Genomic DNA, 113,625 nt, shown 5'->3' on the forward strand with positions numbered 1-113,625 from the left:
GCGGTACGGCCGTCCGGCAGCGGGAAGCTGTTGACCCAGTCGCCGCCGACGCCCGCGCTGTCGGGGGTGGCGGGCTGGTAGACGCTGGCGATCTCGACGGTGTCGCCACCGGTCCGGGGCAGCAGCCGGCGCTGCAACGCCAGTACCTGTGTGTGCTCGCGCTGGTGCTGACGGGCCAGGTCGACGTGGTGCGCGGTCCTGGCCACCAGTTCCTGCAGGTCGAACAGCTCGCTGTCGCGGAAGGGGCAGTCAGCCCGCCGCCAGACCTCCGCCACGCCCAGCACGACGGGCGGCGCGCCGTCCAGGACCAGAGGTATGCACGCCACACCCGCCGACCGGTCACCGGGCACCAGGGCACGCATCACCCGCGGAGTGCCGAGCACCCGCTCGACCGCCTCCCGGTCGGGTATGACGATGGCCTGCGGGGCGTCGTCACGCCGCACCGCCTGCGCCAGCAGGCGGCTCGCGTCGCTGGGAAGATCGTTGCCCGGGGTCACATAGCCCTCGGGCCAGGCCCGGTCCGGCACCAGGGCCGCCCGCCGAAGCCGGATGCGTCCCCGCGCCTGCTCGCTGACCCCCTCGCCCGTCCACACGGCGAAGTCGAGGTCGACGGCGGCCACGTCTCCCCAGGCCAGCAGGGACTCCGCCAGTGACTGCGCGGTCTCTCCGATGTCCAGCGAGGTGCCGATGGCGGTCTCCGCGGCGTACAGGTGCAGCCTCGTGGCCATGGCGATCACGGAGACGGTCAGGCCTTCCTGCGGCACCGCGGCGGGCAGGATGCTCAGTGAGACCACCAGCTCCGACCCGTCGCGGCGCCGCAGGCGCTGGATCCGCGCGACGTGCGCCTCGCCGGTCTCAAGTACCTGGCGCAACCGGCGTTTCACCGTGGGTACGTCTCCGGCGGGCAGGAGGTCGACGAAGGGACTCCCGGCCACGGCGTCCAGGCCCGCGAAGACGGGGGCGTCCAGGTTGCAGCGGCTGATTCTCAGGTCCCGGTCCAGGTTGATCGCGCCGAGGATCTGGTCCTGCGGACCGTCCGCCGCGTCCTCGGGCACGCGCGGACCGATGGCGCGGTCACCCGGCGCGTCGGAAGGGCCGGTCGGCGCCGCACGTCCGCCGCGCGGGATGTAGCGCCCAAGAGCGCTGCTTACCAGTTCGAACGGCGAAGAGGACGAAGAGGACGGTGTGGAGTCCATGCGGCTCTCTCAGCAATCCCCGGCGCGGCGCCGGGGCCGTACGCGGACCCGTGCGACGGGCCCCGAGATCCCTGATCGCACACCTCATTGAATAACACCGGGAGTCGCTTCGCCCACATCAGATCGGTCGGTGCCGGTGCCGAGGTGTGTGGCGGCGGTGGGGCTGGGTAATCAAACCAACCGGAGTCACTGATTCCGATTCAGGGATCCGCCGCTACAGGATGCTGGAGGACAGACCGTGAGCAAGCCGATACGGCTCCGTACCGCCACGGGCGTTTCCGCCGTGGCCGCCGTGGGCGCACTCGTCGCCCTGGGCGGGCCCGCGAGCGCGACCTCGACACCGCAGGCCCCGCCTGTTTCGGCCCGGACGGTGGCCGCCGATCATCCCCCGGCGCGGCCGTCCGCCGGCCACCCGCACATCGACCCCTGGGTCGCGGGCCAGCTGGCGCGGTTCGATCCCGAGGCCGCCCGCCGGCTCGCGATCTACGACCCGTGGGTCAAGGACCAGCTGGCACAGTTCCCCGCCGACGGGAAGTGACCGGAACGGGGGCGGCGGGGGTCCCGCGTCCGCGACGGAGGCCGGCGTCACGGCGTCGAGCCACTGCACAGTCGTCCGAGTCCAGCAGGTCCGCCCGACGTACCTCGGACAACCGGGCGGCATGCAGCCTCGGCCAGATGCCAGCCTCGGTCCAGTCCCGCAGTCGGCTTCACGCGGTCACCCCGGAGCAGCCGATTGCCTCCCCGCAGGGACGTCGCGCCAGGCGACACCGGTCCGCAGCACGTACATGATTCCCGCGAGGGCTGCCCGGTCGGGAACAGGCCGTGGCAAACTCCGTATCGCAAGGCGGCATTCGAGGCCATACGACGTCCTCACGTGTCATTCTGACCCGGTGGACCACCGGATGCTTGTGGATCCTGCAGCGGAGCTGACCGAGGCCGTCGAGGTGCACGTGCCGGAGGGCACGTCGGTCGTGGCCATGGCGCGAATCCGTCCGCCGTCCACGAACACCAAGCCTCACGATCCCGGACCAGGGCGGAGGCGGTCGCTGAGGCGGCCACACGCCGTAGCCGCGGTATGGCGCTGCCCCCACTTGGCTGAGGGTCTGCGACGACCTTCGCCACATGGCAGTCAGCGGCGGCGTGTCCCCGGACGGCAGGGACACGTTCCAGTACGGCAGCCCTTGGCGTGCGGTCTTCTTACATGGCGGTGACGCCTGTGCCGAAGGGGCACGTCATGCGCACTTCACGGTCCACGCTGGTCCCACTCCGTCGCCCTCGGGCGTTCCGGCAGCCTCGGATGCGGAGGAGACCGCTGCGGCAAAGGAGAAGCGGCTGTCGCAGCGGTTTAGGTGCCCCGGGCCAATCCCCGGGGCACCGTCGGCACAACACCGCATTGCGCGGCGGTGTTGTGTCACTTGTGCGCCTGACGCTGGTGCGTAGATACGCCTTGGGATCCGTCAGGCCGTAAGTGTTGCGCGTTACGGCGGACGTGGCCGTGAACACGTCCTGGATCAGGTCCTCAGCGGTGGGACGGCCGTCCACGAGCAGCGGGGCCATACGTGCGTGGTACAGCTTGCGGTGATGGTACGGAACGATGAGGTCGGGCGTGACACCAGCCGGCGCCCGAGGCAGCGAACACGGCGCCCCGTTCTCCTCGGGTACACCTGCGTGGCAGACACCGTTACCTGCCATGAGGGGGCAGGTCTAAGGGGGCCGACCTCCTCCTGGCCCACCCAGCACCGCATCGGCGGGGTCTCGCTCATTCAAGGAGCACATCATGGATGTCCGTACCACTGTTGAGCGCGCTCAGCGCCTCGGGCGGCTGCACGCCGAGTACAAGCCGCTCGTGCTTCCGACCGTGTGGGACGTCTGGTCCGCACGGGCGGCGGCCGCCGCCGGATTCCCCGCGCTGACGATCGGCAGCCATCCGCTCGCCGACTCTCGGGGAGCGGCCGACCAGGAGGGGCAGACGTTCGAGGAGGTACTCGCCGCTGTTCGGCCGATCATCGCGGCGGTCGATATTCCAGTTTCCGTCGACCTGGAGTCTGGGTACGGACAGACGCCCGCGGAACTGATCACCGGCCTCACCGAGGCCGGCGGCGCCGGCCTCAACATCGAGGACACCGTCCACTCGGAGGGTGGACGTGTGCGCAGCACGCAGGAGCACGCGGACTATGTTGCCGGTCTGCGTGCGGCGGCAGACGACAAAGGGATCCCGGTGTGGGTCAACGGACGCACCGACCTCTTCAAACACGCCGCGGACGCCTCCGCTGTCCTCGACGAGGCGATCGAGCGATTGCGGGCACTGGAGCAGGCAGGCGCCGACAGTGTGTACCCAGTGGGTATCCAGGACGACGATGAACTGCTCGCGGCGGTGATCGGCGCCGTCGCCGTTCCTGTGAACTCCACCGCCCATCCCGGAAAGCACGACCTCGACCGCTTCCGCCGCCTCGGCGTCGGACGCATCACCAACGGCCCACTGCTGCAAGTCGCCTTGGCGGACGTGATGAAGGACATGCTCGGGCCATGGCGCCCTTGAATGAGGCGGAGCCCTCGCCCAAGTTGCTTCGGGACGAAGCAGTCCAAGCGGAAAGGTCCTGGAGCCCTGAGCTGCGGTGGCAGAAAAGTCACGCTGCCCCGACAGCAGACGCACGGGGGCCCTGGCTAGCGTCCAACCGGTGGGAGACACGCCGCAGCCAGCCGGGACGGGCAGCAGCGGCTCGCCGAGGGGATCAGATACGTCTTTGGCCGTGCAGAAGCCCGGCCTGCGCCGGCGTGTTCAACATTGCGGAAGCGCACACGACCGCGAACCTTCCTGCCCTTGAATCGTACTGAACCGGGAGAGGCACGCCCGGCCGCTTGCGATGATCTTGGAATGGTTGGCGTCATCACGGCATCGGATCCCCCGTGGACAGCCCCGTTCAGCGGGCTGAGCCCCAGGCAATTCGGGGAGCTGATCACCGCGCTCAAGCGCGAGGGCGCCGACCCGGTTCGCAGGGGTCGGGCGTCGATGCGCGTGGCGACTCCGAGGCGTTTCAGCAGCCGCTCCTCCAGCTGGGCGAAGGACCGTTCGGGTGCGCTCACCGCGGCGGTGCCTCCGGGGTGCGCTTTCGGGGTACCCTCCTGCGCCCGCTGATCCTCTGATCAGCCACGTGGGAGGGGACCCGCATGACATCGCCACGATCGATCCCGAACGTGACCGACGAGCGCCTGTGCTGGCTCATCGTCCGTGAGGAGCTCCGCAGAAGATCCAGCGGACTACGGTTCTTCGGGTGGTTCACCCTGCTCCTCAGCGGCCGGACCTCCCGCGCCACGTTCGGGGGCGATCTCCGGCGCGAGCGCACCTCGGCCCAACTGACCGACTACGCGGTGGCCGTGGACGAGGCGGCGCAGACGCTCTCCGCCGACGAGCGCGAGCATCTGCGGGCGGCAGGTGAAGTGCCGGACTGGTTCCTGGCCGACGTCGAGCGGCGATACCGGGAGCTCGGCAAGCAGCGGTGACGGCGGCCGGCGGCCTCGGCGAGAGGCCCGTTCCGCGGTACGGCGGCCGCCTGAGCCCCGGACACGGGTCCGCCCGCAGACCGGGCGGCCCGCTGCCCAACTATCTTGTCCCGCATGACAGCCACCGGCACCGACATCACAGAGGACCTGGTCCGGGAACTGCTGCGCGAGCAGCACCCCGACCTGGCGGACCGGCCCCTGAAGCTGGGGGCGCTCGGCTGGGACAACCAGGTGTGGCGGCTCGGTGACGAGCTCGCCGTCCGGGTGCCCTGGGCGACGCGGTCCGCGGACGCGCTGCTGCGCAAGGAGCACGCCTGGCTGCCCGTCCTGGCCCCGCACCTCCCTCTCCCGGTTCCCGTCCCGCAGCGCCTCGGTGAGCCCACCGCACGCTTCCCGCGGCCCTGGCTCGTCACCACCTGGGTACCGGGCGAGCCCGCCGACCGCGCCCCCGCGACGCGGCCCGCGGGGGCGGCCGTCACCCTGGCCGGCTTCCTGACCGCTCTCCACCGCCCCGCCCCGGACCACGCGCCGGCGGGCCGGGACCGGGGCGGCCCGCTGGCCGACACCGCCGGACACTTCACCCGAGCACTCGAGTCGGCCACCGAACTGGGGCTGATCCACGACCCGGCAGCCGTCCGCGCGGTGTGGGAGGACGCCGCCGCGGCGCCCGAGTGGACCGGCCCGCGCCTGTGGCTCCACGGCGACCTGCACCCGGCCAACATCCTGACCACGCACGGGAACTTCACCGGAGTGATCGACTTCGGCGACCTCTTCGCGGGCGACCCGGCCTGCGACCTGGCCGCCGCCTGGAACCTGCTGCCGGACGGCGCCGCCGACCTGTTCCACGAGACCTACCGGCCGGGTCCGGACACCGCGACCCTGCGCCGCGCCCGTGGCTGGGCGGTGCTGCGCGCCCTGGCCGGCCTCCACATCGGACACGCCGGTGTCCACGGCCGTCCCGGAGGCAAGCCGACCTGGGGCCCGCCCGCACACGCCGCGCTCGAACGTCTCACCGCGACGGTCCACCGGTGATCGGACCTCCCGGCAGGACCGCACTTCGCCCTGCCCAAGTCTGGTCGCGTACAGGCCGGTTCGTACCCCCGATCTTGTCCATGCTTTGACAACTCGTTTCCTGGACGTTCAACCGGCCGACCCCGTCGAAGCCGTGTGCCGTCCGTAGGGTCCCTGAGCGTTGCGGAAGAAGGGACTCATGGACGCACTCCTCGCAGTCCGGGCGCGCGGGATCACCAAGTGTTTCGGCGAGGTGGTCGCACTCGACGGCGTCGACCTGGATGTGACGCAGGGCCAGATCCATGGCCTGGCCGGACCGAACGGCGCCGGCAAGACGACACTGCTCGGCCTCCTGCTGGGGCTGGCCACCGCCGACCGCGGCCGCCTGGAGATTCTCGGCACGCCGGTCGGCCGGGCACTCACCGCCCCCGACGGGGTCGCCGGCTTCGTGGACGGGCCCGGCCTCTACCCCTGGCTCACCGCCCGCCAGAACCTCGCCGCGCTGGCCGCCCTCCGCGGCGACGGCGCACGGACGGCGGGGATCGACGACGCACTCGACCAGGTCGGACTCACCGACGTCGCCGACGACCGCGTACGCGGGTTCTCCCTCGGCATGCGCCAGCGGCTCGGCCTCGCCGCCGCCCTGCTCACGCGGCCCCGGCTGCTCGTGCTCGACGAACCCGCCAACGGCCTGGACCCGGCCGGCAAGCGGCACGTGCACGGCGTCCTCACCCGGCTCGCGGCGGACGGAACCAGCGTCGTCCTCTCGAGCCACCGCATGGACGACCTCGAAGCGCTGTGCTCCGAGGTGACGATCATCGCCACCGGACGGGTCGTCTTCTCCGGCCCGCTGGACAAGCTGGCCGCGGAGAAGCGCGCACTCGACTACCGCCTGGTGACCTCGGATCCCGAGGCCGCCCGCCGCCTGGCCGCCGGCACGCGGGGGATCCACGTCGCTGGCGACGCCGCCACGCGGTACGGCGCCGAAGTCCTCGTCGTACGCGCGCGGGTGCCCGACCTCGACGAACTCGTGACGGGGCTCGTCCACGCGGGCATCGCGCCCCGCGAGCTCACCCCCGTGGTGTCGCCGCTCGAAGCCGCCTTCCTCGACCTGACCGAGCAGCACCCGGAGGAGCCGGCCCGATGACCGCGACTCTCACGCCTGGCGACGATGTCCGGCCCAGTCCCGTCCCGCTGCTGCGCGGTTACCGGTTCGAACTGGTCAAACTGGTCTCGCAGTGGCGGATGCGCCTGCTGGTCCTCGGCTGCTGGATCACGCCCGCGCTCTTCGTGACGGCGGTGAGCCGGCAGAGCACGCTCCCCGTGGACACCCTCTTCGGCCGCTGGATGCACGCCACCGGCTGGGCCGGCCCGCTGGTGGTGCTCGGATTCGCGGGCGCCTGGGCGCTGCCCCTGCTGACCTCGGTGGTGGCCGGGGACGTGTTCGCCGCCGAGGACCGCCTGGGCACCTGGCGCCACCTGCTGGTGGCGGTCCGGTCCCCGCGACGGATCTTCGCCGCGAAGGCACTGGCCGCCCTCACCGTCATCCTGCTGCTGGTGGCCGGTCTGGCCTGCTCCAGCGCGGCCGGCGGAGCCGTGGCCGTCGGCAACCGTCCGCTGACCGGCCTCGACGGGCACCTGCTGACACCGGCGGACGCCGCCGGCCGGGTCCTGCTCGCCTGGATCTGCGTGCTGGCCCCGACGCTGGCCCTCGCCGCGATCGGACTGCTCGGCTCCGTCACGCTGGGCCGGTCACCCATGGGACTGCTGCTGCCCGCGCTGTTCGCGCTCGCCATGCAGCTCGCCCAGATGCTGCCCCTGCCCGTCGCCGTGCGCCTCTCCCTGCCCGGCTACGCCTTCATCGCCTGGAACGGCCTGTTCACCGCCCCGGCGCAGCTCCAGCCGCTGCTGATCGGGATCGCGGTCAGCCTCGCCTGGGCCGTGGTCGCGACGACGCTGGCCCACCTGCTATTCGTACGCCGCGACTTCACCAACGCCGCCTACGACGGCTCGGGACGCCGCGCCGTGACCGCCGGGGTGCTGCCGCTGGCCGGGCTGGCCGCGGCGACGGTGCTGGTCGTCGCCACGACGACCTCGGCCACCGGCTCCGGGATCGAGCAGGACGAGGTGCAGCGCTCCCTCGCCACGGAGTTCGCCCACCTCTACCGCCTGCAGACCGAGCGACTGCACCGCCCCGACGTCACCGAGGCGCGGCTGAGGGCCGCCGCCACATGCGACAAGGGCAGCGACAGGGTCGCCGCCGCGGGGCCGGGCAACGACTGGCGCTGTGTCGTCTCGTGGCATCTGCCCGGCGTCGAGGCCACCGGCTCGGCCGTCTACCAGCTCGACGTCACCGCGGACGGGCGGTTCGTCGCCGACGGCGACGGACCGAAGGAGGTGAACGGCTACTTCCTGGTGCGCACCCCGACCGGGGACGCACCGAACCCGCTCTGGCAGTTCGACGGCAACGTCGATCTGTTGTCCACCTCGAAGGGATGAACCCATGCAGGTAACACGCCACCGCAGGCGTGTCCGGAAGACCGGTGTCGCTCTCCTCGGCAGACGCGTCGGCCGCCGGACCCTGCTGACCGCCGGCATCACCGCTGTCGCCGTCACCGCCGCGGGCACCGCCTTCGCCCAGACGCACCAGTTCGGCACCGACCAGGTCGGCCAGATCACCGACCGCGGCCAGGTCGTCTCCAGCGATCAGTACATCGCGCCGTACGGCGAACGCCTCGTCATCGACAACGGCAAGATCATGTCGTCCTCGGTGAGCCCCGACGGCACCCACCTCGCCGCCTCCATGACCGACGGCGGTGCCGCACTGTCGGTCGTGGACCTGAAGAACTGGACGGTGCAGCAACTCGTCGGCACCGCCGCCTCGTCCAGCCCGCGACTCGGCAGCAACGAGGTGGGCCAGGAAGGCCCCACCTACTCGCCCGACGGCTCGCAGCTGTGGCTCGGCCAGACCGACGGCTACACCAGGTTCACCGTGAATCCGGACGGCGGCGTCACCGACCCGAAGACCGTGAGGATCCCGGCGGACGGAACCAGGCACGCACTGGTGGGCGAGGCGGTGTTCTCGTCCGACGGCTCCACCGTGTACTCCGCCGTCAACGGCCAGAACCGGGTCGTCGCCCTCGACGCGGCGACCGGGGCCGTCCTCCGGAGCTGGGCCGTCGGCAACGCCCCGCGCGACCTGGTCCGGGTCGGTGACAAGCTCTACGTGAGCAACGAGGGCGGGCGCCCCGCCAGGCCCGGCGACACCACGCTCAACTCCTACGACACGCAGGTGCCGGCCGACCCCAGGACGGGTGCCACCACCACCGGCACGGTCGGCGTCATCGACCTGGCACACCCGGACGCCGCCCCCACGAGCATCGACGTCGGACTGCACCCGACCGCCCTGTACGCCAAGCGCGGGGCGCTGTTCGTCACCAACACCGCCACCAACGACGTGTCGGTCATCGACACCCGCCGCGACAAGGTCGTACAGACCATCGCGACCCAGCCCTGGCCCGAGGCCTCGGTGGGCTACGAGCCCGACGCGGTGACGCTCACCGACGACGGCCGTCTGCTGGTGACCCTGGGCCGCGCCAACGCGGTCGCCGTCTACCGGTACACCACCCCCCAGGAGCCGGTCAGTTATGTCGGCCTGCTCCCGACGGACTACTTCCCCGCGGAGATCGCCGCCGTCGGCGGCCAGGTGCTGGTCTCCAACACGCGCGGTGTCGACGCCCGCCGTCCCACCGGTGCCGCCGGGCACGCCACCCACGACACGACGTCGAGCCTGACGCGGTTCGAGCTGCCCGACGACAGTGTCATCCGGTCCCAGACCCCCAAGGTCTTCCGGCAGAACGGCTGGAGCCGGGGCTCGGTGAAGTTCGCCGAGGGCAAGGGCCACGCGAAGCCGGTGCCCGTCCCGCGGCGGCTCGGCGACCCGTCGACGATCAAGCACGTGTTCCTGATAGTCAAGGAGAACCGGACCTACGACCAGCTCTTCGGCGACGTCCCGCGGGGCAACGGCGAACCGTCGCTGGCGCAGTTCGGCGAGAACGTGACCCCGAACCAGCACGCGCTGGCCGAGCAGTTCGGGCTGTACGACAACACCTACGACATCGGCACGAACTCCGCCGAAGGCCACAACTGGCTGATGCAGGCGGACAATCCGGAGTACACGGAGTCCTCCGCCGGTGAGTACAAGCGCAGTTACGACACCGAGGACGACGCTCTCGGCCACCAGCGAACCGGGTTCATCTGGTCCGGCGCCCAGGCGGCGGGGAAGACCGTACGGAACTTCGGCGAGTTCCAGCAGTTCCTGTCGAAGCCCGCGGACGCGAGCTGGCAGAACCTGTACTGCGACGCCGGGAACATGGACTCGACCGGCCAGGACACCGCGTACACCCTGGACTCGTCCTCACCGATCCCGTCGCTCAACGACGTGTCCGTGCACGGCTTCGCGAAGTTCGACACCAGCGTCCCGGACATCTACCGGCAGCAGATCTGGAAGCGTGACTTCGAGAACAACGGCCCGGCGAACCTCAACATGTTCTGGCTCTCCAGCGACCACACCGGCGGCCCGGCGAACGCGGCCGCCCAGGTCGCCGACAACGACCTCGCCACCGGGCGGATCGTCGACGAGATCTCGCACAGCCGGTACTGGAAGGACTCGGCCGTCTTCATCGTCGAGGACGACTCCCAGGCCGGCCTCGACCACGTCGACGGCCATCGCGCCCCGGTCCAGATCATCAGTCCCTGGGCCCGGCACGGCACCGTCGACAGCCGTTACTACTCCCAGATCACGGTGATCCGGACGATCGAGCAGATCCTCGGGATCCATCCGATGAACCAGAAGGACAGCGCGGCCACCCCGATGCGGGCGGCCTTCACCGGGAAGCCGGACCTCACGCCGTTCACCGCGCTGCCCAACCGGACCTCCCTGACCGGCGGACTGAAGACCCCGCCCGCCTGCGGCGTGGACACGCCTGCACCGCAGGACCCCGCCGCGGCGCCCGCGCCGTCGGCGAAGGTCCCCGCGGACAAGCAGCCACTCGCCGCGAAGTGGGACCGCTGGAAGTCGAAGCAGCGCCTCACCGGCCCCGACGCGGTGCCCGACTACGCCAATCCCGCGCAGATGAACCACTTCACCTGGTACGAGACGCACAACTGGCAGAAGCCGTACCCCGGCGAGACCAGGCTCTTCGAGCCGGACGACGTGCCGGGCGCCTACATCCCGTCGCCGGAGTCCGACGGCTGACGCGCGCACCGCGCGAAGGGGTCCCCGTCCGGAGTCACCACCGGGCGGGGGCCCCTTCGTCCTGACCGCCGTACGTTCAGGCCGCGGGGACGGTGGTCACCTCGGCGACACTCAGCGGGGCCGGCAGCGCACCCGACGAGACGAGCGCGGCGAGCTGCGCGGCGGACCGCCGGTCGAAGGAGCCCGAGATGACGGCCTCGCCACCGGTCAGCCGCTGACCGACCGAGGGCGCGGTCAGCACCGCGCCGTCCAGGACGACGGCGAACTCGTTCCGCGGTGCCTGGGCCGGCGCCAGCCGGCCGGTGAGATCTGCGAGCTTCGCGGCGCCCTTCACGGTGAAGCTCAGCCGTACCTGCCAGCTCCCCGTCTGCGTGTCGCGCACCGCCTTGGCCGCGTCGACGTCGGCGCCGTCCAGAGCGGCCGGTGCCAGCGCGTACTTGGTTCCCCGGGCGGTGGTGTCGCCGGCGGCGGCGCAGGCGACGACCGGATCCCGCGGCGCCCCTCCGTCCGCCGCGTCGGGCCGCTGCCCCGGGCGGGAACAGTCCAGGGCGGTGAACCGGCGCCGAAGCGCTGCGTCGAGTGCGCCCGACGCGTCGGTGCCCGGCACCACGCCGGCGGACGGCGACGCCGTGGGGTCCGCCCGGAGCCCTTCGGTGGCCGCGCGCCCCTGCTGTGGCCGCGGGGTGTCCGCCGGCTGCGGGCCGCCCGGGCCCTCCATGGCCAGCACCGGCCGGAAGTGGAGCAGTCCCGTGCTCCCGAGCGCCCGCATGCGGTCCGTCTCGGCGGCCGGCCCGGTGACCACGACGGAGTCCGACCGCGTGTCGATCCGTACGCCGGTGAGCCCCTGGGCCGTGGCCCGCTGCCGCATGCGCTCGGCGGTGTCGCGCAGCACGCCGGTGCTCAGCGCGGAGGTGCCCCGGAAGGTGACGGACGACCGTCCGCCCCCTGATGTCGCCGGTGACTCAGCACCGCCGGCGCGGGAGGCGGCGGCCCCGGCACCGGTGACCTTCTTCGAGGGGGCCGCCGGGCCGGAACAGGCGGACAGGGCCAGCGCGGTGGCGAGGGAGAGCACGGCCAGAGGCCGGACACGAGAGCTAGGCATGCAGGGATGGTGACAAGAGGGGCAGGGGGCGCGTACTCGTTGCCGGAGTGTGATCGCTTTTCGTCTCTTGCCTTCGTTCGGCTTCGGTTGTGCACACCGCCGAGTCGAGCGCCTGTACGGGTGTGCGCCGGGGGAGCGTGCTGATGAACGCACTCCGGTGTGCGCGCCCCCAGCCCGATTGCGCTTCCGCGCGTGACGCCTGTGCCCCGAACTCCCGTGTGTGGCTTGTACAGGCATGTCTAGTGTGGTCGCGGCCCAAGGGGGGCGGGCAGCGACTGCCTGGGGGAGAGACCTGGCCGGCACGGGGGAGAGGTAAGAGAGGCCAGGGCCGAGGGCGATGTGACCAGTCGTCAGGACCGACGCAGCGGTCCCTCACGCGCATGCCCACCCGAAAGCCACACCCACGTGTCCTCATCCACTTCCTCCGCGTGCGAGCCGAGCCCCGCGGGACGGCGTGGATGCGGCACGCCGGGCTGCCGCAAGCACAGGTGAGGGACGGGCAATGGATCTGGAAAAGCAGGAACGGCACACGAGGCGGCGTCGCTGGGGCATCGTCCCGAGGTGGCTGGAGGTCCTCGCGGTGTGCGCCGCGACGATGGCCGCGGGCTTCTTCGGCGGCCGGCAGACCGTGGTCCTGACGGGCGACCCGCGCCCGGAGGTGACCGTGACCGCCACGGCGACGGCCACGGTGACGGCGTCACCCCGGCCGGCTCCTAGTACGGGCGACGACAGCCCCGGTGACCCGTCCGGCAGCGACGCGCCGTCCTCGGGCGACCCCACCACGGTCAACGCGGCCTCGCGGGTCTACCTGGCCGACCTCGATTTCGTCGACCACGCGGGAGACGTGAGCCCGACGCCCATCACCATCCGCGGCCGGCACTACGCCAAGAGCATCCGGCTGGCCTGCGACAGCGCCGGCAACAGCGTCGTGTACAGCACCAGCGGATATCGAAAGCTGCAGGCCAAGGTCGGGATCCTGGCCGACTCGCACAACGCGATCGGCTCCGTCGGCACCATCAAGGTGGCCAACGCGGCCGGCAACCCCATCGGCGACGAGGTGACCGTGAAGTCCAGCGAGATCGACGAGCTGTCGCTGGACATCTCCGGCCAGGACCAGATCAGGATCACGTGTGTCATGACGAAGTCCGGCGACGAGGCCAGCACGTACTTCTACGGCGGTCTGGGCGACGCGACCCTGTCCTGACCCCTGCCGCGACTCCTCGGGAAGGAGGGGCCATGCCTCAGGCGGACGTCGTGGTGCTGACCGCGCTCGGCGTGGAGTTCCAGGCGGTACGGGAACACTTGGCCGGTCCCTTCGAGGAACACGACGCCTCCGGCGCCCTGTTCGAAGTGGGGACCTTCACCGGCCGGCACGCGCGGTGGCGGGTGGCCTGCCTGGAGACGGGCGAGGGCAACGCCGCCGCCGCCGCGCTGTGCCAGCGGGCGGTCACGGAATTCCGGCCGCGGTACGTGTTCTTCGTCGGTGTCGCCGGTGGTCTGAAGGATGTGGAGCTCGGCGACGTCGTCGCCGCGCGTCACATCTACGACTACGAGCGCGGAAAGGACACGGAGAGCGGGTTCCGGACCCGGACTGCGACCCATCTGTCCGCGTTCGCCCTCGTGCAGCGGGCCCAGGCGGTGGCTCGCGGACAGGACTGGCGCAGGCGGATCACGGCCGCACCGCCCGAGGGCGAACCGAGCGTCCTGGTCAAGCCCCTCGCGGCGGGCTCCAAGGTCGTCGCACACGAGCGATCCGCCACCGCTCGGCTGCTCGCGGAGCACTGCGGTGACGCGGTCGCGGTGGAGATGGAGGGACACGGCTTCCTCCAGGCCGCCTACGTCAACGCCGGTCTGCAGGCGCTCGTGGTGCGCGGCATCTCGGACCGGCTGTCGGACAAGGGCGACCACAACGACCGCGTCTGGCAGCCGGCCGCCTCCCGGCACGCCGCCGCGTTCACCTTCGAGCTGCTCAGCCGTCTGCCGCGGCCGCAGCCCCGGGAGGACGGCCTGGGCCGACGGGTGACGGACCTGCGGCTCGGTCACCTCCCGCCGACGGGTCAGTCCACGATCGGCTTCGGCCCCGGGCACACCGTGGTCGCGGTGACCGGGGACGGGGCCGTGCACCGCTGGGACCTGGACTCCGGTGATCGGTTGCCCGGAGCACCCGGCGGACGGGATCTCGGGTTCGGCCACCAGGCGGTCGTCTCCCCGTCCCGGCACAGCGTCGCCCTGGCCCGTCCGCGCACTCTCGATCTACTGCACTTCGCCGGGACGTCGGGCGAGTACCGCCAGTGCTCGGTGCCGCTCGGTGCGGAGGAGTTCGCCGTGTCGGGCGGCGGCGAGGTGATCGCCACCCACGACCGGCGGCGCGTGGCCCTGCGCGGTCTCGACGGAGGCGAGGTGCTCCGGGAGATTCCGTGTCCCTCCGGTCTGGCCGCCTCCGGTGTGAGCACGGACGGCTCGGTGGTGGCCCTCGCCACCACCAACCGGGTCTTCGTGCACCGGCACGGTCAGCCAGTGGCCGAATGGGCCGTCCGCAACCGGCTGGAGATCCTGCGTCCGGGCTGCTGGCTGGCCGTCTCCCCGCTCGGCACGCACGTGGCGTGCGCCAGTTTCCGCGAACTGCTCGTGCGCCGGGTCGCGGACGACTCGATCGTGCTGCGCCGTCCGTTCTCCGCGCAGGAGAGCTGGGACGGGCTCGACGCCAAGGGCATGCGCCTGCTCTGTACGGACAGCGGCCGCGTGCTGTGGCTGCGACGCGGGCGCCTCTGCCAGGTCACCGACCGCCCCGAGATCCGCCACCTCGAACAGGAGGGCCGCTACGACGACTTCGCCGCCCACCAGGGCGGTGACCTGCTGGCCGCCGTCGGCGACGAGGGCCTCGTACGGGTCTGGCAGTGGAGCGACTGACACTCGGCGGGGTCATCGGAGACTCGGGCCGTGACGCCGTGACGCCGTGACGCCGTGACGCCGTGACGGCGTGACGCCGTGACGGCGTGACGCCGTGACGCCGTGACGCCGTGACGCCGTGACGCCGTGACGGCGTGACGGCGTGACGGCGTGGCTCGGAGACGGTGTGGTCCGCAGGGCGGAGAGGCGGGTTCGACCAACGGGGGAGCGGGGTGCTCCCGCGGGCTGATGCGAAGGGGTCCGCGGGCGCCGGACGATGGTGCCCGGCGGAGGGAGAGACCGTGGGGCGTTGGGACCGGATCGGGCGCGCGGCGGCGTACGGGGCGGCGGCCCTGGTGCCGTACCTGGTGATCAAGGTGTCGTGGGTGGTCGGTTCGCTGCCGGGACTGCTGCCGGTGGGGCGGGGGTTCAGCCTGGACGGGTGGCTGGTGCATCCTGCCGTTCGTGGTCCTCAGCGCCCTCGTGAACTCGGCTTCGGAGAAAGGCAGTTCTGGCGGCTCAGGCGGCTCCGGGGGCGACGCGGCGATGCCCGGCTGGGAATCGGTGCTGCTGCAGTGCAGCAGCCGTCCTGACGGGGCGGACGTCATGCGGACCCTGGCCCGCGACCGGCGGCGGCCGGGCGTGCCCGCCGGCGCCGGGGAGCCCGCCGAGTGGACGGCAGGCCTTCCCCGAACGGCCGCGGTGGCGGAGAGGGCAGGATTCGAACCTGCGTGGACCTCCGAGGAGGCCCGACCGTGAGGCGAGCTCGCTGGTCCCCGATCAACCACTCCGGGCACCTCTCCCTGCGTCCGGCCGGGGGTCGTCCCCGTGCCGTTCACAGGAACAAGACTGGCGGCAGCCCCTGACACGGACCTGACGCATCCCTGACGGCGGCCCGTACGAGCCCGGCCGTCCGCCGGCGAACACGGCCGTCCACAGCCGAATCGGCTGGCACCGCATCGAGTTCCTCACCACCCGGCCCGAAGTCGGCACCGGCCCGGTCGCGGTGACCGGCTACTGCATCGGCGGCCTCCTGGCGATGCGCACCGCCGCGGCCCACCCCGGCCGGGTCGCGGCCGTCGCCGGTTTCCACGGGCCCGTGGGCGCCGACGGCCCCGATGCCCTGCGCAGCCTCCTGTCCACGGTCACCGCGCAGGTCCATCTCGGCCATGCCGAAACCGACATGACGCCGCAGGCCCTCGGTGAACTCAACCAGGCCCTGGACGCCGCGGGTGTCGACCACACCTCCGAGATCTACCCGGGAACGGCGCACGGCTTCACGATGTCCGACACCGACGCCTTCGATCCCGGGGGTCTGCGGCGCCACTGGGACCGGCTGCTGCCCCTCCTCGGGCGCACCCTGGGCGGCCGATGAGGCCCCGGCTCGGAGCCGGGACCCGGCCGTTCGCGTTCCCCGGCCGAGCGATCGGTCGCGTCGGGCCGGCATGTCGTGAAAGGAGCTCGGATCAGACTCCCGGTGTCGACCGGCGGGTGCGCAGTTTGTCGAACAGGCGCTGGGCCTGGGCACGGCGGCGTGGGTCGGCCGCGGTGCGGCGGGCCTGTTCGATGGTGCGCCGGCCCTGCGGGCTCTGCGCGAACTGCTTGAGTCGCTGGATCACGCCTGGCATGTCACTCCTCTCGCCGTGGGTGCCCGGCTTCGGCGGGGCCCCGTGGAGAGCGGCTACCCGGTCACCGGCCATTCACCCTCGGTGAAGCGAGGAAGGTGCCGGTGAGCCGCGCGGGCGGCTAGCCGGGATCCGGCTGTGTCCGATCCGGCGAGGATCCGTGCAGATGGAGATGGGCCACCACCTGTTTGCCGGTCTCCAGAGCCACGGTGTGCAGCTGCGCACACAGCCTGGTCACCAGGCGGAGGCCATGGCCGCCGATGCGGCGGGCGTCATGCTCTCGCAGTTCGGGACGCAGGGGCGAGCTGTCGCGGACGGTGATCCGCAGCAGGGCGGCGTCGGGTGAGACCTCCAGCTCCAGCCCACCGGGGCCGGGCGCATGGCGGTGCGCGTTGGTGACGAGCTCGCTGACCACGAGCTGGGCGTCCTGGCACGCCCGGTGTTCCGGAGAGTGTCCTGCCTGGGCGAGCAGCGTGCGCACGGCTTGACGAGCGTCGGCTATCGGTGGCTGTTCCTGGTTCCAGACGGTGCTGAATCGCAGGGGCCCTACCGGTTCTCGTCCATCCGGCGCCTGATTCCTAAGCGGGATGACCATGAGTATTCCTGTGGGGGGTGTGTCCTTGCCTTTTGACCGAGTGATCTTTTCGTCGTGCACTACCGCTTACCCACTGCCGTCATTCTCATGAGGGTTTCGCCGTCCGCTGTGGCCGTCGCCTCACTTCGGCGATGCCCGGCACCAGGCGTCCACTTCCGGAGCAGCCATTTTCCGTATATCGGAAAATGGCTGCTCCGGACATGTCGAAGGCCGTGCGCAGAGGTGGGCGCACGGCGGAGGGAAGGGCTGCCGGGAGGGCTAGTCCCTGGGCGGCTTGACGGTGATGTCGAGGTAGAAGGTGTCGATGCTGCGGACCGCCGCCTCGAACTCCTCGAGATTGACCGGCTTGGTCACATAGGCGTTGGCATGGTGATGGTAGGCGCCGGTGACGTCGTCGGGGGCCGCGGACGTGGTCAGCACGACCACCGGAATGGTCCGCAGGTCCGCGTCCTCCTTCACCACGGCGAGGAATTCGCGGCCGTTCATCCGGGGCATATTGAGGTCCAGCACGATGAGGTCCGGACGCTCGTTGTCCGGGTCGCGCAGGTATTCCAGGGCCGCCATACCGTCGGAGACCTGGGTCAGGTTGCGCGTACCTCGCTCGGCGAGGGCGTCCTGGATGAGCATGGCGTCGGCGACGTCGTCTTCGACCAGCAGGACGTCGTAGGGGCGGGTGGCGGCGGCAGCCATGTGTCACAAGCTCCGGGGTTCGGGAGGGGGCGGGGTGGATGTGCTGTTGGTGATGAGACCGGGCCAGCGGCGGCGGGCCCCCTGCCGGCTCATGCTCATGGCATGGCCGATCTCGGGGTAGCCCGCCCCGCTCGCCGCCGCCGCATGCGCCGCCTGGTCCTCCAGCCGTCTGACGGCCTGCTCGACGTCGCGCAGCACACGCAGGCGCGCGAGGGCGTGGCGACGGGCGTCACCGGCCGCGTTCACGAGCTCTGCGGGCGGGTGGGGGACGTCCCGGGCGAGGCGCCGGGTGAGCTCGTCCACCACCTGGGTCACCAGCGCGGCCGTCTCCCCGGACAAAGGCGGAGTGGATGCGGGACCAGGCATGACGCCCACTCTACGGTGATGTTCCCGACAGGGACAACATGCGTTGTCGAGCCGTGGGTACAGTGAGGTTGCCACATGGCAACAGCGGCCCACCCGTCGAGGAAGAGATGCAGACCGCCATAGATACCGAGTCGTCCGACACAGGCGTTCTCTCCGGCTGGACGACGCGGCGCTGGCTGCGTATCGGAGTCGCCGCCACCCTGGCGGTCCTGGCGGTCCTGGGCTCACTGGGTGGCTGGGCGATGTGGCGTACGTCGCAGATCACCTCCGAGCTGGTGGACCGGCGCTCGCCCGCTCTGATCGAGGCCATGCGGTTGGAGCAGGCGATGGTCAACCAGGAGACCGGGATCCGCGGATACGGCCTCTCCGGCCGTGCCGACTTCCTCCAGCCCTACGCCCAGGGCGTGACCGACGAGAAGGCCGCCCTGCGCCTGCTGCGGCCGCTGGCCGAGGACGACCGGGCCGCCGCCGACCTGGCCGAGGTCGAGAGGCTCGCCGGCACCTGGCAGCGGCGCGTCGCCCGCCCCATCTCGGCGGCTCCGGCCGGCGAGGCCGTGAAACTCGCCACAGAGCGGGCGGCGGAGGGCAAGTCCGACTTCGACGCGCTGCGGCGATCCATGGCGCGTCAGCAGGACCATCTGCAGGAGGAGCGAGCAACGGCCGCAAGGGCGCTGAGGCGAGCGGAGACGTTGCGGAACTGGATGTTCGCCGTCATCGCCCTCGTCATCGTCCTGGTGGCGGCCCTCGTCTTCGAGGGACTGCGCCGTGGCGTCACCGCTCCGCTCACCCGGCTCGGCTCGGCGGCCCGCGAGGTGGCGCGGGGCCGGTTCGACCGCTCCCTCGTCGGTACCGGACCCGCGGACCTGCGCCAGCTGGCCCTCGACACGGAGGCGATGCGGCAACGGCTGGTGGAGGAGCTGAAGTTCAGCGAGCAGGCACGCACGCTTCTGGACGAGCAGGCCGAGGACCTGAAGCGGTCCAACACGGAACTGGAGCAGTTCGCCTACGTGGCCTCGCACGACCTGCAGGAGCCGCTGCGCAAGGTGTCCAGCTTCACCCAGCTCCTGCAGCGCCGCTACGGCGGTCAGCTGGACGCGAAGGCCGACCAGTACATCGCCTTCGCCGTCGACGGCGCCAACCGGATGCAGACGCTCATCAACGACCTCCTGGCCTTCTCCCGGGTCGGCCGGGTGCACAACGACCACCAGACCGTCGATCTGGAATCGGTGATGACCAAGGTCCTGGACGACCTCAGCGTGACCATCGAGGAGACGGACGCCGAGATCGCCCACGACCCGCTGCCCACCGTCGTCGGGGACGCCACCCAGCTCGGCATGCTCTGGCAGAACCTGCTCTCGAACGCCATCAAGTTCCGCAGTCCCGACCGGCCGCCCCGCGTCCAGGTGAGTGCGGTGTGTCACGACGACGTGTGGACGTTCGCGGTGACCGACAACGGGATCGGCATCGCGCCCGAGTTCCACGAGAAGGTCTTCGTCATCTTCCAGCGCCTGCACACCAAGGACGCCTACCCGGGCACCGGCATCGGCCTGGCGATGTGCAAGAAGGTCGTGGAGTTCCACGGCGGCACGATCGGCATCGACGCCGGCCACACCACGGGTACCCGTGTCGTCTTCACCCTGCCCGCCACCGCGTCCTCGTCCGCCGCCCCGCAGAGAGGGGCCCAGCCGTGAACCATCCGGCCGCCGTCGGCGATGCGCGCTACGCCATCCTGCTCGTGGAGGACGACGACGGGGACGCCCTGCTCGTCGAGGAACTCCTCCACGACACCGACCTGCCGCACACCCTCACGCGCTGCCGTACGGCCGCCGAGGCCCGCGCGGCGCTGGCCTCGGACGCCGTGGACTGCGTACTCCTCGATCTGCACCTGCCCGACGCGTCCGGACTGGAGTCGGTCCGGGCGATCCAGTCGAACACCCATGCCGCGATCATCGTCCTCACGGGACTGGACGAACCCCGGGCGGGCGTCGACGCCCTCGCGGCAGGCGCCCAGGACTATCTGATCAAGGGCAAGGTCGAACCCGACCTGATGCAGCGCGCCCTGCGCTACGCCGTCCAGCGAAAGCAGGCCGAGCGCGCCAACGCCGCACTGCAGATCGGCCGCCTGCGCGCCGAGGAGAACGCGCGCCTCGAACGCGGTCTGCTGCCCGAGCCCCTCCTGTCGTCCTCCACTGTCACGGCCTCCAGCCGCTACTACCCCGGCCGGGCCCAGGCCCTGCTGGGGGGAGACTTCCTCGACGTCGTCCAGACCGACGACGGACACATCCACGCGGTCATCGGTGACGTCAGCGGCCACGGTCCGGACGCGGCGGCGCTGGGCGTCTGCCTGCGCATCGCCTGGCGAGCCCTCATTCTCGGCGGACACCGCGACCAGCATCTGCTGCATCTGCTGGAGCAGATCCACATCGCCGAACGCGCCGGCAGCGACCTCTTCACCACCTGCACCCTCATCACCCTGGATCCGGAGGCGGCCACCGTCACCCTCCATCTGGCCGGCCACCACGAACCCCTCCTCGTCACCCCCGACGGCGCGCGGGTCGTGACCGCGGCCCACGGTGTCGCCCTGGGGATCATCCCCGGGCTGGGCAAGTGGCCTTCCACCACCATCGACCTGCCCGCCCGGGGCGCGCTCGTCGCCTACACGGACGGCCTGATCGAAGGCTTCGCCGACGACCGCTCGGCCAGGCTCGGCGTCGAGGGTCTGCTGGACATCATCGGTGCCATCGACACGCCGGACCCCGGCTCGCACCTGGACCAGCTCATCGCCCGCAGCCGCACCCTCAACGCCGACCGGCACACCGACGACCTCGCCGTCCTGCGCCTGGACTGGAACAACACCCACACCGGCAGCACACCGAGCGAGTGGCGCACGGTGCCGTAACCCCCGGCACCGGCGGAGGTCCGCGTCACCGGCGGAGGTCCTCGGCACCGGCCGAGCCGGGCGGGGCCCGCCGGGTCAGGCCGTGAGAGCCTCGCCGAGGCTGCCGCAGCAGGGGACGAGGGTGTCTATACCGACGATCTGCAAGGTGCGCAGCACGTAGGTCGAGGCATTCGCCAGGCGCAGCCAGCCACCGGCCGTGGTGAGATCGCGGTGGGCGGCGAGCAGGACGTTGATGCCGCTGGAGTCGATGAAGGTCACCCGCTCCATGTCGACGACCACCCGGGGCCGCTCGCCGAGACCACCGGGATCCAGGGCCTGGACGAGGCGGCCGGCGCTGCTGTGGTCGATCTCGCCGGCCGCGGTCACCACCGTGATGCCGTCGGTGGTGGTCGACACCACCTCGAGCAGCTCGGGTTCCTGCGGCTTGTCGGTGTCGGTCTCCACCACGGTGTTCCTCAACATCCTCGAGATCGGATTCGACCAGGCATAGCTCTTCGGAAGAGTGCCCGGTTGCGGGCCCGGCATATCCCCCTGATTGCCGCCGGGCGGTTCACGAGGTGGCGTCGGCTGGTGAACCGTCCCGACATATGCCGCGTACTGCTCGTTGTGATGCCCTGGCGTTCTCCGGGTACCTGGACCGAAGTACGAGGTAGTGGCTGCGAGCGGATGGATCGGACCTTGTCTGATGAGGACAGCGTGACACTCCACGACGACCACCGTCCGCATGCCGTGGCGGCCCTGGACGGGCAGAGCCCCTGCATCGCCGAGGCCCGCCGCCTGGCCGCCGGTTTCCTGTCCCGGATGCGTACCGAATACCGGACCCCCGTCTCCCAGCGGGCCGTGGAACTGACGCAACTCGTGGTGAGCGAGCTGGTCACCAACGCCCGCAAGTACGCCTCCGGGCCGATCCTGCTGGATCTGCGGATCGACGACGATCTGGTGGAGGTCCAGGTGTGGGACTCCGATCCCGCGCTGCCGGTGGTTCGGGACGCGGACGCGAGCCGGGTGGGGCAGCACGGCCTGGAGATCGTGAAGGCCGTCTGCCAGAGCGTCGAAGCCGTGCGTGAGTCGGTCGGGAAACGCATGACCGCTCGCCTGGTGCTCACGGACCCCCACGGGTGACCACGCCGCGCGCCCCGGGCTGCGGAGCCATACCCGGGGCGCGCGGAGGACCCGGCCGCCCCCGAAACGGCGGCCGGGTCTCGTTGTCTCAGCTCCCCCTGTGCTCCTCGCGGGCCTGCTTGAAGGCATCGGAGATGGTCTCCGCCGCGCCGGAGAGGACGCCCTTGGTCGCGCCCTGGGCACCCGACTCCGTCATCTTTCCCTTGAGCTCGGTGATACCGGTCGGCTTGCGCGGCCCGGACTCCAGGTCGAGCCGGTTGCAGGCCTCGGCGAAGCGCAGATAGGTGTCGACACTCGCGACCACGATCCGTATGTCGATCTTGAGTATCTCGATCCCCACGAGGGAGACCCGCACGAAGGCGTCGATCACCAGTCCGCGGTCGAGAATGAGCTCCAGAACGTCGTACAGGCCGCTGGAACCGCCCCCGCCGCCGCCCTGCTGTGTCGCCACGGTCATCGCGACCAACCCCTCATCGTGTGGTTCCGGCATGGTCTCGTCCGCGAGCCCGTCAGCGGCGCGATGGCCGTGCCGGCCCCGCCGCGACCCGGGCTTCAACGAGCGGATGCCCCCGCGACCTGCGACAAAACACCGGTACGAGGCCGGCGGTGCGGGCGGTCCCGGCCGGCCGGGATGTCAGGCCATGGCACGGCCGGCCGCGGCGACCAGTTCGTCGGTCGCCGCGATGGCGGCCTCGCGGCGCGAGGCCAGGGTGGTGTGATCGGTGGCGTCGCGCAGGTCGAACACGGCCAGCGCGGCCTGTCGAGCCGGCTCCGCGAGGGACCGGTCGAGGACGGACACCGCGACCAGGGGGCCGGTCACGGCCGACCGCGTGAGCCGGGAGGCCGAGCGGGCCGCCTCGAAGGCTTCCTCGCCCGCGCCGTCCAGGCGCAGGACCTCGCGATGCCACATGGCCCGCCGGTGGTCGCCGAGCGAGGCCACCAGTTCGCCGAGCGCCCTGCGCAGCGCCTCCGCCCTCTGGTCGGCACGGGCGGCGCTCTGCGCGATCCGCGCACTCCTGATCTGCAGCAGCCCGGTCAGCGCACCCCCTAGCAGAGTGCCGACCACGGCGATGACGCTGGACCACATCGCGAAGTCCCCCTCCAACAGCGGTGACGAAGCGGGTCGCGTTCTCGGCCGCGCCGTTTCGACGCCGGCCCACATCGTACGGGAGCGGGTGGCGGCGAGGCCGCCACCCGCTCCCACAGGGCGTCAGGAACGAGACGCGTGGGCGTCCATGACGTCGACGTCCTCGACGACCTTGACGGACATCTCGTCGAGGAAGTCGACGATGTGGCCGAACACGTCAAGAGCGGCGCCGCGGCCGATGAAGGGATCGACGTGGCCGTAGCCCGGAACCTCGACGTACCGGAGGTCGAGGTCCGGACAGCGGCTCGACAGGATGTCGTAGCAGAGCTCGTTCGAGTCGTGGAAGGTCTTGTTGTCACTGCCGGAGAGCAGCAGGAGCGGGCAGTCGATGCGGTCGGCGTGGTCCAGGGCGTTCTCGGGCAGTCGGCGGTAGCCCTGGTCGCCGGTGTTCCAGGGCATCGCCGTGTGCGCCAGTTCCATGCGCCGCAGGTGCGGCCCTATCCAGGTGGGCGCGGAGCCGAACAGTTCGGCGAGCCGACCGTGGGTCGTCTCGTGCAGGTTCTCGTGGACGTAGAGCGACGCGCCCGTACCCCAGGCGGAGTTGTGCAGGATGTGGCAGGTGGGGTCGTCGCAGTGGCCGGCCGAGAGGGAAGCCAGCGCGAACATCGGCGTGTAGCGCGAGCGGAAGCCCACCTTGGTGAAGTCCACCGGGAGATGCGTCCAGCGGGAGCGGCCCCACTCGCCGCCGAGGTGGCCGAGCAGCCGGGACCTCCCGGAGTACTTCGGGGTCATGAAGACGCCCTGTGCCACCACGCCGGCGAGGCCCGGCACCAGGCCGGCCGTCATGCTCAGCGACAGCGACAGCGCTCCGAGACAGTGGGCGACCACGAACAGCGGACGCGGGCCGATCCGGTCGCGGATGTACGAGACCGCATCCGGGATGTCGTAGAGCGCCACGTCGTCGAAGGTGTAGCGGACACGGCCCTCGTTGTAGGGCAGGCGGCAACTGCCCCGCCAGTCCAGCAGCCACGGTTCGTAGCCCGCGTCGAGCAGCACGTCCACCAGGTTGCGGGTCTCGGGGAGGACGAACATGTCGGCCGAAGCCGTCAGGCCGTGCAGGAGCAGGACCGCGGGACGGTCGGTGCCGTCGTGATCCGCGGGCGTGTTGGCCGTCAGCCGGCACAGGCCGAGTTCCGTGCCGTCGGAGGCGTGGAACGGGATCTGCTCGACGGTGACGCGGTCCATCGGGGCGAAGAGCGGTCGTGGTGTCATCGAAGGTTCTTCCTGTCCTTTTCCCACTTCGTGAGCTTGGCCTGGTACCTGTCCTTGTCGCGGTCGATCGCGTCCGGGCGCAGGTCGAGCAGTTCGGCGCCCGCACGCAGGGTGGGCTCCAGCAGGCCCTGGCCCAACTGGGTGCCGAACCAGCTCAGCCAGGTGAACTTGGCGATCCGCTGCTCCCGCATCGACAGCTCGGGGTTGACCCGGATACCGTCGATCTGCTCGCGCTTGTAGGACTTCTTGGGCACCTTCATCGTCCCGGCCAGGCTCGCCGGCTCGCCCTCGCGGCCGGCCCGGATGGTGAGGGTGCGCGCCTGCTGCAGGTAGTCGAAGCGGGCCCGCGCCGTCTTCCAGCCCTCCAGCCACCAGCCGTTCCCGTCGGAGTCGCGCAGGGCCAGGCGGTACCGCAGCAGAGGGTGGTCCAGGCCGTGGCGGTGCGGCACTCCCTCATGGGGACGCACCCAGATCTCGCCGTCGTCCACCGTCAGCGGATCCGCGTGCAGCAGGGGGCAGGAGACCGTGCCGCGTACGTCGATGGTGCGGTGCTGCACCAGTTGGTACATGCTCGCGATCGACAGGGTCAGCGCGAAGGTGCAGCGGGCGTCGGCCTTGGCGTCGACCGGGCCCACCTTGCCGCGCATCGTCTCCCGGAACCACAGATACGGTGGGTCGTCACGACTGGGCAGGATCACCAGGCCGTCACGGGCCATCCGCTCGTAGCTCTTCAGCCGGGCCTGGGCGTCGACACGGGCCGGCGGCGGCAGTTTGTGCCGGGCGACGAACGTCTCGGTCCGGTCCCCGGTCGCCATCGGGGCCGTGACGCTCGCTTCGACGATCTTCTGGCCGGCTGGATTGCGCAGCACCCGCGCCATGAACTCGAGTTCGGGGACCGGATCGGCCTCACACCGGTCCAGGAAGTCCTTGAGCCAGACGTCCCACGGCATCACCCGGACGTTCAGCCCGCCGAGTTCCTGATCGCGGACCATCTCGGTGAGAGTGTCCGGACGCCCCGTGAGGTGGTAGTTCTGGCCCCAGCCGCTCGGCTCGCAGATCACGGCGGTCGCGATACGGCTCACCCAGTCCACCGGGGCGGAGTTCGAATAATTGATCTTGGGGGCGACGCGGTAGCGGGAAATGGCGGAGAAGAGGCCCGTATTGATGTCGTGCGGGTTGTAGGCGCCGGTACGGGTGTGGCCGACGATGCCGCCGGGGCGCAGGAAAGTCGCCTTCAGGCCGCGGTCGCGGGCTCGCCTGAGCGCCGCCTCGGCCGCCCACTTCGACTTGTCGTAACCCGCTGAAAGCCGGTCCACGTGGGCCACCGGATCGTCCTCGCCCATCGAGGCGATGCCGATCTCGTTGAACACGGCGATCGACGAGATGTGGTGCAACGGCTTCGGCCGGCCGGTCATCGCCAGTTCGGCGAGCGAGAGCACCCCGAGGACGTTGGTCCGGCGCAACGACGGATAGCCGCGCAGGAAGTCCACGGCCGCCGCCACGCTGACGACCGAGTCGAGTTCGTTCGCCAGCACATCCCACTGCTCGTCCGTCAGACCGAGCCGTGGTTGGCGCAGGTCGCCGGGGAGGACCGTGACCCGTCGCCGGATCTCGCCCGACCAGGGGAGGGAGAAGCTCGCGAGACCCTCCGCGAGGCGACGCTCCGCGTCCCGCACGCTGTCCCCGCGCACCAGGCACACGACATGCGCGTCGCTGTGCCGCAGCAGGTCGAGCAGCATGTGGCCGCCCAGGAAGCCGTTGGCGCCGGTCAGCAGGACACGGCGGGGCGGGACCGGCTCCGGGTCGCCGCACCAGGGGAGCAGGTCCGCCCGCGCGAGGTCGGCCGTGATGAGGGCGAGGTCCTCGGCATGGTCGTCGAGCACGGGGAGCACCGGGTCCGGCGTGACCGGAGCGGCCGGCACGAGGTCGGTGCCCGGAGACGCCGTCGTGGTGGCGGACGCGGCCGTGACGGCGGACGCGGCCGTCACGGACGGGGGAGAGGTGGCGGTCGCGACGGTCACGGACGGGGCCGTGGTGGCGGACGGGGCGTCGGCCGCGGGCAGTTCGAGGGCCCCGGTGGGCGCCTGCGCCTCGGGCGGCGTGCGCCTGGCGGGACTGCCCAGCCAGCGTTGGGCGAGGCGCCGGGGCCGGGCGTCGGCGAAGACGTCGTCCAGGCTGAGTCTGACGTTCAGGTCACGGTCGAGCACGGCGACGAGCCGGACGGCGTCCACCGACGTGGCACCGGCGTCGAAGAGATCGGTCTCGGTGTCGATCTCCTTGCCGCCCAGCAGCGCGGCCGCCTTCGAGACGATGGCCTTGGCGAGCTGATCGAGGCCCCAGGAAGGTGCGCCGCCGGCCGGGCCCTCGGGGCCGCCGGCGCCGTCCGCCGGCCGCGGCTGCGGGGCCGGCGGCTGAAAACGCGCCAGCAGACCGGCGATCGCCGCCGACCCGCGCGCACCGCCTTCGAGCAGCTCCCCCTCGTACTGCCGGTCTAACCCGTGATCGCGGGCCGGTGCGGCGCCGCCGGTATCAGGGCTGGATGTCATGCGGTTGCCTCCACGGTTTCGTCGGTTGTGGTGTCCCACGAGCGGAAGTTCCGGAGCCGGTCCGCGGGGACCAGTGCCTCCAGGCGCGGCGCCTGCGGGTCCCCGCCGGCCAGGGCGGCCACCAGCCGCCTCACGGGCATGTTGCGAGAGGTGCGTTCCGCGACCATGCGCACGGCAGGGCAGCCCAGAGCCTCGGCCCGGTCCGCCAGCCAGCCGAGAACCCGTTCCTCGGCGCCGCGTCCCAGCACCCGGCAGCTCATCATCCAGCCCAGGACCTCGAGCGCCCCGCCGTCGGGACGGATCACGAGCACGGCGATCTGCCCGTAGTCGCCGAACCTGTCCCGCGCCCGCACGGTCCACACCTCGCCGTCCTGCTGCCGGCGGGTCAGCTCCGCCTCGTCCAACGTCGAGGGTCGGAGGTTGAACTGGTTGGTGCGCCGCGCAAGTTGGACGGAACGCTCCATCGTGTCGGCGCCGAGTGGCCGGAACTCCGTCTCCAGCTCCAGCCGCTCCAGGAAGTCGGCGAAGGTGGTCCTGGAACGTGCCTCCTCGCGCACCTTGTCCTGCCGGTAGAACTCCGCCCGCGCGGCGTCCTCCTGCGTCGCCGCGCGCGGCGTGACGGGCCAGAGCCTGGTCAGGAAGTCCGGCAGCCCTGCTGCGGGCGGGCAGGTCACGCAGAGCACCTCGGGCAGCGCCGCGCGCATCCTGGCGATCTCCGCCGGGTTGTCGTCGAGGAACATGAACGTGTCCAGGCCGAGCCCGAGTTCCTCCGCGACCGCCCTGAGGCGCACGGGCTTCGGTGCCCAGCCCGCCGAGATGACCTGGAAGTGCTCGGCGCCGAGCGGACTGTCGGGCCGGTCCAGAACGGCACGAACGGTGGCCTCGTCGTTGTTGGAGACCAGCACCAGCAGAACACCCGCGGCACGCCACTGAAGCAGCCGCCGGGCGAGCTGGGCACGGCCCCCCGTGAGGCCGACCTGCTCCGGGCCGTTCTCCCCGGCGATGCCGTCCCAGAGCGTCTCGTCGCCGTCCACCGCGATCACCTTGGGCGGGACGCGCCGGGAGGCCCGCACCAGTTCGGCGAGGGCGAGCGCCACCGCGGCCTGGAACTCCGTCCGGAACGGCAGGTGCGCCAGCGCGTCCGTCTCGGCGTCGAACGGGTCGGAGACGTCGTCACCGCCGAACGCCTCCGGCCCCAGCACCGCGATACCCGTCTGATCCAGGAGCCGGGACCGCACCCGCTCCTCCCAGTCCCGGAACCTCGTCTCGGCCGGGCTGGAGGGAAGGAATCCGACGATCACCGGCCTTCCCGTGCGGTCGGCCAGCGAGCGCAGGGCCGCCGGGTACTCCTCGCTCAGCTCGGCGAGCAACTCGTCGCCGACTTCGCCGTACCGCCCCAGGTCGGCCGCGCGCAGCAGGACGAGGGCCGCCGCGGTCGACGGATCGGACAGAACGCCGGCCGGGTCGTGCAGTGCGGCCAGAACCTGGTGGTACGGAGCTTCGGCGACGGCCAGTCCGGTGCCGTCGAGCGCGAGGCCGAGCAGCGCGGAGAGGTCGCCCAGGGCGAAGGTGGCCGCCAGAGCGACGGACCGGGGTCCCGCTGAGCGCGACGGGGATGCCGGCAACGGCTCCGGTGCGAGCCCCGCCGTCTCGGTTCCCGCCGACGACGCGACCACCGGGTCCGCTGTCCGGGGCACCGGAAGAGCGCCCACGGTGCCCGTGCCCGCTCGGCCGATCACCTCGGCGAGCAGGTCGAGGAAGTCCCGGCCGAACCGCGCACAGCTGGAGCTGTCGAGGATGTCCAGGTTGTAGTCGAGCCGCATATGACCCAGGTCCGGCGACACACTGATCATCAGATCGAGGTCCGAGCGACCGGTGCCCGCGGGCAGCATCTCCAGCCCGGGCAATTTCAGGCCGCGCGGCGGAAGGTAGTTGAAGTACACCTCGACCAGGGGCGCGTTCTCGCGGTACAGCCCCTCCGCCACCAGCGTGGACATGGTGTCGGAGAAGGAAACACCCTTCTCGAGATGCACCCCCAGCCGTTCGTCGGTCCGGCGCAGCACGTCGGTCACCGGCTCGCCCGGTGCGGCCTCGGCGGGGAACGGTATCGGGACACCGAAGAACCCGACCGCGTCCAGCGCTTCCGCGTGCATCCGGGTGTCCACCGGAACCGCCAGCACGAACCGGCCGCGATCCCGCAGACGTGCGAGGAACATGGTCAGCGTCCCCAGCCAGAAGGCGGCCGGGGTGATCCCGAGCCGTGCGGCCTCGGCCCCGGCCCGCTCCGAGAGCCCGTCCGGGACCTGCACGAGCTCGGTCGCCGCCCGGTAGGACCGTGCCGCGGGGCGGGGCCTGGCGAGGGTCAGGTCCAGCCTGTGGACCCCGGAGAACCATTCGCGCTGCTGCCCAGCCGAGGCATGCCGGCCCTCCGCCTCCCGCGGCGCGGGCTGGGCCCGCATCAGACCTTCGATGTCGGCCATGGAGGGAGCTGACGACAGACGCCCACCCGTGAGGTCCGCGCCGATCTCCGCCGCCACCAGCGCGAGCGAGGACAGGTCCGACACCGCGTGGTGCGCACCGTAGAGCAGCACCTGCTTCCCCGACGGGTACTCCAGCAGCTCGAACCGCCACAGCGGTGCCACGGCGAGGTCGAACGGTGACTCCAGCAGCTCGCGCAGTCGCCGGTCCGGGTCCGTGTCCTCGTCCACGGGCGACCACCGCAGCAGCGTTCCGGGCAGGCTCTGCCCGACCTCCAGCCGGAGGCCGTGCTCGGGGTCCGCGACGATCGCCGTCCGCAGGGCCGCGTGCCGGGCGGCGAGGCCGTCCAGTACTCCGGTCAGCCGCTCACGGCCGACCGGAGTGGCGAGCCGCACGGCGGAGCCGATGTTGTGGGTGGCTCCCGGCGTACCGAGCTGCTCCGTGCGCAGCATCCGTACGACGTCACGGGTCGCCGGCCACCGTACGGTTCCGTCGGCGCCCGGTACGGCGAGCGGCCCATGGCCTTCCAGGTCCACGCCCTTCCCCGGCACCGGCGGCTCGCTGGACTCCGCGTCGGCGGCCGTGTTGTCGAGGATCCAGTCCACGATGTCCCCGACGCTCGCCCCGCCGAGCAGCGCCGCCACCGGCGGTGCCTGTCCGAAGTCGGCCTCCACCAGACCTCGGACGCGCATGGCCGTCACCGACTCGATACCGAGCTTGTTGAGCGGGGCCGACACGTTCAGTCGGTCGGCGTCGAAGCCCAGCAGCTCCGCGACGTGGTGCCGTATCCGGTCCGTCACCCGCGTCCGGGTGCGGGCATCCCCGGCCGGGGGGACGTCGGCGCGGGCCGCTGCCATGGCGCGTTCGGTGTCGGTGGGCGCGGCGGGGTCACGAGGCGGAGCGGCGGCCGCGGTCGCGGACCCCGGGGCCTCCAGGGGCACCCGGGGCGCGTGGCCGACCCAGTAGCTGCCCGATTCGAACGCGGTCGGCGGAAGCGGCGCGACGCGGCGTGGCCCGGCGTGCAGACCGTGCCACGGGACCCGCGCACCGCGCACCCACAGCTCGGCCAGCTGCTCCAGGACGTGGTCCTCGACCAGGGCGGCGAGGAAGGAATCCCCCCGGGCGCCGGTCAGGACGGCGGCCAGGGGTCCGGCGTCCGCGTCGGCGTTGCCGCGATACGTGCTCGCGCCGCCCGCCGTGGCGGCCGCACCGCCGGCCAGGTGCTGTGCGAGGGCGTGCGCGAGCTGCTCACGGTCGGCGGCGACCACGGCGAGCCGCTCGGACAGGTGCTCCCGGCCGAGCTGGGAGGTGTAGGCGATGTCGGCCAGGCTCGCCGTGTCGTCGCCTTCGAGGAAGGCGTGCAGGGAGCCTGCGGCCACGGCCAGCAGCTCGGGGGTGCGGCCGGACACCAGGACGACCTGGGGCGCTGGGTCGGGGGCGCCCCGACCGGCATGGGCGGCCACCGGTGGTGCCTCGACGACGATGCTGACGTGACTGCCGCCCGCCGCGACGGAGTTGATGAGGGCGCGGCGGGGCGCGTCGCCGCGCGGTTCCCAGCCGGCCGGCTCGTCGGCGAGCCGCAGGGCCGAACCGCCCAGGTCCAGACGCGGATTGGGGGCGCCGACGTCGACGAGCGGAGCGACCTGTCCGTGCCGGAGCTGCAGGACGACCTTGGTGAGCTGGGCGATGCCGGAGGCCGCCTCGGGGTGGCCGAGGTTGGACTTCACCGTGCCGACGTGGACGGTGTCATGGACGTCGGCGAACACTTCGCGCAGGGCGCGCACTTCGATCTCGTCGAAGAACGTGGTGCCGTTGGCGGCGGTCTCGACGTAGCCGATGTCGGCCGGTGCGGTGCCGGCCCGCTCCAGGGCGTTCCGCATGGCGGTGACCTGTGTGCGGTGGTTCGGCGTCATGAAGCCGTTGGAGCGGCCGCCGTGCAGCGAGGCGGTGCTCTTGATGACGGCGTGCACGGTGTCGCCGTCGCGCAGGGCGGCGTCCAGCGGCTTGAGCAGGACGGCGCCGACCGCCTCGGCCGGCAGGTAGCCGTCGCCGTCGCGGAAACTGCGTGCGCCCGGGTGCGTGCCGAGCAGTTGCATCTCTTCGAGCGCGAGGTACTTGTTGGGGTGGACGTTGAGGTTGACGCCGCCGGCGACGGCCAGCTCGCACTCGCCGCGCAGCAGGTCGGCGCAGGCCAGATGTACGGCCATCGCGGACGAGGTGCACATGCTGTCCACGGCCAGGCTCGGGCCCTCGAGGCCGAAGAAGTGCGAGACGCGGTTGGCGATGAGGTTGTAGGAGGCGGAGGCGGTGAGCGCCGAGAGGACCGGGTTCTGCGCGGTGTCCGCCAGATACATCTGACAGGCGGCGCCGACGTATACGCCGACGCTCCGACCGTAGCGCCGCTCGACGACCTCCTGGGTGACGCCGCCCTGCTCCAGCAGGTGCCACACGGTCTCCAGGAACAGCCGCTGCTGCGGGTCCATCGCGGCGGCCTGGCGGGGTGAGACGCCGAAGTGCAGTGGGTCGAAGCGGTCGATGCCGTCGAGGAAGGCGCCCCACTGGGGCTTGCCGCCGCTGTCCCAGCGGTCGGCGGGCACCTCGGTGACGCAGTCCCGGCCCTCGCGCAGCGCGGCCCAGAACTGCTCCAGGTCGTCGGCGTGCGGGTAGCGGCCGCTGATACCGATGATGGCGATGTCCTGGCTGCGATGGCTCTGCTCGCGTCGGGCCGGTGCTGGTGCCGGTGCCTTCGCGGCGCGTGAGTCCGCCCCGGCCGGTGCGGGGGCTGCGGCGGGACCGGGCCCGCCGACCAGGGCGCGCAGGGCCTGGGGGTGGTCGGCGGCGAGGTGGCGGGCGAGGCCGCGCACGGTCCGCACCTCGAAGAGCAGGGTCCGCGACAGCGGGCCGAAGGTCTCCTCCAGCGGCTGGAGCATGGTCACGGCGAGCACGGAATCCATGCCGTACCGCTCCAACGGCGTCTCGGGATCGAGCCGTTCGGGTCCGAGCTTCAGCGCCGCCGCGAGCACCCGCCGCAGGTGGGCCACGGCCCGCTCCTCGACGGCCGGTGCGGCGGTGACGGCGGGGGAGGGCACTGCGGCGGGGTCGGGGTCGGGGGCGGCGGGTGAGCGTTCGGTCCGAGGATGCGGCACGGCGGAGGTCGTGTTCCGGCCGGCCGGGGCGGCGGGTGTCGTGGGGGTGGTGATCGCCGGGGCCTGCGCCGGCACTTGCGACTCGAGCCACTTCGCCAGCTCGGCGATCGTCCGGTACTCGAACATCACCGTCGGCGACAACTCCACCGACAGCCGCTCCTCCAACGCCGTGACCAACGACAACAGATCAGCCGACGCCAGCCCCAACTCGTAATAGCCAAGCCCCGCGTCCACCTGGTCCGGCGCCACCTCGAGCCGGGCGGCCACCAGCTCCCGCACCACCTGCACCAGGCCGTCCTCACCCGAAGCGGCCACGTCGGGCACCGAAGGAGCCGGTGTCGGGAGCGTGGTCGCGTCGACGTCGAGGGAGGCTTCGGCGCGGACCCGCTTGGCCACGAACTGGCCCATCTCTGCGACCTTCGCGCCGGTGGCGTCGTAGAACTCCACGCCGAGCCGGATGAGTTCCTCGTCGCGGCGCACGGAGTCGGCGCGGACACGGACGTAACAGCGGCTGCCGAGCGATCCGGTGGCGCGGAACCGCTCGAACATCAGCGGCAGATAGAGACCGGGGCCGTTGTCGTCCCCGTACAGCATCCCGATCGCCACACCGCCGCCGAGCAGGCCCGCCTCGAACAGGGCCGGATGGAAGAGGAACGTGGAGTCGCTTCCCCGGTGTTCGGGGGCGAGTTCCACCTCGGCGATCCAGTCGCCGGGGCGGTGGTGCACCACTCCGCCGATCTTCATCAGGCCGGAGTGGACCAGGTCGTACTCGCGGCACCAGGTGTAGATCTCGTCGAGCGTCGTCCGCCGGGTGGCCCCCTCGACGGGCAGTGGGAGCCGTTCGGCGTAGGTGACCGGGGCGCGGCGGCGCACCGTCGCGACGGCGTGGACGATGTCGGCGGTGTCCTCGGGACGCCGGCTGCGGAACTCGACACGCCAGCCGCCGTCCGGCGCCGGGTGACCCTCGACGGTGGTGAGGGCGCGGCTCCCGGACCCGACGACGAGCGGGGCGAGGATCGTGAGGTTGCGTAACTCCAGGTCCCGCATGGGGTGGCCCTGCCGAGCGAGGACCTGGAGGATGAGGTCCACGAAGCCGACTCCGGGCAGGAGGCTGCGCCCGTAGACGACATGTCCGCGCAGCAGCGGATTGTCGGCGGTGACGGTGAAGGTCTCGCTGAACATGGTCGTTTCGGTCATCGGTGTCCGTCCCAGTAGGAGCATCAGGCCGGATGCTGGGCCTGGTGGGGGCATAGCCGGTGCAGAACAGCCGGAGTCGCGCCGGGGAATCCCCGGATGTCGGCACATGGGCAGCGCGGTTCGGCCGAACCGCGCTGCGGGCCGGAAGGCTGTGTGTCGCGTCAGCGCGACGGCATTCAGGAAGAATGCGACATGGAACGGTCAGGGCTCGGAGATACGGCGAAATCCGGGCCCCTGTCGGCCATCGGAACGGAGCGTGGAATCGAGCGAGAAGTCCCCGTCATTTCCGGTCGCCGATCAGCTCCGCATCGAATCCTGGAAGGGGACGCTAAAGAGTGCGGGCGACCTTCGCCGATTCGAATGGAGTGGCCGGAAAAAGTCTTGGCCGCCTCGTGCCCAGGCGATCGATCTGGCGCGTTCTTCGTGCGGCTCGATCATTTTCGGACGGTCTTCGGGAGCGACCGGAGCCGCAGTCCGCGTTCGGTCGCCGGCTTCCGCCGGACAGCACGGCATCCCATCCCGGCCGCACGTCAGCGAGTCCTGGCCACGGCGGTTCTCTTCGCGAGGTCCCGCTGAGAACGGCCGGCATCAGAAGTCGGAAGCTGAACAATGGGTGAACAACACGATGCGGAGCGGATGTTCAACACTCACGCTCACACAATCCCCACTTGGTCTCGACCGTCATGGTTGGATTCACCCCCCGAGAGTTTCGCAACCTTGATCGAATGGAAAGGGAGCTTAGGTCATCCGCCACAAGCCGTCAACCATGATCCGCGACGCGGAACGATACGGCTGTCCAATATCACATTCGGCGGTCGGCCTGTGTGGGGAACGCGGAGGGAGTGGCCCGGCACACCATCGAACCGGGGGATAACCCCCGGTCGCCCAGGGGGAATGCCTCGCACGCGGAGGGTGGCTGGCAGGCTTCCTCGGCTCGCGGGCCGACAGAAGACTTTCGGACATGACGACTTCCCCCGATGTCTCCCTGACGTCCCAGCCCGTTCCCGCCGCCGCGGAAAGGCCGGCCGCCGCCGGCGGCAGTGACTTCGCACGCCTCTCCCGACGGATAGCCGCGGCCGGCCTGATGCGTCGGCGCCCCGGCTACTACGCGGCACGCATCGGCCTGGTGGTCGTGCTGTACACGGCGGGCTGGAGCACCTTCCTCGCTCTGGGTGACACCTGGGGCCAGTTGGCCGTCGCGGCCTTCCTGGCCCTCGTGTTCGGGCAGGTGGCCCTGCTCGCGCACGACCTGGCCCACCGTCAGGTCTTCCGGCGACGCCGGGCCAGCGAGATCACGGGCAGGCTGTTCGGCAATCTGGGCGTGGGCATGAGCTACGGGTGGTGGATGAACAAGCACACGCGCCACCACGCCAACCCCAACCACGAGGACCTCGACCCCGATGTCGCTCCCGACATCCTGGTGTGGTCCACCGACCAGGCGCGCGCCAGCCGTGGCGTGGCGCGTCTGATCGGCGGCCACCAGGCACTGCTGTTCTTCCCGTTGCTGACCCTCGAAGGCTTCAACCTGCACATCGCGAGCCTGCGGGCGCTGCGTTCGCCGTACATGAGGAAGCGGGCGCTGGAGGGTGCGCTGCTCGTGCTGCACATCGTGGGTGTGCTGTCCGCCCTCTTCCTGGTCCTTCCGCCGGGCAAGGCGGTGGCCTTCCTGGCGCTGAACCAGTGCCTGTTCGGCGTGTACCTGGGCTGCACCTTCGCCCCGAACCACAAAGGTATGCCCACCTTCACCGGTGACGAGCGGCCCGACTTCCTGCGGCGCCAGGTCGTCACCTCGCGCAACGTGCGTGGCGGCCGGTTCACCGACGTGATGCTCGGCGGTCTCAACTACCAGATCGAGCACCACCTGTTCCCGAGCATGCCCACGCCCCATCTGCGCCGCGCCCAAGCGGTCGTCCGGCAGTACTGCGACGAGATCGGGGTGCCCTACCACGAGACCGGGCTGATCCGCTCCTACCGCGAGGCCCTGACCCACCTGCACCGGGTGGGGGAGCCGATCAGGCGGCAGCGCAGGGCGCGGTGAGGCGTGGCCCGCAGACCCCGTCGCCTCGGTGACGACCCGCGACATCGACCCGAAGCCGGCGATGGAGGAGCTCCACCCGATGGACGTCAAGCGGTTCGGAACGGGCCGATGGCACGACGCCCCCTAGGACGGGACGGGCCGGGAACGGGGCCGGTCACCGGTCAGGAGAGGATCTCGACGTACCCGTCGGTACCGTGCACCCGGATCCGCTGCCCGTCCCGGATCAGCCGGGTGGCCCGCTCCACGCCGACCACGGTGGGCAGGCCGTACTCCCGGGCGATCACGGCGCCATGGGTCATCAGGCCGCCCACCTCCGTCACCAGGCCCGCGATCCCGACGAACAGGGGGGACCAGCTCGGGTCCGTGTAGGCCGTGACCAGGATGTCACCCGCCTCGAGGTCGGCCTCGGCGATGTCGAGGACGACGCGGGCCCTGCCCTCCACGGCCCCGGCGGACACCGGCAGGCCGATCAGGGCACCGGCGGGCGCGTCGTCGCGCCGGTACGCCCCGTCGACGCACTCGCCGTCCGACGTCAGCACCCGCGGCGCGGTGAGCGCCTGGTACGACCGGAAGGCGTCCTTGCGCTGCTGGATGAGCCCGTGATCCACCTGGTTCGAGCGCACGACGTCATGGAACTCCTGGAACGTGAGGTGGAAGACGTCCTCCCGCTCGGCGAGCACACCGGCCCGCACCAGACGCCCGGCCTCCTCCAGCAAGGCCCGCTTGTAGACGAAGTAGCGGCTGACGATCCCGTACTTCGGGTACTCCCGGTATCCGATGAAGGTCCGGACCCGGTCGATCATCCGCTTGGCCTCGTCCGCCTTCCGCTCCCCGTCCGGCAGGGCCCGCAGACGTGTCAGCACGTCCTGCTCCTTCTTCTGCGCCTCCAGGCGCCCCTGCTCGAAGCGCCGTTCCGCGGCACCCGGCTCGAAGTTCCTGACGTTGTCGAGGATCACGGGTACGAGGGCGCTCGGGTGCTCGCGCCAGCGCGGCCTCGTGATGTCGATCTCGCCGACGCAGCGCATGCCGTACCGGTCGAGGTAACCCTCGATGGCGTCGCGTGCCCCGGACCCGCCCGGGAGCTTCGCCAGCCCGTCCAGGAAGCCGTCGTCCTCGACGCTCCGCAGGAAGGCGACCACCTCCGCGTGCGGGCGGATGACGTCGGCGACGTCGAGCAGCGCCAGACCCATCTCCGAAGTGACGTTGCCGGGGGCGGACAGGGTGAGCGTGTCGGCCGCGTTCTTCTCGCCGAGCCATTCGTACAGCTTGTCGTTGAGCCACCACGTGGCCTCCATCCCCGCCATGATGACCTGGATGTTCAGCGGATCGCCGAGGACTCGCCTGTGCTCCTCGAAGGCCTCCAGCAGGAAGTCGAACAACTCCGGCCCGGTCTTGGCCCGGATGTCGCGCTCCAGGGCGGCGACGGACTTCCGGCTGCGCTCGATCAGCTCGGTGACGACGGCCGGATCGGTCTCGACAGGTGCAGGGGCGGCACCGGCCGGCGGCCCTCCGGGAGCCGCGTCCGGGAGCGACGGGACGAAGCCTTCACGGTCCAGGACGGTCTCCAGCGCGTCCCTGGTCAGCGGATCGGACCTCCCCACGAGGTCCAGGAGAGCGGCGCGGCTCGCGGGTGAGGCCAGGCGCCCGGTGACGTCCACGAACAGCCTCCCGCCTGCGTCGTGCATCCGCACCATGGCCGTCAGCTTCCACATGGACAGCCCCAGAGCCTTCATGGCGTCGGTCATCATCTGCTGATGGCCCACGGAGACGTAGACGTGGTTCTCCTGGTCACCCGCCTCGGGCACGGGGAACAGCGTCGTGATCGGGCGGCTCTGAACGATCTGGAAGCCGTCGTCGACCAGGCACCACTCGATGTCCTGCGGGCGGCCGAAGAAGGCCTCGATCCGGCGCCCGAGCCGCACGAGCCGGACCACCTGCGCGTGCGTCAGCGCCGGCTGCTCCTGACGCCGCCCGTCGATCGCGGCCTCCCGCGTCCCGCCACCCGGCACGGCGTGAACGGCGAGCCGCTTGGCGGCGATCGCCTCGGCGACGACCTCGTCGTCCCGCACCTTGAAGACGTCCGGGTTCACCAGGCCGGAGACCAGCGCCTCGCCGAGGCCGAAGCCGGCGTCCACGGTGGCGACGTTCCGCTTGCCCGTCACGGGGTCGGCCGTGAACAGGATGCCGGCAGCCTGCGGGAAGACCATCAGTTGCACGACCACGGCCATGTGAACCGTACGGTGGTCGATGCCGTTGCGCCGGCGGTAGGTGACGGCTCGCTCGGTGAACAGCGAGGCCCAGCAGCGGCTGACGTGCCGGAGTACCGCCGTCGGCCCCACGACGTTCAGATACGTGTCCTGCTGCCCGGCGAAGGAGGCTGTCGGAAGGTCCTCCGCCGTCGCGCTGGACCGGACGGCGTACGCGGCCTGCTCCCCGTGCCGGACGAGCGCGCGCGTGATCCGGGCCGCGAGATCGCCGGGGACGGGGGTCTCCTCGATGGCGCGGCGGATCCGCGCGCTCAGCGTCCGGGTCGCCTCCTGGTCGTCCGGGGCAAGGCCTGACAGCTCCTCGAGTAGATCGTCGATCGCCGGCGTCTCCGCCATGATCCGCCGGAAGGCGTCCGTCGTGACGCAGAAGCCGGCCGGCACGCGGAGGTCCGCGATACGTGACAGCCGGCCCAGGTTCGCGCCCTTGCCGCCGACCGCGCCGGTCTGCCCCTCGCCGACCTCCCGAAGGTCCAGCACGTACTGCTCGGTCATGACCACTCCCGCTGCCGCCTCGACGTCATCCCGCCCCCGTACGTCGGCCACGACACACACGTCGCGCCTGGTTTCCGCAGGTTGTGGGCTCGGCCGACGATTCTGCGCCAAGACCGGGGCCTTGCCGCAAGCCCCCCGGTGCGCTATAAGTTGAGAGTGGCGAGGAGAGGATCTCCTCGCCTTCGTCATGGGGCGGCTGCTCGTGCCGTCGAGGGCTGCAGCACCGGAACCCGGTCGTCCGGATGCCTTGACGGGCCGATCAGTTTCCGGTGACGGCCTGACCGAGCGCGGCGAGTGCGGTGGCCGCCTCGGCCTGCCGCGGGCTCCTCAGCGCGGCGAGGGCGTCACGGGCGGCGAGCAGCGTCTCCCGCGCCTCCGGGTGGCCCAGGGCGCCCAGCACCTGGCCCAGGTCGAGCCGCGCCTGCTCGGCCCAGGCCGGCATCTGCGCCGCCTCGAAGAAGGCGAGGGCCTGCCGGAGCGACGGCTCGGCCTCGGGCCAGCGCTCCAGGGCCGCCAGGTCGTTGCCGATCTGCTGGTGGTGGACCGCGTGATAGAACGCGATCAGCTCGTCCGCCCCTCCGGGGACACCCGCCCGGCAGATCCGCTCGCCACGGCGGTGGATGTCCAGGGCCTCCGCCGCCCTGCCGAGCTGGCGCAGCAGGGCGCCGAGGGCGTTGAGGATCGTCAGTTCGGCCAGCCGCGCCTGCGGGGAGCCCTGCGAGGCGAGGCAGCCGGCCGCCGCACGCAGCCGCGTGTGCGCCTCCTCCAACCGGCCCAGCCGATGCAGTGCCCCCGCGCCGTAGCCGAGGGCCCAGCCCTGCTGGAGCCCGTCCTCGCTGTCGCGGGCCGCCAGGAGCGCGGCGTCGGCGGCTCCCAGGGCGGCCCGGGGGTCGTGCACGCAGAGGTTGTAGGACCAGGCGAGGTAGTTGAGATGGACCGCCTCCTCCCGTCTGCTGCCCAGGGCGCGGGCGGAGTCGGAGGAACGCCGGAACACCTCCACCCACTGCTCCCAGTGCTGGTTGAGGTCGGAGAACCAGTGCATCGCCTCCGCCGCGTCCAGCACCTGCCGGTGCCGGCCGGTGTCGTGGGCCCGGCGCAGCGCGGCGAGCCACTGGGCCCGCTCGGCCTCCAGCCAGGCCCGCGCCTCCTCCCGGCCGGCGGGCGCTCCGTCCGGGTCGGGATCGCCGGACGGCGCGGTGTGGTCGTGGTCCGCGTCGAAGTGCAGGGCTGCGGCGGTGGCCCGGCACAGCATCCACCGCATGGTCCGGTCGAGGGCGGCGTCGCGGACCGCGGGGCCGTCCTCGGCCTCGACCTGCTCGGCCGCGTAGAGCCTGAGCAGGTCGTGGAACCGGTAGCGCTCGGCGGCGGGATCGCTCTGGAGCAGCCCGGCGTCGGTGAGTTCCTCGGCGCAGGCGACCGCCTCGTCGTAGGACAGCCCGGCCAGCAGGGCGCCGGACTCCGGGCTGAAGTCCGGTCCGGCGGCCAGCGCGGCGCGGCGCAGGAAAGTCCGTGACCCGGCGGGCAGTTGGCGGTAGGAGAGGGCGAAGGCCGCGCGTACCCGGAGACTTCCGGCCTGGAGGCCGTCCAGCCGCCTCCCCTCGGCGGCGAGGCGGGCGACGAGTTTGCCCAGGCGTTCGTGCGGCCGGCTCAGAAGCCGCTGCCCGGCGATCCGGACCGCCAGCGGCAGATGCCCGCACAGATCGGCGAGGTCGCGTGCGGCCTGGGTCTCCGCCCGCACCCGTTCGGGGCCGACGATGCGGGTCAGCAGCTCCACCGCCTCCTCGCGCCGCAGCAGAGCCAGATCGCAGCGGTGGACGGAGGGCAGACCCGCCAGGGCCTGGCGGCTGGTGACGATGGCCAGCGACGGGCCGGTACCGGGCAGCAGCGGACCGACCTGCGACTCGTCGGCGGCGTTGTCCAGCAGCAGGAGCAGCCGTCGCTCGCCGGCCAGGGACCGCCACAGGCCCGCGCGGTCGTCGGTGTCGGCCGGTATCGCGGCGTCGGCGATCCCGAGGGCGCTCAGCAGCCGGGCCAGCGCGTCCCGGGGAGTGGTCGGCTCGGCGTCCATCCCGTGCAGGTCCAGGGCGAACTGTCCGTCCGGGAAGTGCGGGGCGAGACGGTGCGCGGCGTGCACCGCGAACGCGGTCTTGCCCAGACCGGGCTGTCCGGCGATCACCGTGGCCGCGGGCCGGTCCGGACCGCCGTCCCGCACCAGGTCCAGCAGCCGGGAGAGGGCCGCCTCGCGGGCGGTGAAGTCCTGGATGTCACGCGGCAGGGCCAAGGTGACCGGCGCGGCGGGGCCGGCCGACGTCCGAGGACGCGGACGCCCCAGAGCGGCGGACTCCTCCAGTCCCGCCGCCTCGTCCTCGTCCAGCCCCAGCGCCTCGGCCAGCGCCTGAACCGTACGGCGCTGCGGCCCCCGGGTACGCCCGCGCTCCATGTCGGCCAGCGCCCTCACACTGACCCCGGCCGCGTGCGACAGCGCCTCCTGGCTCAGTCCGGCACGAGCCCGCAGTACGCGCAGCCGCTGCCCGAAGTCCTCCGCGGAAGGTGTGCCACCGCGCACCGTCGACGTCCCCGATCATCCGGCTCGTCGAGCGCGAGCCCCCTGGCAGAAGTATGGCGGACGGTACTTCTGCCGGTGGAACCGCATGGGAACCGCGGGCCGTTGCTGATCGACTGTGACCAGGCGCCGGACGCCTCTCTCCCGGACCGACCAGGTCCTGGCGGCCGACCCGAGCGGGTCGGGCCGCACGGACCGCGGACTTCGTGCGGTCCGGGGAGTGGCGACAGACCACCCGGCGCCGAGCAACCGGCGAAGACGCACGACGCGACGAGCACGAAACGGGGCGACCTCGTATGAACAGCAGCAGTGAGCGGACCGGCGGCATCTCCGGACGGAGCGTCCTGGCGGCGGGCGCGCTGACCGCCGCCGCCGTCGCCCACCAGACGGGACGGGCTCCCTCGGCGTCCGCCGCCGCCGAACCCGCCATCTTCTACGCCCCTCACCAGACGCCCAAGGCGTGCAGCGCCGTGGCCTACCGCCTGATGAACGACGGCACGATCTCCGACGTGCGCGTCAACCACGTCCACGCCTACGGGCGCCCCCGGGGCGAGCGCGCGGACGGCGCGGTGTACGTGCTCGACATCCCGAGCTCGCACATGAGAACCAACCGCAACGCGATGTACGCCCACAACACGTGGGACCCGAGCCGGAACCTGTACGCCCTCGGCTACCACAGCGTTCCCGACCTGCTGGAGGCCGCGCACGCCGACCCCCGCGAATTCATCCACACCCTGCCGTCCGACTACCGGCCGGGCAAGGGCAACTGAGAACCGCACCACGCCACCAGGACCACCTCGGCCGACGGCGCCCAGCCGCGGCCCCCGCACCACTCACGGGGATCTCACCATGAACACTCCGCGTCACCACACCACGCTGCTCGCCGTCGCGGGCACGGCCCTCGCCCTGTCCCTGACCGCCTGCCAGAGCGACACGCCCGCCAAGTCGGGCCCTGCGGCGACCGCTTCGGCGACCGGGAAGACGGCGGGCGGCGAACACACCGGCGCCTCCGGCACGAACGGCTCGACCGCTCCGGGGCGCTCCACGGGGTCGAAGAGCTCGACGGACCGCACCGACAGCGCCGGCTCCACCGGCTCCACCGGCTCCACCGGTGAGCAGGCGAGCACCACCACCCGGGTCTGCGCCGCGGGGGACGTCAGCGTCACCGCCGCCACACAGGGCGGTGCTCCCTACACCCACCTCGTCCTCACGGCGAGGAACACCTCCGGCCGCTCCTGCCGGCTGGCGGGCGCGCCGCACATCCAGTTCCTCGAGAGCCACAAGCAGGACGTCCCGGTCGTCGCCAAGAGCAAGCCCGGCACGCCGGTCGTGCTCACGGCGGGAGCTCCCGCGTACGCCCTCGTGAAGCTGTCGGACGGCGGGGTCGACGAGGACAACGAGCCCGTGTCGGCGTTCTCCGTGATGCTGGAGGGCGATTCCGAGGTCATCGCCGTACGCGCGCCCGGCAGCGGCGGCATCGCCGTCGATCCGGCGAAGGCCCTCACCGGCTACTGGACCCCCGAACTCCGCAACGGCGCGGACGACTTCTGACCCTCCGCGCGGGGTACGGCATCGGCCCCGAGCACCCTGGCGCCGGGGTCACTCCGCCCCGGCCCCGGCCCGGGCCGGAATGACCGTCGCGGCGCCGCACCACCCACCTCGTACGGACACGGCCGGCGGCCGGAGCACCGCGACCAGGCAGGGCCTGCTCGCCGGTGTGCGGGCCGCCGGCGGGTTCGGTCGACTCCACGATCGTGCGGGCTCAAAAGAACCCGGCCGGAGCCCTCGAAAGGGGCTCCGGCCGGTGAGGCGGGCGAGCGGGTCACCGGCTGCTCCCGTGACGGACCGCTAGGAGACGACCGCGACCATCCACCCGGCCGGGCCCCGCGACGCGGTCAGCGGCGTCTCACCCGGCTGCTGACTCAACGAATCCGCCGAAGCACCTCCGGCGTTCGGCGCGCTGTGGCTGGTGCGGGTCAGGCACACTCGGACGAGTCGCTGCCGACGTAGAACACGTATCCGCCCGACCAGTTGACGAGGTTGGACGTACCGGCCTCGTTCTTCATGAGCGCGGAAATGCCGACACAGCGGCCGCCGACCGCCTGGGTGCTGCTGTACACCGGGCCCGCGTACTGTGAGAAGGTCCCGGAGTCCCGGTCACCGGCCGACTTGTTGTCGCCGGGCCAGATCCGCAGATCCATGTAGTTGGCCCCGCCAGGCGTGTTGTTGTCGAGAATCGCGCAGGCGCTGTCGCCCTTCATGTAGAAGAAGAGCGTCGCGTAGCGCTTGTCGGCGCTGGGCAGGGCCTTGGCGTCGGTGAACTCGTAACCGGTGCCGCACACCGTCGCGGAGGCCGCGGCCGCCGGCGTGCTCGGTACTGCGACACCCATGGCCACGACTGCGGAAGCCGCGACGGCGACGCGCGTCAAGTTCTTACCAAGCGAAGACATAAATCCCCCCGGGATTGTGCGTGTTGCGGTGGTCGAATGCGTAAATGCAGCTGAACTGTAGTCACTCGGATTCCTCACGAACAACACAGTTGTGAACGGCGGAAGTTGAGGTGAGGACGCGAAGAGTAGCGAGCCGTTCTCTGTGGCTTCCTTTTCTCCTGGTACCCCCGGTATGCACCTCTTTTGACGGCCACTCTCCGTGGCGATCCCGGATCGCGCTGTGCGCTGCGCCACAGTCGCGCGGGCGCGCCTTCCCGCGAGCGGCAACGTTCCACGCCGGACCGGGCAGAACTTGTAGCAACGTGTTGACACAAGGATGTGGTGGCGGCCATCTTGTACTCATCGATTGATACAAGCGCGGGGCGCGAGTCGTCCTCGTACGGGGGTACTTCCATGGCTGATGCCGACGTGAAAAACACACCGACCGTCTCCCGGGGGCCGGTCGACCGCTACGCCCGGTACACGGGACTGGCCGTGGGCGTTCTGGCCGCCTGGCTGCTGTCACCGCTGCGCGACGGCGACGGCGTCCTCTATGCCATCCCGGCGTTCGGCCTCTGCGCTGTCGGCGGTGTGCTGCTGGGGGACGCGCTGACCCCGCCGGCCCGCGGCGCCGTCCGCGTCGCCGGCCTCACGCCACGCCGGGTGCGCGACTGCGTACCGCCCCGCATGACCCTGCTGCTGCTCGTCCTCGCGGTCGCCCTGGTCGCCCTGCTGGTGATCGCCGGCGCGGTGGCCGCGCCGGACGACCTCGGGCGGGCGGGCCGTCAGCTCACGCTCACCTGCCGGGGTGTGACCGAGGGGCGCGGCCCCTGGCCCGGGTTCTACTACGGGGCGCCCATGCTGGGCGCCCTCGCGATCGCCACGGTCGCGTGCGGCTGGTCGCTGCGGCGTATAGCCACCCGGACCGGCGACGAGCGGTCGCGTCGAGACCGCTCCCTGGCGATCGTGGCCGCCTGGGGCATCGTCGTCTCCACCTCGCTGCTGGGCGCGGCCTCGACGGCCTCGGGCGCCCTGTCGGGCATGACCTGTGACGGCGCCGTCGGCGCCGTCGCCGAGGCGATCCTCCTGCCCCTGGCGCTCGTCTCCCTGGTGGCCGCGCCCTGGATGCTCTTCACCGTCTGCTCGCCCCGGGCGGCATGGTGGCACCGGAGGAACCGGGGGGCGCGCGGGTGAGCGGCGCCGCCATCCGGGTCGACACCACCAGACCCGTCCCGCCCTACGAGCAGATCCGGGCCCAGCTCGCCGACCTGATCGGCACCGGCCGGCTGGCCGAGGGCGAGCGGCTGCCGACCGTTCGGCAGCTGGCCGCTGACCTCGGTCTCGCGACAGGCACCGTGGCCCGGGCCTACCGCGAACTGGAGGCGGCCTCCCTGATCCGTACCCGCCGCGGTGCGGGAACGCGGGTCGCCCCGCCACCGCCGGGCGCCGACCTCCGGGAACCGCCCGAGCTGAGCGCGGGAACACGGGACTTCGTCGCCTGGGCGGCCGCCCTGGGCTTCGAGGAGGACACCGTGCTGGCGGCCGTCCGGCGCGCCTTCCAGGAGCGAGAAGGCCGAGCCGTCCGCGCGCGTGCCGAAGAGGAGCCGCGGGGGAGTGGTGCAACTGGTGACGCCGTCTCCAATAGCCAGTGAAATCCAGGCATCACTCCGATAGCATGTTCGAGCTCGCGATGATGATCGTCATCGCTTTCCGTCCATTTGATCCATATCAAACAAATCGGCTGAACGATTGATATCCAAACCATCGCGGGTCTTTTCACGAGAAGCCGGTAGAGCAGTGTTGGGCGCGTTCCGTCAACGGCGAGCCGTTGTGTGGGCCGTGGCGGGCGTGGCGGCATTGGCGATCCTCGTCGCACTGGAGATCTCGGCCCGCCGCTACGGTCAACCAGGACCCATCACGGACCAGTTCAACGGGCTGGTATTCGCCCCGAAACCGGGGCCGCTTTACGGCGGCCTGGCGTTGACGATGGTCGTCCTCACCTGGCGGCAACGGTTCATCGCGGCGGGTGCCGCCATCGGCATCGACGCCGTCTTCGTACTCGTGCGGTGGGCGGCCGGCGCCAGGACGGCCGACGGTCACTTCTTCGGCAACGGCGCACTGTGGGTGATGCTGGGCTGTGCGGTCCTGGCCGTCACGCGCCGCACGGGCCCCGAACGCACCCTGCTGCTGAAGGGTGTCGGCCTGGGCCTGCTGCTGGTTGCCGGCCGCAAGACCGGCGACGCCTGGCTCCTCATCACCGCGAAGGCCCGGCCGGCGGTGCTCGACCAGTACGTGGCGACCGCCGATCACGCGCTGGGCAACCCGTCGTGGCTGATGGGCCGCATCGTCAACGCCACGGACCCGGTCGGTCCCACGGTTCTCCACCTGGTCTACGCGCAGCTCGCGGTGGCGGCGGTAGTCGTCGCGCTGTACCAGCTGCGCGACGTGGCGGCCGTGCGCCGGTTCCCCCGCCACCACCTGGTGCGCACCTTCCTGGTCATCGGCCTCCTCGGGCCGGCCGTCTACATGATCTTCCCCGTGGTCGGACCGGTCTTCGCCTACGGGCCGGGCGCCTCCGGCACCGGCGGAGTGCAGTGGGCGGCGGCCGACCTGTGGCCCGACACACTGCCGGCCATCAACACCCCGCACCCGATGCGATACGACGGCATCACCCCCCGCAACTGCATGCCCAGCCTGCACACCGCGTGGGCCACCGCGATATTCGTTCACACCCGCAGGGCCCCACGAATGCTGCGATTCGCGGGAACGTTCTGGCTCGTGGCCACGCTCAGCGCAACGCTGGGATTCGGCTACCACTACGGCGCCGACCTCGTCGCGGGCGTGGTCTTCGCGCTCACGATCGAGGCAGCACTGCGTGCGTTCGACCGTGGCTGGGACCGCCCGGGAATCCGGCTCGTCAGCTACGGCACCGCGGTGTTCGCCGTGCTCCTGGTCTCGTACCGCTGGCTGCCGATGGAGATGGCCGTACATCCGTGGATCTTCGGACCACTGCTCATTCTGGCGATGACCTCGGTGATCTTCGGCTACGTACGGACCACCGAACTGTGGGAACCGACGGCCGCACCGACACGGCGACCGGAACCGCAACTCGAACCGGTCTGAACCGGCCCGAAGGGCCGCACCCCCATGTGGTGCGGCCCTGCTCGGCGGGAAGACGGCTGATCAGCGCAGTCCGGCGAAGAGGTCGTTCTCGGGTGCCGCCGCGCCGGTGGTGTCCCGGACACGTACGAAGGTCTCGACGCCCATCAGTTCGGTGAACCTCTCCAGTCCCATCCTGAGGAAGAAGATGTTCTCGCCCTGGCTGGCGTGGGAGGCCAGGGCATCGAACTTCTGACCGCCGAACGCGGTGGTGTCCACCCAGGTGGTGATCTCCTCGTCGGGGAGTCCGATCTCGGCCATCGCGGCGGCCTCGGCGGGATCCGGCTCCTGCCAGTCCGCACCGAACTCGCGCATGACCTCGCCGAACCGCTGCATCATCGAGCGGGGCGCCGTCGTCCAGTACACCTTCGGTGTCAGCTCGGTCATCGTCAGTGCCGCCATCGTGATGCGGTTCGCCTGGATGTGGTCGGGGTGGCCGTAGAAACCGTTCTCGTCATAGGTGACGACCACATCGGGCTGGTAGCGGCGCATCAGTTCCGCGAGCCGGGTGGCGCCCTCCTCCACGGGGGTCTGCCAGAAGGATCCGGGGGCCTCGTTGGTCGGCCAGCCCATCATTCCGGAGTCGGCGTAGTCCAGCGTCTCCAGGTGAGTGACCTTCAGGATGCCGCAGCTCGACTCGAGTTCCTGACGCCGCATCAGGGCCACGGCCGCCGGATCGTGCCCGGGGTCGCCCGGCTTGACACCCCCAGGTCCGTCACCGCAACCGCCGTCGGTACACGTCACGAGAACCGTGCGGACGCCCTCCGCCGCGTACCGGGCGAGGACGCCTCCCGTGCCAGTGGCCTCGTCGTCGGGATGAGCGTGCACCGCCATGAGCGTCAAGGGCCGGTCATTCATAAAGCATGCCTCCAGTGTGAAAACGCCTCGGTCCGAGTCTGCAGCAGGTGTATAGGGGACGCCCGGACATCGGACGACCGGGCGTGCTGCGGACCCGGGGGCCGGATCACGTCGGAGCGCACGACTCCTGAATTCCTCTGTTCCCCACCCGCGCGCCGGCCCTCGGCTGGTGCAACAGCGCCGACCGGATCAGCTGTTCCCGCAGCGCGCGGGAAGGCCCTGGCTTTCGCGACGCCTTTCGTCAGGACTTCTCGCGCGGTTCTTCGCCCACGTGGTCCACCACGGCGCGCTGGAGCACCGCGGTGGTCTGTATGACGCTGCCGGCCTCGCCGATCGCCGTGTCCTCCCGCGTCACGTCGCGGAAACCGAGGAAGGCGTACGTGGACTTGTCGAAGATCCACTCCTGGCGGTCTTCGGCCTGACCGTTCAGGGTGATCGCGACACCGTGCCGGCCCACGGCGTCGGCCGCGTCGGGGACGACCGTGGTGCCCGGAATCCGGGCGGCGACACGGTAGAGGAACGCCGTGGTCCGGGGGTCCACCGACTCCTGGAGCATGCCGCCGAGGTACTCGAAGACCCAGGGCGTGTTCACGGAGGGGTGCCTGTTCCCCTTGGTGTTCTCCGCGTTGTCCATCTGCCGGTGCAGGTCCGCCTCGATCGCCCGGAGCGCCGCGGCCGGGTCACGGGGAAGGGCGGCCAGGTCCTCGAAGGGGCTCTGCGTGTGGCCGGGGCCCCCGACGGTGCCCTGCCCGGGGCCGGGGAACTCGAGGCGTTCGGGGGCTTCGTCGCCGTATGCCTGGGCGCCGTCCTGGTTCCGCGACCAGGGAATCCACTCGCGAAGAGTCTCCGGCTCCGTGAGCTTCTCCGGCTCCTTGGAGTACTCCTTGTGCACACGGCCGTCCTTGTCGGTCCACATCCCCCGGAGCGGGTTGTCCCTCCCGGCGGACACGCTGCGGACGTAGACGTACTGGTGACGGCCGACGTCGACGGCCGGGGCGCGGGAGACCACGGCGGCGGCGTTCTCCAGCAGGAGCGACGCCTCGGAGGGGGCCGGGGACGCATGCCTGGCGTCGGCGGGCCGGCTGTGGTGATCGACACCGGTGACGAGGACCGTGGCCGCGACGGCGGCCGCGGCGAGCGGGGCGACGACCGGTATCCAGCGCCTCCTTCGACCTCGCGGTGCCGCGACGGGGTCCGTGGCGGCCGCCCCGGGCCCGGCCACGGGTACGGATTGGTGGATCTCGCTCATCAGGTGCTCCTTGAGGACGCGCAGGCGGTCGTCGGGCAGATCCCGGGCAGCCGGGGCCGGCAGCAGCCGGGCCGCGTCCGCGCGCTCAGTGGACTCCGTCGTGGCGAAGCCGTCGTCGTGAGGCGTCTTGGCGTTCATCGGATCTGCTCCTGGATCGACCGGGCCGCGGTCGTGCGGCCACCCTGTTGCTGTCCGAGGCGGGACGCCGGTTCCGTCGTTCCGGAAGCGAGTTCCTCGTCGGTCAGTCTCCGCAGCCGGCTCCGGGCCCGGGAGAGACGGGAGCGGACCGTCCCGACCGGGACGTCCAGCGCCTCGGCAGCCGCCGCGTAGTCGAGGCCCGCCCACACGCACAGGGCGAACACCTCCCGCTCACCGCGGCGCAGCCGCCGCAGCGCCCGCTTCGCCGCGGCCAGTCGCCCGGCGTCCTCCATCCGCTCGACCACCTCGTCGGCGAAGTCGGGCGCGCGGTCGTGCGGCGGGACCCGGCTGAGGGCGGCCTGGTAGCGGCGGGCGGCCCGCGTGGTGTTGCGCAGCACATTGGTGGCGATTCCCAGCAGCCACGGCAGCAGGCCGTCGCCTTCGGGTCGCACCGTCTCGCGCAGCCGCCACGCCTCCAGAAAGGTCAGCGACACCACGTCCTCGGCCGTCGCCCAGTTCCCGGTGACCCGGACCGCGTACCGGTGCACGGTCTGAGCGTGTTCGTCGAATATCGACCCGAAGGCCTCCGGATCACCGGAGCGCAGCCGGGCGCGCAGGGAGAGTTCCACATCTGATCCTGTCCGTGCGCGCCACCGGGTTCCCCGAGTTCTTCGTGACTCAGGTCACGGTCACGGGCAAGCGCGGTCGTGAGGTGGCCGATCGCTCGCTCCGGGCCATGTCCGGAGGGTAACGGCAGCCGAGCACCACGACCGCAGCGGGCGCAGGACCACCCCGCAGGCGGTCCTGGTGGACGGTGCCCACTTTCGGGGCCTGGTCCAGGAGCGCCTGCGGGGGCGCGATGTCCGGGCGGTGACGGAGCGGCGGTTCGGCTCAGCAGGCGCCGAGGTCCTGCCAGACGCCCCACTCACCGGTGGTGCCGGGTTCCTCGCCCGTCGTCCACCACTTGGCCTTCCAGGCGTGGCCCTTGTGCGAGACCCGCTGACCGCCCGTGTACACCTTGTCCTTCACCCACGCGGCGTCCGCGCACTGGTTGCCCGAACCCCCGGTCACGGTCAGGGAGTAGGTCGCCGAGTGGCTGCCCGAGGTACCGGCGCCGGTCACGGTGACCGTGTAGGTGCCCGAGGCCGCGGAAGAGGTGGTGGCCAGGGTGAGCGTGGAGGTGGCGCCCGCGGTGACCGATGTCGGGCTCAGGGAGGCGGTGACGCCCGCCGGGGCCCCGCTGACGCTGAGCTTCACGCTCTGGGCCGCACCCCTCGTCACGGCGGTCCGCACGGTGGCCGTGGCGGACTGGCCGGCCGTCACGGACCCGGAGGCCGGGCTGAGCGCGACGGAGAAGTCGTCGGACGGGGTGGTGGTGCCTCCGGTGAACGGCGCGAAGATGTGCGTGAAGTCCCATGTGTTCTGCTGGATGCCCGAGCAGTCGTCCGCGGCGGAGCCGCCCGCGCAACTGCCGTTGTCCCGCTGAAGCGCCCAGAAGGACAGGGTGTTGATGCCCTTGGAGACCGCCCAGTCGTACACGGTGGGGGCGTTGTCCAGGGTGAAGGTCTCCGCCTTGCCGAAGTCGTCGACGCCCGGCATCTCGATGACGCCGACCGTGTTCCACAACTGGGCCGGGCTCCTGCCCGGGTACAGCTCGGCGAGCAGGTCGTACAGGCCCTGAGCGGCGGTCTGGGTGTCCTTCGCCATGTCGTGGGCCTGGTTGTCGTAGTAGTCGAACGTCATGAGGTTCACGACGTCGACCCGGGTGCCGTTGCCGACCGCGTTGCGCAGCAGCTCCTCACCGTTGTCCGCGAGACCGTGCGTGGTGGTCGGCAGGGTGTAGGAGATCTCCACCTTGCGCCCGTTGGCCGCCGCCCAGTCCTCGACCAGCTTGATGGCCTTGTTGCGGCGGTCGATGGCGGCGGTGTTGTCGAGCGAGTCGACCTCTATGTCCATGTCGAGCCGCGAGATGTCGTAGGTCGTGATGACCTTCTCGTACGCGGCGGCGATCTGCTGGACGTCGGTGCAGCTGTCGGCGATCTCGGTGCCGGTGGTGTCGGCCGTGTAACCCCCGAACGAGGGGATGACGTCGCCGCCGCCGGCCTGGATCGTCCTGATGTCGGTGCCGAAGGTGGAGGCGGCGATCGGCATGCTGGTGTCGCCGTTCCAGTACGGCGTGCACGAGCCCTTGGCGGCGGTCTGCAGGAACGCCATCGTCAGGTGCTTGGCGCCCGACTGTGCGGAGAGGGCGGCGGGGCTCTCGCCGGTCCAGGCCTCGAAGTACGGGGCGAAGACGTGGTTCGGCAGTGGCGTCGCGGCCTGGGCGGCGCCGGTTCCCGTGAGAGCGAGGCCTACCGCGGCCGCGGCGGTGGCGGCCGCGGTGAGGGCCGCGCGGAAGGAACGCACGAGTCTCATGTCAGTCCCGGTGTGTGGAGGGGGTGGCCAATGTCCGTGCGTGAAAAGGGTGTTGCCGGTACTGGAATATCGCCGCACAGGAAGGGCGGGTCAATGGTCTGGACCAAAAAGGGACTAGACCAATTCGACGCCGACAGGTGCCCCCGCCCTGCACAGAGCGCTCGGCGGGGGACTGGACCAGCCGCGAACGTTCAGCCGGGTAGGCGCGATGGCTGTGCCGTAGGGGCCCAGATCGCTGTCAGGAGTCCAGCGGGCCACGGGGCACGAAGAGGGGTAGGAGGAAGTTGCTGGGGATGCGGGGCCGGCGCCACCGCGAACGCCGGGTCGGGCCTCCACCGATCAGGCGCCGCGCGCTTTTCGACGAACGTACCGGTTCCCGCGATCGACAAGATCTCGGCGCGTGCGCCGGCCATCCCGGCGGGGATACGCGCGGTGTCGGTGGCCGTCGGTAGCCTGGCCGGCGTGATGGTGGGCACCGAAGAGACACGGCTGGTCGTCCTGCGGGGAAACAGCGCCTCGGGCAAGTCGTCCGTCGCGGCCGGCCTCCGCGAGAGGTTCGGCCGTGGTCTGGCCCTCGTCGGCCAGGACAACCTCCGCCGTATCGTGCTCCGTGAGCGGGACCGGCCGGGCGCGGCGAACATCGGCCTGATCGACCTGACGGCGCGCTACGCCCTCGACGCCGGCTACCACGTCGTGGTCGAGGGCATCCTCTATGCCGACCACTACGGCGACATGCTCGCCCGGTTGCGCGCCGACCACCGCGGCCCGACCCACGGCTACTACCTGGACGTGCCGTTGGAGGAGACGCTCGCCCGGCACGCCACCAAGCCGATCCACGACGACGTCACCGAGGCACAGCTCCGTGACTGGTACCGGCCGTGTGACCTGCTGCCCGGCGGGCTCGAGACCGCCATCCCCGCCGAGAGCGCTCTGCGCGCGACCGTTGACCGCATCCTGCTCGACACCGGTCTGGCCCACCTCCCCGCACTGGAGCGCTGACCTCCGCGCGGTGGACGCCGAGGTGAGCGGGGAAGCGGTGGCCCTGCGCGGCGAGGTGGCCTCCGTCCGGCGACGGCCCTGTGTCCGACCGTGACCCGAGACCTACGGAGGCACACGTGTGGGGGCGGCCCCGGCACCGGGACCGCCCCCACACGCAGTTGATGAACGCCGGTCAGGGCCGGCCGACGTCCTTGGCCGACTCCTTGGCCTCGCGGGCGTGGCCCGCGGTCTCGGCCGCGTGCCCCTTGGCGATCAGCTTCTCGTTACCGGTGGCTCGGCCGACTGCCTGGGCCGCCTTTCCGACGGCCTGCTCGGCCTTGGCCCGTGCCTTCTCACTGGCGGCCATGCTGCTCACTCTCCTTGGCTGTCGCGTGAGGTCCTGGTTGTGCGCATGACCCCGGTCGGCGTCGGCAAACCCTGGGCCAGAGATTCGCGCTGTGTGGTCATCAATGCGTGGCCGCGGTGCATCAGCTGCGGAGGAGGGGGAATCGGGCGGGGCGTGCGCGTGCCCCGCACTCCGCAGAAGTAACTCATATTTTGCGTGCTTGTAGGCGTGAGATAAGGGCATCCGGTGGCCAGGAGGTTGATAACAATGGTTCCCCTGCTTCTGGTTCTTCTGCTGGCTCTGATCCTCTTCGGCGCGGGCTTCGCCCTGAAGGCACTGTGGTGGATCGCGGTGATCGTGCTGATCGTCTGGCTGCTGGGCTTCGTCGTCCGGTCGGCGGACGGCACGGGCCGAAAGGGCCGCTGGTATCGCTGGTAGGCGCGGATCCTCGGTGTGAGGAGCGCTCCTGACAGCGCGGAACGACGTGGGGCCCGGCCGGGAACGGCCGGGCCCCACGTCGTGGTTGGTGACGCATCCCGCTCGGACGGCGGGATGGATCGGGCGTATCGGGCGCGGTGTTGGGTATGTGTGCCATGCAGCGGCCCCGCAGAAGCCGCAGTGGGAACCCTGCGCCTCCTACTTCTGCGGGGCCGGTGCCCCTTGTTGCCGCGTTGGCCCTCTGGTACGCGGCGAAGGGGGGATGCCGTCGCTCGTGACCGCGGCCGCCGCTCATGACCGTCTCCCTGGCCGACGTCAGCAGACGTTCTTGGTTCTGCTGACCCACTGCGGCAGGGTGAGACGTCCGGCGGCGGGGGTCGGCCTGCGGCGGGAGTGCGGCAGGCGGCCGCGCCCGGCGCGGTCGTCGAGGTACCGGTGCTGCTCGTGGCGGGTTCCTCCGGCCAGGGAGTGTCGCAGGAGGGAAAGGTGGGGTGCCACGGCCGCGAGGCAGTCGTTCTCCTGGTCGCCCGCCACCGCTGTCCGGTCGCCATCGGTGATCCGGCTGAGAGCTTCAATCATGGTGAGACCTCCGTTCGCCTTCTCACCTTCGCTCAGCGACCGCCCCTCGCGCGTCGTCCTGCCGCAGCGTTTCCCGGGTACCACGGTTGCGGTACCCGGGACGCCCGCCTACGGCCGGGACAGACGTGCGGGTACCCCGCGCGGACCGAGAACCCCTGGTCACGGCGTCGTGGTGGCCAGTCCGCACTGGTAGGCGATGACCACGAGCTGGGCTCGGTCGCGGGCCGCCAGTTTGGTCATGGCCCGGTTGACGTGGGTCTTCGCGGTCAATGGGCTGACGAACAGGTGCTCGGCGATCTCGTCGTTCGACAGGCCCAGGGCCACCAGCGCCACGACATCGCGTTCCCGCGGCGTCAGGCACTCCAGCCGCTCGTGGACCTGTCCCGGAACCGGCTCCGGCTGAGCGAGGAAGCGCCTGATCAGCGCGCCTGTAGCCGTGGGTGACAGCAACGCTTCGCCGGCGGCGACCGTACGGACGGCCTCGACCAGTTCCTCGGGGCGTGCGCCCTTGCCCAGGAACCCGCTCGCGCCCGCGCGCAGCGCTTCGGCGACGTGCTCGTCGTCCTCGAAGGTGGTCAGGATGAGTACCTTCACCGCCGCGAGGTCCTCGGACTCGCTGATCAGCCGGGTCGCTTCGAGGCCGTCCATCTCCGGCATGCGGATGTCCATCAGCACCACGTCCGGGTGTTGGGCCCGCGCCAGCTCCACCGCCTCGTGACCGTTGGACGCCTCGCCCACGGTCTCCATGTCGCCGGTGGACTCGAACAGCATCTTGAAGGTGCCCCGCAGCAGGGCCTGGTCATCGGCAAGCAGTACGCGAATCCTCATGCCCGTCTCTCCTGGATGTTTCGCTGACGAGCCGGCCGGGACGCAGCGGAAGGTCGGCCGTCACCATGAAGCCGCCGTCGGGACGGGGGCCCGCGTGCAGCCGCCCCCCGATCGTGGCCACCCGCTCCCGCATCCCGATCAGCCCGTGCCCGGTCCCGGCGGGCGCGGGCTGAGGGCGCGTGGTTCCGCCGTCGTCCTCGACGGTGATGGTCAGCCGCTCGGGGTGGTGGTGCAGGACCAGCCGGGCGTGGTCGGCGCCGGCGTGTTTGCGCACGTTCGTCAGGGCTTCCTGGACGATGCGGTACGCGGTCAGGTCGACGGCCGGTGTCAGAGGGGCCGCGACGCCGTGGCAGGCGTGGTCGACGGCCAGGCCGGCACGGGCGAAGGACGCCAGCAGCGCCGGGATGTCGGCCAGCCCCGGTGCGGGGGTGCGCGGTGCGACCGGGTCACCCGACTGCCTCAGCAGCCCCACGGTCACCCGCAGCTCGTCCAGCGCCGACCGGCTGGTGTCCCGGATGTCCTCCAGGGCGGTCAGTATCTGTTCGGGCTGCCGCTTCGCGAGATGAGCGGCGACGCCCGCCTGGGCGTTGATCAGCGCGATGTGGTGCGCGACGATGTCGTGCAACTCGCGTGCGATGCGTACGCGTTCGGCCGCCACCCGCTGCTGCGCCTCTTGTTCGCGCGTGCGTTCGGCGTGCACCGCCCGTTCCTCCACGGCCGCCACGTAGGCGCGGCGGGAGCGCAGGCCGTCGCCGACCGCGGCCGGCAGTGCCGTCCAGGCCAGCAATGCCACGTTGTCGGGGTTCAGCCACGATCGGGGAGCACACACGATGGCGGCGCCCACCAGGACGGCGGCCGACGCGGACGCGGTGAGCCACGTCGTGCGCCGGTCGGTCAGAAGGGCCACGGTGTACACGGACAGCAGGACCGGGCTGAGCACCAGCGGGCTCTCCCGGAACCCGAGGACCAGGAAGCTCACTCCGCAGGCGAGTGCGACGGCCAGTACGCCGATCGGGTGGCGCCTCCGCCGCAGGAGCGCGGAGCAGCCGACGCCCGCCAGGAGCACGGCGGTCCAGCGCAACGAGAAGCTGTGCTCGTGCGGTTCGATAGACGCGGCCACCACGGACAGCAGGAACAGGACGGCCAGGCCCAGTGCTTCCACCGCACCTCTCCGGCCCGGCGCTCGCCGGCTTCGCTCGCTGATCACCGCCATGCCACCACCGTAGGGTCGGCGACCGGATCAGGCATGGCGTCGCCGACCGGCACGCGACGCGTCGGCCTGGGCAGCGCCGGACGGGCCGCCGGCGACGGCCGGTCCGGCTCCCGTCCCCGTCCGGCGCCGCGATCACCCTCCGGGGAGCACGCCGGGACCGTCCCCAGGGCCGCCGACCCGGCCGGCCGGACGCGGCGATCAGATCCATGCCGGCAACATGCGTCGAGTGGCCGCCCCAGGGAACCTGTGCTGCCAATGAAGGAGAGAACACGTGGAACGGCCGTCCCGGCCGCACGGGTCGCCGAGGCGATCGCGCGCCGGGCCACTGCCGGATCCGAACCGGTGAGAAAGGCGGAACGATGAGTACCTCCGAGGAGAAGCACACCCCGCAGGTCGACGAGGAGACCAAGGAACGGTCCGCCGAGCAGCGGAACATCACCGCGCCCACCCCGCCGGACGTGCGTGCCGAGGGCGAAGGCGACGAGGACGACACCGAGCGGACCGGCCGCCGGCACTGAAGCCGCACTGGAGCGCGCGGGTGGCAGCGGCCCACCGCGCGCCGAGGTGACAGCGGCGGGCGTGCCACCCCGTGCCAGGGATGAGACCTAGTCCATCCGGCCCAGTACGTCCCGCGCCCGCCGCACGTCCCGCAGCCGCTGCTCGTACGTCGCGCCGACGGCGAGCAGCAGGACCCCGGCGAGCGCGGGCGGCACCCAGCGGGGGAGGAGCCCCGCGATCTGCACCAGGTAGGGGGCCAGCTCGTGCAGTGCGTCCAGCACGAGCACCCCGCCGCCGAGCAGCAGCGGCGCACGCAACCGGTGCCGGGCACCCAGCAGCGTGACCAGCAGCGCCGCCGCGCCCAGCAGCCAAGGCCGGGTGGCGTACACGTCGGTCCAGGCGGCAGCGAGGCTCGGGACGAGCGTGGCGGCCAGACCGGGCCCGTACGCCACCCACGACGACACCTGCGGATCCCGGCGCCGCCTCAGCAGCCCCACCACGAGTGCCGCGACCGACACCGGCACCGTGTACGGCTCCGGAGCCGTGACACCCCAGGCCGCCAGCCGTACCCAGGCGGCCAGAGCGAACAGCGCGGTGGCCGCGTAGGCGGCGGCCGGGCGGCGGTCGGCGCGCAGGGCCGTCCCGCTCACGATCACCGCGGACAGGGACAGCACCAGGGAGAGCATCCCCGCATCGACTGCCGCCAGGGCGATCGCCAGGCAGCCGGCGGCCGCACCCGCCACCTCGACCACCACCGTGGTCCGCGTGCCGGAGACCCGCGCGGCGCAGAGTGCCGCAACAGCGGGGACCACGAGCACGAGCAGCGCGGTGTGCTGCGGCGCCCAGCCCGCCGCGGCGCCCACCGCGCAGGCCAGTGCGGCGCCGTGGCCGAACGCGGCCGGGAGCGTGAGGACGCAGAGACGCCGCTTCAGGGACACGGCCGCGAAGAGCGCCGTCACGGCGGTGAGCACACCGACGGTCGCGGACCGCGTCGCCAGCGAGAGGAACCCGAGCGAGACGGACGTGACGAGGGCCAGCACCACCGCCGGGAGCGCGAAGACGCTCTCCGCCGCCCCGGCTCGCGTCACCACCGCGAGCAGGGCGGCCGTCACCAGCACCTCCACCACGAGCAATGCCGGATAGGGCACGTCCAACACCACGGGGGCGACCATGAGCGCGGACCACCCGAGCACCAGCACACCCGTCAGCGCCCGGGGCCGCCACGTCGCACTGCGCACCGCGAGTGCCAGCACTGCGGCGACGGCGGCCAGGACCAGCGGCGCCGTCTGCAACTGCGGCAGCCACGGCGCACCCACCGACACCGCCTGACGGGCACCGCCCGGTGCCCCCGACCACACCCGTGCCGCCCCATCGGCCGGCCCCAGCACCGTCAGCGCGAGCAGTGGCAGCGCCCACAGCACCGCCACGCCCTGCACGGCCGCGCAGGCGACGGCGAGACCCCGCCGCACCGCCTCGGGCAGCCGATCGGCCCCTGCCACCGCCAGCAGCGCGATGCCGAGGGCGAGATGCGCCGGAACCGCCCAGGGGGCAGGCAGCACGGGACGGACGACACCGCCGAGCGCGATGACGGCGAGCAGACCGGCCGCGAGGGACAACCCGACAGCGTGCCCAGCGGCACGATCCCGCCATGCCGCCGCCAGCGCGACACCAGCTGCGAACAGCAGCAGCGCCGCCGCGGGCGCACCGCTGCCCGGCCCGCCGGCCGTCCAGGAGAGCCACACCGCGCCCAGCACGCCCCACGCCCCCGCGCCGTACGCGCCGACCGTGGCGCTGATCCGCACCAGCCCGGCCGCAGCACGCAGCGCCACGAGCGTGTCGCACGCGGCCGTCACCAGCAGCGCGCCGCTGATCCCGTACGGGCCGGCGTCGACCGCCACCGCCCCCAGCAGCAGCGGCAGTTGGGCGGCGGCCAGCGCGGCCGGAAGCGGCAGCCGCAGCGCCTTCGTGCGCGGCAGCAGCCCGTAACCCGTCCACATGGCCGCCAGCACCGCCGTCGCCCCGGACGCGTACGCCGTGGCGTCCGCGCCCGCGAGGGCGACCGCGTACAGCGCGTAGGCGTCGAGCACCGTGAGCGCCAGAGCGAGGCCCGCCACCGCCTCGGCCGTCGACCGCAGCCCGCGCCCCAGCAGCGGCAGGGGTGCGGCCAGGGCGGCCACCGTGACCGCTCCCAGCACCAGCGAGCGTCCGCCGATCCCCAGGTGGCCCCAGCTGACCAGCGTGAACGCGACAGCCGCGATGGTCAGCAGCAGGCCGCCCAGGAGCAGCAGCACATTCTGCACGCGCGGCGCGCCGGTCTCAGGGTGATGCGAGACGGGCGCGGCCGCGGGCGGTGTCCAGGTGGGCTGCGGCAGCGCCTGAAGCCGGCTGACCAACCAGGCGCGGCGCGCCAGCAACTGAGCGCGGCGAGCGTCCAGTTGCCACAGCTCGGTGTCGATGAGCCGCAGCTCCTCGGACGGTGGCGGAACTTGAGTCATGGTGGGGAGTGTGCGCCGCGCCAGCTCGAAGGGCATGAGCGCGCCTACTCAGGACGTACTCAGGTCACGGGTGTGAGCACCGCGGCGCCGCGAGCCGGCTACCAGCTCACCGGCAACTCGAGTGGGAACCTCCTGATCGTTTTCGTGTCCCACCGGACCTCCTCCGGCGCCACTGCGAGCCTCAGGCCGGGGAATCTCTCCAGCAGCCGGCCGATCGCCACTTCGAGCTCCGCCATGGCCAACGGCATGGCGATGCAGCGGTGCCCGCCCCAGCCGAAGGTCATGTGCGGAGCGCTGTGCCGGTCGAGGTCGATGACGTGCGGGTCCGGGTAGCGCTCGGAGTCACGATTGGCCGTCAGGTACGACACGTGCACGAAGTCCCCCGCCCGGATGTGCGCACCGTCGAGTTCCACGTCCTCGAGAGCCACCCGGGGGATTCCCACCCCCTTGCGGAACGGGATGCAGCGCAGCATCTCGTGCAGGACGTCGGTCATGGTCTCGGGCCGGCTCCTGAGATGCCGCAACAGCTCGGGACGGGTCAGGAGCAGATAGGCGATATTGCTGATCTGGCAGGTTGACGTGTCCTGGCCGCTGAGCGCCAACGTCAGGGTCATGACGGCCAGTTCCCTGTCGTCGAGCCGTTCGTCTCCCTCCTGCGCCGCGGCCATCGCGCTGATGAGGTCCGGGCCGGGAGACTTCCGGCGCTCTGCGACCAGTTCGGCGAAGTAGCCCGCCAGATCGGCCTTGGCCTTCGTGGCGGCTTCCTTGTTCTCCGCACCCACGACGAGCAGTTGATGCACGCCGTCCTGGATCCAGGGCCATTCCGCCGAGTCGATGCCGAGGAGGTCCAGGACGGCGTGCCGCGGGAGCTTCTCCGACAGGTGCTCGACGACGTCCGCCGGCGGGCCCTGTCTCTCCATGTCGTCCAGCAGGCGGTCCGCGAGCTGGACGATCCGGTGCCGCATGCCGTCGACCTGCTGCTGCGTGAAGGCCTGCGAGGCCAGGTGGCGGACGCGACTGCTCTGGGGCGGGTCCATCACGTTGATCGACTCAGGGGAGACGATGGGCTCCGGCGTCATCCGGGGGTAGTCCTGACCGATGATGCCCGCCCTGCTGAACCGCTGGTCGGTGGTCACCTGCTTGACGGCATCGAAGCCCGTGACCAGCCAGGCATCCGCGGCGCCGTAGGGAAGCCGGATGCGCACGGGAGAATCGCGCTCCATCAGGGATCCGAGTGAGGGATCGAAATCCAGGGCTCTGCTGAAGTCGAACGGGCAGACCAGTGTCTCGTTGTCCGCGGACATTAACCGGCTCCTCCGGGCATGGGTACGACGTTGGTGGTGTCCACGGCCTTGCGAACGGCCTTGGCGAGGCCGATCGCGTCGCCGACGGCCCAGTAGTGGACGAAGAACAGGCGTGGCTGGTCGTCGAGGTTGTGGTGGTGCACCTCGACGAGTTCGATGCCGCCGTGCCGCAGGGCGGTGAGGACGGGCTGGACCTCGCCGGCGATCATGACCAGATCGCCGCTGACGGCGGCCCTTCCGCCACCGAGCGGCTGGAAGTTCACGGAAGTGGTGGACCCCAGCCCGGGAGGCAGCACCAGATGGCCGTCCGTGACGGTCTCACGACGGACATAGGTGCTCTTGTAGACCACCCCGTCGGTGGTGCCCTTGACGCCCATCGCCGCGTCGATGGCGAGGGTGTCCAGGTCGACGGGGGCCGCGGGCGGGGCGGGTGCGGCAGGCGGGGTACCGGTGCGGTCGAACGCGGCGCGCAGCCCCCGGCCCACGGCCACCGGATCGTGACCGTGTGCGTGCACGTGGAGCCACCAGACCGCCGGCTCGTGGGCGAGCAGGTGCTTGTGGATGGCGGTCTGCATGATCCCGTGCCGCTGCAGCACGTCGCAGACATGCTGCAGTTCGCGTTCGGTGACCACGACGTCGCCCATCAGGAGCGTGCTGTGGTCGGAGTACCGGACGAAGGACACGTGCGTGCCCAGGGCGAGCGCGGGGTCGATCAGAACGCCTCGTGAGAGGACCTTCAGGTCCCGGCGCGGAAAGGCCGTGTGGTACATGAATCGCCTCATGTCACCAGGTCGGCCGAGCACCGCGCCCACGTCCGCCCAGTCCGCCAGCCTGGTCATCACCGGTTCGACCAGGGCGTGGTCCTCCTGCCGGGCGGAGAGGGCGCCGGCGCGGGCCGGCGCAGCGCTGAGTACGGGCGCGAGGGCGGCCGCGGCCAGCATCCGGCGCCGGGACGTCGTGAATAGGGATCGTGAGAGCTGCTGTCGATGGTCAGCCATGGCATATGCCTCCTGGCTCGATCGAAGCATCGGATCCCACGTTGCCCGGTGATCGACTCAGCCTCTTCCCGCAGGTGGACTAACCCGTCGAGTGAGAGAGACGGCCCGAGCCGATGACGCTCTCCGCTGCCGCTGGGGCCTTGGGCACGCCGCCCTCGACGGCCAGGACGCCCCGTCCAGCCGTGGGCCCGGTCCGGTGAGGGGCGGCCCGTGGCGCGCTTCGCGAGCACGGTCCCGGCGGGCTGGTCGGACGCACGGACCCCGGTTCCCGAGTTCCACGGCCTCCGGTGCGCGGTCCTACACGCCGAGGTCTTTGCGGAAAACCGTGGAGCTGTGCCGGACCGTCATGCCGACCCTCAGGTAGAGGTCGAGCGCACCCGTGTCCGAGTGCGTCCAGAGGGTGCAGGAACGCAGGCCGGTGCGATGGAAGGCGCGGAAGCTGTGGCGCAACAGGAGCCGGGCGATGCCGCGGCCTCGGTGGTCGCGTCGTACGGCGACCTGCTCGAGGTAGCCCTCGTCCGTGCCCGGATCGTCCAGCGCCAGCGCCGCGCCCACCAGATGGTCGCCGGCGAAGGCCAGGGCCGACCGCTGAGGCGCGAACGTGGGCCGCCTGACGGTGTGGCCCGCCCACTCCTCGTAGCCCTGCCGCCGCTCCTGCCACTCGTCGAACGCATCCTGGACGAGAACGTGTGTGGCGGGCCCGTCCGCGGCCGCGAAGGGCCGCACCGTGATGCCCGGCGGAAGCTCGGGCACCTCGGGCTCGGCCGACATGGCGAACTCCAGCAGCCATGCCGTGACCAGAGGCGCGTACCCGTGTGCGCGCAGCAGCGCGACGGCTTCCGTGTCCGCGTCCGGCACGGTCTGCACGACGCGTTCGGTGCCGGCCTGCCGTGCCCGCGCCAGCGTCCAGTCCAGAAGCGCCGAGCCCAGGCCCCGGCCCCGATGTTCCGGATGCACATCCACCTCGGAGCGCCTGTCCACCCAGGCGCGGGCGACGAGGCGGCCGGCCGGGTCGTGAACGACGACGGTGTCCGACTCCGGCACGAGGCCCGGCCGCGTGAGGTCGGCCGCTATGGCTCCGGCGTCGCTCCGGCTCCGCCCGTACAGCAGCCGTTCGCAGTCCGTGACCAGAGCGTGAATGGCTGGGATGTCGCCGGTGGTCGAAGGTCGCGAACGGTATCCGGGCGGCAGCAGGGGCACGGGAGAAAGCACCGGCGGAGGCTAGCCGTGGGCCGGATCTCCTCGCAAGAGGGCGGACGAGGACGGCCCGGCCGTGTGGCCCCCGTCCGTGCCGGAGCCGACTCGGAGCGCGGACGTCATGCGCGTCCCGGCGTCCCAGGAAGCCTGTGACCCTCGGCCGTGCCGGACGCTCACCGGTCGGCCCGAAGCCCGGCGAGGACCAGGGAGACGGCCTGCTCGGCCCATTGCGGGTGACCGGCGCGTCCAGCCATGTAGTCGGCGTAGAACGGGCCGAGGAGCGCCGACACGGCCGCTTCGAGATCGGCGTCCTCGCGGATCTGCCCGGCCTGCCGCGCCTGTTCCAGTGCATCTCGCAGGAGGCTCCGGCGGGGGAGCACGGTGCGTTCGCGCAGCAGGGCGAGGAGTTCCGGTGTGTGCGCCTCTTCTGCGAGACAGGTGCCGATGAGCGCCATGCCGTTGACTCGCTCGATGGTGGCGGCGAAGTCCTTCAGGATGTCCACCAGATCGGTGTGCAGCTCTCCTCGCGGGGACGGCGCGTCCGCCATGCGGGCTGCGGCGAGGGCCGCGGTGAGGAGGTCGGCCTTGGTCTTCCAGCGCAAGTGGATGGTGGACTTGCTGACCTGCGCCGCGGCGGCCACCTGGCTGAGGCTCATGCGCGTGTAGCCCTGAGAAGCCAGCAGTTCCAGAGCGGCCTGCAGGATGGCGGCGTCTTTCTCGGCGGAGCGCGGCCGCCCCGCGGACTTGGTTTCCGTTCCACTCACCTGGCCAGGATAGTTGGGCGCGGATGCCGGCCCGACCTCGTCCCCCTGCGCTGATCCACTGCTCAGGGGCGCAGGCCGGGCCGACGGCTGGCTCCCCGTGCTCCTCGCTGGGGATGGTGGCGCGACCGGGCTGCCGCACGGAGGCGGAAGACGGGGCGAGCGCGGACGGATGGCGGTGTGCCCGGTCACCGGGACTTCCGTTCAGGCGCTCGTGCGGGTTCCCGCGATGTGGAAGTTGAAGTCGGCGTGGCCGAGCGCGCCCCACAGCCGCAGCCATATGGGCAGCATCATCTCGGTGCCGCGCGCGGTGGCGATGTCGCCGAGGTCGATGATGCTCGCGGCGGGCCAGCCGAAGGACATCAGGAGTTCCGTGACGCGCTTCTTCGCGTCGGGGTCGTCACCGGAGACGAACACGTCGTGTGGGCCCGCCACCCTGGACGGGTCGACCATGACCTCGCAGTTCATCGTGTTGAGGGCCTTGACGACTCGCGTGTCGGGGAAGGCGCGCTGGATCTGCTCACCGAGGCTGTCGGTGTTGACCGGACTCAGCGACGGCGGCATCCCGGCGGAGAAGTCAAGCGGGTTGGCGATGTCGATGAGTGTCTTCCCGGCCAGGTTGTCCGTGCCCGCGGCGGTCAGGGCCTCCAGGCTGGCGGCACCCGCGGTCGTGTTGACCACGGTCTCGGCCCAGGCCGCCGCCTCCGTGAAGGCGACGAGGCGCACGGCGAGGTGGCTCGCCTGCCACTGTGCGAAAGGGGCATTGCCGTAGCCGTCGGATGCGGTGCGGGCCAGGGTGGACTTCGGGTCACGGGTGCCGACGACGGTCTCGTGTCCGAGGGCGGTGAGCTTGGCGGCGATGGTCCGGCCGACGACACCGGTGCCGAGAACGGCGTAACGCATGAGGGTTCCTTTCGGAGGGGGCGGACGCGAAAACCGGCCCGCCTGATAAAAACTAAACCGAGTGGTTCGGTATTGCAAGTGAACCGTGCGGGTGGAGGTGACGACGGTGTGGCGACCGGATGCGCTGCCCGTCCGGGCAGTAGATGCAAAGGGCATATGCCCTTGTCACTCGAAATGGTGCTGTAGCGGGCGGAGTGCCTGGTGAGGGGGCGTGGCCGGGAACACCCGCCAGGAACGAAGCAATGCCGCCCCTCGAAAGGAAACGCTCGATGGCTCCTTTTTCGGCTCGTCGTGTACGGCGCCTGGCTTGCGTCGGGGTCGCCCTGGCAGCGGCCGTCCTCCCCGTGGCGTCGGCCGCTCCCGCCGGCGCCGTGACCCGGGAGGCACACGTCTCGTACATCCAGAAGGACGGCTGGGGGAACATCAAGTACGACGTGCGCTTCAATGGCACCGTCAGGTCCGACGGCCCGACCCGGTACGTGATCCAGGGGGAGCTGGACGCCTACTGTCACGACAGCACGATCACCGGACAGTCCGTCACACTGGGCTACGGGGCCTCGAAGAGCGGCTGGCAGTACAAGAGCTACTGGTGCACCGACACGCCGGTCAAGATCAACATTGAGGGCAACCGGTCCTCTGGCGACACCGTCGATCTGATCGTGGGCGCTACCAGCGGTGTGTTCAACACCTATAACTACGGCAGCAAGCAAACCTTCGACGTCGGAATCGACTGACCCTGGCGCGGCAGCCTCCGTGGCCTTCCGGCCCGGAAGCCGATGTCGTGCCGAGGCCACACGGCGCACCACGAGATGCCCGACACGAGAACCCGGCATCGCCCGTCAGGGCATCGGCGACGGCTGCCGCGCCATCGGCGCAGGGCCGCTCCGCCGTGATCAGTCGGCCTGGTAGTGGATCAGGTCCGGCAGTATCGCGGAACTCACCGGAGCCGTCAGCCGGAACTCGATCAGCCGCACCGGACAACCCTTGGCGACCAGTTGCGCGAGAGCGGTCAGCCGATGGTTGCCGTCGAGTACGAGGGAACGGCCCGGACCCAGGGCGTAGGTGGCGAGGGTCAGCGAGACGCCCGGGCCGTCGAGCCGGGTCGCGTACTGGTCCCGTAGCGCCTCTATCCTCGACCGGCGCTCGCCACGGAGGACGGACAGGTCCGTCACGAGCTCCGCGTGCCGGATGGGCACGGCGTCCGCGTGGTCGTATTCGACCTCACCGGAACCGGATGCGTCGCGATACCAGGGGGCGTGATAACCCCCCAGGTCGGACAGCCGGTAGGGGGTGAGTTCGGTGGAGATCATGGACAGCCGGACGGTTCCGTCATCCCGTCGGACCATTTCCGACAACGCTGTCCAGTCGAGGCTGGTGCGGATGCGGTCCGCTCCCTCGGTGAAATGGGCCTTGAACACCTCGAAAGGCACGGGAGCAGTCCCGATCCGCAACAGCTCCCGTGTCGTCGTGTCGATCCCGTCCGCCCAGTGAGCAGCCACGATTCTCGATCTCCTCGCATGGAACGCGGCGGTCTCCCGCAGTGTCCCGACCACCGAGGTGAAATCGGACCAGTCGTCGCGCGTCCACTGCGCATGGGAACGGAGCGAGGAGCCAAGTCTGTCAGTGATCGTCTCCAACACCCGCGATACCGTCCGCAGATACTCTTCCTGCATCGGTCGCCGGGCGAGAGGCACCAATGACAGCCCGGCTCTGCAGTCGTACAACGCCCTGCGGGTCAACTCCGGCGCGCTGCCTTCTCGTAACTGCGACACCGAGAACGTCAGATAGGCGACCTTCTCCGTCAGCTCGAGATCGGCGAGTGCCTCTTGGATGTTTCCCTGACGCCGGGCGAGCAGCATGCCCACGACCATCGTGGTGACGGCACCCAGACCGAAGCTGGATGCCCAGTCCGACCAGCTCCAGGGCTCGCCGCGCCACCACAGGAACAGATCCATGGCCCCGGCGGCGACGGGGAGTACCGCCAGAGGCCAGTAGTCCGTCCATAACGACCGTGCTCTCGGCATCCTCGTCCCTCCTCGGGCCGCGGGGCCGCGGCCTCACACGCGGAAGACAGGCTGCGACGAATGCCGGTTGCACCAGCGTCGCTCCTGCCCGTGCTCCGGGGTCATCGACCACCAGAATCGACGGCCTCGACAACTCGGAAACGTTCCGCGACGACGAGAGTGTCGTCGTCGATGACCGGAGTGCGTCCGAGATACTCGCTCACGCCGTCACCGCGGAAGAACTCCTCGTGGGCCGCCCGCCACTCGGCGACGTCGGCGTAGCCGCGTCCCTCGGCTCGCGCGAAGTCGTCGTCGATCTCCTTCACGGGAACGACACGGACGTCGACGAGCTCGATCGTGACGGCCGGACGGCCTGCGGAATCAAGCACCGAGAACCGCTGGCCGGCTAACGGAACCGCCTCCCCGGCGTGCTCGTGGATCTCCAGAAGCCCCGTGAGCGCGGTCTTCCGCCCGCTCAGGATCGCCTCCACACCCCGGTCACGCTCCGGACCCGGGAAGGCGAGTTCCAGCGTCGGCAGGTCGTCATGTCCCATCGAGTGAGCGTATGAAGGCCGACCGGGCTGATCAAGGGGGAGTGCACCGCTGGGTGCTGGCATCGGGAATCCGTCTTGACCGCACTGGTCTGCAGGATGCCGCCGGAGGTATGGCTGGATGCCGAGGAGGACCGCCTCGACATCTACGACACCTACACGGTGGGGATGCTGCCCGACGACCCGTGCCGACCGTGGTCGGTGTCGTGGGATCGACCGTCCCAGTCCGCTCGCGACGCCGGCCGCCGGTGTCCGACCGCCCTGCCCGCATCTCGGGCGGGGCGGTCGGCGTGAGCCACTCCGTCGCGTTCGCGTACCGGCGCAGCCGGCACGGCGGGCTGGTTACAGTGCGCGCTGCAGACGGTCCGCCATCAGCTTGACGAAGCGCGCCGGGTCCTTCGGCTGGCCGCCTTCGGCGAGCACGGCCAGACCGTGAAGGAGCTCGGCGGTCTCAGCGAGCGTCGCGTGGTCCGTGCGCTCCGCGTGGGCCTGGTTGAGATCCTTCACGAGCTGGTGGTCGGGGTTGAGTTCCAGGATGCGCTTGGTGCGGGGCACCTCTTGGCCCATCGCCCGGTACATGTTCTCCAGGGCAGGGGTCAGGTCGTCGGCATCGGAGACCACGCAGGCCGGGGAGACGGTCAGGCGAGAGGACAGGCGCACCTCCTTGACCTCCTCGCCCAGCTGCTTCGTCATCCAGTCGAGGAGCCCGGCGTACTCCTCGCTCTGCTTCTGCTTCTGCTCGTTCTCGGACGCGTCGGCGTCCTCGGTGTCGAGGTCGATACGGCCCTTCGCGACGGACCGCAGTTTCCTTCCTTCGTACGTGCCGACGGCGTCGGCCCAGACCTCGTCGACGGGATCGGTCAGCAGCAGCACCTCGATCCCGCGATCCCGGAACGCTTCCATGTGAGGGGAGTTCTCGATGCTCTGCCGGGACTCGCCGGTCAGGTAGTAGATGTCGTCCTGCCCGTCCTTCATTCGCTCCAGGTACGCCTTGAGCGTGGTCTGCTCGGTGTCGTGGTGCGTGCTCGCGAACGAGGCCACGGCGAGAAGGGCGTCGCGGTTGTCCGAGTCGGTGACCAGTCCCTCCTTGAGTACGGTGCCGAACTCCCGCCAGAACGTCGCGTACTGCTCCGCGTCCTTGGTCATCATGTCCTTGACCGTGGAGATGACCTTCTTCGTCAGGCGGCGGCGCATCATGTCGATGTGACGGTCTTGCTGGAGGATCTCGCGGGAGACGTTGAGCGAGAGATCCGCCGCGTCGACGACTCCCTTGACGAAGCGGAGGTAGGGCGGCAGCAGCGCCTCGCAGTCCTCCATGATGAGCACGCGCCTGACGTAGAGCTGCAGACCCCGCTTGTAGTCGCGGTTGAACAGGTCATAGGGCGCGTGGGCGGGCAGGAACAGCAGCGCCTGGTACTCGAAGGTGCCCTCCGCCTGGAGCCTGATCGTCTCCAGCGGGTCGCGCCAGTCGTGCCCGACGTGCTTGTACAGCTCGTGGTACTCCTCCTCGGACACCTCGTCGCGGGAGCGCGCCCACAGGGCCTTGGTGGAGTTCAGCGTCTCGGGTGCCGACGCCTCGCCGCTCCCCTCCTCCGAGCTCTCGCCGTCCGAGCCCGGGCCTTCGGACGCCATACGGATGGGCCAGGTGATGAAGTCCGAGTACCGCTTGATGATCTCCCGGATCTTGAACGGGGAGGTGTAGTCGTGCAGTTGGTTGTCCGGGTCGGCCGGCTTGAGGTGGAGGGTGACCGAGGTGCCCTGCGGCGCGTCGGCGACCGTCTCCAACGTGTAGGTTCCCTCACCGCGTGATGTCCAGCGGGTGCCCTCGCTCTCCCCGGCGCGCCGCGTCACGAGGGTCACCGCGTCCGCCACCATGAAGCCGGAGTAGAAGCCGACGCCGAACTGGCCGATGAGGCCTTCCTCGGCTCCCTCCTTGGCCTCCCGCAGTTCCTGCAGGAACTGGGCGGTGCCCGAGTGCGCGATCGTGCCGATGAGCTGTCCCACCTCCTCGTAGGACATCCCGATGCCGTTGTCGCGCACGGTCAGGGTGCGGGCGTCCTTGTCGATGTCGAGCTCGATGTGCAGGTCGGAGACATCGGCGTCGAGGGAATCGTGCCGCAACTTCTCGAGGCGCAGCTTGTCCAGCGCGTCGGAGGCGTTGGAGACGAGCTCGCGGAGGAAGACGTCCTTGTTCGAGTAGACGGAGTGAATCATCAGCTGCAGCAGCTGACGGGCTTCCACCTGGAACTCAAAGGTTTCGGTTGCCATGTGCGCGTATACCTCACGGGTCCTGTAGTCGGACAACTTGCTGGGTGACTGAAAAGGCGTCGGACGTAGAGCTCTGGTTCACCGCGGTGCGGGCGTGCGTGATTCGTGGTGTGGCGGCCGCCGGCGGCCGCACTCCCCGCCAGGGTCTCGGCAAGCCCGTGGGCCGCCTCCCCGAGCACCGCCCGCGGGCCGCCGTCGCCGCGTCGACGGGCGCCGCGGCTGCCCTCGGCTAGCCGGGGTTGGTGGCGGACGTCGGGAGCGCGTCGAGCTGGGCGGCGAGGTCGGGGTGGTCCGCCAGGTGGGGGCGGGCGGCGTTCAGGGGACGGATGAGGGCGGCGGGATCGTCCTGGGCGAGGGCAGCGTCGAGTTCCGTCACCGGACGGCGGGCGGCGGCGGGCAGGTCGGTGAGGGCGGTGATCTGGGCGGCCACGCGGCGCAGGCCGGCGGCGTTGTTCCGGGCCCAGGCGCTGGTGCTGCGCTGTGCGGCGCGGTGTTCGCGGGTGGCCTGGACGCGCTGTTCGCCGGTGGTTCCGGCGGGACCGGGCCGATTGCGCAGGTAGCGGCGTTCGGCGGCCTGGCGGCTGGCGACCCCGAGCGGCAGTGCGAGGTCGGCCCAGCTGGCACCCGCGTCGCGAGCCGTCTCGATCAGATGGGTCTCCCACCCGGCGAGCTGCTCACGGACGTGGCGCAGCAGCAGCAAGGAGGCCAGCGCCCGCTCCGGTCCGACGCCGGCCGCGGCGGCGGAAGCAGCGGGGGAATGTCGCTGGGCGCTCCGCAGAGCGTCGTCCATGGCTTCCAGAGCTGCCGCGGCAGCGAGGAACGACGTCGGGCCCTGGGCGTCGGTGGAGGCCGAGGCCGGTCGGTCAGGTCGATCCGCTGTCGTCATGGCGCCCTCCTCAAGTCGTCATCGCCTGGACGACTGCCAATACTGTCATCCATCGGGTGACAAGCTACATCGGTTTCGCGAGGCGTACCGGCAGCTTCTGCCCCTACCTGCCGGAGATGTCCTCCCGACGCCGATGCGCAACCCGTCCTTCGCGAACTCGACGGGCCGGCGCGGCAACTGACCGGCCATGAGCGTGCTCAGTCGCAAGCCACCGTGCCCTCTGCACGCCTCCGACGGCCGCTGGGGGAGCGGAGGACCGGCTCGGGCAGGATGGGCTGACATGACGGGTGGGAGAGACGGGCTCGTGGAGCTGCTGGAGCGTGCCGGACTGGAAGTCGTGGGGGAGCAGCGGATCGAGGAGGTACTGCCGCCCCGGGCCGCGTGGCGCTCGGTCGTCTCGGGCGTAGCCAAGCCGACCGCGACGGTACGGGGAGAATCGCCCGACCGGGTCTCCGCGTTGAACGACGAGTGGCTTCGGATCGCGGTCAGCAGTGGGGTCGTCGGCGAGGACGGCATCTTCCTCATCGACGTCGCCGGTGACCGGACGGGTTGCGCACCCCGGCGATGGACGAGGGTGAAGCTCACCGACCGGTGGGACCTGGCCGGAGTCCTCGGCGAACGGCCCGGGCGTCCGGACTTCGTGACGCTCTCGACGGACGGGAGCGCCTTGCTCGGGGTGACCGCCGAGGAGGACGAGGTCCGGCTCGTCGCACTGGACCGCATCCCGGAGCGCCAAGAGGCGGCGGCGCAGGACGCCGCCCGAGAGACACCTGAGGAAAGGGCAGTTGCCTGGGCCACGCTGCTTCGGGGACCGGCGCCGTCGACAAGGCTGCGCGAGCTGTGGGCGCACGGACTGGTCCGCAACCCGGTCATGCCCGAGGCCCTGCGCGCCGGGCTGCTGGGTCTGTCCCACCTCCTCCTGTGGCGCCCCCTTCCGGCGGAGGTGGTCGAGGCGGCCATGGCCCACCCCGACTGGAAAGTCCGGCAGTTGCTGGCCGAGGCTCAGCCGAACATCACGTCCGAGCAGTGGTCCCGTCTGATCCTGGGCGAGCGGAACGAGCGGTACCGGTGGATCCTCACCCTGCTCGCGGCCGACCGGCGCGAGCAGCTCCCCGAGGCCGCCTGCGCCCAGCTCGCCGCGGACTCCTCCGCACGGGTCCGTGAAGAGACCGTCCGCCTGCACGGCCTGCCCGCAGACCTGCTCAGCGCCCTTGCCGGTGACGCCGATCCGTCCGTACGCGCCTCGGCCTGCCGAGCAGCCTGGCCCCATCTGGAAGGCCCGGCCCGGACGGCACTCCTCGACGACCCCGACGGCCGGGTCCGTGTCCGGGCCCTGCTCCGGTACCACCAGGACCACCCGATGCCCCGCTCGGTCCTCGACTCCGGGGAACCCGGGAACGAGGCGAACGACGCGCTGCGGGACTGCCACCTGGAGCGCGCACTCGCGCGACACCTGGCCGAGCACGGCGATGCCGCACAACGCCGTCTCCTCGCGGCCAACCCCACCTGGACCCGGACCTGGTGCTCCGCCTCGCCCGGGACCCGGAGGAATCCGTGCGCTTCGAGGTGTCCAAGCGCCCTGACCTCACCGAGGAACAGCGGGCAGGCGTCGACTTCGACTTCGACCCCGGCGTGCACTGTCGCCCGCTCGACTGGGTCACGGCACTGCACGACGATCCCGACGCCATGCGCCGCCTCGCCGCTTCCTCCCACCCCCTCGTGCGCAGAAGCGTCGCCCGGGCCGGACGCCTTCCACCCGACGTCGTGGCACGCCTGTCCCGCGACGAGGACCGTGTCGTCCAGCTCTTCCTCACCGAATCCTGCGACGACGCGCCCGCCGAGACGCTGCTGCGGGTGTGGCAGTGGTGGACCGGCAGCCTCAGTACCCCCGATCGCCCCCACGGACATCCGAACTTCCCCCGCCGAGACCTGCTCCGCCACGCCGACGACCCGAACCCGAGGATGCGCCGACTGGCCCTGGACGATCCGGAATCGACAGACGAACTCGTCGAACGGTTCAGCCGGGACGGCGAGGAGGAAGTACGGTACCGGGCGGCCACCGACCAGCGGCTGACACCCGCGTCGGCTGTGCGGCTGCTCGACGACCCGCACGAGCGCGTGCGCCGTGCGGCTGCCAGACACCCCCGGCTGCCCGCCCGGGTGGTGGTCCGGCTGCTGCACGATCCCGACACCGCCGAAACCGCCGCCCAGCACCCCTCGCTGCCCGTCCCGGTCATGGAGCAGATGCTTCAGCGCATCAAGCCAGTCGTAGAGGCCACCCCGGGGCCATGAGCGGGCACGCTCGCGACGCGGTGCCGGCGCCGGAGTCAGCCGACTGCCGGTGCGTCCCCCCTTGCGGTGACGAGCCCGCGTGGTGCCGCCCGCGCCTGCCCGCGCTGCAGCACAGTGGGCCGGTGTCTCCTCGCGCTGTGATCCTTCTCCTCCTGGTGCTGCTCGGTGTCACGGGCTGTGCCACGGTGACTCCCGGCTCCCCGTCGGCCGACGGCCGCCCCCTGGACGTACGGGCACCTCTCGGATCGGACGGACCGGCCGCTCCGACGCCCGTGGCACAGCCCCGGGCGTCCTCCGCACTGGTACGAACGGGAGCCCACCAGACACGGCACACGCCCAAGGCCAGGCAGACGCACCGGCACCGCTCCCGAGTTGCTGTGGCTCCCACCCAACAGCAGCCACACAGGGCGCCCGTACGGACGCGTTCGGTGCCGCGCGGCCACCCCACCCCGGGTCGGCGGCCGCACCCGCGCGCGCGAGACCGGCACCGTGACGTGCAGGCGCCACCGAGGCCCGCTTGGCCTCGGACTCAGCCGTATCCCCGACAGATGCGGCAGCTGTGCCACAGCGCGGACGGGGTGGCCGCCCCCGACATCGCGGGCCTGTGCCATCAGGCCTGGGGCTAGGGTGCGTTCGGCGAGTTCCCCACAAGTTCCCGAGCTGGCCAGCGGGAACGCGATCGCCACGACGGTCGGGCCGCCACCGTCCCTCCCCGCCCGGCCCGGTCTCCAGCCACATCCTGGATGGCTGCGGGCACTGGATCCAGCAGGAACCCTCAGGAGGTCTCCCGTCTGATGTCGGCGGCCGGAAACGGGGTCAGCTTGCTCTCGTCGAGGAACCGGCGGTGGAATTCGCTCAGGACCAAGGCAGCTCGGGCATGCCGGTCCACGATCGCGGCGATCTCGCGAGGGATGTCGCCAGGCCGGTTGCCGTCGATCCACTCGCGCAGGAACGCCTCGTGTCCCATACCGTCGCGCATGCCATCGGGCAGGTGGTGGTGGAGCAGATGGTTCATCGTGTGGCAGCGGTCGTACACGAGGTGGGCGGAGAGGAACTCCCCTTCCACCGCCGACAGTTCGAAGCCGGAGCTCAGGGCGAGCCCGAAGTCCGCGAAGTAGATCAGCCGGCCGTCGGTCAGGACGTTGGCGAAGTGCGCATCGAAGTGGACGAGTCCGCGCGAGCTCATGAAGTCGCTCCCACGCGTCAGGGCCGTCTCCACCTGTGAATACGGCGAGCCCTCGCCGGAATCCGGCGCGGCGGTCCGGTGCTCGTGCAGCCAGTCGGCGAGTGTCCGCGGGATGTGTTCCAGGAAGAGCACCAGGCTGAACGAGGAACGGCCGATGGCCTCCAGGCGCTCGGCCACGGCCGATGACCCCTCCCAGTGCGCGACGGCCCCGTCGATGCCTCCGAACGCGTCGGCGAAGCCCTCGGGCGGGGAGTCGGGCAGGACGCGCCAGTGGTACATCAGCGGGAATCCCTCGTACTCGTTCCCGAGAACCCAGTTGGTGGTCATGACGTGCACGGCCAGTTCCCGCCAGGCCCCGAACCCGGCCGAGCCCACCCCGTACTGGTAGAACATCGGCAGTCCGAAGAGGTTCGCGGTCGACCGCAAGTTCTCCGGACGCAACTCGGTGTCCGTGAGGGGTACCCGCTTGACGAACACCCGGGTGCCGTCGACATCCAGCTCCGCCGACCTGCCGCCGATGCCGGACCCAAGTGGTTCCGCGGCGGCCACGGCCTCACCGAGCCGACGATCGCTCAGCAGGGACAGACGCGTGGCCACGATCCCGTACGCGGCGAGCCGCTGGGCATACCGCGGGTCCGGATGACGCACGGACGGCCGCTCCGTGCCCTGGCACAGGTCCTCAGTGATCTCACGCACCCGAAAGACCTTATCCGTCACCCGAAAACCGCTGGGCCGTCCGCCCTTGTTCGGGCATGATCAACTCGTGGAACCGTACCTGGAGACCGAGCGTCTGGCCCTGCGCCACTTCACCGCCGCCGACGCGGACCTGCTGATCGAGCTGGACAGCGACCCGGCGGTCATGCGCTACCTGAGTGGCGGCAACCCGACCGCACCGGAACTCATCCGGGAGCGCTACCTGCCGAACATCCTCGCCGGCTACCAGAAATGGGGCGGCGACCTCGGACTGTTCGCCGCGCACGAGAAGGACGGCGGCGCCTTCGTCGGCTGGTTCATCCTGCGTCCCGAGCCGGAGGGCCCGCTGGACGAAGTGGAACTCGGCTACCGGCTGCGGCAGGCGGCCTGGGGCAAGGGTTATGCCACCGAGGGCTCGCGGGCATTGCTGGGCAAGGCGTTCACGGAGCTCGGAGTGCGCATGGTCTGGGCCGAGACGATGTCCGTGAACCAGGGTTCGCGCAACGTCATGGAGAAGCTCGAGATGACGCTGGCGTGCACCATCCCCGTGCCCGCCGACATGGTGACGGTCGAGGGCTCCGAGCATGGAGGCGTGCGCTACGAGATCACCAAGGAGCGGTGGGAGCGGCAGTAGCCCGCGGGGCGGTGGCATCGGCACATGTCCGGCGGCCCGGCGAGGCGGCGCGACCGCCCGCGGGCGGGAGCGGGCGCCGCCGACGGATCTCGCCCGCCGTCAGTGGGCCTTGTGCTCCGCGGGCAGGTAGACGCCCTGGGCCGCTGCCCAGGACGCGAGCAGCCCCAGTCCCTCCTCGGAGGACGAGCCCGGTTCGGCGGTGCAGACGGGTGAGGGTGAGGCCGGGCTCCGCGGCCATCTCAGCCCGTGGTAGGCGAGGGTGGGGTCCCCACGGTTCTGTCGCCGGCCGGGCAACGGATACGCACAGGCGGTCAGAGGGAACCCTACGTGGGTGTGGTGATGCGGGTGATCGCGTCGAGGGTCAGAGTTCGGTCGTGGGGCCGACGTGAGAGCGCACGGTGCAGGGTCAGGCCCTCGATGAGCGCGTCGAGCTGGCGGGCGGTGTCCGCGTCGAAGTGTTTCTCCAGATGGATGCGGCTGCGGCGCATCCACTCGTGCGTGAGCTCCCGGTACGCGGGGTGGCGGGCGGCGAGCGTGTACAGCTCCTGCGTCAGGACCAGGTCACGCGCGTCGCCCTCGGACAGCGCATGGACGAGATCGGCCACCGCCTGCCGAGCCTGGCCGGGGTCGGCGGGAGCGGAGAGGTAGTCGTCGAAGACGGCGACGATGTGGTCGGTGAACCGGCCGAAGGCCGCACGCAGCACCTCGTCCATGCCGCCGAAGTGGTAGGTCATCGACCCCAGAGGGACCCCGGCGCGAGCTGCCACCCTGCGATGGGAGACGCGCGCGATGCCCTCCTCGGCGATCAGGTCGAGAGCGGCGTCGAGGATGCGTGCGCGACGCTCGGGGTCCGTGTGTCCGGTGGCCATGACGTCGGGCTCACAGACTCCGTACCACGCGGGCGGGGTTGCCCACGGCGACGACGTTCGCGGGCACGTCCTTGGTGACGACGGCGCCGGCGCCGATGACGGAGTTGTCTCCGATGGTGACTCCGGGCAGGACGATGGCGCCGCCGCCGATCCACACGTTGTCGCCGATGGTGATCGGACGGGCGGCCTCCAGCTTGTCGCGCCGCGGCTGCGGCTCCAACGGATGGGTCGGGGTCAGCAGTTGGACGTTGGGCCCGATCTGACAGTCCTCGCCGATCGTGATGTCCGCGACGTCCAGCGCTGTGAGGTTGTAGTTGACGAAGGTCCGGGCCCCCACGGTGATGTTGCTGCCGTAGTCGACGTACAGGGGCGGCCGCAGATGGGCCTGCTCACCGAGGCATCCGAGCAGTTGACGCAGCACAGGCCGCGCGGCGTCGGAGTCCTCGGCGTAGGCGGCCTGGTAGCGGGCGGCCAACCGGACGGCTCGCTGCTGACGGCGGCTGATCTCGGGGTCGTCGGCGATGTAGAGATCACCCGCTCGCATGCGCTCCAGGTTCGTGCGGGGGTCCTGGGCGAAGTGGTCCGTCTGCATGTACGCCACCCTAGCTCCAGAGCGTACGAACGTACACTCGCGCTGTCGCCAGGGCGGTCCCGTCCTGGCGCGGGCCGGGACACCGTGCACGGCGTGTGACCTCTGGCGTGGTCCGAACGTGGCCGAAACCGTTGACTCGGCGGACGCCTCAGCAAGCCCTGGTCGTTCATTTCGTGTCGAATGCCTGGGCGACGGCGAGGCTGTCCTCGTAGACGTGGTGCCGCGTGACAAGGCCGTCTTCCACGGTGAGGTGCAGAGCGAATCGCGCGCGGTAAGCGCGCCCGGTGGAGCGGGCGGTCTGACGGATCTCGCCGATCACGACCGCGTCGCGGCCGTCGACGAGAATGCGCTCGATCTCGGTCGATGCCTGCTCGGGCACATGGTGCTCGGCGAGCTCGCGGTAGTGGGCGGCGGCGTCGGCACGGGTGGACCGGTGCCGGATCCATGGAGTGGCGGCCCGGCCGTGCTCGGCCTCCGGCCAGTCCAGCTTCCAGTCGCCCTGCTCGGCGTACATCTCGGCGATGCTTTCGGGGTCACCCCCGCCGATCCGGCGCAGCAACTCGTCCACGACGGCACGAGTGGTCGCAGATGCGGCTATGGGCATGACTCATCACTCCGATCCGGCCTCCGCGTCCGCCTGACGCGGCGAGACCGGCATTCTCGCCGGCGCCGGCGGAACGGTGCCATTACCTCCGAGGTAACGGAGGTGTTCGTCCGCCCGTGCGTCCCGCGTACCTCCTCGCGCGTCATGTCACCGAGTTCGCACCCACCACCCACCACCCGGTTCCGGCGTGAGCGATGAGTTCGGGCGACGGATCAGGTCCGTACTGGCATGACTCGAATCATCGCCGACATCTCGGTCTCTCTCGACGGCTTCGTCACCGGGCCCGATCCCGGCCCGGACAACGGTCTCGGCACCGGCGGCGAGGCCCTGCACACGTGGGCGTTCTCCGACGATCCCGACGACCGGCGGATCCTGCGCGACGGGACCGCCCGCTCGGGCGCCGTCGTCCTCGGCCGCCACCTCTTCGACATCGTCGACGGACCGAAAGGCTGGGACGACACGTCCGGGTACGGCGCCGGCGAGGTCGGCAAGCCCGCGTTCGTCGTCGTGACCGGCTCGCCGCCGGACTCGGTGCGGACGACCGGCCTCGACTGGACGTTCGTCACCACTGGTCTTCCCGACGCCGTCGCCGCCGCGCGCGAGCGAGCCGTCGCGGCGTCGTCGGACAGCGGCAAGGACCTCGACGTCATCCTCATGGGCGGCGGCGCCACCGTCCGCTCGGCGCTCGACGCAGGGCTGGTCGACACGCTGGCGCTGCACCTCGCGCCCGTCGTGCTGGGTGCCGGAACACCCTTGTTCACCGGCCAGGCACCGCGCACGCTGGTGCAGCGGAGCGTGGTCCCGACATCGACCGCGACCCACCTGACCTACGACGTCCTCCGGTGATCCGATGACCACTGTCGACGTAAATGAGATCGCTCTGGGCATCGAGTCGTTCGGTGACGAGGACGCCCCACTCGTCCTGCTCGTGGGCGGGACGACGATGCTCTCCTGGCCCGACGCACTCTGCGAGCGCCTGGCCGCCGGCGGACGCCGCGCGGTGCGCTACGACCTGCGCGACAGCGGGCAGTCGACGACGACGGATCCGGAAGCGCCCGCGTACAGCCTGCGCGGCCTCGCCGCCGACGCCGCGGCCCTTGCTGACGCGCTGGGCGCGGGATCCGCGCACCTGGCGGGGATCGGTGTCGGCGGCATGGTCGCTCAAGTGGCCGTGCTCGACCATCCTGGCGCGTTCTCGGCGCTCACCCTGGTCGGCACCCGAGCGGTTGCCCCCGGCCCGTCCGACGACGACCTCCCCGACCACGACCAGGCGACGATGAGCCGGCTTTTCGCCCATCCGATGCCCGATTGGACCGACCGTGAGGCGGTCGCGGCGTTCGCCGCCGCCGGCGCGGAGATCCTCGGCAACGATCCCGTCGCCGCAGGCGCGATCGCCAAGCGCATCTGGGACCGCACGCCCGGCACCGCACCCCCGGTCCAGATGGCCAACCAGCTGGGCATGGTGTTCTCCCGGCTCGACTGCGGACCTCGCTGGCGCGAGCGCCTGCCTGAAATCGAGGTCCCCACCCTCGTCGTCCACGGCCGCCGCGACCCGTTCTTTCCCGTCGGCAACGGTGAGGCGATCGCGCGCGAGATCCCCGGGGCACGGCTGCTCGTCCTCCAGGAGGCCTCCACCGCGATTCCCGACGCGGCGGTCGGCGAGGTCGCCGAGGCGATGCTCGCGCTCGGACAGGGGTTGGCGGGCGCCACGCGGGCCGGCCGGCAGGCGGCACGCACGTCGGCGGCTGACAGGACTCGCACGCTCGGATCGACGTTTGACCTCAACCAAGACGGTCGACCCTGATGCTGGGCGACGCCGGCACGGGCGAGGCGGAGGCCGCCGCCTTCGCGTCGCCGGCCTCACTCGGCGGAGGCACGTCCGTCGCGCTGCACGTATTCGTGCCCGACGTCGACCGCCTGGCGGAGCGCGCGGAAGCCGCCGGCGCCGAGATCATCCAGCCGCCCAAGGACATGTTCCACGGTGACCGCACCGCCATCCTCAGGGACCCTTGCGGTCACATGTGGGTGTTCCTGACCCACGTGGCTGACCTGTCGCAGGAGGAACTGCAGCGCCGCCTGGCCGCCGCCGAGTGATCGAATCCGGCGCCGGAGGGCACCTCTCACCGCTGGGCGTGCGAGTCGGTCCTAAGCGGGGGATGAACGCGCGAATTCCGCCTGCGAGGCCCTGCTGAAGGTTGCTCCGAAGTTCAGACCGCGCTGCTGCCTTCGGAGGCCTCTGCGTCCAGCTCGTCGAAGAACCGCTCGATGACGTCGCTGTCGTTGGCGAATTCGCTCAGGGACTCACCGACGATTCGGCCGGCAAGCTCCACGGCGAGATACGCGACGCTGTCGTTCAAAGCAGATGCGGCCAGGGTTCGGTCCACCTCCAGCTGAGAATGCGCGTCCGCCACCAGAGCAGCCTTCTGCCGCTGCCCCTCTTCTCGAGCGGAGGCGATGATCTCGGCCCCCTCCTCCCGAGCCCTCTGGCGAGTAGAGGCAAGCTCTCGGTGGGCCTTGGCAAGTTGCGCCTTGTACTCGGTATGGATGCCGTCGGCTTCAAGCCGGGTGGCCGCAGCGCGGTCCCTGGTACCGACGATGGCGTCCTCACGGTCCACGAGGACGCGCCGGATGCGTGGAAGAAGCATCCCTGCAAACACGCCAAAGACGATGCCGAAGCAGACAAAGGCAACGATGAGTTGGTCAACGCGAGGCTCAAGGGGTCCCAGGTTCACTACTGAAGCGTACAAGACCACGGACCTCAAAGGGGTGAGGGGTGCTACAAATAGTGCGCTCAGTAGTCGAGTTGTAGCCATTCCCGATCGTGGATCTTGAACCGGTCAGTGATCACGTGTCGCGGTTCCAGGAGATCCCAAAGGGGCCGCGACGGAAGATCCCGTGGCGGTGTTGTCGGAGGCGGAGAACGGACGCGTGTGGGACCGCTTCTACGCGGTGTTCGACTTCCGGTCGATTGCGGGTTCCTCGGATTGGCCGGCCGTAAAGGAGCCCTCCGAATCGGCGACTGAAGGGCCGGTAGTCCAGCCAGGGCGCGCCGCCTGGCGGGAGGAGCCGCTCCCGTCAGCACGGCCGACGGTAGGGCACTTTGCCGAGGTAGTGGCGCCATTCCTCGCGGGTGAGTGGTTGGCCCGCGTACGTGCACGCATCGGTGAGGAGCTGGTCGAAGTCGGCCGGCAGCGCGTGGGCGGTGCCGTCGAACACACCGGTGACCACCTGCTCGCCGTCCGGGGTGAACCTGAGTCCCAGCACCGCAGTGGTGAATCCCGTGAGGACGGCCTCCCGCCGGACCCGTCCCGGTGGAGACACTCGCCAGAACCGGGCGGTGCGGTCGTCGCTGCCCGCCGTCAGCAGGCGGCCGTCGGGGCTGAACCCGACGCTGCCGACCACGTCGGTGGGCCCGTCCACCGCGGCGAGCAGCACCGGGCGGTGTACCCCCGCCACGCGCCACAGTTTCACGGGTCGGTCCCCGCCACCGGACGTGGCGAGGACACCGGTGCGCGGGTCGAAGGCGACGGCGAGAGCGGTCACGCTGTGCGCCCGCCAGTCGGCGCGCTCCACGGGGTGGGCGGGAGATGTGGTGTCCCAGAGGATGACGCGCTCGTCACCGCCTCCCGCGCTCGCCAGCAGTCGTCCGTCCGCGCTGAAGGCCACGGACCGGACTTCGTCGTGATGGCCGCGCAGACTGACACCGCGAACGGGTCGGCTGACGGACCGGGTGTTCCAGAGCACCACGTCACCGTCACTGCCGGCGCTGACCAGGGTGTCTCCGGAGGGGCTGAAGGCCAGTGCGCGCACCGTCCTCGTGTGCGTCTCCAAGGTGGCGAGCCGGTGCGGCCTGTGGGGGTCAGCGATGTCCCACAGGTTCAGGGCTCCGTCGGCCCCCGCGCTGGCCAGTACGGGGCGGCGCGGGTGCATGGCGACGGCGTAGACGGCGTCCTTGTGGCCGGTGAGCACGGCTGTCCGGTGCGGATGGCGTGGGGTGCGCAAGTCCCACAGGCGCACCGTGCGGTCCCGACTCGCCGTCGCCAGGATGCTGCCGCTCGGGCTGACGTCCATGGCGTACATCTCGGCCCGGTGCGCGGTCCACGTGGACATCAGTGTGCTGAGGAGCGCGTCGCGGCTGTGCCGGCTGGGCCGCAGCCGGTGGGCGGCCAGGGCGATCTGGGTGGCGAGGCCCGGTGACCGGTGCGACAGCGCGGTGGCCGCCGTGCTCGCGTTGTGGGCGACTGCCTCGTCGCGCTGGGCCGTGACCTCGCGGTCGGCGTGCACGGCGAGGACGGAGGTGGCCAGGGAGATGACGAGCAGCACCGCCGACGCGGCGATCAGCAGACGGCGTCGGCGCCTGCGCCGGGCGGCGGCGGCCCGGTCCGCGCTCTCCGCTGCCAGACTCGCGGCGAGGAACTCCCTCTCGCGCGCGGTGAGGCCCGCGTCCTCGGCCCGGGCCAGCGGGCGAACCGCTTCCAGTCGAGTGCCTCGCAGCAGGGCCCCCGGATCCCGTTCCAGATGCGCCCAGGTCGCGGCCGCTTCCGTCAGCTGCCGCCGGGTGCGCAGAAGCTCGCGGTCCTCCGCCAGCCATCCACGGAGTCGTGGCCACCAGCGGATGAGTGCCTCGTGCGTCAGATCCACGTGCTCGCCGTCCACGGTGATCAGCCGTTCGGCGGCTGCCCGATCGACGACGGCAGTGGTGTCCGGATCGGAGGACAACTCGCCGCGTCCGATGCGGCGCTTGCTGTACTCGACGCCCTCTCCGACGGCGACGAGCCGCAGGAAGAGGTGCCGGGCCGCTTCCTTCTGCCGGGCGCTGAGCGCCTGGTGGAAGCCTTCGGCGGTGCGCGTCAGGGCATGCTCGATGGATCCCGCACTTCGGCAGGCCTCCATCGTCAGCAGTGTGCCCCGGCGGTGCCTCCACGTCTCCCGGAGCGCGTGGGAGAGCAGCGGGAGCATTCCTGCGCTGTCCTGGGCCTGGGCGATCAGGTAGGCCAGCAATCGCCCTTCGACTCGGCTTCCGACCGCCTCCGCGGGACGGCAGATGGCACGGTGCAGTTCCTCGGAGTCCATGGGACCGAGCGTCACCATCGCCGCGTCCAGCGCTCTGGCGAGGTCGACGTGGGCGATGCAGTGGGCGTAGAAATCCGCCCGGACTCCCAGCACGATGCGGCACACGCTGTTTTCGGCCCGGGCGGCCAGGAGGAGAGCGTCGATGAAACGGTCGCGTTCCTCGCGGCGGGAGCAGAGCGTGAAGACCTCCTCGAACTGGTCGACGACGAGGATCACTTCGTCCCGCCCGGGCGTCTCGGCGGCGATCTGGCGGAGCAGGAGGTGCAGGTTCCCGGGGTCCGCCCGCAAGTCCTCCAGCAGCCGGCCCGGCGTGCCGGCGCCGTGGCCCGCCAGACGCACCGCCAGTTCCTCCAGCGGCCGGACCCCCGGGGCGAGCGTGAGGACGGTCCGGTCCTCGGCTCGCAAGTACGGTGACAGCCCCGCGTGCAGCACCGATGACTTACCGGCTCCCGAAGCGCCGAAGAGGGCGATGAACCGTTGGTCCGTGAGCCGCCTGCGCAGCTGCTCGACCACGCGTTCGCGCCCGAAGAAGAACCGGCTGTGCCGTGAGCCGAAAGAGGCCAGCCCCGGATAGGGCGAGTCGTCCTGATCCGGTGGCGGAGCGGTCTCGTCCGCCGTGCCCTCCGCGAGAGCGACGGCGGCGGCCGTGGTGTGCCAGAGGGTTTCCCACCGCTCCACGTCGCCGCCGCAGGCACTGACGTACCCCCGGGTCACCTCCAGGGACGGCAGTCTCCGGCCCGCGGCGGCACTCGACAGAGTCGCCACCGAATAGTGCGCCCGTCCGGCGAGATCGCGGTAGGAGGGCCCGCCCGCCGCCCGGCGAAGTTCCCTCAGCTCCGCGGCGAACCGCACCACCGGGCCGTCGCCCTCGGGAAGCGGTGACTCCTTGCGCGGCATGTTTCCCCCGATCCACCTGTTCCGCGACAAGTGTCGTGGCCGGTGGAGGTCACCGGCGCCGGGGCGACGACTTTCGGCCCGTTCGCCACCGTCCGGCTCGGCGGTGCTCAGCTCCTCAGTCGGCCGGGCGGGGACGTGATGTTCCGAGATTGATTGTTCATCGGTCCCGTCCGGACACCGAACAAAGAACTCGGGCTATCCCTGAGCCGAGACCCCGAGGACGGCCCTGGGGTCCGCGACACCCTCACACAGGAGGCACGATGCGTTCGGTACTCGTCACGGCGGCGGTGTTCGGCCTGGTCGTAGCAAGCGGCGCGGCGTCCGGCGCCGCGGAGGCGGCTCAGCCGTCCAGCGCGGGCTGGACCTGCGCGAAGGAAGTGTGTCTTCGGGTGGGCAGCCAGGCGCAGCTGAAGGATGCGCGCGGATGCAACCACAAGGTCTGCGTCAGCGTGACCGGCAACGCGTCGGGCTACACGACCCGGGGCAGCTACAGCGGTACGAACCGGTTCTACGGTCACATCAACGTGTGGGGCCCGAACATGAGGGTCAACGGCCAGGACAGCGCCTATCCCGGCGCGGTCGGGTCCGGCAGGGGGACCGGCCAGACCTGCGCCGAAGGGTGGGAACTGTCCGGCGGCACCTACACCTCCGTCGGGCTGCCCTGCAAGGACGTCAGCTGACACTCACCGACGGGCACCGGGGACGAGCCGAAGTGGTTGCCGGTGCCCGGCGGAGATCCCCCACCGGGAGACCCGGGGCGTGCCTGACCTCGGCCGGAAACAACCGGTCGCGCTGATCGAGAGCCCGTGCGCCGAACGGCTGACGGCCCGGGAGCGCCGCCCCTGCCGCGGCGCCCTCGGAGACCGTCAGCCGGCCGCCGGCGCACCACTCCTCGACGGTTGCGTACATTCACCCGGTGACCTACGACATCATGCTCGTGCGGGTGCAGCCGGGCCTGACGCTTCATGAAACGCTCGACCGCCTCGACGCCGGCTTCGACCCCGATGCCGACCTGCCGCCGCTCCGGCTCACCGGCGCGCAACGGAACGAGTGGGCCCGGATCCTCGGACGAGTCTCGCGGGACGTCGGGGCTGTCGAGTCCGAGGAGTACCTGTACAGCCTCACTCTTCAGACCGTTGGTCCGCCCGGTCGCGTGCAGCTCGACTACTGCGGGGACACAGCCCACATCGAGGTCGCCTATCGTCACTCGGGTCCGGCAGCGCTGGAAGTGATGCGGCTCGCCTATCGCATCGCTCGCATCGTCGAGGACGAGAGCGGCTTGACCGGCCACGACTTCGAGGTGGGCCAGCCCACCCGAACCGGTGACCCGGTCAAAGCCGCCGTCCGGCTGAGCGGTGTCTCCGACTGGGCACAGCATCACCTGACCTAGTGGATCACCGGCGGACCGGCGTCGAGGAACTCGCAGGCAGGCCATGACGTCCGTGAAGGCGAGTGCGTCACGGCGCCTGTTGGGCGCTGAGGACGAACTTCATTGACAGGCGCCGGCCGTCGACCCCTGAGCCGGATCTCCGTGTCCGGCCGCGCTCCTGCCCGCGTCGCCCGCCGCAGCCTCGCGCGTCGCCAGGGACGCCCGAGGCAGCACTCGGACAACTCGGTACGGGGGCGGTCAGGCGGTGGACGCGGTGTGGACGCGTCGCCCGTTGACGTAGGTGAGGTGGACACGGGTCTCGGCGATGGCCTCGGGCGGAACCGCGAAGGGGTCCCGGTCGAGGACGACGAGGTCGGCCCGGTTGCCGGGGCGGAGGCTTCCGGTGTCGTCGAGGTGGTTCACGTAGGCGCTGCCCGCCGTGTAGGCGGTGAGCGCGGCGGTGAGATCCAGAGCTTGCCCGGGCAGGAACGGCTTGTCGCAGGCGCCGGGCAGGACGCGGTTGACGGCTACATGGATGCCGGCCAGGGGGTCGGGACTGGAGACGGGCCAGTCACTGCCGGCGGCGAGGGTGGTACCGGCGCGCAGGAGGTCACCGAAGGGATACTGCCAGGCTGAGCGCTCCGGGCCGAGAAAGGGGATGGTGAGCTCGTCCATCTGCGGCTCATGGGCGGCCCAGAGAGCCTGGATGTTGGCGGTGGCCCCCAACTGCCGGAAACGGTGGATGTCGTCGGGGTGGACGACCTGGAGGTGGGCCAGGTGGGGGCGGGTGTCACGGGTGCCGTGGGCGGCGCGAGCGGCGGCGACGGCGTCGAGGGCTTCGCGCACCGCGCGGTCGCCCAGAGCGTGGAAGTGGACCTGGAAGTCGGCGGCGTCCAGGGCGGTGACGTACCGCTTGAGGGCTTCGGGATCGACGAAGCTCAGACCGCTGTTGCCGGTGGCGCATCCGCAGCCGTCGAGATACGGGGCGGTCATGGCCGCGGTGTGGTTCTCCGCGACCCCGTCCTGCATGATCTTGACCGTGGAGCAGCGGAGATTGCCGTGGGTGAGGCGCTGCCGGTTGTGCAGCAGGTCGGGGATCTGTTCTTCGCCGACGGACCTGCGCCACCACAGCGCGCCGGTCACCGAGGCGGTCAGGGTACGGTCGCGGGCCGCGGTGAGATAGGCGTCGGAGGGGTCGGGGTAGCCGTCCGCCCCGCACAGCAGGGCGTCCTGCCAGGCGGTGATGCCGAGACCGTGCAGGAGTTCCTGGGCGCGCAGCAGACCGGCGAGCCGGTCGGCCGCGGTCTTCGGCGGCAGGTGGGCGCCGACCAGGCTCACCGCGCCTTCCTGGAGCATGCCCACGGGGGCGCCGGCCGGGTCGCGTTCGATGCGGCCGTCCTGCGGGTCGGGGGTGGCGGCGGTGACGCCGGCGATGTCCAGGGCCCGGGAGTTGACCCACGCGCCGTGGTGGTCCCGGTTGACCAGGTAGACGGGCCGGTCGGGTACCAGGGTGTCGAGGAACTGCCGGGTCGGTATACCGCCCTCGAAGCTCTCCATGGACCAGCCGCCACCTGTGATCCACTCCCTGTCCGGGTGGGCGTCGGCATAGGCGCGGATGCGGCGGGCGTACTCGTCGGGGTCGGTGGTCCCGGTCAGGTCGCACTCGCCGAGTTCGATGCCGCCCATGACGGCGTGGATGTGGGCGTCCTGGAAGCCGGGCAGCAGCAGGCGGCCGTGCAGGTCGACGACCTCCGTGCGCGTTCCGATGAGGTCCTTGACCTCGTCGTGACCGACAGCGGTGATACGGCCGTCGGTGACGGCCAGGGTGGTGGCCCGGGTGCGGGCCGGGTCCGTGGTCAGGACCGGGCCGTTGGTGAAGACGAGGTCTGCGGCGGGCTGGGACATGAGGTGGCAGGGTCCAATCGCTGGGGTGTGCGGCGCAGTTGGCGGGGCGCCGTGGTCAGGGGAGGGACTCGGCCTCGGTGGCCGGGACGGTGACACCGGGCGTCGTCGGGGCGAAGGCGGGTGCACGGCGGTACCACTTGGCGACCGCCGACACCACGAGGCCGGCCGCGAGGATCACCGTGGGGCACAGCAGGTTGAACCAGCCGTTGTCGACGCTGATGGCGAAGGTGTCGCTGAGGGTCGCGTAGTACAGCACGAGGTAGGCGCCGAGGGCGAACAGGAGGGCGGCGCACACGGACGGCACGAGGACGGCCATGACGGCTTCGCGCGGACTGGTGCGGACGAGACCGCGGAAGCGCAGGGCACAGGCGATGGCGGTGAGCCCGTAGTACAGCGCGACGAGGATGCCGATGGCGTTGACCGCGGCCAGGATCGCCTCGTTGAGCTTGGGAATCACCACGGTCAGGACGGCGACGGCGGCGGAGACGACCGTGACGATCACGGTGCCGGCGGTGGGCCCGCCGTGCCGGGCGCTGATACGTGCCCAGACGGGTCCGAGGGTGCCCTCGCGGCTCATGGCCAGGGTCAGCCGGGCGGTGGGGATGATGCCGGCCTGCAGGGAGGCGACGGCCGAGAACATCAGGGCGATCAGCGGCAGGGTGGCCCAGGGCTCGTCGGCGAGCCGGGAGGCGTAGTAGGTCAGGCCCTGGGCACCGGTGCCGCTCATCTCGGAGGCGGTCATGACGCGTTGGAAGGCGACGGCGCCCAGGAGGAACAGGCCGAGCATGGTGAACAGGGCGATGTAGCTGCCGCGGGCCGCGTCACCGGCCTGCTCGGTCTCCTCGGTGACCGAGAACGCGGCGTCCCAGCCCCAGTAGAAGAAGACCGCCAGGACGAGACCCTGGGCCAGGGCGGAGGGAGAGCCGAAGGCGAACGGGCTGAACCAGGACGGGGAGAAGGTCTGGTCGCCCGCGATCAGCCCCCAGCAACTGAAGACCAGCAGCACGGCGTACTCGAAGACGAGCAGATAGGTCTGCAGACGGGTGGCCTTGTGCACGCCGGTCACGGCGGTCACGGTGACCGCGGCCAGCACGAGCAGGCCGATCAGGGTGCACTGGAGAGTGGAGTTGGCGTCCAGGTGCCGGCCGAGGAGGCTGTCGATGCCGGCCTTGTGGGCGCACTGCACCAGGACGGAGCCGGTCACGGACGTGGTGTAGGCGAGGAAGACGACGCCACCGGCGAGCGGGACCCAGCCGGCGATCATCCCGAGCCACGGGCCCATGCTGCGCCCCACCCATGTGTATCCGGCGCCGCAGTTCGGCTCCGCCTTGTTCAGGCGGGCGTACGCGCCGGCGATGCCGAGCATCGGCAGGAAGCCGAGCAGCAGGATCAGTGGCGTCTGCCGTCCGGTGATCGAGGCGAGCACGCCCATACCGATACCGATGCTGGTGGTCGCGGCGGTGCTCGAAGCGGCCAGTACGACGCCGTCGACGACGCCCAGAGACTTCTTCAGCGGCGGGGACGAGGTGGTGTGTTCCATGGGCAACCGATCCAGGGTGGCGGGACGCACGCGCGGCGTCCGTGAGCGGTGGAGGAGGGTGTGCCGGTGCGGCGGCTGGGCCGCGTTGGTCTGCGGACCGTCGCCGCGTTGCGACGAAGGGGTGGTTGACGAACCGGACCCGCCCAGGCACAGCCGTGCCGCCGACTCGTCGGAATAGGCCGGCCTGTACCTATCCCGCGCGGTGACTGACGGCGCGAGCCGGCGCGGACGTGTCGCGCTGGCGGAGCCACATCAAACAGCTCTGGACTTTTAAGGTCAATCGCGTTGTCATAAGAGCGTCCGCCGCACTTTCCCTCATAGATCGGACTCCGGGTGAGCACCTTCGGTGACACGGACGACGCCGGCCCCGCCGGCCGGCTCGCGGCCGGGCGGCGGCGCCGTACGACGCGGACGGGTACGGTGCTCAGCCAGGAGCTGATCGTGCGGACGGCGATCCGCCTGCTGAGCCAGCACGGCAACGACGCGCTGAGCGTGCGACGCCTCGGTATCGCGCTGGGGGCCGACCCGTCGGCGCTGTACCGCTACTTCCGCAGCACCGACGACCTCGTCCTCGCCGTGGCGGACGAACTGATCGGCATGAGCCTCGAGAACGTGCGGCCCACCGGCGACTGGCGTGACGACCTGCGCCTCGTCGGGATGAACCTGCATCGCACGTACACCGCTCACCCGCATGTCGCGGTGCTCGCGGCCTCCCGGGTCACCCGCCGCCCCAACGAGATGAGAGGCGTGGAGCTCGGGCTGGGAATCCTGCGGGGCGCCGGATTCGGACCGCGGGACGCGGGCCTCTACTACCACCGGTTCATAGACTTCACCCTGGGCTTCGCCGCCATCGACGCGGCCGCCACCGCCCTGCCGCTGGAAGCCGGCGCGGCCGACCGCGCGGCCTGGCAGGGGGTGTACGCCTCCTTGCCCCCCGACGAGTACCCCCGCATCGCGGAATCCGCGGACACCCTGGCGCGGACGATGAGCGCCAGCGCCTACCCCGGCGCTCTGGAGGTCTTCCTCGACGGACTGAAGGCCGCACTCGACCGGACCGCCCCGTGACCGCGAGATCGGACCCTCGACCGATGCGGCCGGGGGCGACGGGGGAGTCGCCGTGCCCCGTCGGCTTGTGTATGTCTCGGCGCCGTCCCTGGTTGCCGGGGCGCCGGCCCGCAGGCGGTGTTCGGCCCGGACGGCGCAGACGCGGTAGTGCGGCCAGTGGCGGCGTCCGGGCGCCGTGCCTGCCGGGTGACGACCCGCATACGGCTTCGGTGATGCCGGCGCCACGTCCACACGAGCTGCGCCCCGAGCGGATCACTCGCGTCGTTCGGACGGCACGGAAACTGTTCTGTCGGCGACGTCGTGCGACGGGGCGGGGTCGAGCAGCACACCCGCGTTGAGGATCCCGGCCGGGTCGAGCGCCTGCTTCGCGGCGCGCAGAGCCAGCGCGAAGGGTTCCGGACGCTGTAGGTCGTAGCCGGGCCGGTGGTCGCGGCCGACCGCGTGATGGTGGGTGACGGTCGCACCGTGCTCGTGGAGGAGGCTCATGGCCGCGGACTTGATCTCGTCCCACATGGCCACTTCCGAGCCGCGCCTGCCCGGTGCGATGACGGTGAAGTAGGGCGCGGGGCCGTCCGGATAGACGTGTGTGAAGCGGCAGTTGATCGTGCCGGCCGCGCCCGTCACCTCCTCCAGGATCTCGGTCAGCCCACTGCGCACCGCCGCGTACAACTCCGGGGCACGGTCCCAGGTGCACGCTGTTTCGAAGGTCTCGCTGATCACGCTCATACGGGCGAGCCCGTCGCGGAGATAGGGCATCTTCAGAAATGCCGAACGCCAGGTGTTCGCGGCGGTGTCCGCGCCACCGGATTCCCTGGCGGCGGGTGTGCCCCCGTGGTCACGTGCGAGGGCGAGCAGGGTGGCCAGACGTTCCTCGACGGGCGAGTGTGCCGATTCCTCGCCCAGGACGAGGATGCTCTCACCCTTGTGCGCGACGCCGGCCAGGGCGGCCTCCCCCGGATCGAGGAGCCGGCAGTTGGCCGGATGCAGACCCGACTGCGCGATGGCGCGCACCGCGTCCATGGCACTGACGATGTCGCCGAAGACAACCGTGGCCGACGCCTTGTGCCGGGGTCGGTCCTGGAGCCGCATCCAGGCCTCGGTGATCACGCCGAGCGTGCCCTCGGACCCCAGGAAGAGCCGGTCGGGGGAAGGGCCCGCGCCCGACCCCGGCACCCGGAGCGACTGGTTGACGCCGACCGGGGTCACCACGCGCAGCGACTCCACGAGGTCGTCTATGTGCGTGTGGAGCGTGGCGTAGTGGCCGCCTGCCCGCGTCGCGAGCCAGCCGCCCAGCGTGGAGTACTCGAAGCTCTGGGGGAAGTGCCGCAGGGTCAGTCCGTGCGGTCGCAACTGCGCCTCCAGAGCGGGGCCGAGGACACCGGCCCGGATGCGTGCCGCGCGGCTGGTCCTGTCGATCTCCAGCACCTGGTTCATCGCTGTGAGGTCAAGTGAGACCACGCCGCGATGCCGGTCGGCGCGGTACTCGACGCCGCCGACGACAGAAGTGCCGCCGCCGAAAGGCACCACGGCCACCTCGGCTCCCGCCGCCCAGTCGAGGATGTCGACGACGTCCTGCTCGCTCCGGGGGCGGGCGACCTGGTCGGGTGCCGCTGAGAGGTCCCCGCGCAGTGCGCGGACCACGTCGCGGTAAGCCTTGCCGTAGGTGTGCGAGGCGCGGTCCCAAGGCGCGTCCGACATCAACGGGGCGAGACCAGTGGGCGGTTCGACGCGCACTTTCGGCAGAGCGAGGGCGGAGACGCCGGGAACGGGGAGGGGAGCGTTCGCCGCGCCGGGGAGCAGACGCCCGAGTGCCGAGCACTCGGCGTCGGACAGTGCCTTGTTCTCGGCGCCCCAGCCCCACCAGGAGCGGCGGGGGGCGGTACCGGTCGAGGGCGCCTTGCTGGTCGTGCTGTCGGCCACGGTGATTGACCTTCCAGTAATTTACCCCTTGGTAATTTACTGCAACGTATAGTTCTGCCATGACAACCGCAAGATCCTCGACGCCACCGGATCCCCTGGACGGCGATCAGGAACGGAACCGCCCCGGTACGCGCGCGGGTACCAAAGGCGTACCGCGGGCCCACCGGGAACAGCAGATCCTGGACGCCGCCGTCGAGGAGTTCGGAAGACACGGATACGCGGCGGCGTCCATGGCGGAGATCGCCCGCCGCGTCGGCGTGACGAAACCCCTGCTGTACACCTACTTCGGCTCCAAGGACGGCCTCTGCATCGCCTGTCTCGACCGCATCGGCCCGCACCTGCTCGAGACGATCGAACGAGCCATGGCCTCGAACCCGCGGGAGGGCAGGCTGCCCCACACGGTCCTCACCGCCCTCTTCCAGGCTCTGGAAGGGCAACGGCACGCCTGGTTCGTGCTCTACGACCGAACCCTGCCACCCGGCTCCGAACCCTGGAGTGCGGCCCGCCGCCACCGCGAGGCCATCGACGAACTGGCGGCCACCGGCACGGCCGCAGTGCTGCACGGCCAGGGAAACGACGACGCCCTGGACGCCGACGTGCTCAAGCACATCTGGACGGGTACCGTCAGCGCACTGCTCGGCTGGTGGATCTCGCACCCCGAACTGTCCGCGCAGGACATGAGCGCACGCTGCGCCCGCCTCCTCACGTCCATCCGCGACGGCGCCTGAACACGGCTGAACGCTCCGGCTGCCGCCAGAGGGAGAGCCGGGTGCTGCGCCGGTCCGTGGTCCGTGGCTATGAAGCGTCGGTGTAGGCGAGGTGGGTGCCGCAGCCGGGCGGCGCCAGTATGAGAGCGGGATCGCCGTCGAAATCGGCGGCACGCGGCCGCGGGGCGGCTTCGGCGGCGTGCGCGAGGGGCGCAGGCGAACGCCGGTAAGCTGCGGCGATGCGCACGGTCGAGGTTCTGTTGGACGAGGCGGCAGAGCTGGCCGTCCGGGAGGCCTGGCGGCGGCTCGCCGACGCGGGACTGCCCAGTCAGGCGCGCCACCGCTCACCGACCAACAGCCCGCATCTCACCCTGGCTGCCTGCCCGGAGCTGACCGCCCCGATCCGCTGGGAACTCGCCGAGTTGGCCGCCGCCCTGCCGCTGCCGGTGCGGTTCACCGGCCTGATCCGCTTCGAACGGCCCACCTCGGTACTGGCTTGGGCGCTGGACCTCGACCCCGCGCTGGCCGGCTTGCACCGCCGGGTGTGGGACGCGGTGGCCTCCGACAGTCCGCCCGAGGCCCTCAACCCCTTCCACGCCCCCGCGCGCTGGAGCCCGCACGTCACCCTGGGCCGCACCCGGCGTCCCGGTGCCTTCACCGGCCGTCGCGTCCCCGAACTGCTGCCGACGCCGCCGCTGTCGGTCCAACTCATCACCCTGCGCAGCTACGACACCGAGACCGGCGCCCTGGAGATCCTGCGGCCCCGCGTCTGAAGCCGGTGGCCCGGAGTGGGGGAGAGGCCGAGACGGTGCCGGCGATCGTGCAGGGCGCTGCCAGTGTGCGGGCCTGTCGTGGATGTCGTCCGCGACCGGGCACGGCCCCCGACCTCCGGAGCGGACGAGGACGCTCGCGGGACGCGGGTGAAGGAAGATCGCTTGACCTTGCCCTCCAGGGCAAGGTTTACCGTTTCTTCGAGGTGAGAGGCATGCGAATAGGTGAGCTGGCCCGTCGGGCGGGTGTGACGACAAAGGCGGTGCGCTACTACGAATCGCTGGGTCTGCTCGCGCCGGTGCGGCTGACCAACGGCTACCGGGACTACGACGATCACGACGTACGACTCACACAGGAGATCCGGGCGCTGGGCCGCCTCGGCATCCCTGCCGAGGGGACCCGCCCGTTCCTGGAATGCCTGACCCTGGGGCACCGGCATGTGGACGACTGCCCGGCCGCGCTGGCCGGGTACCGGGACGCCATCACCGATCTGACACAGCGGATCGACGGCCTCATCGCCCGCCGGTCGGCACTGGTGGCGCGCCTGCACGAGGCCGCCCATCGCGGCCGCCTCTCACCGGCCACCGAAGGAGAAGGAACGATGACCGACCACACGAGCCTGCCTGCCGGCCTGCCCGCTCCTGAGGACGACGGCGCCGCGGAGCATCTGCCCGGTACGAGAGTGCCGCATCTGGAACTGCCAGCCACAGACGGTGCGACGGTCGACCTCGGTGCACTGGGTGCGGGCCGCACGGTGCTCTACGTCTATCCGCTCACGGGCCGCCCCGACACCGATTTGCCCGAGGGCTGGGACTCCATTCCCGGCGCCCGCGGCTGCACCGCCGAGACGTGCGGCTTCCGCGATCATCACAGCAGCCTGCTCGCGGCCGGTGCGGCCCGGGTGTACGGCCTCTCCAGTCAGGACACCGACTACCAGCGTGAGCTCACCGAACGGCTCCACCTGCCGTTCCAGATGCTGTCCGACGTCACGCGAAGCCTCGCCCGGACCCTGGAGCTGCCCACGTTCATCACCAGCGGGCTGACGCTGTACAAGAGGCTGACGCTGATCATCAGGGACGACGTGATCGAGCACGTCTTCTACCCGGTCTTCCCGCCCGACCAGCACGCAGACCAGGTCCTTGCCTGGCTCAGCGACAACCCCGTGTGAACGTCCACCCGAAAGCCTTCGGAGGTTCCCTGCGCATACGACCCTTCCCCTGCAGCGGGGCGCTCTCGGCCCCGGTGGCGGGCTGGGTGTTCGTGTGGGAGTTGAGGCGCGCTCCCAGTGCGCGCTAGCCCTCCCGCACCCACGGCCGCAGCTTCTCCGGGTTGCGGACCACCCAGATCCGGGTCACCCGCCCGTCGGAGACCTCGAACGCGGCCACGGTCGCGACGACGCCGTCACGTCGAGCCACCAGCCCCGGCCCACCGCTGACCGACCGCTCGAGGAGTTCGAGACCTGGAGCCCTGTCGCTGATGGCGACCATGTACTCGGCGATGCGCGCGCCGCCCTCGACCGGGCGCAGGACGGTGCCGACCATGCCGCCGCCGTCGGCGGTCATCACGGCGGCTGGGTCGAGAAGACCGACGAGGGCTGCGATGTCCTTGCTCTCCCACGCCTCTTTGACAGACCGCACCACCTCGGCATGCCCGGTCGTCGTCATCGGAGCGCGTGCGGCGCTCACCCTCCGCCGAGCGGAGGCCGCCAGTTGCTTGCAGGCCGCAGGGGTCCGGCCGAGCACCTCGGCGATCTCGGCGAACGGGTACCGGAAGACGTCGTGCAGGACGAACGCCACCCGCTCGGCGGGAGTCATCGACTCCAGGACCACGAGGAAGGCCATGGCCACCGACTCGTCCAGAACGATCTGGTCGGCGGGGTCGGCGCCGCCCGCGGGCTCCCACTCGGCGCGCTCGGGCAGCGGCTCGGGCAGCCACGCGCCGACATAGCGTTCACGGCGGGCCCGCGCCGAGCCGAGCAGGTCCAGGCAGATACGTGCGGTGACCGTAGTGAGCCAGGCACCGGGGGACAGGATCTCCGCCCGCCGGCTGCGCGGCAGCCCGTACCAGCGTGCGTAGGCGTCCTGCACGGCGTCCTCGGCCTCGCTCACCGAACCCAGCAAGCGATAGGCGACATTGAGTAGTTGGCGTCGTTCACCGTCGACCTCAGCGGCCTCGGCCCCCACGGTCTCCATGCCTCCCGCCGCCCCCCTCGCCTTACCTTTCGCAGGCCCACGTCGTCGGGCTGGTGAGACCTTATCGACCCGCTGCCCGCCAGGGCGGAAAGAGGGGACCGTGACATGGCCACTCAGGTAGCACCGAACGGACGACGCGGCGCTTCGTTCCTGCGGATCGCGATCGCTCTGCAGACCCTGACCATCTTCCTTCAGGCCGTCTCCGCCGGACTGTTGCTGACCTCGTCCTACGGACAGACGCTGCACGGTGTCGGAGCGCGTGTGATGTACGGGGCGTCGATGCTCTACGTGCTCGCGGCGGTGCTGGCGTGGAAGCCGGGCGGCGGCTCGCCGCGGCCTGTCTGGCACGCGTCGGGATTCCTCGTCCTCGCCTCGGTCCAGGTGGTGCTCGGCATAGCGCACGTCCCCTCGGTCCATCTGCCGCTGGGGGTCGCGATGTTCGGCCTGAGCGTGCTGGCGCTGACTCGCCGCTGAGGGCCAGTACACGGCGGCGCGGGATGGACCAGTGCCGCGACCGGGAAGGATCACCGGGCCGGCGGGTTGCGACAGCTACGTGAGCAGCGGCGTACGGCGCATCCGTCGGCGGAGCCTGGACACCACCGCGACGACGCACCTTCTTCCTCGGCAGCCACGTTTTCTCTTGCCCAACGGGGTTACTAAGGATCACGACGCTCCATACCTTGCACAACTGCCCCGGCGTCACTGAATCAGCGCGGCCCAAGGGGCATGCGGCAGGTTGGAACGAGGAGAGGACGGCGACGGTGCTCGCAGCCAATGAGGAAGCCTGGGAGGCGCGTGCGGCCTGCCGGACCTCTGACCCGGACGTCCTGTTCGTCAACGGCGCGGCGCAGAACGAAGCCAAGGTGATCTGCGTCGGCTGCGTCGTGCGCGTGGAGTGCCTTGCCCACGCGCTGGACCGTCGTATCGAACACGGTGTCTGGGGTGGGATGACGGACCGCGAACGACGCGCCCTGCTGCGGCGAAGGCCCACCGTGTCGTCCTGGCGCCGACTGCTGGAGGCGGCCCGCACGCAGCATGAGCGGCGAGCGAGCCCTGGCGGTGGCGAGCACTGGACCGCGGCCGGCTGACCGACCACGCCGCCCAGGCGACACGGCCGTCCGCGCGAACGGCACGTCCCGACACCCCTTCGCCCGAACTCCCCGCGGTTGGGGCGACGTGGCCCCTGGTTGCTGGAGGAGGGCTGCACCTCGGTGCGGGAAGTCGAGGTGGAACCGTTGCGGCACGGTCTGCTCGGGCCGGCGCGGCGTCCGGTAGTCACCGACGCGTCGGAACCCGATGAAGAGCCCGTCGTCGCCGTTGAGTCCGGCGAAATCTGCGTTGGATTCCGGTTGGGGCTCAAGCACCGGCCGGACTCCCCCTGACCACCCCGCCCGCGACGTGGAAGCCACCTTCCCCGAACTTCGCGTCGACTGCGCGCATCCACCGAAACCGGTCCGGCGCAAAGGCCGTTGGTCTAGCGTAGGTGGCTCCTGGCTGGGTTGGCGGTGCTTGTCAACGGTCTGTGGCCGGGGGGAGCGAGGAGGCTCGCAGTGGGGGTAGTGGCACGGTTGCCGCTGGAGGGCGGGGGCTCCGTCCTGGTGGAGGGGGGACGGGAGCCGGACGGGCCGGTGAAGGTGGGGCGGCTGGCGGACGCCGTGCAGGATCTGCCGCACACGGTCCAGCAGGCGCTGCGTCCGGTGGCGGGCCTCGCGCGAGCGGCGCTGGAGCAGCTGCGCCAGGCCGGTCCGGACGAGGTGGTGATCGAGTTCGGCGTCGATCTGGCCGCGGAGGCCGGTGCCGTGATCGCCAAGAGCGAGACGGGCTGCCACCTGACCGTCACGGTGACCTGGCACGCCTCTGCCGCACCGGACGGTGCCGGCCCTGGTAGCGCCGGCACGTGACGGACGCGGTGCGCCCGCCGGGCGGGTCGGCGCACGGGTTCCACCACGCGGTCGCCGAAGTCCGCAGTGCGAGCGGAGCGGTGGCCGGAGCGGGCTTCCTCATCGGTCCCCAACTGCTGGCCACGTGCGCCCACGTCGTGGAGAAGGCCGGGTTCGGCCCCGGGCAGCGGGTGCCGCTTGCCTTCCCGGCCCGGCCCGAACTCGGCCACCTGCAGGGGGCCGTGGAAACCAGCACCTGGCGGAACCCGGACGCGGAGGACGTGGCGTTCCTGCGGCTGGAAGGCACCCCGCCGGACGTGGCCGCGCTCGCGCTGGGCATCGCGGAGGACTGCGCCGACCACCGCGGCAGCACCTACGGCTTCCCCCAGCAGGCCAGACCTGGCGGGCACTTCGGCACGTTCAAGGTCGGCCGCCTGCTGGAGGACTCCTCCACCCAAGGGGCGGCACCGCTGCTCCAGCTGTACGACGCCAACGACCTGACCGAGGGATTCAGCGGCGGCCCCGTCGTCGACGACATCACCGGGCTGGTGATCGGCATGACCACGGCCATCACCCACCCCGACCGGCACTCCCGCGGGCAGGAGATCGCCTACGCCACCCCCGCCCGGACCCTGCGCGCCCTGCACCCCGAGCTGGCCGAGCACGCGGTGTGCCCCTACCCGGGCCTGGAGCCGTTCACCGCCGACGACGCCGCGGTGTTCGGCGGTCGTACCACCGCCCTGGACGCCGTACTCACGGCGTTACGCGGGCCCGCCCGGACGCTACTGCTGCTGGGGCCGTCCGGATCGGGCAAGTCGTCCCTCCTGCAAGCCGGGGTGCTGCCCGCGCTGGCCGAGGGAGGCACGGTCCCCGGCAGCGACCGCTGGCTGCCCGTCCTGATCCCCAACCCCGGCGACGACCTGCTGCGCGCCGCCGAGCACCACGGGCTGACCGGCGCCGCCGCGTACGGCATGGAGGCCGCGGCCGACCGCCTCCTGGCCCGCCACCCCGACCACACCCGAGTCCTGCTGGTCATCGACCAGTTCGAAGAACTCCTCACCCCCGCCACCGCCCCGGGCGACGGGGGCGGTATCGACGCGGCAGCCGACCAACTGGCCGGACTGGCCTCGTCCTGGGCCCCACTCACCGTGGTCCTGGCCATGCGCGACGACTTCTACGCCCCCCTCGCCTCGCGCGCCCCGGCCCTGTTGGAGGCCGCCTCCCCGCCCCTGAACATCCCCGCCACCCTCAGCGAGCACGACCTTCGCGCCATGATCGAGCACGGCGAGCGCGGCCCCCGAATCGAGAACGGCCTGACCGCCCGGCTGATCGGCGACCTCATCCCGCCCGCCGACGGCACGCAGCCCCGCAGTGCCCGGAGCACCCCGGTCACCTGTCTGCCCGCCCTGCAGCTGACTCTGCGCCAGCTGTGGGAGAGCCGCGCCTACGGAGTCCTCACCCACGAGGCCTACGAGCGCATCGGCACCGTGACCGGCGCCCTGAGCACCTGGTGCACCGCCGAGTTCCGCAAGCTGCCGCACCGCGACGCCGCCCAGAGGATCCTGACCACCCTGGTCCAGCCCGCCGACCCCGACCACGCCACGCCCGCCGCCCGCCGCCGCCTGCCCTTGTCCACCCTCCGCGAATTGGCCACGGGACCCGACCCCGTCCCGGACCAGAACGATTTCGACACGGCGCTGGCCGCCCTCGCCCACCACCGGTTCATCACCATCCGCGTCCCCCGGCCGGGCCTCCCACCCGTCGAGCCGGGTCAGGGCCACGCCACGGGAGAACACCGTGATCCGGTGCGGCCGCCCGAACCGGTCGCGGAACTCATCCACGATTCCCTCGTCCGCGACTGGCCCCACCTGCACGCCTGGGTCACCGAGGACCAGGACTTCCACCGCTGGCTCCAGCGCACCGAGGACCGCCACACACGCTGGCTCCGCGGCGCAGCGGACCAGTCCGAACGTCAGCAGAGGCCCCGCCAGGCCGACGAGTTGCTGCACGGCGGTGACTTGGCCATCGGCCTCGACTACGCGCGCCACCGAGGCCTGCCCGCGCACATCCGCCGCTACCTCGCCGCCAGCCGCCGCCGTGCCCGCCGCCGCACCTCCGTTCTGGCCGGGCTGCTCGCCCTCGTCCTCGTCGCCGCCGGGGTGGCGAGCCGGCAGTGGTACGACGCCGCCGCCGCGCGCCGAGAAGCAGAGTCCCGCCAGCACGAGGCCGAGTCCCGCGAGATCGTCACCGAATCCGATCACCTCACGGACACGCACCCCGACGTCGCCATGCTCCTGGCCGCCCACGCCTACCGGACCAGCCACACGCCGGAAGCCACCGCGGCCGTCCGCGCCTTCGCGACCGCCCCCTTGCCACGCGCCCTCCTCGGCCATACCGAGTGGGTGCGGACGGTGGCGTTCACTCCTGACGGCAAGAAGCTGGCCAGCGCGGGCGAGGACGGCACCGCCCGCCTCTGGGACACCGCCACCGGCCGCCCCCTGCACACCCTCACCCACACGGACTGGGTGAACACGACCGCCTTCAGCCCCGACGGCACGATGCTGGTCACCGCGAGCAGGGACGGCACCGCCCGCTTGTGGGACACCGCCACCGGCCGTCCCCTGCGCACCCTCAACCACAAGGGGAACGTGCGTGCCGCGGTGTTCAGCCCTGACGGCACGATGCTGGTCACCGCGGGCAGCGACGGCACCGCGCGCCTGTGGGACACCGCCACCGGCCGCTCCCTGCGCACGCTCGCCCACAACGAGGACGTGCGTGCCGTGGTGTTCAGCCCGGACGGCAGGAGACTGGTCACCGCCGGCAGCGAGGGCACCGTCCGCCTGTGGAACACCGACTCCGGCCGCTCCCTGCACACCCTCACCCACCCCGGCCCGGTGAACGTGACCGCCTTCAGCCCTGACGGCACGGTCCTGGTCACCGCAGGCGAGGACGGCACCGCGCGCCTTTGGGACACCGACTCCGGCCGCCGCCTGCACACCCTCACGCACGAGGGGAACGTGCGGGCCGTGGAGTTCAGCCCTGACGGCAAGAAGCTGGCCACCGCGGGCGAGGACGGCACCGCGCGCCTGTGGGACACCGACTCCGGCCGCTCCCTGTACACCCTCACCCACACAGGTTCCGTGAACGCCGCCGCCTTCAGTCCCGACGGCACGACCCTGGCGACCGCCGGCAGCGACGGCACCGCCCGCCTGTGGGACACCGCCACCGGCCACCTCTCACGCACCCTCACCCACCTGGACAGCGTGAACGCGGTGGTGTTCAGTCCCGACGGAGCGACCCTGGCGACCGCCGGCAGCGACGGAGCCGTGCAGTTGTGGGGCCTCAGCGGCGGCCATCCGCTGCGTACCCTCTCCGGCCTGCACAAGGACTCGTACAAAGCGGTGTTCAGTCCCGACGGCCGCATCCTGGCCGTCGCCGACGAGGACGGCAGCGTGCAACTGCGGGACACCGCCACCGGCCACACCATGCGCACCCTCGCGGGCCGGCACAGCGTGAACGCGGTGGCGTTCAGTCCCGACGGAGCGACCCTGGCCACCGCCGGCAGCGACGGTGCCGTACAGCTGTGGGATCCCACCGGCGGCCATCCGCTGCGTACCCTCTCCGGCCTGCACAGGGACTCGTACAAAGCGGTGTTCAGTCCCGACGGCCGTACCCTGGCCGTCGCCGACGAGGACGGCACCGTGCAACTGTGGGACACGGCCACCGGCCACCCCCTGCACACCGTCGGCGTCGGCGCCGGTTCGTTGTTCGCGATGGCCTTCAGCCCGGACGGCCACACCCTGGCCACGGGTGGGCTCGCATGCCCCCTGCAGTTGTGGGACACCGCCACCGGCGAACCGCGGCGCACCCTCCCCATGACCGGTGTCGTGTACGAGATCGTGTTCAGCCCGGACGGCCGCACCCTGGCCGCCGCCAGCGACCGGGCCACCCTGTGGGACACGGCCACCGGCCGACCCCTGCACGCTCTGACCGGTCACACCAGTACCGTGCTCGCGGTGTCGTTCAGCCCTGACGGCACGATGCTGGCCACCGCGAGCAGGGACGGCACCGCCCGCCTGTGGGACACCGCCACCGGCCGCTCCCTGCACACCCTGACCGGTCACACCGCCAACGTCTCCGCAGCGGCGTTCAGCCCTGACGGCACGATGCTGGCCACCGCGAGCAGGGACGGCACCGCCCGCCTGTGGGACACCGCCACCGGCCGCCCCCTGGACACCCTGACCGGTCACACCAGCACCGTGCTCTCGGTGTCGTTCAGCCCCGACGGCACCACCCTGGCCACCATCGGCGAGGACCACACCGCGCGCCTGTGGGACGCGGACCTGCCCGGCCCGGCCGAGGCCACCGCCAGGATCTGCAAGGTCCTGGGGCGGGACCTCACCAGGAGCGAGCGGATCACCTACCTTCCCCCTGGAGCGACCAGCCGTGTATGCCCGACCTGATCCCCGCCCGCATGGGATGCGCTTCACCTGAACCACGGTGCGGACGCCACCACCAGAGCCAGGACCGGAGTCCGAGCGGGAACCCGTCCGCCATGCTTCACCGTCTCCCTCACGCACCGCACGCGACATGTCGCGCTGAGTGAGAAAGGGCTGTCGAGGACGGGCGCGCGGCATCCTGGAGGCAGAGGCGTGACGGCAGGAGAGGAGGCGTGATGCGAACCAGTGACGAGATCTATCACCGGGTCCGCTGGGACCCGCGGTTCGACCCGGACCGGTTCGTGCTGGGGATCAGGCAGCGCGGGGGCACCTGCCAACGCGTCCCCCTGACGTCCTTCGTGCCCGGCGGCGACATCCCGTGGCACCGGGTGCAGTTCATCGAGGCGGACGGCTGGCTGGTCTGGGACCGGGCCACGGGCCTGGACCGCATCGACGCCTCGGGCGCCGGCCGGGTGCGGGAGCAGAACCGCTGACCTACCTGGGCTCGGCGCTCGTAGGCCCGACACGGACTCCTGGTAAAGCGTTCAAAGTACAACGGTTCGATTTCTGTACGCGCCAGGGCTGACGCCGGGGTACTGGTGCGCGATAACGTGCCCGCTCGGCCTGATCATCGTACTGTCCGGGGACTGTTATGCCTGATCCTTCCACGCCGCCGGACGACCGGCCGGCGCCTGCCGTGACGCCCCGTGCGACGGCCGAGCCGCCGGCCGGGTCCTTGAGACGGCGTCTGATGCTGTCGTCCGTGCTGCCGTCGGGCGTGGTCGCCGTCACCGGTGCGGTGGCCACCGCGCTGGTCGGCGACGGCCACCTGGAACGGGCATACCAGGGAGCGGCGTTCGGCGGGGTGGTGCTCATCGGCACCATGGCGGCCGCGATCGCGGGCGTACGGGCTTCGGCGGAGGCACGAGCAGTCACCAAGCAGTGGGCCGAGCTGTCCCGCGCAGCCGACCGAAACCGAGCCGAGCTGGCCGAGTTGATTCGTGCCACCGCCGAGGGCAGGGCGGAACTGGAGTCGCTGTTCCGTCGGTTGCGGGCCGGGGAGCGGCCTGCGCGACGCCGGCCGGAACTCCCGCCGCAGACCGGTCCGGACGAACTCTCCCGCCTCGGCTTCGAGATCGCCGTGGCCCGGCACGAGGCGGAGGCGGCCCTGCTGGAGACCGCCGCCTCCGCGATCGGTGCGGAACACCACTCGCGGCTGGAGCAGTTCGCGGTGTTCGCCAACCTGGCGCGCCGTCTGGAGTCCCTGGTGCACCGCGAGATCGGCCTGCTGGACGACCTGGAGAACGAGGTCGAGGACCCCGACCTGCTCAAGGGGCTGTTCCGGGTGGACCACCTGTCCACCCGGATCCGCCGCTACGCCGAGAACCTGGCCGTGCTCGGCGGCGCGAACCCCCACCGCCAGTGGACCCGCCCCGTCAGCCTGACCGACGTGCTGCGTTCCGCCGTCGCCGAGATCGACCAGTACGCCCGGGTCAAGCTGGTCCCGCCCGTCGAGGGATCGGTCAGCGGCCACGCCGTGGTCGACGTCGTCCACCTGCTGGCCGAACTGCTCGAGAACGCGACGGTCTTCTCGCCGCCCCAGACCACCGTGCACGTGCGGGTGGAGCCCGTCGCCGCGGGGGTGGCGATCGAGGTCGAGGACCGGGGCCTGGGCATGTCCCCGGCCGAACGCGGCCAGATGAACACCGTCTTGAGCGCGCCCGACAAGGTCGCGCTCGGCGAGCTGCTGCAAGACGGCCGCATCGGCCTGTACGTGGTCTCCGTCCTGGCTCAGCGGCACGACATCGCCGTGCAGTTGCAGAGCAACGTCTACGGCGGCACCCAGGCCGTCATGGTGCTGCCCGAGGCCCTGCTCGGTCCGCGGTCGGCGACGCCGGCCCCGGCCCTCCACACCGCCCCGGCCCCGGACGAGGAGCCGCACGATCCGGTGGAGACCGGCGCGGTGGACCCCCGGGCGCCGGAGGCGATCGCCGTGGCGGAACCGAGCGCACCCGATGCCGGACCCGAGCCCGCCCCGGCCCCCTCCGACGGCGAGGACGACCGCCCGCGGCTGCCTCAACGCCGCCGCCAGGACCACGCCGCCGGAGCGCCGCAGCCGGTCCGTGGCGCCGGTGCCGCCGAGGACATCGCCCACGACCCCGGCCTCATGGCCGCATTCCAGACCGGACTACGCAGGGCCGAGGAAGCCGAGACGCCCTGATGGCCGAGGCCGCCCCGAGGGCCCGAGGCCTGTGCAGCAAAACGTTTCCTTCTGCCGAAGAGGAGTACACGATCGTGGCGAGCGAAGACCTTTCCTGGCTGTTGACGGGGCTGGTGAACCGGGTGCCGCACACCCGAAGCGCGTTGTTGCTGTCCTCGGACGGGCTGGTGAAGGCAGCGGAGGGGCTCGACAAGGACGCCGCGGACCAGCTGGCCGCGCTTGCCAGCGGGCTGTACTCGCTGGCGCGCAGCGCGGGCCGGCACTTCGACGACGGGGGTGACGTGCGGCAGATCGTCACGGAGCTCAGCAGCTCGCTGCTGTTCGTCTCGTCCGCCGGCCACGGCGCGGTGCTGGCGGTGCTGGCCGGGCGCGACGCGGACGCGGCGGTTCTGGGCTACGAGATGGGGATGCTGGTGAAGAGCGTCCGTCCGCACCTGGCCACACCGCCCCGGCAATCGGTGGGGTGACCGATGACGCCGGTCCTCCCGGACGGACCGCAGCTCGACGAAGCGGCCGGGCGGCTGGTCCGCCCCTACACCGTGAGCGACGGCCGGACCAGGGCCACCTCCCACTTCACACTGGTGACCACGGTGCGGGCCACCGGCGCCCAGACGGAGGGCGCTTTCGGGCTCGAGCACGCGCAGGTGCTGGCGCTGTGCGAACAGCCGGTGAGCGTTGCCGAGGTCGCGGCCCGGATGCAGGTGCCCGCCGCCGTGGTCAAAGTACTGCTGTCCGATCTGGCCGAGGGAGGCGCGGTGGTCGCAGGTGATACGCGGCCGACGCCCGCGGGCCACTCCGCACGACCTGATCGAGACCTCCTGGAAGCGATACGCGATGGCCTCCTCAAACGACTGTGACCCGCTCCCCGCCGACGTCCTGCCGGTGGGCGTCAAGGTGCTGATCGCCGGCGGGTTCGGCGTGGGCAAGACCACCTTCGTCAACGCGCTCAGCGAGATCGAGCCGCTGAGCACCGAGGAGATGCTGACCGCCGTCAGCGCGGCCACGGACCGGCTGGACGGAGTGGAGAACAAGGCCACCACCACGGTGGCCCTGGACTTCGGCCGGATCACGCTCAGTCCGGCCCACATCCTGTACCTGTTCGGCACGCCCGGGCAGGAGCGCTTCTGGTTCCTGTGGGACGAACTGTCCGAGGGAGCGCTCGGGGCGGTGGTCCTGGCGGACACCCGCAGGCTGGAGCACTCCTTCGCGGCGGTGGACTTCTTCGAGCGGCGCGGCATCCCCTTCGTCGTCGCCGTCAACGAGTTCGACGGAGCTCACCGCTACCGCGGGGAGGAGGTGCGGACCGCGCTCGACCTCAGGCAGGAGGTGCCGGTGGTGCTGTGCGACGCCCGCGTCCAGAACTCGGGCATACGCGTGCTGCTCGATCTGGTTCAGCATCTGATCACGACAAGGAGTTCCCATGTCAGCGACACCGACCAACCCACCGTCCGGGCCTGAGTCCGGGATCGCCCTGCGTCATCTGCTCCTCCCCCCGGAGGATCCACAGGTGCGTACCCGGTCCGAGCGGCTGCGCGAGCTGGGCATCGTTGCCCGTCCGGACGCCGAACTCGACGCCTTCGCACGTCGGCTGGCCCAGCGCACCGGCGGCTGCTATGCCGGGGTCAACTTCTTCCTCGACGCCGACCGCCAGTACTTCGCCGGGTTGTACAGCGCCGCGCAGGAGACCACGGTCCACGTGGGGCCGCCGTTGCTGGAGGAGCCGGTGCCCGGCCGCGTCATGCCCCGTGACATCGACATGGGCATCTGCCCGCACGTGGTCAAGCGCCGTCGGGCGCTGGTGCTGGAGGACATCCGGGACTTCCCGCGGTTCGCCGGCAACCCGGTGGTCGACGCGATCGGCGTGCACTCCTACCTGGGCGCGCCGCTGATAGACAGCACCGGCGTGGTCCTGGGCACGATCTGCGTGGTCGACCAGGACCCGCAGCCGTGGGGGCGCGAGGGGCTGGAAACCATCAAGGCCATGGCTGCCGAACTGGTCGAGCGACTGGAGAGGTCGGCGAAGCACCAGGCCCGCTGAGACGGGGGGAGGAGGGCGAGGGACGTTCGGCCGATCGTGCCCGGGGGAGTGGTTCCGGTGAGCGGTGCGGGTACGCCTGCCCGAGCGGCCGCCCCGCCGCACGACGGCATCCTCTGGTGCGAAATACTCTCCCGATGAGTTCACGCACTTCCCCGACCGGCCGGCCGATCACGATACGGAGGGCCGTCGCGAGGGATGCCAAACGGCTCACGCGGCTCGTGCGCAGCTCGGGCGCCTACCAGGGCCAGTACGCGTCCGCGGTCGCGGGCTACCGGGTCGGCCCCGATTACCTCGAGGCCCACCGCGCCTTCGTGGCCGTCGGCGCCGACGAGGACGGAGGCCGGGTTCTCGGGTTCTACTCGCTCGTCCTCGATCCACCGGAGCTCGATCTGCTGTTCGTCGCCGACGAGGCGCAGGGACGGGGTATAGGACGACAGCTCGTCGAGCACATGCGGTCCGAGGCCCGGGCCGCCGGGCTCGACCGTCTCAAGGTCGTGTCGCATCGTCCCGCCGAGGACTTCTACCACCGCGTGGGCGCGGTGCGGACCGGGACCGCGCTCGCGAACCCGCCCGCCGTGCCGTGGGACCGTCCCGAATTCGAGTTCCGCATTTCCTCGGAATAACGAAGTGCTCCGGTCCACTCCCGGCGGCTCCCTCACGTCCGGAGTCGTAGAAAGCGCTCTCTATCGGTCGGGTCGGAGGGCTGCCGCTGCACCCGCGACGCGGCGAACAAGAGGGTGAGGCGGACCCACTCAGGCGCCGTTTCCACCGGGAATGCGCTGCGGGGTGGCGTGGTTTACCAGGCTGTCTGACATGGCGGAGTCAATCGACTCGGGATGTGGGACAAGGGAAGGAGCCCTCTCATGGCACGCAGCACCGTGCGGCCCGTCGTCACGTTGAGGTCGACGGCCGGTACCGGAGCCGTCCACGTGACCCGTAAGAACCGTCTGAACGATCCCGACCGGCTGGTCCTGCGCAAGTACGACCCCGTGATCGGCAAGCACGTCCCGTTCCGCGAGGAGCGCTGACGCCCACCTCCGCCGCCCGGCGACGGAGACCTCCCAAGGAGGGACATTCCATGAGGCCCGGCATACACCCCGTCTCCCGCCCCGTCGTCTTCCGCGACCGTGCGTCGGGGTTCCACCTGCTCACCCGCTCGACCATCGACACCCGGCAGACGGTCGAGTGGGAGGACGGCATCACCTACCCGGTCGTCGACGTCGAGACCTCGTCGGCGAGCCACCCGTTCTACACCGGCAACGCGCGCGTCGTCGACACCGCGGGCCGCGTGCGACGCTTCGAGCGCCGCTACGGCCGTACCACTGCGGCCCGCGTCTGAGTCGCGGGCCCGTTCGATCTCTGAGAGGAGCCCCTCATGAAGGTGCGCAACTCCTTGCGTTCACTGAAGGCCAGGCCCGGCGCCCAGGTGGTGCGCCGACGGGGCGTGACCTTCGTCATCAACAAGAAGGACCCCCGCTTCAAGGCCCGGCAGGGCTGACGACCCGCTTCCGCCCTCTGCGGGGGGCGGGGGCGCCGCACGCTCGACGCGCGGCTCCCTGACCAGCCGGGCCCAGCGCCCGGCCCGCGATGGTCCGTCCCTGCGGGTGCGGGGCCGGGCGGCGGAAACCCGCCGGTTCCGCACCCCGGCACTCGCCACCGGACGAGACCGCTCCTCGGACGGGAAGGAAGCGACGGACGGGGGGGGCGACGGACGGGCCCGAGATCCAGGACCCGTCCGAGCCGGAAAGCGGGCGCCGTGAGCGGCCGCTTTCCGGTCAGCGGGGCTGCACGAGTCGGCGGGACAGGACAGGCGGCCAGCAGCCTCAAGGTGACCGACGCGTTCACCGCTGCCTCTCTCCTCATGAACCCGCGGTCTGCCAAACGGAGTTGTGCGACGCCGGGGCGGGTCCGGACACCTGGCGCACCCGGGCGTGGTCGGGCGCGGCGGCAACCCCTCGACCACGACGGGGACCACACCGGGCGCACGGCTCTCACATCACCTCGGACCCGAAGTCCCACGAGAGCACCAACGGTCTCCGGCGGACAAGGCTCTTCCCCGGCGGCTAGCCGCCATCACCGCCTGGTGTTCGCTCCGCCGATTCGGCGAGCTGGGCGGCCAGATTCCTGAGTGCCTGCCGTAGTTCGTCGGGCTGGTGGATGGTGAACGGCCACTCCAGGGAGGCAAGCAGGTGCGCCATGCCGTCCAGTCGCTCCGTCCGCGCGTGCATCAGCACGCCGGTGGGCTGGGCGGTGAGGGTCACAGCGGAGCGCGGCAGCCTGCGGGCGACCTCATCGAGGGGGCCGTGGATGGTCAGCTCGACAGGCCAGCGATAGGGCCCCTGGGCCAGGGTCGAGGTCAGGTGGGTCACGGGGTCGAAGCCGTCCGGTGCGGTGAAGTCGCCGGCTCGGGGGGTGACGGAGGTGATGCGGTCGATGCGGAAGGTACGCATGCTGTCGCGGAGGTGGTCGTGGCCGACGACGTACCAGCGGCCCCTGTGGAAGACCACGCCGTATGGATCGATGTCACGTTCGGTGTGCTCCTCACGCCACGACCGGTGGCGGATACCGACGGTCGTGCGAGCGCGGGAAGCCTGGGCCAGTGCGAGCAGGACGCCGGTTACCGGTGCTTGCCCGATCACGGTGTTCGCGGTGAAGGACAAGGTCTCCCGCATGGCGGCGAGGGGTTCGCGCAGCGCGTGAGGAAGCACCCGCTCGATCTTCGCCAGAGCACCGGCCCCGGCCGGCTCGGCCGCGGCCATGCCCAGACGTTCTGCCGCGAGCAGGCCGAGGACCACGGCGAGTGCCTCGTCGTTGGTGAGCACCAGGGGTGGCATCCGGTAGCCGCGGGCCAGTTGGTAGCCGCCGTGGCGACCGCGCTCCGCCTCCACCGGTATGCCCAGGTCGCGCAGGTGGGACATGTACCGACGCACCGTGCGGACGTCGGTGTCCAGGCGGCCGGCCAGCTCCGCGCCGGTGAGCAGCGCGTGGGACTGGAGCAGTTCCAGCAGCGTCAGCACACGCGTCAGGGGATGCGACATCGATCACTCAACATTTCAGGGCGGATTCTGTCCTGTATCGACTCTACGCTCCCGGCAGTGCCTATTTATGGGAGATGACATGGCCACCTGCGTACTTGTTCCCGGCGCCTGGCTCGGGGCCTGGGTCTGGGAAGACACCGCCCGCGCGCTGCGGGAGCGCGGCCACACGGCGCTGCCGCTGACACTGACCGGCCTGGCCGAGCGCGCGGACCAGGGGGGCCCCGAGACCGACCTGGACACTCACATCGCGGACATCACCGGATTCGTCGAGCGGAACGATCTGCGTGACGTCACGCTGGTCGCCCACAGCTACGCGGCGGCGCCGGTCACCGGGGCGGCCGCACGACTCGGCGACCGGCTGGAGCGCGTGATCTACGTGGACAGCGCCCCGTTCGCCGTGGGCATGCGCATGCTCGACCTCATGCCACCGCAGGCGGCGGACCAGCTGCACCACGAGGTCGTCGCTTCCGGCGACGGGTGGCGACTGCCGATGCCGGCCTTCGAGGTTCTCGGCCGGTCCGGCAGCCTCGACGGGCTAGGTGACGGACCGCGGGACGCGCTGCGCGCCCGTGCCACCCCGCAGCCGTTCGGCACCTACACCCAGCGCCTGGCCGGCCCGGCCGAGCCCGGCCCCGGTGTGGACCGCGTCCTGGTCGCCTGCCGTGACTTCATGGGACTGGTGGATGCCGGCGAGCCGATGCTGGCCTTCCTGAACCAGCCGCCTTGGCGGCGCTTCGACCTGCCCACCGGTCACTGGCCGATGTTGTCCGCACCGGACGAACTCGCCGGCATCCTCGACACGGCCGCTTCCTGACCGCGCCGGACGAGAGGCGAGCCCGATGTTCGACCATGAAGACATCAACCGGCTGCGGGCCCATGCCCAAGCCCTGGCCGACGGAGCCCGGGAGGCCTCCGCCGAGGCGGTCGTCCAACGGGTCTTCGCCATCCAGTCCCAGGACGCCACGGCCGCCGACCTGGGCGTCCGGGTGCGTGCGCGGGACATCACGGCCGGGGCCATTCGCACGGCGTACGAGGAGGATCGGAGCATCGTCCGCGGCTGGTACATGCGCGGCACCCTGCACACCATCCCCAGCGACGACGCCCGCTGGGTGGCGCGGTTGCTGTCGCCGCGGATCCTCGCCGCAAGCAGCCGCCGTTACAGGCAGCTGGGCCTGAACGACGATCTGCGCCGGCGCGCCGACCATCTCATCCGGCGCGTTCTCGCCGTACACGGCCCGCTTACCCGGGCCGACCTGACCGGGCACCTCACCACTCTCGGTGTCCGGCCGGACGGGCAGGCGCCGTTCCACCTGATCCGCCATGCGGCACTCACCGGCATCCTCTGCCACGGCCCGCAGCGCGCCGGTGTGGCGACCTATGTGCTGCTCGACGACTGGCTGCCTCCCGCCGGGCGCTTCCAGGGGGAGGGGGACGCCGCTCTCGCCGAGCTGGCCCGTCGCTACCTGGCCGCGCACGCCCCCGCCGCCGAGGAAGACTTCGCCGCATGGTCGGGGCTGCCGATCTCCTGGGCACGCAGGGCCTGGAAACGGCTGGCTGAATCCGGCGTGATCACCGAGTACGGCGTGCTGACCGTGATCGCCGGCCGGCCGCGGGAACTCCCGGGGCCGTCCGACTCTCCTGACGTTCGCATGCTGCCCGCCTACGACAACTACCTCGTCGGCTACCGCGCCCGCGAGGTGTCCGTCCCCGCCGCCCACCAGGCTCGCGTCTGGCCGGGAGGCGGCGTCATCCGACCGACCGTCATCGCCGACGGCCTGGCCATCGCCACCTGGAGCCGTGGCTCCGGCGCGCGCTCCGTCCAGGTGAGTGCGTTCGAACCGGTCCCCCCGGAGATCCAGCGGAGAGTCGACATGGAGAAGGAAGCCGTCGTCCGCTTCCTCAAGCCCACCACATGACCGACCGCCGCCGTACTGATCCTGGAGCCGCGCGGCGCGGCACATTCCCCGGCAACCCCGTGGGAGGCCCCCGCGTACATCGCCGATCACGTCGGCAACTTCCTGCCACGGCGCAGCCGTCCGTTGCCCTCGCCGGTGGCTCCGTGCTCTGCGCCGACGCCTGATCGGGGAGGGATCAGCGCAGGTGCTGCTGGAAGAAGGCGGCCGCCTCCCTGCCGACGCGAACGCGGACGGTCGGATCGGCAGGTTCCGGGGCGAAGAAGTCGTCGTGGCGGACATCGGGGCCGGCCGAGCCGCCACTCGCTGTGGGGATGTGCTCCAAGTACGGCCTGGTGTCCACGTTGTACGGGTTGACGGTGTCCGCTCCACCCCAGCGGATGCCGACGGGCAGCCGCACGGCTGCCAGGCTTTCCGAGGTCACGAGACCGCCGGCTCCAGGGGCAACCTGGAAGACGGCCCGCACCCGGGGCTCCGAGAGGTCCGCCGCGGCGGCGTCCAGCACACGTCGTGACGACTCGTCCAGCGGATGCTTCTTCCACAACGCCTCGAGCGCACCGGGGAATTCAGGGATCTCCGGCAGAGGGATCCGTCCCGTCAGTACGCCCCAAACGATCTGCGGATCGAGACGGGCCCCGGCGAGGGCCGCTGCCGCGTAGCCGCCGAGGGAGAAACCCGCCACACCGACCGGACCGAGCACTTGTTCCTGGGAAAGTGCTTCGAGAACGAAGGACACGTCCCGAGGCCGATCCCATATGTGGAGGAAGCCCTCCGGCTCGTAGCCGTCGACATGGTTGTTGCCGTGGTGATCAAGAGCGACGACCCGGAAACCAGCCTCGTGCAGCGGCTGTACCAGCCACTCCATGGTGCTGCCCGAGCCACCGGTGCCGTGGGAGACGATCACCAGCGGAGGCGGTGCACTCCGTCGGCGGCTCGGCTCCCACAGGTAGAGACGGACAGGGCGCGGGCGAGTCGGATCCCGCAGGTCGTGTCGCGACTCGTCGTGCAGGACGCGTATGTGTGGCCGTCCCTGTCCGGAGATCATCATGGTGACATCGTAAGGAGGTCGCCCGTTCTTGAAGGGGCCCCGCTCGCCTACTTCCGAGACGTCACCGCCCAGCCGCTGACCCGCGCGCTGGGCCGCCCGTCGCGGCGGACCTCGCAGGGTGGCCACGTCAGCGCAGCCGACTCCGCACATGATCGGTGGGACAAGTCCTCTCGGCCGGACAGGTACTAGGGGGCAGTCTCCCCGATCTTCGCGGGTCCGCGACGCCCGGCACGGCACCTCGCCGCACGGCCGAACCGCCCACGTACGCCCGGTACGAGGGCGACTCGACCGCACGCCGAGGCACCGCACCGGACGCCGCGGCCTGATCCACGAAGACCGGGCAGACGCCCCCTAGTCGTCGGTAAGGACGGATTCGTGCACGGTCTGCAGCGTCGCGTCGGAGGTGGTGCGCTCCAGACGGAGGTGGGCCGAGCGGTCGCGCAGAATCAGGGTCATCAGCTGGTTGCCGAACCAGGGGCCGCCCTGTTTGCGCCAGCTGACCGGAGGCCGGGGACAGCGGCCGTGCCGGGTGAGCAGGCGTCCCAGCAGACGGGCCGGAGAGCTCCAGCCGAAGCGGAAGCCGATCCGCATCATCAGGGGCACGGAGTTGTGCACGGGGGAACAGGTGAGCTGGACGACGGGGAGATGTGGGCCGCCCGACCGCCAGGACGCCTTGGCGAGGTAGCCGTGGTGGACGTCGCCCGACAGGACGCACACGGTCGCCGGGGCTGCCGGGGCCGCCCCGGCCTCGGCGATGAGGTCGGCGAGGTCGGCGAAGGAGCGGGGAAAGGCCGCCCAGTGCTCCAGGTCGGCTCCGCGACGCAGCCGCTCGCCGAGACGGGCCCAGCGCTTGCCGCGTTCCCCGGCACACAGCGCGGCGTTCCAGGTTTCGGTGTCATGGACCAGGTGCGGCAGGAGCCACGGCAAGGAGGTGCCGATCAGGAGGTGGTCGTAGGTCTGCTCGTCGGACAGGACCTGCTCGCGCAGCCAGGCGGCTTCGGCCGGGTCGAGCATGGCGCGGCGCTCCTCGGCGAGGACTCTCGCGGCCCGGGAGTCCACCATCACGACCCGGACCCGGCCGAAGTCGCGACGGTAACTGAAGCGGACCGAGGCTGAATCGGCGTCGGCCCGCTCGGCCAGCGCGCGCAGTGCCGGCGTGCCGTCCGGCGCGGCGTGGACGGCGGCCCAGGCGGGGTCGTCGGCCAGTTCCGCGGGGGAGAGGTTGCCCAGGTGCTGGTACACCCAGTAGGACATCAGGCCGCTCAGCAGCCGTTCCTGCCACCAGTCGGTGGTGCGCATGTCGGCGAGCCAGGCGGCGGAGGTGTTCCAGTCGTCGACGACGTCGTGGTCGTCGAAGATCATCAGGCTAGGCACGGTGGACAGCAGCCAGCGGATCTCGGGGTCGAGCCAGGACTCGTAGTAGAGGTGGCAGTACTCCTCGTAGTCGGTGACCTGGGCTCCTGGCGGCTGGTCGAGGTCACGGCGGCCGGCGAGCCAGCGCCGGGTCTGCTCGGAGGTCTCGTCCGCGTAGATCTGGTCGCCCAACAGGAGCAGGACGTCGGGGCGTTCGGCGTCGGGGTCGGTTGCCAGACGGGTCGCGAGGGTGTCGAGGGCGTCCGGGCCGATCGGATCCGTGCCTCGGGCCGGTGGCGCGGCCCAGCGGCACGATCCGAAGGTGACGCGGACGGCGGCGCCGGTGGCGGGCGAGCGGATGACCGAGGGCGGGAAGGGGGAGTCGGCAAGGGGCCACACCGAGGTGTCGTCCAGGAGCACCTCGTAGGACGGGGACGCGCCGGGACGCAGGCCGGTCACCGTGACGAGCGCGTAGTGGTGCCCGGCCACCTGGAAGGTGGGCGCCGTGCCCACCGCCCCGTCGGAGCAGCGCACCTGTACCGTGCAGGACGCGCTGGTCTCGACCCAGACCGTCGCGAACGAGCCGTCGGTACACCTCAGCAGCGGTCCCAGACGCAGTTCGGCCACTTGATCGCCTTCCTGATCTCGTGCATAGGGCAAGGAACGACCGTAGCGCAACGGGGGCAGCCGGGCCCCGTGTCCGTGCCAACCTGGCACCGGGGCCGAAGTGGCGCCCCGCAGCATCCTCCGCCCCGGGCGACGCGGTCATGGGCGGGCACGAGCGTCCTTCCCCGAGGTACTGGTGTACGGGACGGCGGGGCAGGGGCCCCGTTCCATGAGGGCGGGCCCCCGTCCCCGAGGGCCCGGACCCGGGTGACGTCAGCAGAACCAGCCGTCCTGGACCCAGCCGCGGCGGTTGACGTCTCCGTAGGCGAAGCCGTACGCCCAGCCGCTCTTCTTGCTCTCCACCAGGAAGGTCTGGCCCTTGTACAGGGTGCCCATCCAGGCGCCGACCGGTTCGGTGCGGACGTAGAGGTCGGTGGCGCACACTGTCTCGCGCACACCTACGGTGCCGTTCGAGTAGGCGAGCGCCGGTCCGGCGCCGAGCAGCAGCGCGGTACCGGCCGCTGTGATGACGGCGGCCGCACGGCCGCCAAGGAAGACGGGCATCGAGGAGAGTCCTTTCACTGCCGTTGCCGAGAAGGGCGGCCGTCACCGCTCACCAGGAGTCGTAGCCGCCGATGCACTCGTAGCGCACGTAACCCCAGTCGTTGGGGCCGTAGTCGAAGGTGGCGGCCCAGCCGTTGTAGACGGGATGCGCTCCCTGCGTGTGGCCGACCTTGTTGCCGTAGGTGAGGGTTCGCAGGTAGCCGGCCGGTCCGGATGCGCTGTCGTAGTTCGCGTAGAAGCTCGCGCTCTGGCACACGATGATCGCGTGCTGCGGTGGGACGTCGGCCCTGGCCGCGGACTGCTGCAGGGCTACGGCGGCGACGGCGGCCACCGTCACGGCGAGGGTCCTGTCCAAGGTTTTCACCGAACACCAACTCCCTTTG

General features: G+C 71.2%; 98 protein-coding genes and 5 pseudogenes (1 of these 103 only partly in view). 53 read left to right on the plus strand and 50 right to left on the minus strand.

The features are described from left to right. Nucleotides 1–1,196, minus strand: partial view of a SpoIIE family protein phosphatase gene (locus tag ACWCPN_RS13040; RefSeq protein WP_451204890.1) — the 5' portion only. 967 nt of this gene lie to the left of the window's left edge; only the first 1,196 of its 2,163 coding nucleotides appear in the window; the start codon lies at nt 1,194–1,196; the stop codon falls past the left edge of the window. A gap of 238 nt (nt 1,197–1,434) precedes the next feature. Between ACWCPN_RS13040 and ACWCPN_RS13045 the strand changes: the two genes are divergently transcribed. The 8 genes and pseudogenes from ACWCPN_RS13045 (at nt 1,435) to ACWCPN_RS13080 (ending at nt 10,965) form a co-directional block, all read left to right on the plus strand. Next, on the plus strand, nt 1,435–1,734 hold the full coding sequence (locus ACWCPN_RS13045) for a hypothetical protein (protein WP_451204892.1): 300 nt from the start codon (nt 1,435–1,437) through the stop codon (nt 1,732–1,734). Nucleotides 1,735–2,973: 1,239 nt separating this feature from the next. Then, nucleotides 2,974–3,735 carry an isocitrate lyase/PEP mutase family protein gene (locus ACWCPN_RS13050; RefSeq protein WP_451204894.1) on the plus strand — a complete coding sequence of 254 codons (762 nt, stop codon included), beginning with the start codon at nt 2,974–2,976 and terminating at the stop codon, nt 3,733–3,735. Nucleotides 3,736–4,071: 336 nt separating this feature from the next. Next, a pseudogene (locus ACWCPN_RS13055) lies at nt 4,072–4,200 on the plus strand (IS5/IS1182 family transposase); the annotation flags it as partial. Nucleotides 4,201–4,364: 164 nt separating this feature from the next. Continuing rightward, entirely contained in the window at nt 4,365–4,697 is a 333-nt protein-coding gene (locus tag ACWCPN_RS13060; protein ID WP_451204896.1) for a hypothetical protein, read from the plus strand. 114 nt (nt 4,698–4,811) lie between these two features. Next, a complete protein-coding gene (locus ACWCPN_RS13065) occupies nt 4,812–5,729 on the plus strand; it encodes an aminoglycoside phosphotransferase family protein (protein WP_451204898.1) in 918 nt (305 codons plus the stop codon). Between the two features lie 178 nt (nt 5,730–5,907). Then, on the plus strand, nt 5,908–6,855 hold the full coding sequence (locus tag ACWCPN_RS13070) for an ABC transporter ATP-binding protein (protein WP_451204900.1): 948 nt from the start codon (nt 5,908–5,910) through the stop codon (nt 6,853–6,855). Further along, complete coding sequence (locus tag ACWCPN_RS13075) at nt 6,852–8,207, plus strand: ABC transporter permease (RefSeq protein WP_451204902.1); 1,356 nt, start codon at nt 6,852–6,854, stop codon at nt 8,205–8,207. Before ACWCPN_RS13070 ends, ACWCPN_RS13075 begins: the two co-directional genes overlap by 4 nt. A gap of 4 nt (nt 8,208–8,211) precedes the next feature. After that, nucleotides 8,212–10,965 carry an alkaline phosphatase family protein gene (locus ACWCPN_RS13080; protein ID WP_451204904.1) on the plus strand — a complete coding sequence of 918 codons (2,754 nt, stop codon included), beginning with the start codon at nt 8,212–8,214 and terminating at the stop codon, nt 10,963–10,965. 76 nt (nt 10,966–11,041) lie between these two features. On the opposite strand, the gene ACWCPN_RS13085 is transcribed toward ACWCPN_RS13080, so the two are convergent. Beyond that, nucleotides 11,042–12,067 carry a SecDF P1 head subdomain-containing protein gene (locus ACWCPN_RS13085; RefSeq protein ID WP_451204906.1) on the minus strand — a complete coding sequence of 342 codons (1,026 nt, stop codon included), beginning with the start codon at nt 12,065–12,067 and terminating at the stop codon, nt 11,042–11,044. 502 nt (nt 12,068–12,569) lie between these two features. Here ACWCPN_RS13085 and ACWCPN_RS13090 point away from each other — a divergent pair. The 3 genes from ACWCPN_RS13090 to ACWCPN_RS13100 all read left to right on the plus strand — a co-directional run bounded on the left by ACWCPN_RS13090 (nt 12,570) and on the right by ACWCPN_RS13100 (nt 15,549). Then, the gene (locus ACWCPN_RS13090) at nt 12,570–13,271 is read left to right on the plus strand and encodes an NPCBM/NEW2 domain-containing protein (protein WP_451204908.1); all 702 of its coding nucleotides are present in this window, start codon (nt 12,570–12,572) and stop codon (nt 13,269–13,271) included. 32 nt (nt 13,272–13,303) lie between these two features. Next, the gene (locus ACWCPN_RS13095; RefSeq protein ID WP_451204910.1) at nt 13,304–14,977 is read left to right on the plus strand and encodes a phosphorylase family protein; all 1,674 of its coding nucleotides are present in this window, start codon (nt 13,304–13,306) and stop codon (nt 14,975–14,977) included. 281 nt (nt 14,978–15,258) lie between these two features. Further along, nucleotides 15,259–15,549, plus strand: a complete 291-nt coding sequence (locus tag ACWCPN_RS13100; RefSeq protein WP_451204912.1) for a hypothetical protein — start codon at nt 15,259–15,261, stop codon at nt 15,547–15,549. A 110-nt stretch (nt 15,550–15,659) separates the two neighbouring features. On the opposite strand, the pseudogene ACWCPN_RS13105 reads toward ACWCPN_RS13100, so the two are convergent. Then, nucleotides 15,660–15,759: pseudogene (locus ACWCPN_RS13105) on the minus strand. A gap of 155 nt (nt 15,760–15,914) precedes the next feature. Between ACWCPN_RS13105 and ACWCPN_RS13110 the strand changes: the two are divergent. Beyond that, nucleotides 15,915–16,331: pseudogene (locus ACWCPN_RS13110) on the plus strand (dienelactone hydrolase family protein); the annotation flags it as partial. Nucleotides 16,332–16,422: 91 nt separating this feature from the next. Here the strand turns inward: ACWCPN_RS13110 and ACWCPN_RS13115 are convergent. The 4 genes from ACWCPN_RS13115 to ACWCPN_RS13130 all read right to left on the minus strand — a co-directional run bounded on the left by ACWCPN_RS13115 (nt 16,423) and on the right by ACWCPN_RS13130 (nt 18,232). Continuing rightward, nucleotides 16,423–16,584, minus strand: a complete 162-nt coding sequence (locus ACWCPN_RS13115; RefSeq protein WP_365130003.1) for a hypothetical protein — start codon at nt 16,582–16,584, stop codon at nt 16,423–16,425. Nucleotides 16,585–16,702: 118 nt separating this feature from the next. Then, on the minus strand, nt 16,703–17,122 hold the full coding sequence (locus tag ACWCPN_RS13120) for an ATP-binding protein (RefSeq protein WP_451205285.1): 420 nt from the start codon (nt 17,120–17,122) through the stop codon (nt 16,703–16,705). Nucleotides 17,123–17,434: 312 nt separating this feature from the next. Then, a complete protein-coding gene (locus ACWCPN_RS13125; RefSeq protein WP_199213247.1) occupies nt 17,435–17,866 on the minus strand; it encodes a response regulator in 432 nt (143 codons plus the stop codon). Nucleotides 17,867–17,869: 3 nt separating this feature from the next. Then, nucleotides 17,870–18,232, minus strand: coding sequence for a hypothetical protein (locus tag ACWCPN_RS13130; protein ID WP_451204915.1), 363 nt, complete (start codon nt 18,230–18,232; stop codon nt 17,870–17,872). A gap of 107 nt (nt 18,233–18,339) precedes the next feature. On the opposite strand from ACWCPN_RS13130, the gene ACWCPN_RS13135 reads away from it, so the two are divergent. Both ACWCPN_RS13135 and ACWCPN_RS13140 read left to right on the plus strand, forming a co-directional pair. Then, entirely contained in the window at nt 18,340–19,923 is a 1,584-nt protein-coding gene (locus tag ACWCPN_RS13135) for a sensor histidine kinase (protein ID WP_451204917.1), read from the plus strand. After that, a complete protein-coding gene (locus tag ACWCPN_RS13140) occupies nt 19,920–21,131 on the plus strand; it encodes a PP2C family protein-serine/threonine phosphatase (protein WP_451204919.1) in 1,212 nt (403 codons plus the stop codon). The genes ACWCPN_RS13135 and ACWCPN_RS13140 overlap by 4 nt, the downstream gene beginning before the upstream one ends. A gap of 75 nt (nt 21,132–21,206) precedes the next feature. Here the strand turns inward: ACWCPN_RS13140 and ACWCPN_RS13145 are convergent, their stop codons facing one another. Next, nucleotides 21,207–21,593 (minus strand): STAS domain-containing protein, encoded by a 387-nt coding sequence (locus ACWCPN_RS13145; RefSeq protein ID WP_451204921.1) that lies wholly within the window; start codon nt 21,591–21,593, stop codon nt 21,207–21,209. A gap of 204 nt (nt 21,594–21,797) precedes the next feature. Between ACWCPN_RS13145 and ACWCPN_RS13150 the strand changes: the two genes are divergently transcribed. After that, nucleotides 21,798–22,253: an ATP-binding protein gene (locus tag ACWCPN_RS13150; RefSeq protein WP_451204923.1), complete on the plus strand. Its 456-nt coding sequence runs from the start codon at nt 21,798–21,800 to the stop codon at nt 22,251–22,253. A gap of 88 nt (nt 22,254–22,341) precedes the next feature. On the opposite strand, the gene ACWCPN_RS13155 is transcribed toward ACWCPN_RS13150, so the two are convergent. The 5 genes from ACWCPN_RS13155 to ACWCPN_RS13175 all read right to left on the minus strand — a co-directional run bounded on the left by ACWCPN_RS13155 (nt 22,342) and on the right by ACWCPN_RS13175 (nt 33,979). Next, on the minus strand, nt 22,342–22,710 hold the full coding sequence (locus ACWCPN_RS13155; protein ID WP_392294096.1) for a gas vesicle structural protein GvpA: 369 nt from the start codon (nt 22,708–22,710) through the stop codon (nt 22,342–22,344). 177 nt (nt 22,711–22,887) lie between these two features. Then, nucleotides 22,888–23,340 carry a protein kilB gene (locus tag ACWCPN_RS13160; protein WP_451204925.1) on the minus strand — a complete coding sequence of 151 codons (453 nt, stop codon included), beginning with the start codon at nt 23,338–23,340 and terminating at the stop codon, nt 22,888–22,890. A gap of 123 nt (nt 23,341–23,463) precedes the next feature. After that, complete coding sequence (locus tag ACWCPN_RS13165) at nt 23,464–24,612, minus strand: alpha/beta fold hydrolase (protein ID WP_451204927.1); 1,149 nt, start codon at nt 24,610–24,612, stop codon at nt 23,464–23,466. After that, nucleotides 24,609–27,158 (minus strand): thioester reductase domain-containing protein, encoded by a 2,550-nt coding sequence (locus ACWCPN_RS13170; protein WP_451204929.1) that lies wholly within the window; start codon nt 27,156–27,158, stop codon nt 24,609–24,611. The genes ACWCPN_RS13165 and ACWCPN_RS13170 overlap by 4 nt, the downstream gene beginning before the upstream one ends. Continuing rightward, nucleotides 27,155–33,979, minus strand: a complete 6,825-nt coding sequence (locus ACWCPN_RS13175) for an HAD-IIIC family phosphatase (protein ID WP_451204931.1) — start codon at nt 33,977–33,979, stop codon at nt 27,155–27,157. Before ACWCPN_RS13175 ends, ACWCPN_RS13170 begins: the two co-directional genes overlap by 4 nt. Before the next feature lie 961 nt (nt 33,980–34,940). Here ACWCPN_RS13175 and ACWCPN_RS13180 point away from each other — a divergent pair. Beyond that, nucleotides 34,941–36,017: a fatty acid desaturase family protein gene (locus tag ACWCPN_RS13180; protein ID WP_451204933.1), complete on the plus strand. Its 1,077-nt coding sequence runs from the start codon at nt 34,941–34,943 to the stop codon at nt 36,015–36,017. Nucleotides 36,018–36,178: 161 nt separating this feature from the next. Here ACWCPN_RS13180 and rph read toward each other — a convergent pair whose 3' ends face one another. Both rph and ACWCPN_RS13190 read right to left on the minus strand, forming a co-directional pair. Continuing rightward, nucleotides 36,179–38,776 carry a rifamycin-inactivating phosphotransferase gene (gene rph, locus ACWCPN_RS13185; RefSeq protein ID WP_451204935.1) on the minus strand — a complete coding sequence of 866 codons (2,598 nt, stop codon included), beginning with the start codon at nt 38,774–38,776 and terminating at the stop codon, nt 36,179–36,181. A 259-nt stretch (nt 38,777–39,035) separates the two neighbouring features. Further along, on the minus strand, nt 39,036–41,342 hold the full coding sequence (locus ACWCPN_RS13190; RefSeq protein WP_451204937.1) for an ATP-binding protein: 2,307 nt from the start codon (nt 41,340–41,342) through the stop codon (nt 39,036–39,038). 293 nt (nt 41,343–41,635) lie between these two features. Here ACWCPN_RS13190 and ACWCPN_RS13195 point away from each other — a divergent pair, with 293 nt between their 5' ends. Further along, entirely contained in the window at nt 41,636–42,109 is a 474-nt protein-coding gene (locus tag ACWCPN_RS13195) for a hypothetical protein (protein ID WP_451204939.1), read from the plus strand. 79 nt (nt 42,110–42,188) lie between these two features. Further along, nucleotides 42,189–42,890: a DUF4232 domain-containing protein gene (locus ACWCPN_RS13200; protein WP_451204941.1), complete on the plus strand. Its 702-nt coding sequence runs from the start codon at nt 42,189–42,191 to the stop codon at nt 42,888–42,890. A gap of 425 nt (nt 42,891–43,315) precedes the next feature. On the opposite strand, the gene ACWCPN_RS13205 is transcribed toward ACWCPN_RS13200, so the two are convergent. Further along, the gene (locus ACWCPN_RS13205; protein ID WP_451204943.1) at nt 43,316–43,729 is read right to left on the minus strand and encodes a hypothetical protein; all 414 of its coding nucleotides are present in this window, start codon (nt 43,727–43,729) and stop codon (nt 43,316–43,318) included. Between the two features lie 453 nt (nt 43,730–44,182). Between ACWCPN_RS13205 and ACWCPN_RS13210 the strand changes: the two genes are divergently transcribed. From ACWCPN_RS13210 to ACWCPN_RS13220, 3 genes are all read left to right on the plus strand, one after another. Next, nucleotides 44,183–44,962 carry a hypothetical protein gene (locus tag ACWCPN_RS13210; protein WP_451204945.1) on the plus strand — a complete coding sequence of 260 codons (780 nt, stop codon included), beginning with the start codon at nt 44,183–44,185 and terminating at the stop codon, nt 44,960–44,962. Then, the gene (locus ACWCPN_RS13215) at nt 44,959–45,420 is read left to right on the plus strand and encodes a GntR family transcriptional regulator (protein ID WP_451204947.1); all 462 of its coding nucleotides are present in this window, start codon (nt 44,959–44,961) and stop codon (nt 45,418–45,420) included. Before ACWCPN_RS13210 ends, ACWCPN_RS13215 begins: the two co-directional genes overlap by 4 nt. A gap of 187 nt (nt 45,421–45,607) precedes the next feature. Then, nucleotides 45,608–46,891, plus strand: coding sequence for a phosphatase PAP2 family protein (locus tag ACWCPN_RS13220; RefSeq protein WP_451204949.1), 1,284 nt, complete (start codon nt 45,608–45,610; stop codon nt 46,889–46,891). A 60-nt stretch (nt 46,892–46,951) separates the two neighbouring features. Here the strand turns inward: ACWCPN_RS13220 and ACWCPN_RS13225 are convergent, their stop codons facing one another. From ACWCPN_RS13225 to ACWCPN_RS13240, 4 genes are all read right to left on the minus strand, one after another. Then, nucleotides 46,952–47,785, minus strand: coding sequence for a PIG-L family deacetylase (locus ACWCPN_RS13225; RefSeq protein ID WP_451204951.1), 834 nt, complete (start codon nt 47,783–47,785; stop codon nt 46,952–46,954). Nucleotides 47,786–48,026: 241 nt separating this feature from the next. Then, nucleotides 48,027–49,172, minus strand: coding sequence for a CU044_5270 family protein (locus ACWCPN_RS13230; RefSeq protein WP_451204953.1), 1,146 nt, complete (start codon nt 49,170–49,172; stop codon nt 48,027–48,029). Next, nucleotides 49,169–49,801 (minus strand): RNA polymerase sigma factor, encoded by a 633-nt coding sequence (locus ACWCPN_RS13235; protein WP_451204955.1) that lies wholly within the window; start codon nt 49,799–49,801, stop codon nt 49,169–49,171. The genes ACWCPN_RS13230 and ACWCPN_RS13235 overlap by 4 nt, the downstream gene beginning before the upstream one ends. A 262-nt stretch (nt 49,802–50,063) precedes the next feature. Continuing rightward, complete coding sequence (locus ACWCPN_RS13240) at nt 50,064–51,587, minus strand: glycosyl hydrolase family 18 protein (protein ID WP_451204957.1); 1,524 nt, start codon at nt 51,585–51,587, stop codon at nt 50,064–50,066. A gap of 465 nt (nt 51,588–52,052) precedes the next feature. On the opposite strand from ACWCPN_RS13240, the gene ACWCPN_RS13245 reads away from it, so the two are divergent. Beyond that, the gene (locus ACWCPN_RS13245; protein WP_451204959.1) at nt 52,053–52,586 is read left to right on the plus strand and encodes an AAA family ATPase; all 534 of its coding nucleotides are present in this window, start codon (nt 52,053–52,055) and stop codon (nt 52,584–52,586) included. Between the two features lie 172 nt (nt 52,587–52,758). On the opposite strand, the gene ACWCPN_RS13250 is transcribed toward ACWCPN_RS13245, so the two are convergent. Then, nucleotides 52,759–52,932: a CsbD family protein gene (locus tag ACWCPN_RS13250; RefSeq protein WP_199213259.1), complete on the minus strand. Its 174-nt coding sequence runs from the start codon at nt 52,930–52,932 to the stop codon at nt 52,759–52,761. Between the two features lie 246 nt (nt 52,933–53,178). Between ACWCPN_RS13250 and ACWCPN_RS13255 the strand changes: the two genes are divergently transcribed. Next, a complete protein-coding gene (locus ACWCPN_RS13255; RefSeq protein WP_030338097.1) occupies nt 53,179–53,349 on the plus strand; it encodes a hypothetical protein in 171 nt (56 codons plus the stop codon). 315 nt (nt 53,350–53,664) lie between these two features. Here the strand turns inward: ACWCPN_RS13255 and ACWCPN_RS13260 are convergent, their stop codons facing one another. From ACWCPN_RS13260 to ACWCPN_RS13270, 3 genes are all read right to left on the minus strand, one after another. After that, nucleotides 53,665–53,928 carry a hypothetical protein gene (locus ACWCPN_RS13260; RefSeq protein WP_451204961.1) on the minus strand — a complete coding sequence of 88 codons (264 nt, stop codon included), beginning with the start codon at nt 53,926–53,928 and terminating at the stop codon, nt 53,665–53,667. Nucleotides 53,929–54,087: 159 nt separating this feature from the next. Continuing rightward, entirely contained in the window at nt 54,088–54,756 is a 669-nt protein-coding gene (locus ACWCPN_RS13265; RefSeq protein WP_451204963.1) for a response regulator, read from the minus strand. Further along, the gene (locus tag ACWCPN_RS13270; protein WP_451204965.1) at nt 54,728–55,918 is read right to left on the minus strand and encodes a sensor histidine kinase; all 1,191 of its coding nucleotides are present in this window, start codon (nt 55,916–55,918) and stop codon (nt 54,728–54,730) included. The genes ACWCPN_RS13265 and ACWCPN_RS13270 overlap by 29 nt, the downstream gene beginning before the upstream one ends. 410 nt (nt 55,919–56,328) lie before the next feature. On the opposite strand from ACWCPN_RS13270, the gene ACWCPN_RS13275 reads away from it, so the two are divergent. Continuing rightward, entirely contained in the window at nt 56,329–56,487 is a 159-nt protein-coding gene (locus ACWCPN_RS13275; RefSeq protein WP_451204967.1) for a hypothetical protein, read from the plus strand. 87 nt (nt 56,488–56,574) lie between these two features. Here the strand turns inward: ACWCPN_RS13275 and ACWCPN_RS13280 are convergent, their stop codons facing one another. From ACWCPN_RS13280 to ACWCPN_RS13305, 6 genes are all read right to left on the minus strand, one after another. After that, complete coding sequence (locus ACWCPN_RS13280) at nt 56,575–58,962, minus strand: SCO7613 C-terminal domain-containing membrane protein (protein WP_451204969.1); 2,388 nt, start codon at nt 58,960–58,962, stop codon at nt 56,575–56,577. Nucleotides 58,963–59,060: 98 nt separating this feature from the next. Further along, nucleotides 59,061–60,266 carry a cytochrome P450 gene (locus ACWCPN_RS13285; RefSeq protein ID WP_451204971.1) on the minus strand — a complete coding sequence of 402 codons (1,206 nt, stop codon included), beginning with the start codon at nt 60,264–60,266 and terminating at the stop codon, nt 59,061–59,063. Continuing rightward, nucleotides 60,266–61,264 (minus strand): DUF1259 domain-containing protein, encoded by a 999-nt coding sequence (locus ACWCPN_RS13290; RefSeq protein ID WP_451204973.1) that lies wholly within the window; start codon nt 61,262–61,264, stop codon nt 60,266–60,268. Before ACWCPN_RS13290 ends, ACWCPN_RS13285 begins: the two co-directional genes overlap by 1 nt. Nucleotides 61,265–61,561: 297 nt before the next feature. Further along, complete coding sequence (locus ACWCPN_RS13295) at nt 61,562–62,476, minus strand: GNAT family N-acetyltransferase (RefSeq protein ID WP_451204975.1); 915 nt, start codon at nt 62,474–62,476, stop codon at nt 61,562–61,564. Between the two features lie 158 nt (nt 62,477–62,634). Further along, entirely contained in the window at nt 62,635–63,225 is a 591-nt protein-coding gene (locus tag ACWCPN_RS13300; protein WP_451204977.1) for a TetR/AcrR family transcriptional regulator, read from the minus strand. Nucleotides 63,226–63,426: 201 nt separating this feature from the next. Further along, the gene (locus ACWCPN_RS13305) at nt 63,427–64,125 is read right to left on the minus strand and encodes an NADPH-dependent F420 reductase (RefSeq protein ID WP_451204979.1); all 699 of its coding nucleotides are present in this window, start codon (nt 64,123–64,125) and stop codon (nt 63,427–63,429) included. 269 nt (nt 64,126–64,394) lie between these two features. Here ACWCPN_RS13305 and ACWCPN_RS13310 point away from each other — a divergent pair, with 269 nt between their 5' ends. Next, nucleotides 64,395–64,859 carry a hypothetical protein gene (locus tag ACWCPN_RS13310; protein WP_451204981.1) on the plus strand — a complete coding sequence of 155 codons (465 nt, stop codon included), beginning with the start codon at nt 64,395–64,397 and terminating at the stop codon, nt 64,857–64,859. A 159-nt stretch (nt 64,860–65,018) separates the two neighbouring features. On the opposite strand, the gene ACWCPN_RS13315 is transcribed toward ACWCPN_RS13310, so the two are convergent. The 3 genes from ACWCPN_RS13315 to htpG all read right to left on the minus strand — a co-directional run bounded on the left by ACWCPN_RS13315 (nt 65,019) and on the right by htpG (nt 68,947). Continuing rightward, nucleotides 65,019–66,080, minus strand: a complete 1,062-nt coding sequence (locus ACWCPN_RS13315; protein WP_451204983.1) for a hypothetical protein — start codon at nt 66,078–66,080, stop codon at nt 65,019–65,021. A gap of 170 nt (nt 66,081–66,250) precedes the next feature. Next, on the minus strand, nt 66,251–66,682 hold the full coding sequence (locus ACWCPN_RS13320) for an ASCH domain-containing protein (RefSeq protein WP_451204985.1): 432 nt from the start codon (nt 66,680–66,682) through the stop codon (nt 66,251–66,253). Between the two features lie 339 nt (nt 66,683–67,021). Beyond that, nucleotides 67,022–68,947 (minus strand): molecular chaperone HtpG, encoded by a 1,926-nt coding sequence (gene htpG / locus ACWCPN_RS13325; RefSeq protein WP_451204987.1) that lies wholly within the window; start codon nt 68,945–68,947, stop codon nt 67,022–67,024. 44 nt (nt 68,948–68,991) lie between these two features. On the opposite strand from htpG, the gene ACWCPN_RS13330 reads away from it, so the two are divergent. Continuing rightward, the gene (locus ACWCPN_RS13330; RefSeq protein WP_451204989.1) at nt 68,992–69,180 is read left to right on the plus strand and encodes a hypothetical protein; all 189 of its coding nucleotides are present in this window, start codon (nt 68,992–68,994) and stop codon (nt 69,178–69,180) included. On the opposite strand, the gene ACWCPN_RS13335 is transcribed toward ACWCPN_RS13330, so the two are convergent. Beyond that, the gene (locus tag ACWCPN_RS13335) at nt 69,177–69,833 is read right to left on the minus strand and encodes a type III effector protein (protein WP_451204991.1); all 657 of its coding nucleotides are present in this window, start codon (nt 69,831–69,833) and stop codon (nt 69,177–69,179) included. The genes ACWCPN_RS13330 and ACWCPN_RS13335 overlap by 4 nt on opposite strands. A gap of 1,521 nt (nt 69,834–71,354) precedes the next feature. On the opposite strand from ACWCPN_RS13335, the gene ACWCPN_RS13340 reads away from it, so the two are divergent. After that, nucleotides 71,355–72,125 (plus strand): HEAT repeat domain-containing protein, encoded by a 771-nt coding sequence (locus tag ACWCPN_RS13340; protein WP_451204993.1) that lies wholly within the window; start codon nt 71,355–71,357, stop codon nt 72,123–72,125. A gap of 775 nt (nt 72,126–72,900) precedes the next feature. Here ACWCPN_RS13340 and ACWCPN_RS13345 read toward each other — a convergent pair. Next, nucleotides 72,901–73,959 (minus strand): protein kinase family protein, encoded by a 1,059-nt coding sequence (locus ACWCPN_RS13345; protein ID WP_451205288.1) that lies wholly within the window; start codon nt 73,957–73,959, stop codon nt 72,901–72,903. A gap of 115 nt (nt 73,960–74,074) precedes the next feature. Between ACWCPN_RS13345 and ACWCPN_RS13350 the strand changes: the two genes are divergently transcribed. Then, nucleotides 74,075–74,638 (plus strand): GNAT family N-acetyltransferase, encoded by a 564-nt coding sequence (locus ACWCPN_RS13350; protein WP_451204995.1) that lies wholly within the window; start codon nt 74,075–74,077, stop codon nt 74,636–74,638. Nucleotides 74,639–74,737: 99 nt separating this feature from the next. On the opposite strand, the pseudogene ACWCPN_RS13355 reads toward ACWCPN_RS13350, so the two are convergent. The 4 genes and pseudogenes from ACWCPN_RS13355 to ACWCPN_RS13370 all read right to left on the minus strand — a co-directional run. Then, nucleotides 74,738–74,908, minus strand: a pseudogene (locus ACWCPN_RS13355) (transcriptional regulator); the annotation flags it as partial. 53 nt (nt 74,909–74,961) lie between these two features. Further along, nucleotides 74,962–75,507, minus strand: coding sequence for a TetR/AcrR family transcriptional regulator (locus ACWCPN_RS13360; RefSeq protein ID WP_451204997.1), 546 nt, complete (start codon nt 75,505–75,507; stop codon nt 74,962–74,964). Between the two features lie 10 nt (nt 75,508–75,517). After that, nucleotides 75,518–76,099 carry a sugar O-acetyltransferase gene (locus tag ACWCPN_RS13365; RefSeq protein WP_451204999.1) on the minus strand — a complete coding sequence of 194 codons (582 nt, stop codon included), beginning with the start codon at nt 76,097–76,099 and terminating at the stop codon, nt 75,518–75,520. Nucleotides 76,100–76,265: 166 nt separating this feature from the next. Further along, nucleotides 76,266–76,703: a nuclear transport factor 2 family protein gene (locus ACWCPN_RS13370; protein WP_451205001.1), complete on the minus strand. Its 438-nt coding sequence runs from the start codon at nt 76,701–76,703 to the stop codon at nt 76,266–76,268. A 228-nt stretch (nt 76,704–76,931) separates the two neighbouring features. On the opposite strand from ACWCPN_RS13370, the gene ACWCPN_RS13375 reads away from it, so the two are divergent. The 3 genes from ACWCPN_RS13375 to ACWCPN_RS13385 are packed head-to-tail and all read left to right on the plus strand — an operon-like array spanning nt 76,932 to nt 78,797. After that, on the plus strand, nt 76,932–77,549 hold the full coding sequence (locus ACWCPN_RS13375; protein ID WP_451205003.1) for a dihydrofolate reductase family protein: 618 nt from the start codon (nt 76,932–76,934) through the stop codon (nt 77,547–77,549). A 4-nt stretch (nt 77,550–77,553) separates the two neighbouring features. Next, nucleotides 77,554–78,507: an alpha/beta fold hydrolase gene (locus ACWCPN_RS13380; protein WP_451205005.1), complete on the plus strand. Its 954-nt coding sequence runs from the start codon at nt 77,554–77,556 to the stop codon at nt 78,505–78,507. Beyond that, entirely contained in the window at nt 78,507–78,797 is a 291-nt protein-coding gene (locus tag ACWCPN_RS13385; protein ID WP_451205007.1) for a VOC family protein, read from the plus strand. Before ACWCPN_RS13380 ends, ACWCPN_RS13385 begins: the two co-directional genes overlap by 1 nt. A 113-nt stretch (nt 78,798–78,910) precedes the next feature. Here ACWCPN_RS13385 and ACWCPN_RS13390 read toward each other — a convergent pair whose 3' ends face one another. Together ACWCPN_RS13390 and ACWCPN_RS13395 are read right to left on the minus strand one after the other, a co-directional pair. After that, entirely contained in the window at nt 78,911–79,435 is a 525-nt protein-coding gene (locus ACWCPN_RS13390; RefSeq protein WP_451205009.1) for a F0F1 ATP synthase subunit B family protein, read from the minus strand. 343 nt (nt 79,436–79,778) lie between these two features. Then, the gene (locus tag ACWCPN_RS13395) at nt 79,779–82,673 is read right to left on the minus strand and encodes an nSTAND1 domain-containing NTPase (protein ID WP_451205011.1); all 2,895 of its coding nucleotides are present in this window, start codon (nt 82,671–82,673) and stop codon (nt 79,779–79,781) included. A 260-nt stretch (nt 82,674–82,933) separates the two neighbouring features. On the opposite strand from ACWCPN_RS13395, the gene ACWCPN_RS13400 reads away from it, so the two are divergent. Together ACWCPN_RS13400 and ACWCPN_RS13405 are read left to right on the plus strand one after the other, a co-directional pair. Further along, complete coding sequence (locus ACWCPN_RS13400) at nt 82,934–83,353, plus strand: hypothetical protein (RefSeq protein ID WP_451205013.1); 420 nt, start codon at nt 82,934–82,936, stop codon at nt 83,351–83,353. Nucleotides 83,354–83,589: 236 nt separating this feature from the next. Next, nucleotides 83,590–84,063, plus strand: a complete 474-nt coding sequence (locus ACWCPN_RS13405; RefSeq protein ID WP_451205015.1) for a hypothetical protein — start codon at nt 83,590–83,592, stop codon at nt 84,061–84,063. Between the two features lie 237 nt (nt 84,064–84,300). Here the strand turns inward: ACWCPN_RS13405 and ACWCPN_RS13410 are convergent, their stop codons facing one another. Both ACWCPN_RS13410 and ACWCPN_RS13415 read right to left on the minus strand, forming a co-directional pair. Further along, nucleotides 84,301–85,947: an amidohydrolase gene (locus ACWCPN_RS13410; RefSeq protein WP_451205017.1), complete on the minus strand. Its 1,647-nt coding sequence runs from the start codon at nt 85,945–85,947 to the stop codon at nt 84,301–84,303. Nucleotides 85,948–86,002: 55 nt separating this feature from the next. Continuing rightward, nucleotides 86,003–87,487 (minus strand): APC family permease, encoded by a 1,485-nt coding sequence (locus ACWCPN_RS13415; protein WP_451205019.1) that lies wholly within the window; start codon nt 87,485–87,487, stop codon nt 86,003–86,005. A gap of 333 nt (nt 87,488–87,820) precedes the next feature. On the opposite strand from ACWCPN_RS13415, the gene ACWCPN_RS13420 reads away from it, so the two are divergent. Further along, entirely contained in the window at nt 87,821–88,552 is a 732-nt protein-coding gene (locus ACWCPN_RS13420) for a TetR/AcrR family transcriptional regulator (RefSeq protein WP_451205021.1), read from the plus strand. A 252-nt stretch (nt 88,553–88,804) separates the two neighbouring features. On the opposite strand, the gene ACWCPN_RS13425 is transcribed toward ACWCPN_RS13420, so the two are convergent. Further along, nucleotides 88,805–90,472, minus strand: coding sequence for an FAD-binding oxidoreductase (locus tag ACWCPN_RS13425; protein WP_451205023.1), 1,668 nt, complete (start codon nt 90,470–90,472; stop codon nt 88,805–88,807). A 59-nt stretch (nt 90,473–90,531) separates the two neighbouring features. On the opposite strand from ACWCPN_RS13425, the gene ACWCPN_RS13430 reads away from it, so the two are divergent. The 3 genes from ACWCPN_RS13430 (at nt 90,532) to ACWCPN_RS13440 (ending at nt 93,118) form a co-directional block, all read left to right on the plus strand. Beyond that, nucleotides 90,532–91,200: a TetR/AcrR family transcriptional regulator gene (locus ACWCPN_RS13430; RefSeq protein ID WP_451205025.1), complete on the plus strand. Its 669-nt coding sequence runs from the start codon at nt 90,532–90,534 to the stop codon at nt 91,198–91,200. A gap of 218 nt (nt 91,201–91,418) precedes the next feature. Next, the gene (locus tag ACWCPN_RS13435; RefSeq protein WP_451205027.1) at nt 91,419–91,952 is read left to right on the plus strand and encodes a 2'-5' RNA ligase family protein; all 534 of its coding nucleotides are present in this window, start codon (nt 91,419–91,421) and stop codon (nt 91,950–91,952) included. A gap of 212 nt (nt 91,953–92,164) precedes the next feature. After that, nucleotides 92,165–93,118, plus strand: a complete 954-nt coding sequence (locus ACWCPN_RS13440; protein WP_451205029.1) for a MerR family transcriptional regulator — start codon at nt 92,165–92,167, stop codon at nt 93,116–93,118. Between the two features lie 124 nt (nt 93,119–93,242). Here ACWCPN_RS13440 and sigJ read toward each other — a convergent pair whose 3' ends face one another. After that, complete coding sequence (sigJ, locus tag ACWCPN_RS13445; protein WP_451205031.1) at nt 93,243–94,142, minus strand: RNA polymerase sigma factor SigJ; 900 nt, start codon at nt 94,140–94,142, stop codon at nt 93,243–93,245. Between the two features lie 105 nt (nt 94,143–94,247). On the opposite strand from sigJ, the gene ACWCPN_RS13450 reads away from it, so the two are divergent. The 14 genes and pseudogenes from ACWCPN_RS13450 to ykgO all read left to right on the plus strand — a co-directional run bounded on the left by ACWCPN_RS13450 (nt 94,248) and on the right by ykgO (nt 106,218). Continuing rightward, entirely contained in the window at nt 94,248–94,616 is a 369-nt protein-coding gene (locus ACWCPN_RS13450; protein WP_451205033.1) for a hypothetical protein, read from the plus strand. Between the two features lie 287 nt (nt 94,617–94,903). Beyond that, the gene (locus ACWCPN_RS13455; protein WP_451205035.1) at nt 94,904–95,230 is read left to right on the plus strand and encodes a WhiB family transcriptional regulator; all 327 of its coding nucleotides are present in this window, start codon (nt 94,904–94,906) and stop codon (nt 95,228–95,230) included. Nucleotides 95,231–95,692: 462 nt separating this feature from the next. Then, entirely contained in the window at nt 95,693–96,043 is a 351-nt protein-coding gene (locus ACWCPN_RS13460; protein WP_451205037.1) for a CU044_2847 family protein, read from the plus strand. Further along, the gene (locus ACWCPN_RS13465; RefSeq protein WP_451205039.1) at nt 96,040–100,485 is read left to right on the plus strand and encodes an nSTAND1 domain-containing NTPase; all 4,446 of its coding nucleotides are present in this window, start codon (nt 96,040–96,042) and stop codon (nt 100,483–100,485) included. Before ACWCPN_RS13460 ends, ACWCPN_RS13465 begins: the two co-directional genes overlap by 4 nt. A 212-nt stretch (nt 100,486–100,697) precedes the next feature. Then, a pseudogene (locus ACWCPN_RS13470) lies at nt 100,698–100,940 on the plus strand (DUF504 domain-containing protein); the annotation flags it as partial. Between the two features lie 272 nt (nt 100,941–101,212). Next, entirely contained in the window at nt 101,213–102,682 is a 1,470-nt protein-coding gene (locus ACWCPN_RS13475; RefSeq protein ID WP_451205042.1) for an ATP-binding protein, read from the plus strand. 74 nt (nt 102,683–102,756) lie between these two features. Continuing rightward, complete coding sequence (locus ACWCPN_RS13480; protein ID WP_199213290.1) at nt 102,757–103,149, plus strand: roadblock/LC7 domain-containing protein; 393 nt, start codon at nt 102,757–102,759, stop codon at nt 103,147–103,149. Nucleotides 103,150–103,152: 3 nt separating this feature from the next. Next, a complete protein-coding gene (locus ACWCPN_RS13485; RefSeq protein WP_199213291.1) occupies nt 103,153–103,539 on the plus strand; it encodes a DUF742 domain-containing protein in 387 nt (128 codons plus the stop codon). Beyond that, nucleotides 103,517–104,140, plus strand: a complete 624-nt coding sequence (locus ACWCPN_RS13490) for a GTP-binding protein (RefSeq protein ID WP_199213292.1) — start codon at nt 103,517–103,519, stop codon at nt 104,138–104,140. Before ACWCPN_RS13485 ends, ACWCPN_RS13490 begins: the two co-directional genes overlap by 23 nt. After that, nucleotides 104,103–104,720: a GAF domain-containing protein gene (locus ACWCPN_RS13495; protein ID WP_392294042.1), complete on the plus strand. Its 618-nt coding sequence runs from the start codon at nt 104,103–104,105 to the stop codon at nt 104,718–104,720. The genes ACWCPN_RS13490 and ACWCPN_RS13495 overlap by 38 nt, the downstream gene beginning before the upstream one ends. Before the next feature lie 134 nt (nt 104,721–104,854). Next, nucleotides 104,855–105,343 carry a GNAT family N-acetyltransferase gene (locus ACWCPN_RS13500; protein WP_451205046.1) on the plus strand — a complete coding sequence of 163 codons (489 nt, stop codon included), beginning with the start codon at nt 104,855–104,857 and terminating at the stop codon, nt 105,341–105,343. 240 nt (nt 105,344–105,583) lie between these two features. Beyond that, nucleotides 105,584–105,748 carry a 50S ribosomal protein L33 gene (gene rpmG, locus ACWCPN_RS13505; protein WP_199213295.1) on the plus strand — a complete coding sequence of 55 codons (165 nt, stop codon included), beginning with the start codon at nt 105,584–105,586 and terminating at the stop codon, nt 105,746–105,748. Between the two features lie 50 nt (nt 105,749–105,798). Next, nucleotides 105,799–106,059: a type B 50S ribosomal protein L31 gene (locus ACWCPN_RS13510; RefSeq protein ID WP_451205049.1), complete on the plus strand. Its 261-nt coding sequence runs from the start codon at nt 105,799–105,801 to the stop codon at nt 106,057–106,059. Between the two features lie 36 nt (nt 106,060–106,095). Then, the gene (gene ykgO / locus ACWCPN_RS13515; RefSeq protein ID WP_125191140.1) at nt 106,096–106,218 is read left to right on the plus strand and encodes a type B 50S ribosomal protein L36; all 123 of its coding nucleotides are present in this window, start codon (nt 106,096–106,098) and stop codon (nt 106,216–106,218) included. Between the two features lie 565 nt (nt 106,219–106,783). Here ykgO and ACWCPN_RS13520 read toward each other — a convergent pair. Beyond that, on the minus strand, nt 106,784–107,758 hold the full coding sequence (locus ACWCPN_RS13520) for a helix-turn-helix transcriptional regulator (RefSeq protein WP_451205052.1): 975 nt from the start codon (nt 107,756–107,758) through the stop codon (nt 106,784–106,786). Nucleotides 107,759–107,837: 79 nt separating this feature from the next. Here ACWCPN_RS13520 and ACWCPN_RS13525 point away from each other — a divergent pair, with 79 nt between their 5' ends. Both ACWCPN_RS13525 and ACWCPN_RS13530 read left to right on the plus strand, forming a co-directional pair. Further along, on the plus strand, nt 107,838–108,572 hold the full coding sequence (locus ACWCPN_RS13525) for an alpha/beta fold hydrolase (protein WP_451205055.1): 735 nt from the start codon (nt 107,838–107,840) through the stop codon (nt 108,570–108,572). A gap of 25 nt (nt 108,573–108,597) precedes the next feature. Next, nucleotides 108,598–109,674, plus strand: coding sequence for a winged helix DNA-binding domain-containing protein (locus ACWCPN_RS13530; RefSeq protein WP_451205058.1), 1,077 nt, complete (start codon nt 108,598–108,600; stop codon nt 109,672–109,674). A gap of 175 nt (nt 109,675–109,849) precedes the next feature. On the opposite strand, the gene ACWCPN_RS13535 is transcribed toward ACWCPN_RS13530, so the two are convergent. From ACWCPN_RS13535 to ACWCPN_RS13550, 4 genes are all read right to left on the minus strand, one after another. Continuing rightward, nucleotides 109,850–110,575: an alpha/beta hydrolase family protein gene (locus ACWCPN_RS13535; RefSeq protein ID WP_451205060.1), complete on the minus strand. Its 726-nt coding sequence runs from the start codon at nt 110,573–110,575 to the stop codon at nt 109,850–109,852. 495 nt (nt 110,576–111,070) lie between these two features. Beyond that, the gene (locus ACWCPN_RS13540) at nt 111,071–112,699 is read right to left on the minus strand and encodes an alkaline phosphatase D family protein (RefSeq protein WP_451205063.1); all 1,629 of its coding nucleotides are present in this window, start codon (nt 112,697–112,699) and stop codon (nt 111,071–111,073) included. 252 nt (nt 112,700–112,951) lie between these two features. Then, nucleotides 112,952–113,242 (minus strand): hypothetical protein, encoded by a 291-nt coding sequence (locus ACWCPN_RS13545; RefSeq protein WP_451205065.1) that lies wholly within the window; start codon nt 113,240–113,242, stop codon nt 112,952–112,954. A gap of 49 nt (nt 113,243–113,291) precedes the next feature. Continuing rightward, nucleotides 113,292–113,606, minus strand: coding sequence for a hypothetical protein (locus ACWCPN_RS13550; protein WP_199213300.1), 315 nt, complete (start codon nt 113,604–113,606; stop codon nt 113,292–113,294). Nucleotides 113,607–113,625: the final 19 nt, after the last annotated feature.

It is taken from the genome of Streptomyces sp. NPDC002386 (genome assembly GCF_053593175.1).

Coding starts and splice junctions, on each gene's coding strand:
- ACWCPN_RS13050 (WP_451204894.1), top strand. CDS start 2,974: ATGGATGTCCGTACCACTGTTGAGCGCGCTCAGCGCCTCGGGCGGCTG.
- ACWCPN_RS13060 (WP_451204896.1), top strand. CDS start 4,365: ATGACATCGCCACGATCGATCCCGAACGTGACCGACGAGCGCCTGTGC.
- ACWCPN_RS13065 (WP_451204898.1), top strand. CDS start 4,812: ATGACAGCCACCGGCACCGACATCACAGAGGACCTGGTCCGGGAACTG.
- ACWCPN_RS13070 (WP_451204900.1), top strand. CDS start 5,908: ATGGACGCACTCCTCGCAGTCCGGGCGCGCGGGATCACCAAGTGTTTC.
- ACWCPN_RS13075 (WP_451204902.1), top strand. CDS start 6,852: ATGACCGCGACTCTCACGCCTGGCGACGATGTCCGGCCCAGTCCCGTC.
- ACWCPN_RS13080 (WP_451204904.1), top strand. CDS start 8,212: ATGCAGGTAACACGCCACCGCAGGCGTGTCCGGAAGACCGGTGTCGCT.
- ACWCPN_RS13085 (WP_451204906.1), bottom strand. CDS start 12,067: ATGCCTAGCTCTCGTGTCCGGCCTCTGGCCGTGCTCTCCCTCGCCACC.
- ACWCPN_RS13090 (WP_451204908.1), top strand. CDS start 12,570: ATGGATCTGGAAAAGCAGGAACGGCACACGAGGCGGCGTCGCTGGGGC.
- ACWCPN_RS13095 (WP_451204910.1), top strand. CDS start 13,304: ATGCCTCAGGCGGACGTCGTGGTGCTGACCGCGCTCGGCGTGGAGTTC.
- ACWCPN_RS13115 (WP_365130003.1), bottom strand. CDS start 16,584: ATGCCAGGCGTGATCCAGCGACTCAAGCAGTTCGCGCAGAGCCCGCAG.
- ACWCPN_RS13125 (WP_199213247.1), bottom strand. CDS start 17,866: ATGGCTGCCGCCGCCACCCGCCCCTACGACGTCCTGCTGGTCGAAGAC.
- ACWCPN_RS13130 (WP_451204915.1), bottom strand. CDS start 18,232: ATGCCTGGTCCCGCATCCACTCCGCCTTTGTCCGGGGAGACGGCCGCG.
- ACWCPN_RS13135 (WP_451204917.1), top strand. CDS start 18,340: ATGCAGACCGCCATAGATACCGAGTCGTCCGACACAGGCGTTCTCTCC.
- ACWCPN_RS13145 (WP_451204921.1), bottom strand. CDS start 21,593: ATGTTGAGGAACACCGTGGTGGAGACCGACACCGACAAGCCGCAGGAA.
- ACWCPN_RS13150 (WP_451204923.1), top strand. CDS start 21,798: ATGGATCGGACCTTGTCTGATGAGGACAGCGTGACACTCCACGACGAC.
- ACWCPN_RS13155 (WP_392294096.1), bottom strand. CDS start 22,710: ATGACCGTGGCGACACAGCAGGGCGGCGGCGGGGGCGGTTCCAGCGGC.
- ACWCPN_RS13160 (WP_451204925.1), bottom strand. CDS start 23,340: ATGTGGTCCAGCGTCATCGCCGTGGTCGGCACTCTGCTAGGGGGTGCG.
- ACWCPN_RS13165 (WP_451204927.1), bottom strand. CDS start 24,612: ATGACACCACGACCGCTCTTCGCCCCGATGGACCGCGTCACCGTCGAG.
- ACWCPN_RS13170 (WP_451204929.1), bottom strand. CDS start 27,158: ATGACATCCAGCCCTGATACCGGCGGCGCCGCACCGGCCCGCGATCAC.
- ACWCPN_RS13175 (WP_451204931.1), bottom strand. CDS start 33,979: ATGACCGAAACGACCATGTTCAGCGAGACCTTCACCGTCACCGCCGAC.
- ACWCPN_RS13180 (WP_451204933.1), top strand. CDS start 34,941: ATGACGACTTCCCCCGATGTCTCCCTGACGTCCCAGCCCGTTCCCGCC.
- rph (WP_451204935.1), bottom strand. CDS start 38,776: ATGACCGAGCAGTACGTGCTGGACCTTCGGGAGGTCGGCGAGGGGCAG.
- ACWCPN_RS13195 (WP_451204939.1), top strand. CDS start 41,636: ATGAACAGCAGCAGTGAGCGGACCGGCGGCATCTCCGGACGGAGCGTC.
- ACWCPN_RS13200 (WP_451204941.1), top strand. CDS start 42,189: ATGAACACTCCGCGTCACCACACCACGCTGCTCGCCGTCGCGGGCACG.
- ACWCPN_RS13205 (WP_451204943.1), bottom strand. CDS start 43,729: ATGGGTGTCGCAGTACCGAGCACGCCGGCGGCCGCGGCCTCCGCGACG.
- ACWCPN_RS13210 (WP_451204945.1), top strand. CDS start 44,183: ATGGCTGATGCCGACGTGAAAAACACACCGACCGTCTCCCGGGGGCCG.
- ACWCPN_RS13225 (WP_451204951.1), bottom strand. CDS start 47,785: ATGAATGACCGGCCCTTGACGCTCATGGCGGTGCACGCTCATCCCGAC.
- ACWCPN_RS13230 (WP_451204953.1), bottom strand. CDS start 49,172: ATGAACGCCAAGACGCCTCACGACGACGGCTTCGCCACGACGGAGTCC.
- ACWCPN_RS13240 (WP_451204957.1), bottom strand. CDS start 51,587: ATGAGACTCGTGCGTTCCTTCCGCGCGGCCCTCACCGCGGCCGCCACC.
- ACWCPN_RS13245 (WP_451204959.1), top strand. CDS start 52,053: ATGGTGGGCACCGAAGAGACACGGCTGGTCGTCCTGCGGGGAAACAGC.
- ACWCPN_RS13250 (WP_199213259.1), bottom strand. CDS start 52,932: ATGGCCGCCAGTGAGAAGGCACGGGCCAAGGCCGAGCAGGCCGTCGGA.
- ACWCPN_RS13255 (WP_030338097.1), top strand. CDS start 53,179: ATGGTTCCCCTGCTTCTGGTTCTTCTGCTGGCTCTGATCCTCTTCGGC.
- ACWCPN_RS13260 (WP_451204961.1), bottom strand. CDS start 53,928: ATGATTGAAGCTCTCAGCCGGATCACCGATGGCGACCGGACAGCGGTG.
- ACWCPN_RS13265 (WP_451204963.1), bottom strand. CDS start 54,756: ATGAGGATTCGCGTACTGCTTGCCGATGACCAGGCCCTGCTGCGGGGC.
- ACWCPN_RS13275 (WP_451204967.1), top strand. CDS start 56,329: ATGAGTACCTCCGAGGAGAAGCACACCCCGCAGGTCGACGAGGAGACC.
- ACWCPN_RS13280 (WP_451204969.1), bottom strand. CDS start 58,962: ATGACTCAAGTTCCGCCACCGTCCGAGGAGCTGCGGCTCATCGACACC.
- ACWCPN_RS13285 (WP_451204971.1), bottom strand. CDS start 60,266: ATGTCCGCGGACAACGAGACACTGGTCTGCCCGTTCGACTTCAGCAGA.
- ACWCPN_RS13290 (WP_451204973.1), bottom strand. CDS start 61,264: ATGGCTGACCATCGACAGCAGCTCTCACGATCCCTATTCACGACGTCC.
- ACWCPN_RS13305 (WP_451204979.1), bottom strand. CDS start 64,125: ATGCGTTACGCCGTTCTCGGCACCGGTGTCGTCGGCCGGACCATCGCC.
- ACWCPN_RS13310 (WP_451204981.1), top strand. CDS start 64,395: ATGGCTCCTTTTTCGGCTCGTCGTGTACGGCGCCTGGCTTGCGTCGGG.
- ACWCPN_RS13315 (WP_451204983.1), bottom strand. CDS start 66,080: ATGGATCTGTTCCTGTGGTGGCGCGGCGAGCCCTGGAGCTGGTCGGAC.
- ACWCPN_RS13320 (WP_451204985.1), bottom strand. CDS start 66,682: ATGGGACATGACGACCTGCCGACGCTGGAACTCGCCTTCCCGGGTCCG.
- htpG (WP_451204987.1), bottom strand. CDS start 68,947: ATGGCAACCGAAACCTTTGAGTTCCAGGTGGAAGCCCGTCAGCTGCTG.
- ACWCPN_RS13335 (WP_451204991.1), bottom strand. CDS start 69,833: ATGACGACAGCGGATCGACCTGACCGACCGGCCTCGGCCTCCACCGAC.
- ACWCPN_RS13360 (WP_451204997.1), bottom strand. CDS start 75,507: ATGGCCACCGGACACACGGACCCCGAGCGTCGCGCACGCATCCTCGAC.
- ACWCPN_RS13365 (WP_451204999.1), bottom strand. CDS start 76,099: ATGCAGACGGACCACTTCGCCCAGGACCCCCGCACGAACCTGGAGCGC.
- ACWCPN_RS13370 (WP_451205001.1), bottom strand. CDS start 76,703: ATGCCCATAGCCGCATCTGCGACCACTCGTGCCGTCGTGGACGAGTTG.
- ACWCPN_RS13375 (WP_451205003.1), top strand. CDS start 76,932: ATGACTCGAATCATCGCCGACATCTCGGTCTCTCTCGACGGCTTCGTC.
- ACWCPN_RS13380 (WP_451205005.1), top strand. CDS start 77,554: ATGACCACTGTCGACGTAAATGAGATCGCTCTGGGCATCGAGTCGTTC.
- ACWCPN_RS13385 (WP_451205007.1), top strand. CDS start 78,507: ATGCTGGGCGACGCCGGCACGGGCGAGGCGGAGGCCGCCGCCTTCGCG.
- ACWCPN_RS13395 (WP_451205011.1), bottom strand. CDS start 82,673: ATGCCGCGCAAGGAGTCACCGCTTCCCGAGGGCGACGGCCCGGTGGTG.
- ACWCPN_RS13400 (WP_451205013.1), top strand. CDS start 82,934: ATGCGTTCGGTACTCGTCACGGCGGCGGTGTTCGGCCTGGTCGTAGCA.
- ACWCPN_RS13410 (WP_451205017.1), bottom strand. CDS start 85,947: ATGTCCCAGCCCGCCGCAGACCTCGTCTTCACCAACGGCCCGGTCCTG.
- ACWCPN_RS13415 (WP_451205019.1), bottom strand. CDS start 87,487: ATGGAACACACCACCTCGTCCCCGCCGCTGAAGAAGTCTCTGGGCGTC.
- ACWCPN_RS13430 (WP_451205025.1), top strand. CDS start 90,532: ATGACAACCGCAAGATCCTCGACGCCACCGGATCCCCTGGACGGCGAT.
- ACWCPN_RS13435 (WP_451205027.1), top strand. CDS start 91,419: ATGCGCACGGTCGAGGTTCTGTTGGACGAGGCGGCAGAGCTGGCCGTC.
- ACWCPN_RS13440 (WP_451205029.1), top strand. CDS start 92,165: ATGCGAATAGGTGAGCTGGCCCGTCGGGCGGGTGTGACGACAAAGGCG.
- sigJ (WP_451205031.1), bottom strand. CDS start 94,142: ATGGAGACCGTGGGGGCCGAGGCCGCTGAGGTCGACGGTGAACGACGC.
- ACWCPN_RS13450 (WP_451205033.1), top strand. CDS start 94,248: ATGGCCACTCAGGTAGCACCGAACGGACGACGCGGCGCTTCGTTCCTG.
- ACWCPN_RS13475 (WP_451205042.1), top strand. CDS start 101,213: ATGCTGTCGTCCGTGCTGCCGTCGGGCGTGGTCGCCGTCACCGGTGCG.
- ACWCPN_RS13485 (WP_199213291.1), top strand. CDS start 103,153: ATGACGCCGGTCCTCCCGGACGGACCGCAGCTCGACGAAGCGGCCGGG.
- ACWCPN_RS13490 (WP_199213292.1), top strand. CDS start 103,517: ATGGCCTCCTCAAACGACTGTGACCCGCTCCCCGCCGACGTCCTGCCG.
- ACWCPN_RS13495 (WP_392294042.1), top strand. CDS start 104,103: ATGTCAGCGACACCGACCAACCCACCGTCCGGGCCTGAGTCCGGGATC.
- ACWCPN_RS13500 (WP_451205046.1), top strand. CDS start 104,855: ATGAGTTCACGCACTTCCCCGACCGGCCGGCCGATCACGATACGGAGG.
- rpmG (WP_199213295.1), top strand. CDS start 105,584: ATGGCACGCAGCACCGTGCGGCCCGTCGTCACGTTGAGGTCGACGGCC.
- ACWCPN_RS13510 (WP_451205049.1), top strand. CDS start 105,799: ATGAGGCCCGGCATACACCCCGTCTCCCGCCCCGTCGTCTTCCGCGAC.
- ykgO (WP_125191140.1), top strand. CDS start 106,096: ATGAAGGTGCGCAACTCCTTGCGTTCACTGAAGGCCAGGCCCGGCGCC.
- ACWCPN_RS13520 (WP_451205052.1), bottom strand. CDS start 107,758: ATGTCGCATCCCCTGACGCGTGTGCTGACGCTGCTGGAACTGCTCCAG.
- ACWCPN_RS13525 (WP_451205055.1), top strand. CDS start 107,838: ATGGCCACCTGCGTACTTGTTCCCGGCGCCTGGCTCGGGGCCTGGGTC.
- ACWCPN_RS13530 (WP_451205058.1), top strand. CDS start 108,598: ATGTTCGACCATGAAGACATCAACCGGCTGCGGGCCCATGCCCAAGCC.
- ACWCPN_RS13545 (WP_451205065.1), bottom strand. CDS start 113,242: ATGCCCGTCTTCCTTGGCGGCCGTGCGGCCGCCGTCATCACAGCGGCC.